Annotated in this window: 105 protein-coding genes and 1 other annotated feature (2 of these 106 cut by a window edge); of the genes, 68 read left to right on the top strand and 37 right to left on the bottom strand. The window is 45.6% G+C overall.

Annotation, left to right across the window (positions count from 1 at the left end; translation table 11 throughout):
• The 6 genes from B9A22_RS06065 to B9A22_RS06040 all read left to right on the top strand — a co-directional run.
• Nucleotides 1-39, top strand: the 3' end of a protein-coding gene (locus B9A22_RS06065; protein WP_084574817.1) for an ASKHA domain-containing protein. Its footprint begins 1,830 nt before the window's first position; 39 of the gene's 1,869 nt are visible here — the last part of the coding sequence; its start codon lies beyond the left edge, outside the window; it ends in the stop codon at nucleotides 37-39.
• Nucleotides 40-54: 15 nt separating this feature from the next.
• Entirely contained in the window at nucleotides 55-966 is a 912-nt protein-coding gene (locus tag B9A22_RS06060; RefSeq protein WP_084574816.1) for a uroporphyrinogen decarboxylase family protein, read from the top strand.
• A gap of 212 nt (nucleotides 967-1,178) precedes the next feature.
• On the top strand, nucleotides 1,179-2,414 hold the full coding sequence (locus tag B9A22_RS06055) for an MFS transporter (RefSeq protein WP_084574815.1): 1,236 nt from the start codon (nucleotides 1,179-1,181) through the stop codon (nucleotides 2,412-2,414).
• A 433-nt stretch (nucleotides 2,415-2,847) separates the two neighbouring features.
• Complete coding sequence (locus tag B9A22_RS06050; protein WP_245823832.1) at nucleotides 2,848-4,623, top strand: sigma-54 interaction domain-containing protein; 1,776 nt, start codon at nucleotides 2,848-2,850, stop codon at nucleotides 4,621-4,623.
• A gap of 167 nt (nucleotides 4,624-4,790) precedes the next feature.
• Nucleotides 4,791-5,849, top strand: coding sequence for a Glu/Leu/Phe/Val family dehydrogenase (locus B9A22_RS06045; protein ID WP_084574814.1), 1,059 nt, complete (start codon nucleotides 4,791-4,793; stop codon nucleotides 5,847-5,849).
• A 151-nt stretch (nucleotides 5,850-6,000) separates the two neighbouring features.
• The gene (locus tag B9A22_RS06040) at nucleotides 6,001-7,410 is read left to right on the top strand and encodes an amino acid permease (protein WP_084574813.1); all 1,410 of its coding nucleotides are present in this window, start codon (nucleotides 6,001-6,003) and stop codon (nucleotides 7,408-7,410) included.
• Between the two features lie 203 nt (nucleotides 7,411-7,613).
• Here the strand turns inward: B9A22_RS06040 and B9A22_RS06035 are convergent, their stop codons facing one another.
• The 6 genes from B9A22_RS06035 to B9A22_RS06010 all read right to left on the bottom strand — a co-directional run bounded on the left by B9A22_RS06035 (nucleotide 7,614) and on the right by B9A22_RS06010 (nucleotide 14,055).
• Nucleotides 7,614-8,486 carry a CoB--CoM heterodisulfide reductase iron-sulfur subunit B family protein gene (locus B9A22_RS06035; RefSeq protein WP_084574812.1) on the bottom strand — a complete coding sequence of 291 codons (873 nt, stop codon included), beginning with the start codon at nucleotides 8,484-8,486 and terminating at the stop codon, nucleotides 7,614-7,616.
• Nucleotides 8,486-9,433 carry a succinate dehydrogenase/fumarate reductase iron-sulfur subunit gene (locus B9A22_RS06030; RefSeq protein WP_084574811.1) on the bottom strand — a complete coding sequence of 316 codons (948 nt, stop codon included), beginning with the start codon at nucleotides 9,431-9,433 and terminating at the stop codon, nucleotides 8,486-8,488. Before B9A22_RS06030 ends, B9A22_RS06035 begins: the two co-directional genes overlap by 1 nt.
• Nucleotides 9,433-11,142 (bottom strand): FAD-binding protein, encoded by a 1,710-nt coding sequence (locus B9A22_RS06025; RefSeq protein ID WP_084574810.1) that lies wholly within the window; start codon nucleotides 11,140-11,142, stop codon nucleotides 9,433-9,435. Before B9A22_RS06025 ends, B9A22_RS06030 begins: the two co-directional genes overlap by 1 nt.
• Before the next feature lie 21 nt (nucleotides 11,143-11,163).
• A complete protein-coding gene (locus B9A22_RS06020) occupies nucleotides 11,164-11,721 on the bottom strand; it encodes a Fe-S-containing hydro-lyase (RefSeq protein ID WP_084574809.1) in 558 nt (185 codons plus the stop codon).
• A 13-nt stretch (nucleotides 11,722-11,734) separates the two neighbouring features.
• Entirely contained in the window at nucleotides 11,735-12,580 is an 846-nt protein-coding gene (locus tag B9A22_RS06015; protein ID WP_084574808.1) for a fumarate hydratase, read from the bottom strand.
• Nucleotides 12,581-12,651: 71 nt separating this feature from the next.
• On the bottom strand, nucleotides 12,652-14,055 hold the full coding sequence (locus B9A22_RS06010) for an anion permease (RefSeq protein WP_084574807.1): 1,404 nt from the start codon (nucleotides 14,053-14,055) through the stop codon (nucleotides 12,652-12,654).
• Nucleotides 14,056-14,198: 143 nt separating this feature from the next.
• Between B9A22_RS06010 and B9A22_RS06005 the strand changes: the two genes are divergently transcribed.
• From B9A22_RS06005 to B9A22_RS05995, 3 genes are all read left to right on the top strand, one after another.
• Complete coding sequence (locus B9A22_RS06005; protein ID WP_084574806.1) at nucleotides 14,199-15,107, top strand: LysR family transcriptional regulator; 909 nt, start codon at nucleotides 14,199-14,201, stop codon at nucleotides 15,105-15,107.
• 81 nt (nucleotides 15,108-15,188) lie between these two features.
• Entirely contained in the window at nucleotides 15,189-15,932 is a 744-nt protein-coding gene (locus tag B9A22_RS06000; RefSeq protein ID WP_084574805.1) for a DUF3794 domain-containing protein, read from the top strand.
• A gap of 182 nt (nucleotides 15,933-16,114) precedes the next feature.
• Nucleotides 16,115-17,191, top strand: coding sequence for an MBL fold metallo-hydrolase (locus B9A22_RS05995; protein WP_084574804.1), 1,077 nt, complete (start codon nucleotides 16,115-16,117; stop codon nucleotides 17,189-17,191).
• Between the two features lie 75 nt (nucleotides 17,192-17,266).
• Here B9A22_RS05995 and B9A22_RS05990 read toward each other — a convergent pair whose 3' ends face one another.
• On the bottom strand, nucleotides 17,267-18,475 hold the full coding sequence (locus B9A22_RS05990; RefSeq protein ID WP_084574803.1) for a DUF401 family protein: 1,209 nt from the start codon (nucleotides 18,473-18,475) through the stop codon (nucleotides 17,267-17,269).
• 216 nt (nucleotides 18,476-18,691) lie between these two features.
• On the opposite strand from B9A22_RS05990, the gene B9A22_RS05985 reads away from it, so the two are divergent.
• Complete coding sequence (locus B9A22_RS05985; RefSeq protein ID WP_084574802.1) at nucleotides 18,692-19,426, top strand: MBL fold metallo-hydrolase; 735 nt, start codon at nucleotides 18,692-18,694, stop codon at nucleotides 19,424-19,426.
• A gap of 27 nt (nucleotides 19,427-19,453) precedes the next feature.
• On the top strand, nucleotides 19,454-19,819 hold the full coding sequence (locus B9A22_RS05980) for a VOC family protein (protein ID WP_084574801.1): 366 nt from the start codon (nucleotides 19,454-19,456) through the stop codon (nucleotides 19,817-19,819).
• Nucleotides 19,820-19,905: 86 nt separating this feature from the next.
• Here B9A22_RS05980 and B9A22_RS05975 read toward each other — a convergent pair whose 3' ends face one another.
• Complete coding sequence (locus B9A22_RS05975) at nucleotides 19,906-20,295, bottom strand: helix-turn-helix domain-containing protein (protein WP_084574800.1); 390 nt, start codon at nucleotides 20,293-20,295, stop codon at nucleotides 19,906-19,908.
• Between the two features lie 166 nt (nucleotides 20,296-20,461).
• Between B9A22_RS05975 and B9A22_RS05970 the strand changes: the two genes are divergently transcribed.
• Nucleotides 20,462-21,187, top strand: coding sequence for a two-component system sensor histidine kinase NtrB (locus tag B9A22_RS05970; RefSeq protein ID WP_084574799.1), 726 nt, complete (start codon nucleotides 20,462-20,464; stop codon nucleotides 21,185-21,187).
• A 124-nt stretch (nucleotides 21,188-21,311) separates the two neighbouring features.
• On the opposite strand, the gene B9A22_RS05965 is transcribed toward B9A22_RS05970, so the two are convergent.
• Entirely contained in the window at nucleotides 21,312-23,879 is a 2,568-nt protein-coding gene (locus B9A22_RS05965; protein WP_084574798.1) for a RimK family alpha-L-glutamate ligase, read from the bottom strand.
• 16 nt (nucleotides 23,880-23,895) lie between these two features.
• Nucleotides 23,896-25,377 carry an ATP-binding protein gene (locus tag B9A22_RS05960; protein ID WP_084574797.1) on the bottom strand — a complete coding sequence of 494 codons (1,482 nt, stop codon included), beginning with the start codon at nucleotides 25,375-25,377 and terminating at the stop codon, nucleotides 23,896-23,898.
• A 59-nt stretch (nucleotides 25,378-25,436) separates the two neighbouring features.
• Here B9A22_RS05960 and B9A22_RS05955 point away from each other — a divergent pair, with 59 nt between their 5' ends.
• The gene (locus B9A22_RS05955) at nucleotides 25,437-26,858 is read left to right on the top strand and encodes an MATE family efflux transporter (RefSeq protein ID WP_084574796.1); all 1,422 of its coding nucleotides are present in this window, start codon (nucleotides 25,437-25,439) and stop codon (nucleotides 26,856-26,858) included.
• Between the two features lie 8 nt (nucleotides 26,859-26,866).
• Here B9A22_RS05955 and B9A22_RS05950 read toward each other — a convergent pair whose 3' ends face one another.
• The 3 genes from B9A22_RS05950 to rbr all read right to left on the bottom strand — a co-directional run bounded on the left by B9A22_RS05950 (nucleotide 26,867) and on the right by rbr (nucleotide 29,532).
• Nucleotides 26,867-27,100, bottom strand: coding sequence for an acyl carrier protein (locus tag B9A22_RS05950; RefSeq protein WP_084574795.1), 234 nt, complete (start codon nucleotides 27,098-27,100; stop codon nucleotides 26,867-26,869).
• Between the two features lies 1 nt (nucleotide 27,101).
• Entirely contained in the window at nucleotides 27,102-28,787 is a 1,686-nt protein-coding gene (locus tag B9A22_RS05945; RefSeq protein ID WP_084574794.1) for an AMP-dependent synthetase/ligase, read from the bottom strand.
• A 160-nt stretch (nucleotides 28,788-28,947) separates the two neighbouring features.
• The gene (gene rbr / locus B9A22_RS05940) at nucleotides 28,948-29,532 is read right to left on the bottom strand and encodes a rubrerythrin (protein WP_084574934.1); all 585 of its coding nucleotides are present in this window, start codon (nucleotides 29,530-29,532) and stop codon (nucleotides 28,948-28,950) included.
• Between the two features lie 197 nt (nucleotides 29,533-29,729).
• On the opposite strand from rbr, the gene B9A22_RS05935 reads away from it, so the two are divergent.
• The 8 genes from B9A22_RS05935 (at nucleotide 29,730) to B9A22_RS05900 (ending at nucleotide 37,204) form a co-directional block, all read left to right on the top strand.
• Complete coding sequence (locus B9A22_RS05935; protein WP_084574793.1) at nucleotides 29,730-30,629, top strand: Cof-type HAD-IIB family hydrolase; 900 nt, start codon at nucleotides 29,730-29,732, stop codon at nucleotides 30,627-30,629.
• Nucleotides 30,630-30,779: 150 nt separating this feature from the next.
• Nucleotides 30,780-31,511, top strand: coding sequence for a GntR family transcriptional regulator (locus B9A22_RS05930; protein ID WP_084574792.1), 732 nt, complete (start codon nucleotides 30,780-30,782; stop codon nucleotides 31,509-31,511).
• Between the two features lie 56 nt (nucleotides 31,512-31,567).
• The gene (nagE, locus tag B9A22_RS05925) at nucleotides 31,568-32,965 is read left to right on the top strand and encodes an N-acetylglucosamine-specific PTS transporter subunit IIBC (protein WP_084574791.1); all 1,398 of its coding nucleotides are present in this window, start codon (nucleotides 31,568-31,570) and stop codon (nucleotides 32,963-32,965) included.
• Between the two features lie 61 nt (nucleotides 32,966-33,026).
• Nucleotides 33,027-33,920 (top strand): N-acetylmuramic acid 6-phosphate etherase, encoded by an 894-nt coding sequence (gene murQ / locus B9A22_RS05920; protein ID WP_084574790.1) that lies wholly within the window; start codon nucleotides 33,027-33,029, stop codon nucleotides 33,918-33,920.
• On the top strand, nucleotides 33,904-35,073 hold the full coding sequence (gene nagA, locus B9A22_RS05915; RefSeq protein ID WP_084574789.1) for an N-acetylglucosamine-6-phosphate deacetylase: 1,170 nt from the start codon (nucleotides 33,904-33,906) through the stop codon (nucleotides 35,071-35,073). Before murQ ends, nagA begins: the two co-directional genes overlap by 17 nt.
• Nucleotides 35,045-35,785: a glucosamine-6-phosphate deaminase gene (gene nagB / locus B9A22_RS05910; protein ID WP_084574788.1), complete on the top strand. Its 741-nt coding sequence runs from the start codon at nucleotides 35,045-35,047 to the stop codon at nucleotides 35,783-35,785. The genes nagA and nagB overlap by 29 nt, the downstream gene beginning before the upstream one ends.
• Nucleotides 35,782-36,699, top strand: a complete 918-nt coding sequence (locus B9A22_RS05905) for a DUF7916 family protein (protein ID WP_139796184.1) — start codon at nucleotides 35,782-35,784, stop codon at nucleotides 36,697-36,699. The genes nagB and B9A22_RS05905 overlap by 4 nt, the downstream gene beginning before the upstream one ends.
• A 22-nt stretch (nucleotides 36,700-36,721) precedes the next feature.
• Entirely contained in the window at nucleotides 36,722-37,204 is a 483-nt protein-coding gene (locus B9A22_RS05900; protein ID WP_084574787.1) for a PTS sugar transporter subunit IIA, read from the top strand.
• 13 nt (nucleotides 37,205-37,217) lie between these two features.
• On the opposite strand, the gene B9A22_RS05895 is transcribed toward B9A22_RS05900, so the two are convergent.
• The 4 genes from B9A22_RS05895 to B9A22_RS05880 all read right to left on the bottom strand — a co-directional run bounded on the left by B9A22_RS05895 (nucleotide 37,218) and on the right by B9A22_RS05880 (nucleotide 41,085).
• Complete coding sequence (locus B9A22_RS05895) at nucleotides 37,218-37,907, bottom strand: LrgB family protein (protein WP_084574786.1); 690 nt, start codon at nucleotides 37,905-37,907, stop codon at nucleotides 37,218-37,220.
• The gene (locus tag B9A22_RS05890; protein WP_217805888.1) at nucleotides 37,895-38,263 is read right to left on the bottom strand and encodes a CidA/LrgA family protein; all 369 of its coding nucleotides are present in this window, start codon (nucleotides 38,261-38,263) and stop codon (nucleotides 37,895-37,897) included. Before B9A22_RS05890 ends, B9A22_RS05895 begins: the two co-directional genes overlap by 13 nt.
• A 153-nt stretch (nucleotides 38,264-38,416) precedes the next feature.
• Nucleotides 38,417-39,712 carry an NPN-dependent 2-hydroxyacid racemase, LarAH10 family gene (gene larAH10, locus B9A22_RS05885; protein ID WP_084574785.1) on the bottom strand — a complete coding sequence of 432 codons (1,296 nt, stop codon included), beginning with the start codon at nucleotides 39,710-39,712 and terminating at the stop codon, nucleotides 38,417-38,419.
• 74 nt (nucleotides 39,713-39,786) lie between these two features.
• Nucleotides 39,787-41,085 carry an MFS transporter gene (locus B9A22_RS05880; RefSeq protein ID WP_084574784.1) on the bottom strand — a complete coding sequence of 433 codons (1,299 nt, stop codon included), beginning with the start codon at nucleotides 41,083-41,085 and terminating at the stop codon, nucleotides 39,787-39,789.
• A gap of 281 nt (nucleotides 41,086-41,366) precedes the next feature.
• Here B9A22_RS05880 and B9A22_RS05875 point away from each other — a divergent pair, with 281 nt between their 5' ends.
• The 14 genes from B9A22_RS05875 to B9A22_RS05810 all read left to right on the top strand — a co-directional run bounded on the left by B9A22_RS05875 (nucleotide 41,367) and on the right by B9A22_RS05810 (nucleotide 53,803).
• Nucleotides 41,367-42,083: a hypothetical protein gene (locus tag B9A22_RS05875; RefSeq protein WP_084574783.1), complete on the top strand. Its 717-nt coding sequence runs from the start codon at nucleotides 41,367-41,369 to the stop codon at nucleotides 42,081-42,083.
• Between the two features lie 67 nt (nucleotides 42,084-42,150).
• A complete protein-coding gene (locus tag B9A22_RS05870; protein ID WP_084574782.1) occupies nucleotides 42,151-43,497 on the top strand; it encodes an MATE family efflux transporter in 1,347 nt (448 codons plus the stop codon).
• A gap of 64 nt (nucleotides 43,498-43,561) precedes the next feature.
• The gene (locus B9A22_RS05865; RefSeq protein ID WP_084574781.1) at nucleotides 43,562-44,482 is read left to right on the top strand and encodes a DMT family transporter; all 921 of its coding nucleotides are present in this window, start codon (nucleotides 43,562-43,564) and stop codon (nucleotides 44,480-44,482) included.
• 32 nt (nucleotides 44,483-44,514) lie between these two features.
• Nucleotides 44,515-45,456 (top strand): DMT family transporter, encoded by a 942-nt coding sequence (locus B9A22_RS05860; RefSeq protein WP_084574780.1) that lies wholly within the window; start codon nucleotides 44,515-44,517, stop codon nucleotides 45,454-45,456.
• A 44-nt stretch (nucleotides 45,457-45,500) separates the two neighbouring features.
• Entirely contained in the window at nucleotides 45,501-46,733 is a 1,233-nt protein-coding gene (locus B9A22_RS05855) for a Zn-dependent hydrolase (protein WP_084574779.1), read from the top strand.
• A 245-nt stretch (nucleotides 46,734-46,978) separates the two neighbouring features.
• On the top strand, nucleotides 46,979-48,757 hold the full coding sequence (locus B9A22_RS05850) for a methyl-accepting chemotaxis protein (protein WP_084574778.1): 1,779 nt from the start codon (nucleotides 46,979-46,981) through the stop codon (nucleotides 48,755-48,757).
• 179 nt (nucleotides 48,758-48,936) lie between these two features.
• Nucleotides 48,937-49,803, top strand: coding sequence for a pyridoxamine kinase (locus B9A22_RS05845; protein ID WP_084574777.1), 867 nt, complete (start codon nucleotides 48,937-48,939; stop codon nucleotides 49,801-49,803).
• A 17-nt stretch (nucleotides 49,804-49,820) separates the two neighbouring features.
• A complete protein-coding gene (locus B9A22_RS05840) occupies nucleotides 49,821-50,354 on the top strand; it encodes an ECF transporter S component (RefSeq protein ID WP_245823831.1) in 534 nt (177 codons plus the stop codon).
• 128 nt (nucleotides 50,355-50,482) lie between these two features.
• Nucleotides 50,483-50,968 carry a DUF134 domain-containing protein gene (locus B9A22_RS05835; RefSeq protein ID WP_084574776.1) on the top strand — a complete coding sequence of 162 codons (486 nt, stop codon included), beginning with the start codon at nucleotides 50,483-50,485 and terminating at the stop codon, nucleotides 50,966-50,968.
• Nucleotides 50,969-51,010: 42 nt separating this feature from the next.
• Nucleotides 51,011-51,205: a hypothetical protein gene (locus B9A22_RS05830; protein ID WP_084574775.1), complete on the top strand. Its 195-nt coding sequence runs from the start codon at nucleotides 51,011-51,013 to the stop codon at nucleotides 51,203-51,205.
• Nucleotides 51,206-51,357: 152 nt separating this feature from the next.
• On the top strand, nucleotides 51,358-51,678 hold the full coding sequence (locus B9A22_RS05825) for a cupin domain-containing protein (RefSeq protein ID WP_084574774.1): 321 nt from the start codon (nucleotides 51,358-51,360) through the stop codon (nucleotides 51,676-51,678).
• 163 nt (nucleotides 51,679-51,841) lie between these two features.
• Nucleotides 51,842-52,099, top strand: coding sequence for a PAS domain-containing protein (locus tag B9A22_RS05820; protein ID WP_084574773.1), 258 nt, complete (start codon nucleotides 51,842-51,844; stop codon nucleotides 52,097-52,099).
• Between the two features lies 1 nt (nucleotide 52,100).
• The gene (locus tag B9A22_RS05815) at nucleotides 52,101-52,421 is read left to right on the top strand and encodes an aquaporin (RefSeq protein WP_281252361.1); all 321 of its coding nucleotides are present in this window, start codon (nucleotides 52,101-52,103) and stop codon (nucleotides 52,419-52,421) included.
• Nucleotides 52,422-52,570: 149 nt separating this feature from the next.
• Nucleotides 52,571-53,803 carry an aminopeptidase gene (locus tag B9A22_RS05810; protein ID WP_176215412.1) on the top strand — a complete coding sequence of 411 codons (1,233 nt, stop codon included), beginning with the start codon at nucleotides 52,571-52,573 and terminating at the stop codon, nucleotides 53,801-53,803.
• A gap of 204 nt (nucleotides 53,804-54,007) precedes the next feature.
• Here the strand turns inward: B9A22_RS05810 and B9A22_RS05805 are convergent, their stop codons facing one another.
• A complete protein-coding gene (locus B9A22_RS05805) occupies nucleotides 54,008-54,679 on the bottom strand; it encodes an outer membrane beta-barrel protein (protein WP_084574771.1) in 672 nt (223 codons plus the stop codon).
• Between the two features lie 198 nt (nucleotides 54,680-54,877).
• Nucleotides 54,878-56,299 carry a degradosome RNA helicase CshA gene (gene cshA / locus B9A22_RS05800; RefSeq protein ID WP_084574770.1) on the bottom strand — a complete coding sequence of 474 codons (1,422 nt, stop codon included), beginning with the start codon at nucleotides 56,297-56,299 and terminating at the stop codon, nucleotides 54,878-54,880.
• Between the two features lie 132 nt (nucleotides 56,300-56,431).
• On the opposite strand from cshA, the gene B9A22_RS05795 reads away from it, so the two are divergent.
• From B9A22_RS05795 to B9A22_RS26265, 7 genes are all read left to right on the top strand, one after another.
• Complete coding sequence (locus B9A22_RS05795; protein WP_084574769.1) at nucleotides 56,432-56,845, top strand: GNAT family N-acetyltransferase; 414 nt, start codon at nucleotides 56,432-56,434, stop codon at nucleotides 56,843-56,845.
• Nucleotides 56,846-56,942: 97 nt separating this feature from the next.
• Nucleotides 56,943-57,563 (top strand): HD domain-containing protein, encoded by a 621-nt coding sequence (locus tag B9A22_RS05790; RefSeq protein ID WP_084574768.1) that lies wholly within the window; start codon nucleotides 56,943-56,945, stop codon nucleotides 57,561-57,563.
• A 65-nt stretch (nucleotides 57,564-57,628) separates the two neighbouring features.
• Complete coding sequence (locus B9A22_RS05785; RefSeq protein WP_084574767.1) at nucleotides 57,629-58,072, top strand: hypothetical protein; 444 nt, start codon at nucleotides 57,629-57,631, stop codon at nucleotides 58,070-58,072.
• Nucleotides 58,073-58,084: 12 nt separating this feature from the next.
• Nucleotides 58,085-58,378 carry a hypothetical protein gene (locus B9A22_RS05780; protein WP_084574766.1) on the top strand — a complete coding sequence of 98 codons (294 nt, stop codon included), beginning with the start codon at nucleotides 58,085-58,087 and terminating at the stop codon, nucleotides 58,376-58,378.
• A gap of 5 nt (nucleotides 58,379-58,383) precedes the next feature.
• Nucleotides 58,384-59,619: a glutathionylspermidine synthase family protein gene (locus B9A22_RS05775; RefSeq protein ID WP_217805886.1), complete on the top strand. Its 1,236-nt coding sequence runs from the start codon at nucleotides 58,384-58,386 to the stop codon at nucleotides 59,617-59,619.
• 20 nt (nucleotides 59,620-59,639) lie between these two features.
• On the top strand, nucleotides 59,640-60,077 hold the full coding sequence (locus tag B9A22_RS05770; RefSeq protein ID WP_084574765.1) for a DUF350 domain-containing protein: 438 nt from the start codon (nucleotides 59,640-59,642) through the stop codon (nucleotides 60,075-60,077).
• 247 nt (nucleotides 60,078-60,324) lie between these two features.
• Nucleotides 60,325-62,244: a [Fe-Fe] hydrogenase large subunit C-terminal domain-containing protein gene (locus tag B9A22_RS26265; protein WP_084574764.1), complete on the top strand. Its 1,920-nt coding sequence runs from the start codon at nucleotides 60,325-60,327 to the stop codon at nucleotides 62,242-62,244.
• Nucleotides 62,245-62,312: 68 nt separating this feature from the next.
• On the opposite strand, the gene B9A22_RS05760 is transcribed toward B9A22_RS26265, so the two are convergent.
• Nucleotides 62,313-64,379 carry an HD domain-containing phosphohydrolase gene (locus B9A22_RS05760; protein WP_084574763.1) on the bottom strand — a complete coding sequence of 689 codons (2,067 nt, stop codon included), beginning with the start codon at nucleotides 64,377-64,379 and terminating at the stop codon, nucleotides 62,313-62,315.
• 221 nt (nucleotides 64,380-64,600) lie between these two features.
• Between B9A22_RS05760 and B9A22_RS05755 the strand changes: the two genes are divergently transcribed.
• From B9A22_RS05755 to B9A22_RS25280, 4 genes are read left to right on the top strand one after another with little or no spacing between them, the layout of a single operon-like run.
• A complete protein-coding gene (locus B9A22_RS05755; protein WP_084574762.1) occupies nucleotides 64,601-66,487 on the top strand; it encodes a spore germination protein in 1,887 nt (628 codons plus the stop codon).
• Nucleotides 66,484-67,584: a GerAB/ArcD/ProY family transporter gene (locus B9A22_RS05750; RefSeq protein WP_084574761.1), complete on the top strand. Its 1,101-nt coding sequence runs from the start codon at nucleotides 66,484-66,486 to the stop codon at nucleotides 67,582-67,584. Before B9A22_RS05755 ends, B9A22_RS05750 begins: the two co-directional genes overlap by 4 nt.
• Nucleotides 67,569-68,810 carry a Ger(x)C family spore germination protein gene (locus B9A22_RS05745; RefSeq protein ID WP_084574760.1) on the top strand — a complete coding sequence of 414 codons (1,242 nt, stop codon included), beginning with the start codon at nucleotides 67,569-67,571 and terminating at the stop codon, nucleotides 68,808-68,810. Before B9A22_RS05750 ends, B9A22_RS05745 begins: the two co-directional genes overlap by 16 nt.
• A gap of 9 nt (nucleotides 68,811-68,819) precedes the next feature.
• Nucleotides 68,820-68,996, top strand: a complete 177-nt coding sequence (locus tag B9A22_RS25280; RefSeq protein WP_176215411.1) for a hypothetical protein — start codon at nucleotides 68,820-68,822, stop codon at nucleotides 68,994-68,996.
• Between the two features lie 150 nt (nucleotides 68,997-69,146).
• On the opposite strand, the gene B9A22_RS05740 is transcribed toward B9A22_RS25280, so the two are convergent.
• The 5 genes from B9A22_RS05740 to B9A22_RS05720 all read right to left on the bottom strand — a co-directional run bounded on the left by B9A22_RS05740 (nucleotide 69,147) and on the right by B9A22_RS05720 (nucleotide 73,604).
• A complete protein-coding gene (locus B9A22_RS05740) occupies nucleotides 69,147-70,313 on the bottom strand; it encodes an aminotransferase class I/II-fold pyridoxal phosphate-dependent enzyme (protein WP_084574759.1) in 1,167 nt (388 codons plus the stop codon).
• Nucleotides 70,310-70,789 carry an Lrp/AsnC family transcriptional regulator gene (locus B9A22_RS05735; RefSeq protein WP_084574758.1) on the bottom strand — a complete coding sequence of 160 codons (480 nt, stop codon included), beginning with the start codon at nucleotides 70,787-70,789 and terminating at the stop codon, nucleotides 70,310-70,312. Before B9A22_RS05735 ends, B9A22_RS05740 begins: the two co-directional genes overlap by 4 nt.
• A gap of 50 nt (nucleotides 70,790-70,839) precedes the next feature.
• Nucleotides 70,840-71,049: a binding site (T-box leader), on the bottom strand.
• 65 nt (nucleotides 71,050-71,114) lie between these two features.
• Nucleotides 71,115-72,086: an ABC transporter substrate-binding protein gene (locus B9A22_RS05730; RefSeq protein ID WP_084574757.1), complete on the bottom strand. Its 972-nt coding sequence runs from the start codon at nucleotides 72,084-72,086 to the stop codon at nucleotides 71,115-71,117.
• Nucleotides 72,087-72,129: 43 nt separating this feature from the next.
• Nucleotides 72,130-72,852 (bottom strand): ABC transporter ATP-binding protein, encoded by a 723-nt coding sequence (locus tag B9A22_RS05725; RefSeq protein ID WP_084574756.1) that lies wholly within the window; start codon nucleotides 72,850-72,852, stop codon nucleotides 72,130-72,132.
• On the bottom strand, nucleotides 72,849-73,604 hold the full coding sequence (locus B9A22_RS05720) for an ABC transporter permease (protein WP_084574755.1): 756 nt from the start codon (nucleotides 73,602-73,604) through the stop codon (nucleotides 72,849-72,851). The genes B9A22_RS05725 and B9A22_RS05720 overlap by 4 nt, the downstream gene beginning before the upstream one ends.
• A 205-nt stretch (nucleotides 73,605-73,809) precedes the next feature.
• On the opposite strand from B9A22_RS05720, the gene B9A22_RS05715 reads away from it, so the two are divergent.
• The 4 genes from B9A22_RS05715 to B9A22_RS05700 all read left to right on the top strand — a co-directional run bounded on the left by B9A22_RS05715 (nucleotide 73,810) and on the right by B9A22_RS05700 (nucleotide 79,387).
• Nucleotides 73,810-75,345 (top strand): sensor histidine kinase, encoded by a 1,536-nt coding sequence (locus tag B9A22_RS05715; protein ID WP_084574754.1) that lies wholly within the window; start codon nucleotides 73,810-73,812, stop codon nucleotides 75,343-75,345.
• Nucleotides 75,345-76,916 (top strand): response regulator, encoded by a 1,572-nt coding sequence (locus tag B9A22_RS05710; RefSeq protein WP_084574753.1) that lies wholly within the window; start codon nucleotides 75,345-75,347, stop codon nucleotides 76,914-76,916. Before B9A22_RS05715 ends, B9A22_RS05710 begins: the two co-directional genes overlap by 1 nt.
• Nucleotides 76,917-77,078: 162 nt before the next feature.
• Nucleotides 77,079-78,449, top strand: a complete 1,371-nt coding sequence (locus tag B9A22_RS05705) for a sodium-dependent transporter (protein WP_084574752.1) — start codon at nucleotides 77,079-77,081, stop codon at nucleotides 78,447-78,449.
• 197 nt (nucleotides 78,450-78,646) lie between these two features.
• On the top strand, nucleotides 78,647-79,387 hold the full coding sequence (locus B9A22_RS05700; protein WP_084574751.1) for an HD domain-containing protein: 741 nt from the start codon (nucleotides 78,647-78,649) through the stop codon (nucleotides 79,385-79,387).
• Here the strand turns inward: B9A22_RS05700 and B9A22_RS05695 are convergent.
• The gene (locus tag B9A22_RS05695) at nucleotides 79,380-81,548 is read right to left on the bottom strand and encodes a HelD family protein (protein WP_084574750.1); all 2,169 of its coding nucleotides are present in this window, start codon (nucleotides 81,546-81,548) and stop codon (nucleotides 79,380-79,382) included. The two genes, B9A22_RS05700 and B9A22_RS05695, sit on opposite strands and share 8 nt — an antisense overlap.
• A 389-nt stretch (nucleotides 81,549-81,937) precedes the next feature.
• On the opposite strand from B9A22_RS05695, the gene B9A22_RS05690 reads away from it, so the two are divergent.
• Nucleotides 81,938-83,248, top strand: coding sequence for an ammonium transporter (locus tag B9A22_RS05690; RefSeq protein ID WP_084574749.1), 1,311 nt, complete (start codon nucleotides 81,938-81,940; stop codon nucleotides 83,246-83,248).
• 60 nt (nucleotides 83,249-83,308) lie between these two features.
• On the opposite strand, the gene B9A22_RS05685 is transcribed toward B9A22_RS05690, so the two are convergent.
• The 6 genes from B9A22_RS05685 to B9A22_RS05660 form a co-directional block, all read right to left on the bottom strand.
• Entirely contained in the window at nucleotides 83,309-84,871 is a 1,563-nt protein-coding gene (locus B9A22_RS05685; RefSeq protein ID WP_084574748.1) for a PepSY-associated TM helix domain-containing protein, read from the bottom strand.
• A 15-nt stretch (nucleotides 84,872-84,886) separates the two neighbouring features.
• Nucleotides 84,887-85,213, bottom strand: a complete 327-nt coding sequence (locus B9A22_RS05680; RefSeq protein ID WP_084574747.1) for a hypothetical protein — start codon at nucleotides 85,211-85,213, stop codon at nucleotides 84,887-84,889.
• 13 nt (nucleotides 85,214-85,226) lie between these two features.
• Nucleotides 85,227-87,461, bottom strand: coding sequence for a TonB-dependent receptor (locus tag B9A22_RS05675; RefSeq protein ID WP_084574746.1), 2,235 nt, complete (start codon nucleotides 87,459-87,461; stop codon nucleotides 85,227-85,229).
• A gap of 96 nt (nucleotides 87,462-87,557) precedes the next feature.
• On the bottom strand, nucleotides 87,558-88,250 hold the full coding sequence (locus tag B9A22_RS05670; protein ID WP_084574745.1) for an energy transducer TonB: 693 nt from the start codon (nucleotides 88,248-88,250) through the stop codon (nucleotides 87,558-87,560).
• Nucleotides 88,251-88,255: 5 nt separating this feature from the next.
• Nucleotides 88,256-88,663, bottom strand: coding sequence for an ExbD/TolR family protein (locus B9A22_RS05665; protein WP_084574744.1), 408 nt, complete (start codon nucleotides 88,661-88,663; stop codon nucleotides 88,256-88,258).
• On the bottom strand, nucleotides 88,650-89,297 hold the full coding sequence (locus B9A22_RS05660) for a MotA/TolQ/ExbB proton channel family protein (protein WP_084574743.1): 648 nt from the start codon (nucleotides 89,295-89,297) through the stop codon (nucleotides 88,650-88,652). The genes B9A22_RS05665 and B9A22_RS05660 overlap by 14 nt, the downstream gene beginning before the upstream one ends.
• Nucleotides 89,298-89,776: 479 nt before the next feature.
• Here B9A22_RS05660 and B9A22_RS05655 point away from each other — a divergent pair, with 479 nt between their 5' ends.
• From B9A22_RS05655 to ygiD, 16 genes are all read left to right on the top strand, one after another.
• Nucleotides 89,777-90,583: a helix-turn-helix domain-containing protein gene (locus B9A22_RS05655; RefSeq protein ID WP_245823829.1), complete on the top strand. Its 807-nt coding sequence runs from the start codon at nucleotides 89,777-89,779 to the stop codon at nucleotides 90,581-90,583.
• Nucleotides 90,584-90,734: 151 nt separating this feature from the next.
• Entirely contained in the window at nucleotides 90,735-91,154 is a 420-nt protein-coding gene (locus B9A22_RS05650) for a MarR family winged helix-turn-helix transcriptional regulator (protein ID WP_084574741.1), read from the top strand.
• Between the two features lies 1 nt (nucleotide 91,155).
• A complete protein-coding gene (locus tag B9A22_RS05645; protein ID WP_084574740.1) occupies nucleotides 91,156-93,081 on the top strand; it encodes a heavy metal translocating P-type ATPase in 1,926 nt (641 codons plus the stop codon).
• Between the two features lie 286 nt (nucleotides 93,082-93,367).
• Nucleotides 93,368-95,179, top strand: coding sequence for an AAA domain-containing protein (locus tag B9A22_RS05640; RefSeq protein ID WP_176215410.1), 1,812 nt, complete (start codon nucleotides 93,368-93,370; stop codon nucleotides 95,177-95,179).
• Nucleotides 95,180-95,200: 21 nt separating this feature from the next.
• The gene (locus tag B9A22_RS05635; RefSeq protein ID WP_084574738.1) at nucleotides 95,201-96,865 is read left to right on the top strand and encodes a phospholipase D-like domain-containing protein; all 1,665 of its coding nucleotides are present in this window, start codon (nucleotides 95,201-95,203) and stop codon (nucleotides 96,863-96,865) included.
• 28 nt (nucleotides 96,866-96,893) lie between these two features.
• The gene (locus tag B9A22_RS05630; protein WP_084574737.1) at nucleotides 96,894-97,295 is read left to right on the top strand and encodes an HsmA family protein; all 402 of its coding nucleotides are present in this window, start codon (nucleotides 96,894-96,896) and stop codon (nucleotides 97,293-97,295) included.
• A 154-nt stretch (nucleotides 97,296-97,449) separates the two neighbouring features.
• Nucleotides 97,450-98,196, top strand: a complete 747-nt coding sequence (locus tag B9A22_RS05625; protein WP_084574736.1) for a gamma-glutamyl-gamma-aminobutyrate hydrolase family protein — start codon at nucleotides 97,450-97,452, stop codon at nucleotides 98,194-98,196.
• Between the two features lie 35 nt (nucleotides 98,197-98,231).
• A complete protein-coding gene (iadA, locus tag B9A22_RS05620) occupies nucleotides 98,232-99,413 on the top strand; it encodes a beta-aspartyl-peptidase (protein ID WP_084574735.1) in 1,182 nt (393 codons plus the stop codon).
• A gap of 309 nt (nucleotides 99,414-99,722) precedes the next feature.
• Entirely contained in the window at nucleotides 99,723-101,288 is a 1,566-nt protein-coding gene (locus B9A22_RS05615) for a glutathione ABC transporter substrate-binding protein (RefSeq protein ID WP_084574734.1), read from the top strand.
• 168 nt (nucleotides 101,289-101,456) lie between these two features.
• The gene (gene nikB, locus B9A22_RS05610; protein ID WP_139796181.1) at nucleotides 101,457-102,380 is read left to right on the top strand and encodes a nickel ABC transporter permease; all 924 of its coding nucleotides are present in this window, start codon (nucleotides 101,457-101,459) and stop codon (nucleotides 102,378-102,380) included.
• Nucleotides 102,381-102,401: 21 nt separating this feature from the next.
• Nucleotides 102,402-103,301: an ABC transporter permease subunit gene (locus B9A22_RS05605; RefSeq protein WP_084574732.1), complete on the top strand. Its 900-nt coding sequence runs from the start codon at nucleotides 102,402-102,404 to the stop codon at nucleotides 103,299-103,301.
• Between the two features lie 11 nt (nucleotides 103,302-103,312).
• Complete coding sequence (locus B9A22_RS05600; protein ID WP_084574731.1) at nucleotides 103,313-104,326, top strand: ABC transporter ATP-binding protein; 1,014 nt, start codon at nucleotides 103,313-103,315, stop codon at nucleotides 104,324-104,326.
• Nucleotides 104,298-105,275 (top strand): ABC transporter ATP-binding protein, encoded by a 978-nt coding sequence (locus B9A22_RS05595; RefSeq protein ID WP_084574730.1) that lies wholly within the window; start codon nucleotides 104,298-104,300, stop codon nucleotides 105,273-105,275. The genes B9A22_RS05600 and B9A22_RS05595 overlap by 29 nt, the downstream gene beginning before the upstream one ends.
• Nucleotides 105,276-105,420: 145 nt before the next feature.
• Nucleotides 105,421-107,487: a sigma 54-interacting transcriptional regulator gene (locus tag B9A22_RS05590; protein WP_084574729.1), complete on the top strand. Its 2,067-nt coding sequence runs from the start codon at nucleotides 105,421-105,423 to the stop codon at nucleotides 107,485-107,487.
• A gap of 27 nt (nucleotides 107,488-107,514) precedes the next feature.
• Nucleotides 107,515-108,627: an aminopeptidase gene (locus B9A22_RS05585; RefSeq protein ID WP_084574728.1), complete on the top strand. Its 1,113-nt coding sequence runs from the start codon at nucleotides 107,515-107,517 to the stop codon at nucleotides 108,625-108,627.
• A 43-nt stretch (nucleotides 108,628-108,670) separates the two neighbouring features.
• Nucleotides 108,671-109,441, top strand: coding sequence for a 4,5-DOPA-extradiol-dioxygenase (gene ygiD, locus B9A22_RS05580; protein ID WP_217805885.1), 771 nt, complete (start codon nucleotides 108,671-108,673; stop codon nucleotides 109,439-109,441).
• A 114-nt stretch (nucleotides 109,442-109,555) separates the two neighbouring features.
• On the opposite strand, the gene B9A22_RS05575 is transcribed toward ygiD, so the two are convergent.
• The 3 genes from B9A22_RS05575 to B9A22_RS05565 all read right to left on the bottom strand — a co-directional run bounded on the left by B9A22_RS05575 (nucleotide 109,556) and on the right by B9A22_RS05565 (nucleotide 112,614).
• Nucleotides 109,556-110,458 (bottom strand): cation diffusion facilitator family transporter, encoded by a 903-nt coding sequence (locus B9A22_RS05575; RefSeq protein WP_084574727.1) that lies wholly within the window; start codon nucleotides 110,456-110,458, stop codon nucleotides 109,556-109,558.
• 39 nt (nucleotides 110,459-110,497) lie between these two features.
• Nucleotides 110,498-111,379: a patatin-like phospholipase family protein gene (locus B9A22_RS05570; protein ID WP_084574726.1), complete on the bottom strand. Its 882-nt coding sequence runs from the start codon at nucleotides 111,377-111,379 to the stop codon at nucleotides 110,498-110,500.
• Nucleotides 111,380-111,456: 77 nt separating this feature from the next.
• A complete protein-coding gene (locus B9A22_RS05565) occupies nucleotides 111,457-112,614 on the bottom strand; it encodes an acyltransferase family protein (RefSeq protein ID WP_084574725.1) in 1,158 nt (385 codons plus the stop codon).
• Nucleotides 112,615-112,987: 373 nt separating this feature from the next.
• Here B9A22_RS05565 and trhA point away from each other — a divergent pair, with 373 nt between their 5' ends.
• Nucleotides 112,988-113,650: a PAQR family membrane homeostasis protein TrhA gene (gene trhA, locus B9A22_RS05560; RefSeq protein WP_084574724.1), complete on the top strand. Its 663-nt coding sequence runs from the start codon at nucleotides 112,988-112,990 to the stop codon at nucleotides 113,648-113,650.
• Between the two features lie 105 nt (nucleotides 113,651-113,755).
• Here the strand turns inward: trhA and B9A22_RS05555 are convergent, their stop codons facing one another.
• Together B9A22_RS05555 and B9A22_RS05550 are read right to left on the bottom strand one after the other, a co-directional pair.
• Nucleotides 113,756-114,877, bottom strand: a complete 1,122-nt coding sequence (locus B9A22_RS05555) for a Na+/H+ antiporter NhaC family protein (protein WP_217805884.1) — start codon at nucleotides 114,875-114,877, stop codon at nucleotides 113,756-113,758.
• 283 nt (nucleotides 114,878-115,160) lie between these two features.
• Nucleotides 115,161-115,343, bottom strand: the 3' end of a protein-coding gene (locus tag B9A22_RS05550) for a DnaJ C-terminal domain-containing protein (protein ID WP_084574722.1). 849 nt of this gene lie beyond the right edge of the window; the window shows 183 of its 1,032 coding nt (coding positions 850-1,032); the start codon falls outside the window, past its right edge — the gene reads right to left on this strand; the stop codon is at nucleotides 115,161-115,163.

Below are 115,343 nucleotides of genomic sequence, written 5' to 3'. Positions count from 1 at the left end.
GAGTTTGCCAAGGCATTAAAATTTCCGCGAGTCAGTTAGGGTGTTGGAGGCATTATGGATCACATTACAAGGGTTGAATCTGCTATTAAACGTCAGCCAGTTGACCGGACACCCTGTGCAGAGTTGGTTATTACCGATGATCTTGTGCAGACCATGTTTGGCCAAGAGGCTGCTCAGTTTGAACACCGTTTAGAATTCATTGAGACCATGGGCTTGGATGCGGTATGTTTGCATCCAAGCTATGATTCACGACTTGAAGGTATTCCCTGTGTTCAGGATGTGGTTTTTTGCGATTTGAAAAAGTGGGTTAACACAGATTTATTCACATTTGCCGTACTGGATGGCCCCGTGGGGTGGGGCGGCAGGTTGCTGGGTTTTGAACAGTTGATGAGGAAACTAGTCCGCGGTCATGATGACTTCTTGAGCTTAATGACTGCAGTTGAGCAAATGAATATGTCTCTTATGAACAGGCTAGCCGGTAACGGCGTAAATGGTATCCTTATCGCTGACGATATTGCATTTAACCAGGGAGTTATTGCTCGTCCCGCAATTATGCGCCAATTATTGTTTCCTTCACTGGTTCGTCAGGTTGAACATGCCAAGCAGTTAGGTCTACCGGTTTTCTTTCACTCTGATGGTAATCTGGAGTTGGTACTTGAGGACATCGCGGCAGCAGGCTTTGACGGCTTACAATGCATTGAATCGTTAGCGAGGATGGACATTGGGGCAATAAAAGAACAGTACGGTCATAAGCTATGTCTGTGGGGCAACCTGGATCCTGCCGAATTAATTGAGCCGCGTAGCCTGAGTGAACTTGAGTATACTGTGAATCAGATTATTACTGCGGCTGGCAACGATAGCGGGTTGATTTTTGGCACAAGTAGTGGTCTTTTTGAAAAAATGCGATTGGAAAGCATAAAGGCTGTTTATGAATTTGCCAGGAAATGCAATAGAATGAGTTGTTAGTTACTGAAAAATGGTCTTGAACTTTATAACATGAGTTCAAGACCATTAGTTTTGTGTGAAAACAATAAAAAATCTAAATATTAAAAAAGGATAATATAAGTGGTGCAGCGTATATAAATACGTAGTTGTCTACACGTCTACTCTTTGCAAGAGAAAGAAGAATGATATCGAGGAAAGGTTGAATGATTATATTTAGAAAATGGGGGGCAGATATGCAAAATAATGCTACAGCTTCAAGATACAGGTGGATTATCTTACTACTTTGTGTTTCCTGTTTTTTATTCAGTTTCATTACCCGGTTCACTTGGCCGCCGTTAATCTCGGTGATAGTTCCTGATTTAGGTATGAATATGGGGCAGGCTGGAGCCTTTATGAGTGCATTTTATCTTGGCTATGTTTTGACGCAAATACCTGCCGGACTATTAGCTGACAGATTTGGTGTGCGGATTATTCTTTCAGTATGTTTAATTATCGAAGGGGTAGCTACATCATCGTTTTCGTTAATTGATAATTATGAACTTGGCTTTAACCTGCGAGTCTTAGCAGGTTTAGGCTCGGGAGCCGTTTTTTCCTCTTGTTCACGTGCCTTAGTTGAATGGTTTCCGGCTAAAGAGCAGGGACTTGCTTTCGGTATACTGACAGCCGCCCCATCCAGCGGAATTTTGATAACTAACATACTTGTACCCTATTTAAACACAATGTTTGGTTGGCGAGGAGCTTTTCAGTCGGTAGGTTTGCTTACCATAATTGCTGGTGTTCTTGTATTTTTTCTTATGAGATTCAAGGATCAGCCTGATGAGAAGAGCGAAAACATTACAGCTGGTTTGAAATACATATTGGACAATAAGAACTTCAAGCTTATTTCTGCTGCTGGCTTTTTCCTGATGTGGTTACAACTGGGGACTGCTACCTGGGCTAATGTGTACATTAAGGGGCTTGGTTTTTCGGTAAGTGAGGCTGGGCGGGTTATGGCATATTACGGTTTAGGGGGAGCAATAGCGCCGCTTATCTCAGGTGTTGTCTCTGATATGCTGGGATGCCGGAAATGGCTGGTTATTACTGCATTTATCCTTGTTGTGCCGCTTACAATATTGTTTGGTTACCAAACTAGTTTGGCCATGCTCTGTGTCGTAGGCTTTGCCTCTGGTTTCAGCTCCTACCTGGCAAATCCTCAGTTAACTGTGTTAATATCTCAGACTGCAGGAATCAAAAGGGCGGCGACGGCCAATGGAGTAGCAAACTGTTTATTTCAAATGGCCTCGCTGCTCAGTCCGTGGTTTATCGGAAAAGTAATTGATCTCACTGGTAATTTTAGCTTTGTCTGGTGGATATTGGCGGCAGGCCCGGTAATGGCCACTTTTTTCATGCTGCGTGTTTATGAAGAGAGTATCCAAGGAATCAAAAAATCAGGGGTTGCTCTTGAGACTGACTGTAGTTTAAAAAGATAGCAGGATGGTTTGCCGTCAAACTGCTGCTAATTGTACTTTTAAGCGTAATTTGTTTTTCCTCATTCCAAACAATGAAGGCGAGGATTACTGAGATCCAGGTGAGCAATAATCGGCAGCTATGCAGGAGATTGAAGCATCCAGTCAAGCACTAGCAAAAATGGCGGAAGACCTCTGCGTAAAAGAACTGTCAGAATCCCGCTTGGGAATTCTGACAGTTTTTTATGGTTACAGCGATACTTCAGTTTTAATGAGCTTACGCCCAGCAATATGTATGTTCATGATGTCAATAACCCGTCCCTTCGAGAACTATTTTTCTTGTTGTTGTCCACTACCAGGAGAGGAATTAAATATAATATGGAGAATTATGGTAGAAGGAGTGGGCTCTTTAAGATTTGGCAAGAGGAAGGTAGCTTGGAGAGGTGGGTGTGTGTGTGTGGCGAAAGTACGTAAATTAATTACAAGCAACGATTGGAGTATCAGTAGCAGGGAAATGCAAGATATTTTAAATTCGACCCATGATGCCGTCGTAGCTGTTAATAAAAATGGGATAATCATACTATTCAACACGGCGGCTGAGCGGCTGTTGGGGGTCGCGGCGTGGGAGGCGTACGGCGAATATGCGCGGGATATTATTCCTGGCTCGCGTCTACACAACGTGCTTGAAACAGGGCAGCCCGAGCTTAACCAAAGGCAGGAGACTGGTGATGCCTGTATCCTTACCAACCGTGTTCCGGTTAGGGACGAAGAAAACCGGATTGTTGGTGCGGTGGCTGTGTTCCGAGATATGACCGAAGTCCATCAGTTAGCCGAGGAAATGACTTGCATCAAAGAAATGAAAAAGTTATTGGAAGCCATCATCAACACGTCCCAAGATGTCATTTCAGTTGTGGACGACCAAGGGAAGATTATACTGGTCAACCCAGCCTATACGCGGCTAATTGGGATGCGGAAGGAAGATGTCATGGGTAAACCGCCTACTGTCGACATCCGCCAAGGGGAAAGTGTTCATTTGCGGGTCATGCAATCGATGGAGGCGGTGCGGGGAGTACCGCTAAAAGTGGGCCCTGACAATCGTGAGGTCATTATTAACGCGGCACCGCTAATTGTTGATGGCCGGTTGCGCGGCAGTGTGGCAATGGCGCATGATATTTCGGAATTAAAATTTCTCTCAGAGGAACTTGCCAGTGTAGAAGCGCTTATAGGTCGCGGGCAGGCACGCTATACGTTTGACGATATTGTGGCCCAGGGTCCAGCGATGCAGGCGGCAGTGGAGTATGCCTGCCGGGCTGCGCTTACGCCTGCCACAGTGTTGCTGACGGGGGAGAGCGGGACGGGCAAAGAGTTGTTTGCCCATGCCATCCATAGTGCCAGCCAGCGAAGATACCGAAGGTTTGTCCGGGTAAATTGCGCTGCGATCCCAGAAACGCTGCTGGAAAGTGAGTTGTTTGGCTATGAGGCTGGGGCTTTCAGCGGGGCACTTAAAAGTGGCAAGAAAGGCCTTTTTGAAGAGGCTGATGGTGGTACGCTGTTTCTTGACGAAATTGGTGAGATTCCACCGCCTATTCAGGTAAAATTGCTGCGTGTACTGCAGGAACGGGAGATTATGAGGGTCGGCAGCGTCAGAGCGTTTGATCTTGATTTGAGAATTATCGCCGCTACCAATAAAAACCTGGAGGATGAGATCAAAAAGGGTAGTTTTCGCAAAGACCTTTATTACCGGCTTAATGTTTTTCCGATAAACATTCCGCCGTTGCGTCAGCGTATCGGGGATCTGCCGGAGTTAGCCAGGCACCTGTTGACCAAACTAAACTGGGAGTACGGACGTTGCGTTCAGGGGATCACGGATGACGCAGCAGCCCTATTAGCTGAATACGGCTGGCCAGGTAACGTGCGGGAGCTGGAGAATGTTTTAGGCCGCGCCCTGATTAATATGCATTTTAATGAATATACGATTATGGTGTCCCATCTGCCGCCTCTTACAGCCTTGACCAGGTTAAACGCCGAGCGTAAAGCAACAGAAACAACTGTTTTGCCCTGCTGTACGCTGGCGGAAACGATGGAGCAGGCGGAGCGGCGGGCTATCACCGGCGTTCTTACTATGTATGGCGGAAACCGTGCTGAAACCGCTCGCCACCTTAATGTTTCTTTACGTACCCTGTATTATAAGCTGGAGAAACACGGGATAACTGGCAGCCCTCCGTTTGTATAATGCAAAACAGTTCACTGCAGGATTTTGCAATTCATGCAAAATCTTGCAGTGATTTTCTTTGCTTGGACGGTCATCGCTGGTTTTGTCAGGCGTTCTTAAACTGGCATATTTCTTGCGATTAGAATATTACCAGATTGAACACTAATTTTTACAAGGGGGATTTATAAATGGGAATTTTTAAAAAGATGGAGCAGCATGGGTACGAACAACTGGTTTTTTGCCACGATCCGGCCTCCGGCTTAAAAGCCATTATCTGTATTCATGACACCACTCTTGGTCCTGCGCTGGGCGGTACCCGGATGTGGCAGTACGAGTGCGAAGAAGATGCAATTACGGACGTAGTGCGTCTGGCCAGGGGTATGAGCTATAAAAACGCAGCCGCCGGGCTCAATATAGGGGGCGGCAAAGCTGTTATCATCGGCAATTCCAAGACAGATAAAAGTGAAGCACTTTTCCGGGCATTCGGCCGCTTCGTCCAGAGTCTGAATGGACGGTACATCACCTCTGAAGATGTCGGAACTGCCGTAGAAGATATGGACTATATCCACATGGAAACCTCCCATGTGGTTGGCCGTGGCGTGGCCGATCCCTCGCCGGTTACTGCTTATGGTACCTGGAAAGGCATGAAAGCTTGCGCCGCGGAGGTTTGGGGAACCGGTTCGCTCCAAGGAAAAACAGTGGCTGTGCAAGGGCTGGGGCATGTAGGTTATACCCTTTGCAAGCATCTTCATGAGGAAGGGGCTAACCTCGTTGTAACAGATATCAGCGAGGAAAATATCAGCCGTATCGTCGCTGAATTTGGTGCCAGGGCAGTCAGACCCCATGAAATCTACGGAGCTGACTGCGATATCTTTGCTCCCTGTGCCTTGGGCGCCGTAATCAATGATGAAACATTGCCTAGGCTAAAGTGCCGGATTATCGCCGGTGCTGCCAACAATCAATTGAAGGAAATGCGGCATGGCGATATTCTGCAGGACAAAGGCATTCTCTATGCTCCTGATTTCATTATCAATGCCGGCGGTGTCATCAACGTGGCTGATGAGCTGCAGCAAGGCGGCTATAACCATGACCGGGCCCTAAAAAAAGTAGATGGCATTTATAATAATATTGAACAGGTCATTGCTATCTCCAAACGGGAGGGGATTCCGACCTATAAAGCTGCCGATATTCTGGCCGAAACGCGAATTGCTCTGATTGGCAAGGTGAAAAAAACTCTATTACCGTAATTTTTACCACCCCCTCCCGCACCGGGATAGTTGTTAAGAGTACCAGAAGTATGGTTGTTGCTACACGGTGGGGAGGGGATTGTTGTGTAAGTAAAGGGTGAAAAATAGAAAAATTTATCTGAATCTTCTGACCGGAATGGGAGGTAAAGAGATGAGTTTGTTTCGTAAGAAAAATATTGCGGAATTGATCCGAGGGACTGAAAGAAATGGTTTGAGGAAGACTCTCGGCGCGACAGACTTGGTTTTGTTAGGAATCGGATGCATCATTGGTACCGGAATTTTTGTTCTTACCGGTGTTGCTGCCGCAAACTATGCAGGGCCGGGGATTATGCTGTCGTTTGTATTATCAGGCCTTGCCTGCGCTTTTGCCGCCTTAGCCTATTCAGAACTGGCATCTATGGTGCCGGTAACTGGTAGTGCCTACACGTTTGCTTATGTCTCAATGGGCGAAGTGGTTGCTTTTGCGGTAGGTTGGGCGTTGATTTGTGAATATACGATCGGGTCAGCGGCGGTAGCAGCCGGTTGGTCAGGCTATATGGTCGGGTTACTCAAATCGGCGGGCATTGTCTTGCCTGCGGCGTGGACGGCAGTCCCTGCTGATGGCGGTATCCTGAATGTCCCTGCAATTTTAATCACTGCCATCCTCACTTATTTATTGATGCTTGGTACCAGAGAAAGTGCTGCTCTGAACAGAATCCTGGTATTTATTAAACTGGCATGTATTGCTTTTTTCCTGTTTGTTGCTACTCCTCATATCGATCCGTTAAACTGGCAGCCGTTCCTTCCTTATGGCTGGGGTGGGGTGGCTACCGGTGCTGCGATCGTATTCTTTGCCTATATCGGATTTGATACTGTATCCACCGCTGCAGAAGAATGTAAAAATCCCAACCGGGATATTCCGATCGGGATTGTCGGGTCACTGGTTATCTGTACCGTGCTTTATATTGCCGTCGCAGCTGTTCTGACAGGTGTTGTGCCTTACTCAAGCCTGAACAACAGTGAGCCGGTAGCCTATGCACTTCGCGCCATTGGCATGAATTTCGGCAGCGCTCTCGTGGCATTAGGCGCCATTTGCGGCATTACCACCGTACTTTTGGTCTTTATGTATGGTCAGACCCGAGTATTTTTGGCGATGGCCCGTGACGGGATGATTCCGCAAAGCCTGGTGAAGATCCACCCCAAATATGGCACCCCTCATATCATTACAATGATTGCCGGCGCTGTAGTGAGCGTGCTGAGTGGTTTACTGCCGATCAACATCATTGCTGAACTATGCAATATGGGAACACTTTGTGCTTTTATTTTAGTTTCGGTGGGCGTCTGGGTGCTTCGCAGGACCCATCCCGACATGCCCAGGCCGTTCCGCTGCCCCGCCGTCGGGGTGGTTGTGCCGCTGGCTGTGTTGTTGTGCAGCTACCTGATTGCCAATCTGCCGGTGGAAACTCTGACCTTCTTCGGGATTTGGTATGTAATCGGTATGGTTGTGTATTTTACCTATAGCCGCAGACATAGTACCCTGGCCCCAAAATCTGCCGACGGTTCGCAATCTAAGGGAATGTAACAAAAGGGTAAACTCAGGACGCAGGTTATCTAACTGTTTCTGCCTTTTGATCTTTATTGATTGTGGGAGACCAGAAAATATATTATGAGCAGGGGAAGAAGGTTGCAAGCAAAGCACTTCTGAATATAGTCACTAAGATATAACAATAAAACGGTCTGAATCTCTGGCGTGAAGAGATTCAGACCGTTTTTATTTGGTTTTAATTACCTGGAGGATACTTTTCTCTTAATGATTTCACGGCCAGCAATATGCATATTCATGCCGAGTTGTTCAGGCGTGAGACCGAGGGCCAGTCCAACTAACTGAGACAGATGCAGGACAGGCATTTCTTGTTGGCAGCCTACTGCTGCCTGACCTTCCGGCTGATTCATGTCAAGTGACATTTGGCACAGCGGGCAGGGGGTTACGATGCAGTCAGCACCGGCTTTTACCGCACTTTGGTTGGTTTCGCCGGTGATGCGGATCATATCCTCTTCGGCAGTATAGGTGGCATGGAAGCCGCAGCATTTGAGTTTTGCATCAAAATCAGCAGGCTGCGCGCCGAGAGCGCAGATAAGACTTTCAAGAGACTGAGGATTTGCATGGTCTTCAAAATCCATGAGAGCAGGTGGACGGAGAATATGGCAGCCATAATATCCAGCCACTGTTAGACCTGCCAATGGGCGTTTCACCATGCCTTTCAGTTTATCAAGACCATAGTCACTAAGGAGAACCCAGAGTAAGTGGGTAATATCGCTGGTACCCTTATAGCTTAGTCCGGCAGCACTAAGGATGCCATTGACTTTTTCTTTTTGTCCGTTGTCCAGTTTAGCCTTAGCTTTGCGCAGCATCAGGGTGCAGGTGTTGCATACTGTTAAGAGCGGCAGGCCCATCTGTTCAGCTAGTGCGATGTTGCGGGCATTAATGGCAGTTGCGGCCAAATCATCCACATCTTGCACATGAGAAGCACCGCAGCACGTCCAGCCAGGAATCTCGAGCAGCTCAATCCCGAGCGCTTTGGCGACAGCAATAGTGGCTATATAGTTTTCTTTGGCAGCTCCCTCAAGAACACAGCCAGGGAAAAATGCGTATTTCATTATTTCTCACTCTCCCTTACTGCTTTGAGGATAGCTTTAATCTGGTCATGACCTTTGACCTTGCCAGGGAAATGGAAAGGATTGAGCTTGCCCCGGCGAAGGAGACGGAGCGCAAACGGAAACTTGGCCATTGAGCCGAGCATACCAATGCTTCTTACCGATAGTTTTGTTTCATTGAGGCGGCCGGTGTCTTTGATGTCTTGCAGGAAAGCCAAAGCATGGCGGGCACCCGGATTATCGGTATAGCCGAGCTTAATCGACAGTTGGCGTAGACGGGCAATGTCTTCGCCAGGGGCTAAGCCTTTGGGGCATTTAGTGCTGCATTCGACACAATGGAGGCATTTCCAGAGGCCTTTATCAATGACAGCCTTGATGCGTTCAGTGGATGACTTATCCCTGGTGTCGGCAACAAATTTCCATACTTTGGAGTAGGTGAAGGGTTCAAGGAAATCCTTGTCATTGGCGCTAAGTTTGGAACACTCAGAGGCGCAAGCACCACACAGAATACAGCCAGCCTGGACGTTAATTTTCTTAAAGTCAGCGGCGTCTTGACGGCAGCCTTCCTTGGCAGTGAATTCGTCTTTGGGCTTAAGCCAGGGGCTGGAGGTCATTAAACGCTCAGCCTTTGGCTCCCAGTCAACGACAAGGTCACGAATGACTTTGAAGTTTTTGATCGGTTCAATGGTAAGGGTATCGCCGAAGCGGTCTAAAATTCCATCAAGCGGCGTTTCACAGGCCAGGAAAGCCTGGCCGTTGACACGCACGGCACAGGCGCCGCATACTGCCGCACGGCAGGCTGCAGTGAAAGCCAGTGTGGGGTCCATTGTTTCTTTAATTGTGATTAGGCCCCAGAGAATAGTCTTGCCTGGCTGATGGGGGAAGGTACATTCTTGTACGAAGCTTTTTGCTCCGTCAAATCGCTCAATTTTATATGTTATCTGGCGCATCAATATTTCCTTTCTGCCGGCGGGTATTTGGTTATGACGACTGGCCGGTAAGATATATTGTACGCCTGGCCTTCCCTGGACACGATGGTGTGTTTCAGGAAATCGGCGTCATCACGGTTAGGAAAATCTGCCCGGCAGTGACTGCCGCGGCTTTCTTTCCGGTTAAGGGCTCCGAGAACAACAGTTTTAGCCACAGTGAGCATACTGCCAAGTTCAATGTAGTTGACGAAGGCTGTATTGTAAATCTTGTTTTGGTCAGGTACTTCGATAGCCTGATATTCTGTCATCAGACGATCCACTACCTTCAGCGCTTCTTCCATTTCGGCACCTGTACGGAATACGCCGACATTGTTCCACATAATCTCGGCCAGGCGGTCACGGATGGCCGAGGTAGAAATACCGGTGTTGCGGGTGGTGACAGCATCGAACTTGGCTTCCCAGGCTTGTGCTGCCTGGTTAACAGGGCTCTGATTGACAGCCGGGCGCTTTCTGGCGCATTCAGACGCGCCTTGACCGGCAAATTTGCCAAAAGCCACGATATCAGCCAGTGAGTTGCCGCCAAGGCGGTTAGCGCCATGGACTGAGATACAGGCGGCCTCACCGGCGGCGAAGATACCCTCAACAGCTGTTGCACAGGTACGGTAGTCGATTACGTCAATGCCGCCCATGGAGTAGTGACAGCTTGGGCGGATAGGGATAGGCTGTTCAATGGGATCAACTTGTTCGAAGGTGATGGCCAGATCGCGAATCTGGGGCAGGCGTTCCAGGATTTTTTCGCGTCCTAAATGGCGCAAATCCAGTTGAACGTAGGCGCTCAGACCCTCGCCAAAGCCGCGTCCCTCCTTTATTTCAGTCTCAATGGCTTGCGAGACAAGGTCGCGGGTAGCAAGTTCCATTTTCTCCGGCGCATAGCGGGACATGAAGCGTTCGCCTTTATTGTTCAGGAGGTAACCGCCTTCACCACGGGAGGCTTCTGACATCAAAATGCCAGTGCCGGCGAGGCCGGTAGGGTGAAATTGAACAAATTCAGGGTCTTTGATGGGGACGCCAGCATCAAAGCAAGCGCCAATACCGTCACCAGTTGAGGTAAACGGGTTGGTAGTGCGGAGCCAGTACATGCGGCCAGCGCCGCCTGTAGCTACAACAATGGCTTTTGCTGCAATGGGAACAAAACGCCCACCCTTTAAGTCATAGGCAACAACACCGCATAGCTTGCCTTCCTCTGTGACGATTTGCAGCAGATACCATTCAGACAGCACCTTTACGCCATGCTTCAGGCACTGTTCATAAAGTGTGTGCAAAATGACATGACCGGTCACATCTGCCGAGAAGCAGGTCCGGGGTGAGGAGGCACCGCCGAAGTTGCGCTGCGCTATCCGGCCTTGTGTGTCACGGGAGAAAGGAACGCCGAAGTAGTCAAGTTCCCGGATTGCATCAGGCATGTTACTGATAAAATGCTCAATGGCATCCTGGTCGCCCAGATAGTCGCTGCCTTTTACTGTGTCGAAAATATGTTTTTCGATTGAGTCATTAGGATCGGCATTCTGCAGCGAACCGTTGATGCCGCCCTGAGCACAGCCTGTGGCCGAGCGGGTAGGGAACATTTTAGTCATCAGACCAACTGAGAGGCCTTGCTGACGACCGGCTTCCAGGGCGGCCCGCATTCCCGAGCCGCCGCTGCCGATAACGAGTACGTCAAAGTTAAGCATTATTCACCTCAAGGATATATATTAATCTTGGCGGTAAGTCTTTTGACCTACATGATAGAAGTTACGACCTGTGCTATCAATTGCTACGATGGCGGGAAAATCTACTACTTCCATACGAGCTAGCGCTTCGGGGCCAAGATCGCCGTAAGCAACTACTTCATAAGATTTAATTGTTTTTGATATAAGAGCTGCTGCACCACCTGTGGTAACAAGGTAAGCAACGCCATTTTTCTTCATGCTGTCTACAACAGCGTCAGACCGGTAGCCTTTTCCGATCATGCCTTTGAGGCCTTTGTCCAGTAGACGTGGCGCATAGGCGTCCATCCGGCCGCTGGTGGTGGGGCCGGCAGAGCCAATCGGTTCACCCGGCTTAGCTGGCGAGGGGCCAACATAGTAGACCATTTGTCCGGTGAAATCCACAGGCAGCTCTTCGCCCCGGTCAAGGGCCTCAACCATGCATTTATGAGCCGCATCGCGTGCAGCGTAGATTACACCGGTGATAAGGACACTATCCCCAGCGTTTAAGTTTTTAATTGTTTCGTCGGTAAGTGGTGTAGTAATACGAATTTGTTCGGCCATGTTCTCGTCTCCCTTACAGTACTACTTCTGCATGCCTGGTAGCATGACAGTTAATGTTTACGGCTACAGGCAGGCTTGCAATGTGGGTAGGATACCACTCAATGTTTACGGCCAAGGCTGTAACGCGGCCACCAAGACCTTGAGGTCCAATACCTGTTTTGTTAATAAGCTCCAATAGTTCGCCTTCAAGTTTGGCATAGTCAGGATGGTCATTCTGCTTGGTTATCGGACGAATCAGGGCTTTCTTGGCAAGATATGCTGACTTTTCCATAGTACCGCCGATGCCTACACCTACTACCATAGGTGGACATGGGTTTGAGCCAGCATTTTCAATTGTTTCGACAATAAATTTCTTTACTCCTGCCACACCATCGGCTGGTACAAGCATTTTAAGGGCGCTCTTGTTTTCGCTGCCAGCCCCTTTGGGAGCAAGGACAATTTTAATTTGGTCGCCTGGAACGTTTTCAATATGGATAATGGCAGGGGTATTGTCGCCGGTATTCTTACGGTTGAACAGCGGCTCGGCAACAGCCGACTTGCGTAAATATCCCTCGGTATAGCCTTTGGCTACACCGGCATTAATTGCTGTCTCCAATGTACTGCCCTCGATGCTGACATCTTGCCCTAATTCAACAAAGATTACAGCAAGCCCGGTATCTTGGCACATAGGCTTGGCTTCATCTCTGGCAATACAGGCGTTTTTAATAATCTGGTCAAAGATTTCCTTGCCTAGTGGCGACTCTTCTTTCTCTTTACCTTCGATTAAGGCGTTGAAAACATCCTCAGATAAATAATAATTGGCGTCAATCGCCAATTTGGCAACTGCATCAGTGATTTGCTGTGCTTGGATTGTACGCATGACAATATCTCCTCTCCACTATTAGGACATCAATATAAAGTAGACTTAGCTTCAGATAAATGAATTCGGTATTACCAAAGGCCGAGGACTTTCCACCACATGGACCCTAAGCCCACCCAAATAACCAGGTTGATAATAGATACCATAAAACCAAGCCGCCACCAAGTACCTTGGTCGACATAACCGGCACCGAAGTAGATGGGAGATGGACCGGCGGCATAGTGAGTAAGCGACATACAGAGGTTGGACATAAAGGCTAGTGCTAGGGCCACCAAATAAGGGGGCGCACCGGCAGCAACGGCTACCGCAATAAAGGCAGGATACATGGCCGTGATATGTGCAGTCAGGCTGGCGAAAGCGTAGTGCGCATACAGGTAAACGACAGTAAGGACAATAAAGGCCTGCAGCCAGGGGATACCAACAATGCTGGCTGCCATGGTTTTGGCAAACCAGGGAATGAAGCCAAGCTTGGAGAGATAATCGGCCAGGCCGACAAGGGCACCCATCCAGATAAGGGTATCCCAAGCTCCTTTTTCATCAAGAACATCTTTCCACTCAAGCACCTGGGTGGCTAGCATGACAACAACGGCTAAGAGGGCGACAACAGTGGCATCAATCTTGGTGTACTGGGAAGTACTCCAGAGAATAAGCGCGCCGACAAATACCAGGGCGACAATTTTCTCGCCCCAGGACATTGGACCCATATTTTGAAGCTCTTTTGCCGCCAGAGCTTTAGCCTCTGGTGTCTTCTTAATCTCGGGGGGGTAGAACTTGTACAGGAAGTACGGAACTACGAGAATGGAGATTAGACCCGGGACGACAGAAGCTAAAGCCCACTGACCCCAGCTAAGCTGGATATTCAGAGTTTTGGCGGCAAGCAGGGCAATTAAGGGGTTACCGGCCATCGAGGTCATGAACATGGCCGAAGTGATGGCATTGCCTTGGTAGGTTGTCTGCATGAGATAACTGCCGACTTTGCGAGCCGTTGGACCAGGTTCAGAGCCAAAGGCTGTGCAGAGACTGCGGACAATGGGGAAAAGAATGCCGCCAGCGCGCGCTGTGTTTGACGGGGTGGCTGGGCTGATAATCAGGTCGCTTAGTACAAGCGTATAACCTAATTTCAGCGTGCTGTCGCCAATTGCTTTTATAAGTATAAAGGCAATGCGGCGTCCAAGACCGGTTTTAATAAACCCTTTGGCAAACAAAAAGGCGGCAACAATGAGCCAGATAGTAGTGTTAGCGAATCCACTAATGGCTTCGGCCGGTTTGAGAACGCCGACAAGTGCTGTAAACGTTACACTAGCAAGCGCTACGGCACCAATCGGGAGCGGCTGGAGAATGAATCCGAAGATAGTGGCAACAAAAATGGCCATCAAATGCCAGGCTTCCGGCTTGAGCCCTTGCGGCACCGGCAAGAACCAGAGGACAGCGCCCAAGACCACAACGGCTAGGGCTTTCATGAGTTTACTGTTCATACAAAAACAATTCCTCCTGATAATGTATTTTTCGATGATTTTGATAACAGTCTAGTTATACTTTAGCACTGGTACATAAGTAATCAAAATATTAATAATCTATGGTACAATAGGTAGTAACTATTGGGATGGGAGGATATACCGTGGAACTGCGCCAACTTGAATATTTTCAAGCCGTCAGCCGATTGCAAAATTTCACAAGAGCTGCCGAAGAACTGCACGTAGCTCAGCCATCAATTACTAACTCCATACAAAAGCTGGAGGAGGAGTTGGGGGTCCTCCTGTTTGACCGCAGCCAGAAAAAAGTCAGCCTAACTGCAGAAGGAAAGGCTTTTTATGCCAGAATAGAAAAAATTCTGTTTGACATTCGCCAGTCTATTCATGAAATGGAGGACTTCCGCAAATTAAACAAAGGCACAATTAAGTTTGCGGCACCGCCGATGATTGGGGCCTATCTATTCCCCGATATTTTTAATCTTTTTAAGACTGCTTATCCAAATTTGGATTTAGTAGTGTATGAAGAAGGGTCTCTGGCTGCGCGGGCGATGTTGGAAAGGGAAGAATTAGATTTAGGCATGATTATACTTCCTGAGTGTGCAACCATGCTAAATACTGTACCAATTACCCAAGAAGAGATTATGCTCTGTTTGTCGCCTAAACACCATTTAAGTACCGCCAAGGTGGTTGATTTTAACCAATTACAAGAAGAGCCCTTTGTTCTGCTAAAGGAAGAATTCTTTCATCGGCAGCTGGTGCTTGACGAATGTGCCCGCCACGGCTTTGCCCCCCATATTGTGTTTTCGTCCAATCAGATTGAAACGATTAAGGCTATGGTGGCCAGCAATGTAGGTGTTTCCTTTCTCATGAACATGGTAGTTCGCAACCATCCTAACCTGGTTGGCGTATCACTTGCTGAGCCGCTGTCAATCACGATTGGTCTAGCCTGGAAAAAGGGCAAATATCTATCAAAGGCGGCTCAAGCCTTTAGCGATTTTATTGTTTCTTATGCAAAGTCTCCCAGCTTCCGGGGGAAGGGAACTAAGAGCGAATAGAGTTACATTATAGCAGATAGCTGTTGTCTTCTTCTCCACTTTTCGCATATATATGTTATAGGATGCGAAAGGGGGGGAATCATGACACATATAGAACCATGGGATCGGCCCAATTATTGCACGGCGGGGTCTAGTACCGGCCCTAAATCGATTGTTGTACAGCAGGTGCTGGGTGCACGGGAGGTTCAAAAATCGATTGATATTCATGTGGTCGTTCCGCCGCGAAAACCAGGTATTGAGCAAATTGTAGATGTTTTTGTTAAAAAGCTGCACATTACCAGCGTGGATGTTATTCCCAATAAAGTAATTGTCAGAGGCGAATTTGAGGTTAAGGCTTTATATGTTGCCTGCCGGCCAAGGCAGCCTGTGCATGCTGTTGAAGTATGGCCTATCCGGTTTACTGCTTTTGCTGATATCAGAGGGGCGCGGCGGGGTATGGAGGCTGACGCCAGTGTTATGGTCGAGTTTGTGGATTATGATTGTGATGAACATACTCGCGCTCACTGGCATAAGAAAAAAGGCCATGATTACGATGACTACGATGATGATTGTGACGACGATTATGATGATTACGACTGCGATTGCGATTACGATGACGACGATTATGATGATGACTGTGATCATAAACATAAGCCGCCTAAAAAACATAAGTGCAAGCCTAAATGCGAACCTGAATGTGAGCATCATTGTAAACCACATAAAAAACCGCGCCGCTGCACCCGGAAATTTGACGTGTCAGTGGTATTGAGGATTACTGCGAAAGTAATGACAGACCGGGAAGTCATGTTATATCACCAGGGGCTACCGGTTAAACCAAAAGGGTAGTAAATATCCTGCAAAGAGTGAATGTTGATCGTCTAAAGGCCCAAGCTTTTAGACGATCTCTCTTATTTATTTGAAGCAAAGAGCTGTAACAAACAGTTCCATTGCAAAGTGTATATGGAATTGTTATCCAAAAATGGTATACTTTATATAGGTACTTCGAAAGCGAGGGAGTGTTGAATAACATGATATTTAAACAGGTAAATCCACATGCTTGCCGTACGTACTTTATCGGTAATGAGGAAAACAAAACTGCCATTCTCGTAGATCCTGTCATCGATCATTTTACCGATTACCTTGACTTATTAAAGGAGGAAGGTTTTACACTTACCCATGTTATTGATACCCATATTCATGCAGACCATATTTCTGCTGGGTCATCCCTAAGGGATGCAACTGGATGTGAATATGTGATGTACGAGACTTCGCCACCTAAGTGTGTCAGTATTCGTGTCAAAGATGGTGATGTTCTACAGCTTAATACATTTGAGATTAAGGTGCTGCACACTCCTGGACACACCAAAGATTCTATCAGTCTTATTGTGAATGATAAACTCTTGACAGGCGATTTTCTTTTCCTTGATGATGCTGGAGCCGGAAGAGATGATCTTCCAGGCGGTGATCCGGGTGACCATTGGGAGAGCTTACAAAAGTTGGATGAGCTTCCCGATAATCTAATGATCTATCCTGCCCATGAATATAGAAACCGGCAGCCGTCTACGCTTGGACAGCAGCGTCAAAGTAATCCTCATCTACAAAAACGGAGTAAAGAAGAGTTTGTAAAATATCTTGAAGATCTCCGTCTTGGCCCTGCAGACTGGATGAAAGATGTTCTGCAGGCAAATTACGCATGTGCTAAGGACCCGAATGCGGCCTGGATTCCCATCGATACCCCTGCCTGTGAAATCAAGGGAACCATGGAAAAGGGTGTAAACGAGCTGGAGGTTGAATACATAGGCGCCAAAACACTAAATAGCTGGCTGCAAACAAATGAACGAGAGTTGCTGCTTATTGATGTACGGGAAAAACGTGAGCTCGCTGGCCTGTTAGGGCAGATTGAGGGGATTACCCACATTCCAATAGGTCAGTTGACAGGGAAACTTAAAGACCTAGAGGCGTATAAGCAGAAAGATATAGTGGTGGTTTGTCACTCTGGTGCCAGAGCTACTACCGGCGCTCAGATCCTGAAAAAGGCAGGTTTTGAAAAGGTAGTTGTCCTTGAAGGTGGTATGGCTTCATGGAAAGCCGGGCATGGTGAATAACTGAAACAAGCCAAAACGGCAGGATTCTTATCCTGCCGTTTTGGGAATGTTGCCAGATGGCTAATTTTTTTCAAGCTAGGTTATTGATACGGCAATATAGGCTGCCGCAACCATAATGATCTCTAGGAAGACAATAGGACGAAGTGTCTTTAAGTAATCAGCCTTAAAGTAATCCAGTGTTACCAATAAACAGAGGTGCGTAGGAGACAGCATATGCCCTGCCGTACCCATGACAAAACAAAGCATCGCCAAATTAAGATCATTGGGAGACAAAACGGCAATGAAGGGAAAGGTGATGGCCACAAAACCCTGTGATGTACCTAATAAGAGGCCCGATACAAAGGCAATAGCTCCAATAACAACTGCGTTTGATACATCCATGCTGTTAAGGAGTACGGCAATATCCTTTATTAAACCACTTGGCCGCAGGATATTTTGGAAAAACAGAATACCAACAATGCCCCATAAGAGTTTGCGGTCAAAGGCGTGAATGAGCATGGCGCGGATATCGCTTACATTCTGTCTCAGGATAAATACCATAGTTGCAACAACTATTGCCATGGAAACAGAGGCGGGAAGTTTGAAAAAGACAACAAGTGAAAAGTTTGCCAGGATGGGGCCTGTAGCTAGTGCAATGTGATGATAGCCGCCCACAGTGGTATCTGGATTATCGTCACTAGGAATGGCGTTTTGTTTTTTAAGCGGTGAAATAAAAAGCAGCCAGCCGATAAGAATGGAGAGCACTGTAACCCAAGACATATGAGCAATCAGGGCACTGAGTGGGATGTCTGACAGCTGACTGGCCAGCAGCATACCGGTAAAAATTGGGTTGGTACACTCCCAGACATGACGGAACCAATAGTTGATGGCTGTCTTGCTTTCAGCTGCCAGGATAAAGGGTTTACTGGCGTTCTCCACCAATGGTGCGGAAAATATAGCCCCGCCTAGGGAGGGTAAAAAACCAAGAAAAGCAGGCATCAGCGGCAGTAAGATTCGTTCGCTGCGGAGCAGCTTGCGGGCAGCCGCCATCAAGCCGTCAATAGTCCCGCTGGTGCGAAGCTGGTATTCAAGGCACATAACAAAATATAAAGCCAACAGGATCTCCCAGGTGCTATAGCTAGTAATGGTGGTGATCACAGCAGTGCGCAAATACTGCAAATTAAGACCTGTGAGAAGAAATAATGTGGCTGAGCCAGCAAACATTGCGTTACCCATTTTCACTTTGCGGTTGAGCAGAAAAACAATAACGGCAAGTGTGATAAGTATTTTGAGTACAGCTAGCATGTGCTACAACTCCATTCGTAAAGGGTAGGACTTGAGGCTCGGCGCAAGCCGTGTTTTCTTTATAATCATACCTGCTTATTCGAAGGAATACCATACCTAAAAATAGCTATTTTTGGTATTCTAACTTGTGTTGAGGAGAAGCGTGGTTATAATATATAGTTAGTAGCTCGAACAAACACAGATGATCTTTGTTTGTAAACGAAAGGACGGTGAACCATGAATTACTTACTAGCGCCGTTAACGGCTGGGGCGTATGTTATCGCTGTTGAAGATGCCCACACCTGGGATGTAACATCATATACCAACCTATATGTATTACAGCGGAACGGGCAAACAATCTTAATTGATGCAGGGCTTAAGGCATATCAGCCAGCCATTATTGAAGCGTTGTCAACAATCGGTATAGAGCCTGATATGGTTACCCATGTACTCTTAACTCATGGCCATCATGATCACGCCGAAGGGTCAGACCTGTTTAAGAATGCCAGGAAATTTGTACATAGTGCTGACTGGCCGATGCTGGCAGTGCCGCTCTGCGAACAGTTTACGCGATATACACCGCTTGCGGACAAGTCAAAACTGGTGGCAGAGGGGTTGAACGAGCTGGAAATCATGCTTGTCAACACGCATTCACCTGGCTCTGTCGCCATCTTTGACCACATATCAAAAGCCTTGTTTGTTGGTGATTTTTTCTGCTACTTTGGCGAAGCTCTGCCAGGAGGCGAGCTTGTAGACTACTGTGAATACTGTCGACAAGGATCTTGCCAGTATGTGGCAGGCCAAGCAGAAGACGGCAGTGCAGAGTTTGGTAAGTTTATCGAGGGGCTAAGCAGGCTGATTCCTTTTCAGTCTGAGTTCTTTTGTACCGGACACGGTATTGTGCTCCGAGATGATATTCAGACTTTTGTAAAATCTATGTGGCTAAGCGGAACGCAAAGCCAGCAAGAATAGATTAAAATTAAAAAGGAGAGAAGCAATATGGATTTTAAATTTGCTCATAATAACATCAACGTACTAAACCTGGAAAAAAGTATGGCTTTCTACAACGAGGCACTTAAGCTCACAGAAACCCGGCGCATTGAAAAGCCGAACTTCACTATTGTTTACCTGGGTGATGGCCAGACACCGCATAAACTAGAGCTTACCTGGATTAAAGACCGGAAAGAAGCCTATAAGCTGGGGGAAAACGAGTTTCACCTAGCCTTTACCACCAGTGATTTTGAAAAGGCGTACCAGCATCACAAGGCCATGGGCTGTATTTGTTACGAAAATAAAGAGATGGGGATTTATTTTATCTCAGATCCTGACGGCTATTGGCTGGAGGTTCTCCCTGAGCGGTTTTAGGATAGGATAATACAAATTAGAAAATATAAAAGCCGGAACCCTCGATGAGATAAGGGCTCCGGCTTTGCTTTGCTAAGAGACTTTACTTATTTTGATTTATTGTCTTTCAATGACAGCGCAATTTTAGCGTTTAATTCAATCAATTGTTGAACAGCATCAGGCTTGAATCCATTGGATTGAGCAGTTTCGATTACTTTTAGCCATGAGCTGTCGAGCGGTGCATGGTAGTCGCCGGTAGTCTCATGAAATTTGGCTGTTCTTGAAGATGAAGCTTCTTTGTCAAATGTATGGCCAACAAGCCAGTCAATACTTATTTGGAAGTAAGCTGCAATGCGGCACAGGGTTGCTATATCCGGTTCGCGGCGGTTAACTTCCCAGGAAGCCAAGGTTGAGCGTTCTACTTTTAGGATTGCTGCCAATTCCTCTTGTGTCAATTTATTTCTTAGTAGTTTGATTTTTTCTCCAAGGCTTTCCATAGAATAACACTCCTCACCTTACTGCTTACAATAACGCGATTATGCCCCAGATTCAATTGTTGTGTCTATAAGACATTTTACGGAAGGAAAATTGGAAACAATTGGCGAATAAAGTGTCTCAAAGACACTATTGAGAAAAGGGTCTATAGACAAGGGGGCGTTTTCGGTGAATAGTATTTGTCAAAAGTCAAGGGATAACAAGTCCGCAAAGACTTCCCGCCGGGAGTTAATTGACCGAATTGCTATGGGTGTAGCGCACGAAATTAGAAATCCACTGACTGTCATTAAAGGATATTTGCAGTTGCAAGAAAGAAAATCAGCATACTGTACAGGTGAGTCGTTGGGTATTATCTATCAGGAATTACACCGGATTGAAGCATTAGCGACCAACATTATAGCATTAGCCCAAAACAAAGCCATTAAAAAGTCTCCGGTAAATCTTAATGGCCTGCTTAAAAAGATTTATCCGGTTATTCAAAGTGCTGCGCTCAAAAACGGTATTGTGACTGAACTGTTGCTGGGCGATAACTTGCCTATGCTGGACTTAAATGCAGAGGAGATAGAGCAACTGGTAGTGAATCTGGCTTGTAACGGTATAGAAGCTATGCAGGCTAATGGTAGATTAACCATCGGTGCCGTTCGCAAGTCAAGCAGAGTAATTTTATATATTCAAGATGAAGGCAGCGGCATTCCACCGGAGCAGCTAGAACAAATTTTTGACCCGTTTTATACTACAAAGGAATGCAATACAGGCCTGGGACTTGCTGTGAGCCGCAGTATTGTTGAAAGGCATCACGGCAAAATTAAAATAGTTTCAACTTTGGGGGCAGGAAGTGTATTCAAAATTTTGTTCCCGATTTTAGAGCGGGGACAACATAGTGGCCGCAGATAGAACGAAAAACAGCCTCAGTCCGATGGAATGTTCGAACTAAGGCTGCTTAAACTATTTTTATTGTGCTGCCTGCTTCAGAGTGCAGTTCAACGGGTGGACATACCCCGGTGAAGCAGGTCGCTTTTTATACAAACCAGGTCGAATCAGGTAGAGTTTTAACAATAAACGGCAGCTTAATCTGTGCGATTGTTACACCAGGCTTAAGCCTCTGCTGGTAGAGGTGTTCCTGCCAGCCTTGTTTCATTAGGCGCAGCGTAGGCAGATTAAGCAGTTGCTGGTTACGAAATAGCGAATAACCGAAGTGCTTTTTTTTCATAGCCTCATCAAACTCTGTGATGAGTTGTTCAACAGGGAAATCCACAGTATGGGTCTCCGGTTCAGCTAGGAAAACATACTGCCTGCTTGTTTGGTCAGGGGACATTTGGCACTGGCGTAAGGGTAGGCCCATGGAGGCGGCTATTTCCCGGATACACTGATTGAGGTCAGAGCCTGGGATTTTTTCATCCGCAATATTGGCAATTTCAGTGCTTTTGCTGACAAATTCAATATTGGGGGTATTGCCGGTAAAACCGCCTACTTTAATAAGATCTTGCATGTTGTAGCGGTACAGTCCGGAATAGGTTGTGACGATCAATTCATAGATTTCGCCGTCTTTTAGCTCATGGGCCAAGAGCGGCTCACCGCCTGTGACTGGCAAAAACTCGAAGAAGGCGATGAAGGGCGCCAGGGGAGCACAGGGCTCGTTCGGTTTTAACGGGATATTTATTTTAACCTCGCTGGAGCCATAGCCCACATCCAAATAGGTAACCTTAGGGCCGAGAAGGGGACGAACATCGTCAACATAAGTACCTACAGTGCTTGCCAGCCAGAAGGTGGCGATCATAAGGTGCGGCCAATAGTCTTTGGGAAGAAACGCGCCTCCCTCAGCTTCGAGGATTTGACGGAGTTCGGCAGCCCTTTCCGGTGCAGGATTCAGCTTTTCTTCCAGCAGCTTACGGATATCAGGCGAGATTGGCAGACGCTGGCTGATAGTGCCGGCAGCAATATCGTCAATTAACTCTTGGGCGTGTTTTTGAGCATATTCGGCCAGTACCCGCATGCGCCCGGCATTGTTGCCGACAATGGCCATCATATCTTTATGTAATAGGGCAAACCGCATAATGAGATAATCGACGCTCTCGCTATCAGTAATATCCATGATTTCCGGCGGATAAGCATCAAGTGCTGCCAGGGTAGCATCAGCTTGGGAGCGGGTTATTCCTGAAGCAAAGCCCACCGGAATGCCAGCAGGGGTTACTGAATTGGCAGCAGCGTTAGATAAGGCCAGGAAATGCCCCAATTTTGTTAAGTTAGGAAATAGAGAAAAGGTCACTAAACGCCGGACTGCCGATATGGCTTTTTTGGCTGCAGCTCCAGCGGTACTTTCGGGAATCATTTTTGGTTTATTGGAGGAAGTACCAGAGCTGGTAATAAAGTATTCTGCTTTGCCAGGGAAGAGGATGTTTTCCTCGCCATTGGCCAAGCGCTCGGCGTAGGCCTCATAGTCAGGCCAACTGGAAATGGGGACATGGTTACGGAAATCCTCGATGGATTTGATGGCAGCGAAGTTATGATTTTTGCCGAATTCAGTATTCTGACAGCGGTTGACCATCTCTAATAACACAGTCTGCTGGCTCTCAGGGCAAGAGCTAAACAGTGAACGGACTACTCCAGGTAGTACGGTTTTGGGCAGACTAAGCAGTACTTGAGGCAGTGGTATTGTCTGGGATTCAGCCAGCACCTGCTGAATCCGCCACCGGGCTGCCGGGCGGGATGCCAACTGTGCGGCAATACTGCGTAAAATCATCCCCGGAATATTCATCCCGGTTGCGGCTTCTAGACCTTGGAAACCGGGAAGTGAGTTAGCCTCACCGACGATAAAGCCGTTAGGGCCAAAGAGCAGATCAATGCCGCCGATGTTGAGTCCGAGGGTTTGGGCCACCAGTTCGGCCAGATTCTTGATTTCGTCAGTAAGGGGGTGGGTGCTACCGTGCCCGCCGCCAGATATATTAGATTTAAAACCATCACCAGCGTTTTGACGCATGAAGCAGCCTAAGGCCTTGCCGCCACAAACAAATACCCGCAGGTCTCTGCCCTTGGTGGTAGCAATATACTCTTGAATAAGCACCTCATCCCTAAAACCGCCAGCTTCATAAAGTTCAACTAAGTTTTTGAGCTCACCCAGCGTATTGATCAGCAGAACGCCTTTTCCTTTGCTGCCGCGCAGCACTTTAACCACTAGTGGTAAGCCAAATTCACGTTCAATGGTCTTTAAGTCACTGCCAGGACGCAGTAAGGCTGTTTTAGCGACCGGAATTCCTTTTTGCAACAAAATTTGCGATGTTACTAGCTTGTCACCTGATTTTAGCAAAGCATCGGCAGTATTGATACATAGCACGCCTAAAGCGTCAAGCTGACGCAGGACGGCCAGGTTATAATAGTCTACTTCAGCAAGAAAGGCGGCCAAAGCAAACTCAGGCAGCTGTTTCTTCACACCCTTTACATAGACTGCGCCGCTATTTGTGTTATCCAGTATCAAGTCAATGTCTTTAGGATAAACCAGTTCAATGGTCACGTTGGCTTTGGCTGCCTCATCAGCTGCCCGTTTAATCTCGTGTATTTCGGTATTGTCATGTAATATCCAGCCGTACATGGTATACCTCCTGTAGTTAATAGATGCTTAGATATTGATCTTCGATATAGTCGCGCAATTTCAGGGCTAGCAGGTCATAGAGTTTGACATTGGCAAACTGAAAGCGCTGATGAAAGAGATTAGTATACATTAGCTGCCACTGGCCTTGCTTATTCAGCTGTAAGCCGCTGAAGAAGAATTTGTTTGCTTTTAGCATATTGTCTAAGTCGGCAGGCTGTGGTTTATCGGCAGGGATATTAAGAAGGCAGGTCAGATAGCCGTCCTGCTGCAGTTGAAAGGTTTCTTTTTTCAAGATAGCCGAAAAGTCTTGCCCGAATTCGTCAATATAGATTTCGGCAAACTGAGCTTTTTCATTGGGTGAAACCGTCAGTGTTGTTGGCGTGGCCGGTAGAGTGTTTTCCTCAGCGCACTGTACCGTAGTAGTAAGCGGCGTATTGGCAAAAAGCTCACCGATCATCTCTTTATGTGACAGTGGTGCATAGATTTCGAGCAGCTTGTTCTGTTGATTGGCGGTGAGTATGGCAAAAACCAAGCTTTCCCGATTCCCCTGGTGTTCTTCGATGCCGATGAATTTGGCATGACCATATACTGACAGACGCAGGCCCAGGGGGGCAAATCTGAGGGCAGACATTAGCTGTTGGGAGTAGGTGTGAGTGGTGACTGTTCTGGCATAAAAGAGGGTGTCGTTAAAGGAATTGCCGCCAAAGAGTTTTTTCGATTCTTTCACTAAGAGCAGCATCCCCATACTGGAACGATACTCGGGGTCAATCATGACACCGCCAATTTCGGCAACATGCGGTGAATCGAAAAAGGCGGCTGTGTTGCCAACAATATTGCCTTGCTCATTCTCGGCCACTAGGGCAACAACGCGTTCCTCCTCAAGGGCTTGTTTTAGGCTGTGATCATCATAAAAGTAGCTTTTGGCGTAGGAATAACGGTAGGTGCGATAAACTAGGTTAATTAGGCTGGGGACATGATCCGCGGTAGCGCGGTATACGCGCAGCTTCTGGTTTGCAGGCGAGGCTGCATCGCTTGCTGGGTTAGGTTGTTCACCAGCGAGTATTGGATGAAAATCGACAAGGCGCTTGGTAAAGACGATCAGCCACCCGTCACTGCCGCAGTTAACAAACTGGCAGTTATCTGTAACCTTTTGGACAAGGCTAAGACCTAGGCCGGCAATGGTCGATTCAATGTCGTCTACAGTAAAATCCGGTGTTGACCGGGCGTTAAGCGGCGTGCCATGGTTGCTAAAGCTAAATGTAACGCCGTCCGTTTCAGCCATGCATTTCAAATGAAAAACAGCGTCTTTTTCTGAAGCGGGAAATGCCTCCATAATGTAGGCAAAGATTTCTTCAGCAGCCAGACGTAGCGCAAAAGCCTCTTTTTCGTTTGCGCCAAACGCTTGTCCAGTTTCAGTTACAAAACTGGTGATTAGGTTGAGAAATTCCGATTTATAGGGCAGTGCCAGGGAAACTTCCGGACTGCAGCTAATATCCATAACATATCCTCCATTATGTAACGGCTAAGCAGGATTTTGCCTGTATATGTGCAATAAGAATGGAATGGGCAAAGATGAGTAGAACCTTGAGGTGTGCTATGCAGGATTTTACTAAAGGAAATGAGACAAAACAGATTATTACGTTTACCATTCCGATGTTTATTGGTAGTTTTTTTCAGCAGGTCTATAGTTTGATTGATAGCGTGATTGTCGGCAAATATATCGGGGCCCATGCTCTTGCTGCTGTGGGAACAAGTATGCCAATCATCTTTTTTGTAGTGGTAGTCATGAATGGGTTTGCCTCTGGTATGGCCATTGTTGTTACCCAGCTTTTCGGTGCCAAGCGTATAGTGGAATTGCGCAATACCGTATTTTCTACTTTCTTGGCGCTTATTGCGATGTGCCTTGTCCTATCAGCAGGTGGAGTAGCTGCGGCAAAACCAATACTAACACAACTGCTCAGAGTTCCTGAAACAATTATTGGAGATGCGACAGTCTTTTTGCAGATTTATTTTGGCGGTCTAGTATTTGTTTTTCTTTATAATGCGGTGTCTTTTCTCTTGCGCTCGGTGGGAGACTCCAGGACGCCAGTGTATTTCTTAATCATATCTTCGCTGATTAATGTTGCGTTGGCAGTGCTCTTTGTCAAAGAATGGGGTTTGGGTGTTGCCGGAGCAGCATGGTCAACCTTTATTGCCCAAGGTGTGGCAAGCCTGATGATGATTGTCTATACCTACATAAAGGTGCCTGTCTACCGGATCCAGCTAAGTGAGGTTACCTTTGACAGAATACTGTTATCTATGGCTCTAGCGCAGGGTGTCCCTAACGCCCTCCAGCAAGGATTTCTTGGTATGGGTGGTTTGGCGTTGCAGGGCCTTGTTAACAGCTTTGGCGAGGTTACGATCGCTGCTGTCAGCGTGGCTTTCCGGGTCGAACAGATAGTTAGCCAGATTTCACTAAATCTTAGCCGGGCCATGGGTATTTTTACCGGGCAGAATATAGGCGCAGGCAACATTGACAGGGTAGAAAGAGGGGTAAAGCGTATCCTAATGATGGGGAGCATCCTCGGTGTGCTTTGCAGCGGCCTGGTTATTGTTTTCGGCGAAAGCATTATTGGTATATTCCTCAGTTCAGATACCACTAATATGGCGATGGCAGAGCAAGTTATGCTGCAAGGACAGCAATACCTTGCGGTAACCGGATTCTTCTTTGCCTTTGTGTTTGTTACCAATATTCTTGCGGGTGTCCTCAGAGGCAGTGGTGATGTTATGTTTAGCACTGTTGGTACGCTTGTTATTTTTGTGCTGCGTATTGCGGCCGCCTACATGATGGCTGTGATACCGCAGATTGGTTATCAATGCATCTGGTGGTCGCAGCCGTTCATGTGGGTTCCCGGCACTATCGGCCTCTGGTTGCGCTATAGAAGCGGCATATGGCAGACAAAATCAATTGTCTCCAGACTGGGAAAAGAGAGTTCATAACTTTTTCGCTAGTTGTTTTCTAGTGCTTCTTCCAAAAGTTGAACAATGTCGGCGACTTTGCTGATTTTTGGAATAGCTTCTTCATCCAGCTCAAAGTCAAACGTATCTTCGAAAATTGACACAAGGCTGACAAGGTCGAGAGAACTTAGGCCCAAATCCTTGACCAGGGCCGAATCCATAGTGACTGATTTGGGATCAATTCGCTTATAGGTGGCGATAATATCCCGTACTTGTTCAAACATGTTAATTACCCCCTTTTTTTACTGTAAACCGCTTGATTTTTTTGGTAGTGGTTTTCTCAAACTCAGTATCGCGCAGAATAAAATCGCTTACTTGCTTATATATGGGCAATTTTCGGTTGATTGCTTCAATATCAGCAGTCAGCTTTTGCTTAAATGCGTCTTCAGTCATACTTATTCGGACGTCTTGGTCTGGATAAATTTCGGCTAAGAGAGCCAGTTCATCCCCAGTGGCTGTTTCTTTGGCGTAAACTACTAGTTCCTTGATATAGGAGATAGCTTGAAAATATCCTTCAATTTCTTCAGGAGAAACATTTTTCCCGTTCTTTAAGACAATCAGGTTCTTTATTCTGCCGCTAATATACAGGAAATTGTCACTGTCCAAGTGCCCTAAATCACCTGTTCTAAACCAATCACCAGTGAAGGTTTCGGCAGTAGCTGCTTGATTATTATAGTAGCCAAGCATGACATTAGGGCCCTTAACCAGTATTTCCCCGTCGCCTTTTTCGTCTGGGTCATCAATCCTAACCTGGCAGCAGGAGGCGATTCTGCCCACAGAATCAGCTTTGACCTGCCGGTCGATGTTGGTGGCAACAAGCGGTGAGCATTCGGTTATGCCATAGCCTTGGATTAGTTTAATTCCGAAAGCATTAAACTCTTTAACCAGCGTGGGGGGCGAGTAGGCTCCGCCATAAAAGATAACAGCAAGCCGTCCGCCAAAGGCAGCAAGTACTTCGGCAAATAGCTTGCGTCTTACATCAATTCCCAGTTTCAGCAGCAAGTTGCTTAGTGTAAGCAGCAAGGCTAACGTCCTGGCTTTTCCTTTGCGTTCGGCCTCAAACCAGATTTGCTTAAGCATAGTTTCGAGGACTAGCGGCACAGCCACAAGCATTGTTGGTTGAAAGAGACGGAAGTTCTTGGACAGGTTTTTCAGGCTGTCATTGATGCAAATGGTCACGCCGAACAGCATGGAGCAAAGTATGCCCATGCCAAACTCAAAGGTATGATGAATGGGTAAAATAGAGAGGGCAATGTGGTTGCTGTCAAGCTGGATTGCAGCAGCTCCAGCTAGTGTGCTGCTCATAATGTTTCTATGGCTGAGCATAACGCCTTTGCTGGTACCGGTTGTTCCAGAGGTAAACAGGATGGCCGCCATCGTATCAGGGCCAATGAGGGCAGGCTTACTGCTGGAGATGTTACCCCAGTATCTTTTGATGTTTTGCCAAAAGGACAAGATATTGCCGTCATCATCTCGATGGTGCATAGCGATGAAATACTTGATTCCAGGAACCTGGCTGGCGATTTCGCTGATATGTTTTTCCAGATGCTTATCAAAAAATAAACACATGGCCTGACTTCTGGCCAACAAGTCACAGATTCCGTCAAGTGGCAATTCCTTATCGATAGGTACAATGACACTACCAGCGTTTACAGAGCCTAAATACGTCACAATCCACTCGTAGCTTGTTGCACCGACAACGGCGATGTGTTTGCCATCAGCGTCTAGGTGGCGCATCATGTCGCCAAAAGACATTGTGTCTCGATGTAGATCTTGGTATGAATAGCTAATGACAGCTTTACCATCTTTTAATTTAAAGGCTGTCTTATCACCGTACTTGCTGGCGCAGTAACTAACTAAATCTTGTAAGGTTGCTAGCTCTGGGACATCATAAAAAGGCGATTGACTCATAGTTGACTTCCTCGCAAATTATATAAATCTAATGGGTTCATTGTATCATACTGGAAATATTTTCATCAACATGAAAAAAATGAGAAATGGTGTCAATTTAAAGAAAAAATAAAAACCGGAACCCTCGATGATTAGGGTACCGGCTTTGCTTTTGCTAGGACTAATATGTCTCGACAAACACCTCGAAGTGTCCTTGTGGATGAACGCAGGCAGGGCAGAGTTCAGGAGCGCTGTCGCCTGTGTGAATATAACCACAGTTATTACATTTCCACTCAACTGTAGTGTTTTTTTGGTATACAGTATTGTTCACGAGATTATCATGCAGCTTTCTGTATCTGGCTTCGTGGTGTTTTTCTACCTCGGCAATTTTTCTGAAGGCAGTAGCAACCGCTGGGAAACCTTCCTGGTCAGCAACATCGGCAAAGTGCGGATATAGCTCAGCCCATTCTTCGTTTTCGCCCTTCGCTGCCGCTAAGAGGTTGGCTTTGGTGTCGCCCCAAGCTACAGGATAGTCAGCGTGAATATTGACCATTTCTCCTTGTAAGTCCTCCAGCAGAAATTTAAAGAAACGTTTAGCATGTTCTTTCTCGTTGTCAGCTGTTTCGGTGAACAGGTTGGAGATTTGCACATAACCTTCTTTTTTTGCTGTGGAAGCATAATAGGTGTAACGGGTTCTAGCCTGTGATTCACCGGCAAATGCTTTCATCAAGTTTTCGGCAGTTTTAGTTCCTTTTAAAGATTTCATACGAGTCGCTCCCTCTCTTATAAAAATTTTTGAATTAGCAAATTGGCCGGAATATATTTTTCCGGCAACTGTTTCCAATCTAATAATTACTACAAAAACCAAGAAAATCCTGCTTGATTTTTTAAACTTGTCCAAGAAAACCGTAGTTGTCTAATTGAGAGTTGGTCTGTCAATGTAAAAATTGGCAGGTCTTTTTTATGTCAGGACGAATGTATTATCTATGTGAGGTGGTATCTTTGAAACTTATTGCTATTGACTTGGATGGTACTTTGTTAGGTCGTCAGGACCAAATTAGCCGGAAAAATGCAACAGCCATTAAACGCGCCCAGGCACTGGGGGTAGAAGTAGCTATTGCCACTGGGAGAACATATCGTGAGGCTGTTGACTTTTGTCGGCAGGCAGGTATTACAGCTCATGTAATTAGTTCAAACGGAGCGTTAGTTCACTCTCAGGCAGGTCGCAAGCTATTAGCGGTAACGATTGATAAACAAACAACAGCGCATATTGTTAGCTGGCTCGAAGAGAACCGGTATTACTATGAAGTGTCAGCTGAAGGGGCTATTTGGAGCCCGGAGTATGGACGGCAGTGGCTAGAGCAGGAAATACAACAGTTTGAGCAGAGCAATCCCCTGCAGGATTTATCCCAGCTTCGGTCTGAAGCCGGAAAAATTTACCGATCCATCAAGCTGGTTGACCGGTATCAACAGATATTGGAAAAGAATGATAGCTACTATAAGGTGTATGTCTTTGCTGCAAATGCCATGCGGGTAAAGGCTGGCTATGCCAAGTTCGGCGATAGTGAGGATTTGACTGTGGTTTCCTCAATGGATCATAATTTTGAACTTATGAATCGGGCGGCCAGCAAAGGAAATGGTTTGAAAACCCTGGCCGAGACGCTGGGGATTTCGGTGGACAGGGCTGTGGCTATCGGGGACAGCTATAATGATGTGTCAATGTTTGAAGCAGCAGGGTTTAGTGTGGCCATGGGCAATGCTCGGGCTGATATCAAAAAAAATTGCAACATGGTAACAGACACAAATGAAAACCATGGTGTGGCTAATGCGGTAGAACACCTGATGCAGTTGTATTATGGCTGAGGTATAGGCCCTTTTGGCAGTGGAATTTTACGAATAAATAAAATATTATAAAATTAATATTGATTTGGCAGAAATTGGTGTTATAATGAATGTAGTGGTATATACAACATGACAACATGTAAACATAACAACTGCAATGGAGTGACGTGCATGAAAAAAATAGATAAAGATTCACCAATACCATTATATTATCAGTTAAAAGATATCATCTGCGAGATGATTGAAGATGACGAATTACAGCCTGATGACCCCATCCCTTCTGAGCGAGAGTTGTGCGAGCAGCATGACATCAGCCGGATGACAGTCAACAAGGCGATTACCAGTCTGGTAACCGAAGGTATACTGTATCGAGAGCAGGGGAAAGGCACGTTCGTTGCCAAGGGCAAGGAAAAGCATTCGCTATCCAGCCTGCTCGGTTTTACCGAAGAAATGCAGCAGCGAGGTCTGGACGTATTTACTAAGCAGATTTCCTTCCGTAAAAAAATGGCCACTAAGTGGCTGCAACAGGAGCTGGCTTTAGACAAAGACCAGGAGGTATTTGAAATCATCCGGTTACGCTATGTGTCTGGCCAACCGTTCGCGCTCGAAACCGCCTATCTTCCCGTTTTCTTGTGCAAACAGCTGACCGCCGAAAAGCTTGAAGGTAAATCACTCTATGAGGTGCTAAACCGGGAATTCGGTATACAGATGGACTATGCCTATCAGACAATAGAACCTGTAGCTGTCAATGATTATGAAAGTGAACTGCTGGAAGTTAAGCAGGGGGCCTTGGCGCTTTTGTTTTCTCGCCGGACTTATCTCAAAAGTAATGTCCCGATGGAGGTCACTAAGGCCATTTACCGGGGCGATAGATACAAGTTTGAAATCACCTTGCGTCGGTAGTGGCATGCGGAATAACCCGTGTGACAAATAGAACTACAACAGGAGGTACATAGGTAATGGATGGTTGGTTTGGAAAACTCCAAAAGATCGGCAAGGCACTCATGCTGCCTGTTGCCGTACTGCCAGCAGCAGCCCTGCTCCTCAGGTTTGGTGCTAACGATGTCCTCAATATCCCGTTTGTCATGAAGGCTGGGGCGGCGGTTTTTGACAATCTGGCGCTGCTATTTGCTATCGGTATTGCAGTAGGTATCGCTCATGACAACAATGGTGCTGCCGGTTTGGCCGGTAGTGTAGGTTACCTTGTTCTTACTAATGGAGTAAAAGCCATTGACCCTAGACTCAATATGAGTGTACTAGCCGGTATTATTAGTGGTTTGTTAGCAGGGTATCTTTATAATCGGTTCTATAATATCAAATTACCCGAGTTTCTTGGCTTTTTTGGGGGGCGCCGCTTTATCCCCATTGTGACGGCAGGTTCAGCTATTGTATTGGCCGGCGTCTTCGGGGTTATCTGGGCGCCGCTGCAGAATATGATTCATGCCATCGGCGAGTGGATTATCGGTGCTGGAGCAGTAGGTGCGTTTATTTTCGGGGTATGTAACCGGTTACTTATTCCCTTTGGCCTTCATCATATTCTTAATAGCTTTATTTGGTTTGTCTTTGGCAATTATACCGATAAGGCCGGTAAAGTGGTAACAGGCGATCTTAACCGCTTTTTTGCCGGCGACCCGACAGCTGGCAACTTTATGGCCGGGTTCTACCTGATATTCATGTTTGCCTTGCCAGCAGTGGCGTTTGCCATTTACCGCTGTGCTAAACCACAAAATCGTAAGGGTATTGGTGGTGTGTTGTTCTCGGTGGCGTTTACCGCTTTTCTAACAGGGATTACCGAGCCAATTGAATTCATGTTTATGTTTCTGGCACCCATGCTGTATTTCTTCCATGCCATCCTCACAGGCGTGGCTATGGCAGTCTGCTATTCGTTTGGCATTTTACACGGCTTCGGCTTTTCGGCTGGTTTAATTGACTATTTGCTTAACTGGAAACTAGCGACAAGTCCGGGCATGATTATTCCTGTGGGCTTGGTGTTTGCCGGCGTCTATTATGGTGTCTTCTCTTGGGCCATCCAAAAGTATGATATCATGACTCCAGGACGGTACGACGAGAGTGAAGAGGCTGTTTTGCAAAACGCCGATCTTGGCACATTCCCAGCAGTGCTGCTTGCTAAGTTAGGCGGTAGTGCCAATGTCGAAAGTCTGGATTCCTGCATCACCCGTTTGCGGTTGACGGTGAAAAATGCTGATATCATTCAGGAAACCGAACTCAAAGCATTAGGCGTCAGTGGCATGATTCGCAAAGGCAACAGCCTGCAGGTTATAGTTGGCACCAAAGCCGAGATCATTGCTGACGAAATCAAGAAACTACTTGCCTCGAATAAAAATATCAATATGTAGTTGAAAATTCGGGAGCTGACCGGCTCCCCATTTTCAACTTCTTTGGGGGAATACAGGTATAATGCGGCAGTCGATTCCAGCAATAAAAGAGATAGACGAGATGTCGACAATCGAGCTGATAGAATTGTTTAACAGCGAGGATAAAAAGGTTGCAATAGCAGTAGAGGCCAGCATCGGCTCTATTGTCAAGGCGGTTGAGGCGGTTGCAGAGGCGCTTGCTGCAGGCGGACGGATGATCTATATCGGTTCAGGCACTGCAGGGAAGATTGGCGTCATGGACGCGTCCGAATGTCCGCCGACCTTTGGCGTGGCTGATGATTTAATATCAGCGGTCATCTCGGGGGGCGCACCGGCTGTTGCTGGCTGGTGTGAAGATACAGAAGACAATGAAAGCATGGCTGTGCGGGATATCGCGGCTAAAGGGGTATCGGCACAGGATGTTGTCGTCGGTATTAGCGCCAGCGGCAGCACGCCCTATGTATTGGCAGCTGTAAAATTTGCAAGAGAACAGAGGGCCAAGACAATTGGTGTCTGTTGCTTTCCCCAGGGTGAGCTCGCTGCTGTAGTTGATATACCCATAATAGTGGATGTTGGCCCTGAAGTTATTCAGGGTTCGACAAGGCTTAAGGCTGGCACGGCGCAGAAGATGGTGATTAATATGTTTTCCTCGTGTGCCATGATTAAGCTGGGAAAAACCTACGGCAGTCTAATGGTGAATGTCAAGCCAATAAACGCCAAACTGAAACAGAGAGTGCTTGACATTATCCAAGACGCGGCTGGGTGTAGTGCCGAGTCGGCGCGGCAGGCGCTGGCACAAACAGACGGGAACACAAAAGCAGCTATCTTGATGCTGCTTACCGGACTGGAGCCTGCTGAAGCCATAGAGCTTATCGAGAAACATAAGGGCTATTTAAAAAAAGCGATAAAGGACGATCAGCTTGAAAGCCATTTATAATGCAAAAATCATCACAACGCTAGGCGTGCTTGAAAAGCACGCAGTGGTTTATTCTGATAAAATTATTGCTGTTGTTCCCGACACGGCGCTTGCCGCCTACACGCTGACAGACAGGATGAATGCTGGCGGGCATTATCTAGCCCCGGGTTTCATAGATTTGCACATTCACGGCTGTGCCGGAGCCGACACCATGGATGAAGCGGGAAATACTCTTGAAGTTATGAGTCAAAATCTGCCGCAGACTGGTGTGACAGCCTTTTTGCCAACAACCATGACGATGAAGTTCGAGCTTGTGACAGCGGCGCTTGAACGAGTCAGAGCCAAAATGGGACATTGCCCTGGCGCTGAGATTTTAGGTTGCCATTTTGAAGGGCCGTTTATCAATGCCGACTACAAAGGGGCGCAGGATGCACAATATATCACAACTCCGAGTTTTACGAAGATTGCAGATTTTGCCGATGTCATAAAAATCGCCACAATTGCACCAGAACTGCCAGGCAGTCTTGCTTTTATTCGTGAGGCGGTAGAGAACAACATTGTTGTGTCTATTGGTCATAGTGCCGCAACCTACGAGCAGGCGTTAGCGGCTATTGCCGCCGGAACATCTCATGTAACCCATATGTTTAATGCGATAGCAAGCTCCAATCACCGCCGTCCGGGGGTACTTGGGGCCATCCTTGACAGTGGTGTCACGTGCGAATTGATTGCCGATAATATCCATGTTCATCCTGCCAGTCAGCGTTTGCTTTACCGGCTGACAGGTGGTGAGCGGCTGATCTTAATTACCGACGCCATGCGGGCCTGCCTCATGCCTGATGGGTACTACGAATTAGGCGGGCAGCTGGTCAATGTAGCTGACAGCACAGCCCAGCTAGATAATGGTGTTATTGCCGGTAGTGTGCTGACGCTTGACAAAGCTGTGGCCAACTTTAGGAAGACGTCTGGGTTAGCGCTGCATGAGGTTGTCAATATGGTGACAATAAATCCTGCCCGCAAACTAAGGCTTGAAAATTGTAAAGGCAGTATTGTGCCAGGGAACCAGGCTGATATGGTCATTTTTGACGAAGCTATTACCATACTTGAGACCATTATAAAAGGTAGGACTGTTTACCGGAGGTGGACGCATGCGGATTGTGATTGCCAGAGGGTATGAGGATATGAGTATGCGGGCTGCCATGATTGTCGCCGGGCAGGTATGTCTTAAACCTGACAGTGTGCTGGGTCTGGCAACTGGCAGTACACCCTTGCTGATGTATAATAAACTGGTTGAGATGCACCACAAGGCCGGACTGGACTTTTCTAATGTCATTTCGTTCAACCTTGATGAATACCTGGGGTTGGCTAAAGAAGATCAAAACAGCTATCACTGGTATATGTACCACAATTTTTTTAATCATATTAATATTGCCAGTGGCAACATTCACATCCCAAACGGCATGACGCAGGATATTGACCAGGAATGCCGCCGTTATGACCGGGAGATTCGGCAATGTGGCGGGATTGACTTGCAGATTCTGGGGATTGGCACAAATGGCCATATCGGATTTAATGAGCCTGACATAAAATTTGAGGCGACAACTCACAAGGTAAAGTTAGACCAGGAAACAGTTAGTGCTAATGCCCGGTTTTTTGCTGATATTAGTGAAGTGCCGCGCTTTGCTATCAGCATGGGTATTAAGACCATTATGCATGCCAAAAAGATACTTCTTTTGGCCAATGGCGAGAGCAAAGCAGATGCTATATACCGGGCAATGTATCAGGGGATTACACCGGAAACACCAGCATCTATTCTGCAGTTGCATCAAGATGTTACCGTCATTGTCGAGGAAAGTGCTTCAAAATATATCAGGGAGACGATTGCATGAGCATTGCCAGAATCCTGGATTTACGGCCTGAGGAATTAGTTAAGGTGACAGCTAGAGACCTGCTGGCGGCAATTAGGGCAGCCGAGGGGCGGACAATTCTTGCTGAGGTTATTTGCCCGGTAATGCCCATTCTTTACGATGTCGGTAACGCCGAACTTGTGGCAGCGATGGGCGCTGATATTATTTTACTTAACCTTTATAATGCACAGCAACCGGCTGTGTTCGGGCTCTCGCCGGTGACAGGGCAGAGCGTTATTGACGCAGTCAAAGGTCTGATAGGACGCCCGGTAGGGGTTAACCTAGAAGCTGTTGACTGGGACAGTGATGTGCAGGGAGAACGGGTTAAGGTAGAGCGAGGCAGGCTGGCTACACCGGAGAATGCCCGGCTGGCCTATGAACAGGGTGCCTGTATGATAACAGTGACTGGCAATCCTGGGACAGGGGTAACTAACAGCCAGATTAAACAAGCGGTAACACAGATTCGCGCTGAGTTAGGTGAGAACATTATTATTACCGCAGGTAAAATGCATGCAGCCGGAGTCGGCGGCGGGGCGGGAGACATTTTTTTGAGTCAAGCCGAAGTGGGCGGCTTTCTGTCAGCAGGGGCAGACATTATCCTGATACCAGCACCTGGAACAATACCTGGAATAACGGTAGATAGTGCCAGGGAGGTGGCTGCCTATGTGCACGGTCATGGTGGACTTGTTATGACCGCAGTGGGCACATCACAAGAAGGCGCAGATACGCAGACCATCAGGACAATTGCCCTCAACGCCAAAATGGCTGGTGCTGACATCCATCATATTGGCGACTCTGGCTATATGGGGATAGCCGTACCAGAAAATATTATGAACTACTCGATTGCCGTGCGCGGGCGTAGGCATACTTTCCGGCGTATGGCCATGCGGGTATAGCTTACTAGTGGGTGGGAAAAGCATGTTTAATTTATTTAAAAGCAAAAAGACAGTTGTAACCTTATACTCTCCGGTAAAAGGGCGACTCATGGATATTACACAAGTGCCAGACCCGGTTTTTGCCGGACGCATGATGGGAGATGGCCTAGGGGTTGAGCCGGCAGAGGGCGTGATAAATGCCCCGTGCAGCGGCGAAATACTGCTTGTTCCCAAAACCCTGCATGCTGTGGCACTCAAGACCGGTGAAGGGCTGGAAGTATTAATTCATGTAGGCTTGGATACGGTAGAGTTAGGTGGTCAAGGCTTTATAGCTCATGTACAGCCTGGAGACAGAGTGACTCGCGGCGATAAGCTGCTGACGTTTAACCAGGACTATATACAGAGTCAGGGCAAGTCGCTGATAACGCCTATTGTTATCACCAACATGGCCGAGAAAGTCGCAGGTATCAGTAAGTTTTTGGATAAAGCTGACGGCATCATAATGGAAGTGGAAGTCCGGAGGTAATAGTGAGCCTGCTTCACTTTACTAGTAAAGCGATAAGAATAGGTGCCAGCACTGATGTGAACACTCCGGCCATACCCATGGCTACTCCTGCCATTGAGCCTTGTTGTTCACCCTCCATGAAAGCCATAGCGACACCCTGACCATGTGAGACTGTGCCCATGGCTAATCCGCGGGCAACAGGGTTTTTCATTTTGAACCAGGTAAGTAGTGTCAAGCCCATAATAGACCCGAAGGTGCCTGTGGCTACAACAAAAGCGGCTGCTAAAGCCGGATCGCCGCCTGCAATTCGGGCCACTTCGACTGCAAAAGGGATGGTTGAGGATTTAGGAATAATCGAAAGAATGACTTCCCTTGGTAATCCGCCAGCTTGGGTAATAAGTAAAACTGTGACCATAGATACAATTGTTCCGATACCAACACCGATAAATATGGCTGCCCAATATTGTTTTAGCAAATGCCGATTTCGGTAAAGCGGCACAGCCAGGGCGACAGTAGCAGGTCCAAGTAAAAAGGACGCAAGCGCTTGAACCGGGGCATAGGCTTCATAGGGTATTTTACAGAGTAGCAATACAGCAATAATGAAGGAGGTACTTAGAAGAACTACATTTACTAGCGGATTATTATATCTAAAATATAAATATCGGCTGAGTACATAGGCGCCCACTGTAATTAATATAAGAAAAACAGTCATTAATGGTTGCATTCTTTGTCCCCCTTATGCAGGGCCTGTGTAAGAACACCTACTGCGAATAGGGGAAAAACCGCACCTGCAACCAGCGCTAATGCCAAGATAATTCCATACTCATAAAATACTGCGCCCCAGTTCATTAGGCCTACGGCGATGGGTATAAAGAGGAACAGCATATGTTTAAGTAAAAAATCGGCAGCATCTTGGATATAGTGAAGTTTTATGACACCAAATAACAATAGTACAAATAGCAGCATCATCCCGAATACATTCCCCGGAATTGGCAATCCGGAAACCAAGCTGATTTGGTTTCCCAGCCAGTAAACCATCCACAGAAGTACGCCTTGTCCAAGCATTTGTAACCCTTTCACTGTCTCTTACCTCCAAATTACGGCATATTCAACTAGGTGCACTGCTTTAAATAGATCAGCTACTGTAAGCTGCCTCCAGGTTACATATTAAATGTTACAAAAACAGCCCGATCCTGGTTTTCAGGGATCGGGCTGTTTTCTTATAGTAAAAAACTATCCCTGCAGCAGTGGGACAGTATTGGCTGCATGCGGCATAACGGTGATTGTGTAGTCTTTGCGGCCCAGCTTTTGCTCAGCAATAGCCATAGCTTCTTCAATGGTGGTGGCTGCAATCAAGCCCGCTTTTTCGATGAAATCCTTGTTTTCAGGGAGTGTAACAATAATGAAGGGGACTTTGCTAGCCATAATACCGGTTTTAAGGGCGATGAAGCCAGGGACGGTAAAGGCTTTGCGCAGGGCTACTTCTCTATCGTAGAGGGTTTCATAATTGAACCAGCCGCTGAAATCAGGCGGCTCCATAATATCACGGCATTCTAATAAGACGATGATAACCCCGTCTTCTTTGGCTGCCATATACGCATTATCGGTGGTCTTTGAGCCCTGATAGAGGTTTATATCTTTGGGAAAGCCGCCAGCCGAGGCAATAACCAAATCGGCCTTGGCGCTAATGGGTACGCCGAAAATTTCTTCCACTGTTTTTGTGCCTTCAAGCCAGGCGGTGTGCCAGTGACCAGCCACAAACCGGGCAAATTTGCCTTCAGGGGTGAAAACGGCGTTTAAGAGGAAGGCAGGCTTTAACATCTCTGCCATTTCAGTCATATCCTCATGCATGTTATTGCCTTCCAGCTTGCCGGAGATGCAGCTTGAGCTGATGCCCTGGCCGACAACATCATGCAGGCAGAAGCTATGGTTGCCCTGAATCGATGAGTAACCTGCAATACCTGGGATAATGGCTTTGCGTCCGCCTCCGAAGCCTGCCATAAGGTGGTAAACAATACCGCCTGTCATAATGACTTTATCGGCGTTGACAACATGCTTGTTAAGATACACTTCAACTCCGCGTGAAGTCTTGCCAACATGGGTAAAATCTTCACTGGCTGGGGCGTAACTTTGCACGATTTGGACACGGTTAACAACTTCTTGGCCGTAGACCAGCACATTTTCTTTGTCAGTATGATGACGGTGAGCGCCTAGGCTGACGACCAGCTTGATATTGCTGTCAGGTACGCCTGCGGCATTGAGCTCATTTAAGAGTGTTGGCAGGAATTGATCATATTTTATCCACTGCCGGGTAATATCGCTAGCAATAATGGCAACCGTATCACCGGCTTTAACTACTTCTTTTAAAGGTGGCGAGTCGATCGGATTGTTTAACACCGCTTTTACCGCTGCAGGAACATCAGTGATGGCGTCTGCGTGTTTACCTTCGACAACATGAATCACCTGTTCTTCTGGCAGCGAGATGTTGACCTCGCTGTCACCAAGACCTAAAGCAAATTCTTTTAGCATGTTTCATCCCTCCAGGTAACCATATACTAGATTGAAGTGACTATTTCCTGCAAAAGCTAGGTGAAATTTCCAGATTAATATTTTTGCAGAGAAAGTACTGTCATGCACAGACACCCAAGTGCAGCAATGCCGACCAAGAACATCAGGCCGCCTACATAGCTGCCAGTCAGGCTGATGAAAAAACCGATTAAGACAGGGGCAAACGCTGAACCGCCATTACTTAGGCCATTCATCATACCAGCGCCGGCACCAATGGCTTTACCAGGTACAATGCGTTGAAGAATAGCCCAGGATGAAGGAAGTCCAATGGCAATAGAGGCAATGCCGACCGAAATCAGCAGGGCTGCTGTCATGTTATCTGTGGCTGTTGCCCCAAAGTAAATCCCCAAGGCTGAGCCAAGGTGCGCAATTGCGATAAAAGGAGCACGTCGTCCGTACTTATCAGCCAAATGGCCGAAGAATAGAATGCTAATAGTTCCGAGAATGTAAGGCAGCGAGGACAAAGCGCCCATCTGGGCCCAGGAAAAGCCGCGGGCTGCTTTGAGATAAGAAGGCAGCCAAGCCATGGTACCCCACCAGACGCACGCTATACAGAAATAGTTAATTGTCAGCAGCCAAAAACGATAGTTGAGGGCAAAGGATTTTATGCGCTCGCCGAGGCTTTCTGTCTTGATTTTTGCTTCCTCTTCGGCCTCGATTTTTAATGCACTTTCAATGTGCTCCAGTTCAGCCGCGTTAACCCGCTTATGCTGCCTGGGATGATCGGTTACATAAAACCAGAGTAACAGTAAGGGAATAAGGCCCAGGGCACCAAGGACAAAGAAGCTGGGCCGCCAGCCCCAGGTGGAAACAATCCAGGTAAAGAAGGGCATTGCCAGGGCAGGACCACCCATAAGACCAATCAGCCAGACACCGTTAGCTTTGCCACGTTCGTTAGGCGGGAACCAATTCTTGACAAAGGTGCTCTGCATTGGCCAGTGCATGCCTTCGCCAATACCTAAGATGACTCTGGCCACAAGCATGGTGCCAAAGGTCGCGGCCCAGCCGCCGATGACAACCGAGATTGTCCACAGCAGTATGGAAATCGACATAGCTTTACGGGGGCCGATATAGTCACCAAGCGGGCTTAAGACCACGTTGGCTACGCCATAAGCAATTAAGAATAAGGTCATTAAGAGGCCCATTTGAACCGGTTGGCCTTTGATACCCATGTCGGTAAGAAAAGTAGGGTCAGCAAGCAAAACAGACACATTTACCCTGTCAAGGTAAGCTACAAGCAAGGTTAAGAGCAAGATTGCCACTAGCACTACCCGCTGTCTTGTCGGCTGCACAGGCTCTGCAGGTACACTAGAGGCTGTTCGCGGTGTTTCCATGTGCATTTCCTCCTATAATGTTTATTGTACACAGATATGAGTACTTGGTAATCATTATAGAGATTGTTTCATATACCGTCAATAGGTGAGATTAATTTGGACAACAGGCATTTTAAAGGAGAATGATGTATGTTTTAATGCTGAAAAATAGGCAATAATGTTTTTGGGGTGAAGACATGGCTGCTCGCTCCTCTGGCTTGACTATTGCTGTTAGCTACATATAACAATGCCTGATGGGAAAATTAGAATATAAAGTAAAGGTGACAGGAGTAGTTATAACAGTGAAAATACTCAGCGATATTCTAAAACAGGCAGCAGCATCTGAAAAACAATCAAATGGAAAATTACGGGTGGTTGATACGGTAGCCTCATTTTGGCAGAACGTTTATAAAAATAATATGAAGGCTAAGATCTTTGATGCCTCAGCGCTGTTGGAGTCTTTTTCAAAAGCATCTCCCCCGATGAATTCTTTTGCGCGTGATGTGGAGTTTGGAAATTTATCTCCTTTGGCGCAATCGATATGGGTTGAAGTCGCCGACTCAAAACTGCCTGCTCATTTGGGGGTAGCGCTGTCATATACCGAAAAGACGGCGCAATCAGCCGAGCAGGCCAAACAGTATGGCATAAATAGCCCGTTTACTTGGGTCTGTCAGGCTCGTTCCTTTATAAAGAGAAGATACCAGCAAACGCTGCCGCTTAAGTGGGAATGGGTGGAATACATTGACGATAAAGGAAGGACTGTCAGCAGCCTGCTGCAACCTGCTGTGATTCCCCAATACATGGATAAGGCACTTGCTGTTGAGTTGAAAAGCGTAGAGTTTATTCACCACCATTTGTGCGCCTTTATTGCAAATCTGGGGTTTTACGCAATTGATCAAATTAATGGTGGACGGGTTAGTGTAAGCTCACATGCTGGCACGCAGTATAGTTATCATGTTTTAGAGACTAAGACAAATGTGTTACATTCTGGGTTTAACTGGACGAAGTACGTAGATTGATGTAATATAATTACAGATAAAGAGTCGAGGCCAGGCTATTGTCTGGCTTTTTAGTTTGAGGTGCCAAGTGAGAAAAACCGGTTCATTGCAGGAGAAAGCGCGGCAATTCTTTATAATTTTTTCGCCGATATTTGTTACCCAAATTTCACTGATGGCGACAGGCTTTTTTGATACAGTGATGTCAGGCCAAGTGAGCCACTACGATTTAGCCGGAGTTGCTATTGGGGCAAATCTGTGGATGCCTATTTTCACGGGCATTGGTGGAGTTCTTGCCGGCATGACGCCCATTCTTGCCCAGCTTAATGGGGCCGGGCGGAAAAAGGATATGCCGTTCTTGGTAATACAAAGTATATATATATCTATGGCGCTGGCCCTCATTGTTATTGGCGGAGGTTCAGTAGTGCTTGCCCCAATACTAAACCTCATGACCCTGGAACCAGCTGTCCATGACATTGCCTATCAGTTTTTGATTGCACTGGCAATAGGGATTTTACCCTTGTTTGTCTCTGGAGTTTTGCGGAATTTTATTGATGCGCTGGGCTATACGCGAATAACCATGCTGATCACGCTTTGTGCAGTACCGATTAATATTGCGCTAAACTATCTGCTGATTCTTGGAAATTTGGGTTTTCCCCGTCTTGGTGGGGTGGGAGCCGGGTATGCCTCTGCTATAACCTACTGGTGTCTTGCCCTGATCAGCATAGGAGTTATTCATTATTTAAAGCCTTTTAAGGATTATAAAGTGTTTGGCTGTTTTGCTTCAATTTCGCTTAGAACCTGGCGGGAACTGCTTATTGTTGGTTTGCCAATTGGCCTGTCAATATTTTGCGAAGTCAGCATCTTTGGTGTCGTTGCCTTGCTGATGGCTGAATATGGAACTGCTGTTATAGCCGCCCATCAGGCAGCTATCAATTTTGCCGGTTTAGTCTATATGGTGCCGCTCAGCATCGGGATGACATTGACAATTGTCATTGGTTTCGAGGTCGGTGCGCGCCGGTATAGTGATGCCAGGCAATATAGTAAGCTTGGTATTGCGCTTGCGATTGTGATTGCGGTCTTTTTTGCGATCGGCTTATCTGTGTTTAACAGTCAAATTGCCGGTCTTTATACCCAAGAGGCAGATGTATTGGAACTCATCCAAAACTTCCTGGTATATGCTGTCTTTTTCCAGCTGTCTGATGCTATTGCTGCTCCTATTCAAGGGGCGCTGCGGGGGTATAAGGATGTTAAGGTGACTTTTCTCATGGCAGTCCTGTCCTATTGGGTTATTGGTATGCCAATAGGCTATTTCCTTGCTAAGTTTACTGAACTACAGGCATATGGCTATTGGGTAGGCTTTATCGCAGGCTTGGCTGTAGGGGCGGGAGTGCTGCTCACCAGACTGATTCGGCTACAGCAAAGGCATAAGCGATGAAGGCTTTGTAAAGTTTTTGCGCTATTCTTAGTTGGTAATAATTTAAAAAGGGAGTTTATGTACAATGAGTGCTTTGAAATCAAACATGCTTTTATTATTAGCGGCAGCCATATGGGGAGTTGCCTTTGTGGCTCAGCGGGTGGGAATGGAACATGTAGGACCTTTTACGTTTAATGGGGTAAGATTCGCGCTAGGTAGTCTTTCGTTACTGCCGCTTATCTTTTACTACCGGAACAAGCCGCAGCAAGTGACCAGTAATCCTCCGCGCTGTGTAATATGGGCCGGTTTTTTGGCTGGGTTAATCCTGTTTACCGCAGCGTCTCTACAACAAATTGGACTTATTTATACCACTGCGGGTAAGGCGGCATTTATTACCTGCCTTTATATTGTACTTGTACCTATCTTGGGGATATTCTTAAAGCAATATGTCAGCATGATCACTTGGCTGAGCTCGGTGCTGGCTGTTATTGGTTTGTACTTGTTATGTGTAAAAGAAAGTTTTACTATATCTTACGGTGATTTGCTGCAGTTAGTAGGAGCTTTTTTTTGGGCTGTTCATATTTTGCTTATCGACTATTTTGCCAGTAGAGTGGATGTATTGAAGTTGTCTTTTTTTCAATTTGTCACTTGTGCGATACTCAGCATAACTACAGCTTTTCTGTTTGAAACCATAACTACCGAGGGGATTACCCAGGCACTGATCCCTATTTTGTATGGGGGGATCTGCTCGGTGGGGATTGCTTATACCCTGCAGGTAGTTGGTCAGAAATATTCGCCGCCTTCTCATGCTGCTATTATTCTTAGTATGGAAACCGTTTTTGCTACTATTGGCGGCTTTTTGATCCTTGATGAACGCTTAGGCCTTCAAGAATTAATAGGGAGTGCCCTGATGCTCTCAGGCATGCTGTTAACCCAGCTGCAGAGTATGCAGTCAACGGTTGCGGTGGAGACGGCAGAAGAGTCAAACACGGGGAGTATTCATTAGGTATTGTCGATGATGGCAAAAAGGAGGGCGTTATGCACGAGAATATTATAGAGACACAGGAGCGTGTTAAATTTCGGGACCGGACATACTTAATTGCTAATATAATGATGTTTGTGACAATTGTATTCTGGGGAATTTCTTTCATAAGCATTAAAATAGCTGTAGAAGAGGTGCCGCCGGTTACCATGGCACTGCTTCGGTTTGTTATTGCCTCGGTGATGTTGTGGGTTTTGCTCAAAAAAATTGAACCTGACACAAAAATTGAGAAGGCTGATATCCCCAAAATGATATTGGCAGGGTGCTTGGGTATTACGCTATATTTCTATTTTGAAAATATTGGCGTAAAGTTGACAACGGCCGTCAATGCCTCGCTGATTGTCACAATCGTTCCGATTATTGCCATAGCCCTGGATGTAGTGTTTTTTGGGGCGCCAGTATCACCCTATAAACTGGCGGGAATAGTTATTGCTGTCGGCGGTACTTACCTCTCAGTAACAGCAAATGGTGAGCTTGATTTTAACTCTGCCAATTTTATCGGAAATCTGCTTGTTGTTGGAGCCATGCTGGCCTGGGTGTTTTATACGCTTGTTAATAAGTCGTTGCAAAATAAATACTCGGGGCTCTATATGACTACTTATCAAACGATTATAGGAACGGTTTTTTTATTGCCGCTGTCATTGACCGAATATAGTGAGTGGCAGGTATTTTCGTTGACAGCCTTGTGGCACATCTTATTTTTAGCGATTTTCTGTTCAGTCATTTGCTACTTATTATATATGTACGCGCTGAAGCATTTGGATGTTGCCATTACAACCCTGTATCTTAACCTAGTTCCTGTTGTTGGGGTGATGGGAGGCTATTTCATCTTAGGTGAAAGCGTGTTGCCGATTCAGCTTGTTGGCGGGTTGTTAACACTGCTGGCCATAGTAATTATAAATTTTGAGCGGCCACGGCAGGTGGCTCAAGATTTATAAAAAATGGCTTGGATTTCACATATGTATTGTAAAGGAGTATTTACATGATTAATGCTAAACGCCTTGAAGAAAATTTTCGCAAATTAGCAATGATTGGTGCGCAGGCTGATGGCGGCATAACGCGTCTGGCCTTTAGTGATGAGGACTGGGAAGCACATGCCATTATCCTTGAACTAATGGAGCAGGCAGGGCTGGATGTCCGGGTTGATGCTTTCGGTAACCTTATCGGACGGCGTGAAGGGTTTGACCCTAATGCGCCTGCGGTCATGGTAGGGTCGCATATTGATAGTGTGCCCTGCGGCGGCAATTTTGACGGCGTGGCTGGAGTATTGGCTGCTATCGAAGTCATACAGTGCTTAATGGCAAACAGGATAAAAACCTATCATCCAATTGAGGTAGTAGTGTTTATGGCCGAAGAATCCAGCCGTTTTGGTATGGCAACTCTGGGGAGTAAAGCGTTTTGCGGCAAACTCTCGCCTGAACAATTGGAACAATATACGGACAAGCAAGGAATGACACTGGCCGAGGCCATGCGTCAGCGAGGTCTTGCTCCGGAAAAAATCGGCTTAGCGCAGTACCCTTATCCTATTAAAGTATTTCTTGAACTACATATTGAGCAGGGTAAGGTTCTGGAAACTATGGGAAAGCAAATTGGAATAGTCACTGGTATTGCAGCGCCAACCCGGCTGCGGGTAGTGGTGAGCGGGCAGGCCGATCATTCGGGTGCAACGCCTATGAATATGCGTCAGGATGCGCTGACAGCAGCTGCTGAGATTATTTTGCAAGTGGAGCAGCTGGCAGGCCGGGAAGGTCATAACGGTACGGTGGGTACAACCGGAATTATCAAGGCTGAGCCAGGAGTAATGAATGTTATTCCTGGGCGTGTCGAACTAGGTATTGATATTCGCGGCATTTCCGAAACCAGCAAACAGCAGGTAGTGCAGTCATTATTTAAGGAAATTGCTGAAATACAAAACCGGCGCGGTGTCCAAACAGAAATAACTATACTGGCTGACGAAAAGCCTGTGGAGATTTCCCGGGAAATAGTCGAATTTCTACATGATATAGCGAAGCAGCAAAAATCTTCCTGTATGCTGCTGCCCAGCGGAGCAGGGCATGACGCCATGCATATGGCGGCTATTGCCCCAACAGGCATGATCTTTGTACCTTGCAAAGGCGGAATTAGTCATAATCCGGCAGAGTGGGCAAGTATTGAGGATATTGCTGCCGGAACGGGGTTACTATTTGAAGCAGTTGTCAAGCTGGCAGCAGAGTAGTTCAACTGGAATGCGTCGTAATACGGAGCAACGTCAGGTCCTGGTTGCAGGGCTTGGTCGTTGCTTTTTTATTGCTGAAGGCAATTTGCTGCAGTTGCTTGTGGTACAGAAAGATGTAGTATTTTACAAAAAAGTTTACATAATTTGATATAATTAGTTGATTTGGAGGGGTAAAAGCTATAGAATATAGTTGGAATCGGAATTTTCTGTTATATAAAAATATGGATTTTGGATGGAGGTATTGTATGGATAGTATACGTACAAAGGTGGTAGCCATCAGCTGCGCGATTATCTTTTTTGTAGCAGCAGTCTTGGTAGGTTACAACTTATACCGTATGAAACAGGATGCGCAATCGGACATAGCTATAATGCGCCAAACAATGATGGCGCAGTTTGAACGGACACTAAAGCTTCAGGTAGAGGGTGCAGTTAGTATTATTGAATCTATTTATAAAGAACAGCAGAAAGGTGTACTAACTGAGCAAGAAGCAAAAAAGAAAGCGGCTGACATTGTTCGCGAGATTCGTTATGATAACGGCAATTATTTGTGGATTGATACCTACGAAGGTTTTAACATAGTTTTGTTAGGTAATAAAAATTATGAAGGCAAAGTACGCTGGGAGTTTAAAGACCTAAAGGGTAACCCGGTCATACAAGATCTTTTTAATGCAGCTAAAAATAATGGCGGTGGGGGCTTTAGTAATTATTGGTTCCCTAAACCAGGACAATCTGAGCCTTTACCTAAACGAGGCTATGTTAAGATGTTTGAACCTTATAGATGGACGATTGGTACAGGGGCTTGGTTTGATTCTATTGATGCAGCAGTATTGGAACGTCAGCGTGAGTATGAAAACGCTATGGCCCAAGCAATGATGATGCAGGGGATTATCGGGCTCGTTTCGCTATTATTAGCTTGTGGTTTTGCTTTTGTGGCGGTACGTTCCTTAATTAATCCATTGCTTCATACCCAAAAAGCGGTTGTTGAGATGTCAACAGGTAATTTGACTGTCAGCATAGATGGTAATGTACTTGGCCGTAAGGACGAAATAGGTCATTTGGCAACAGCTATCAGTGACATGAATGGTAGTTTAAGTAAAATTATTACCCATGTCTCTCAATCGGCAGACCAGATCGCAGCTGCATCGCAGCAATTTACTGCAAGTGCCGATCAGTCTGCTCAGGCAGCTTACCAAGTGGCGGCATCCATTACCGATGTAGCAAAAGGGGCTGAGGAGCAACTGGCTGCAGCAGATGACACCACAGGCGTGGTTGCGGAAATGTCGTTAAGTATCAAGCATATGGCAGCTAATGCTGGTAAAGTAGCTTCCCGGACAGCTGAGGCCGCAGTCAAAGCACGAGACGGGAGGCAATCTGTAGACAAAGCCGTCAGCCAAATGTCGCAGATTGAACAAACGGTAAATAGCTCGGCACAGGTAGTGGCAAGACTGGGAGAACGCTCTAATGAGATCGGGCAGATCGTGGATACGATCTCCGGCATTGCTGGGCAGACAAATCTTTTGGCACTAAATGCTGCTATCGAGGCTGCTCGAGCTGGGGAACAGGGAAAAGGCTTTGCTGTAGTGGCTGAAGAGGTAAGAAAGCTGGCTGAACAATCTCAGGAAGCTGCTAAACAGATTGCGAACCTTATCACTGAGATTCGAGGAGATACAGATAAAGCCGTGATAGCAATGAACGACGGGACTCGGGAAGTAAAGATGGGAGCCAGTGTAGTTCAGGTTGCAGGGCAGGCCTTCCAGGAGATTGCAAACACGATAGCGGAAGTGTCAACACAAGTACAGGAGATTTCCACTGAGATTGAGCAAGTGGAGGGTGTTAGTCGGCAAATTGTCAACTCGGTAAAGAAAATTGACGATTTGAGTAAAGCTGTTGCGGGAGAAGCCCAGACGGTATCGGCGGCAACTGAAGAGCAGTCAGCTTCAATGGAAGAAATTGCTTCTTCCAGTCAGGCGTTAGCCAAGCTGGCTCAAGACCTCCAGGGGGCAGTAGGTAAATTCCGGGTTTAGCTAGAGAACAATTAGAATAAGCCAGGCAAATGCCTGGCTTATTCTAATTGAGACATATTTAACTCAATTTACCTGTCGCCAGCAGGAAAAAAAAAAATTGCACCGAATAAAAACATTTTGGAGATTTATCTGAGGCATTATATGTCATTACAATGCAGCAGTTTCGAAGGGAGAAATAGATGAAACCAGTAATTCCGCGCGTTGCCGCCGTTCATGATATTTCCTGTGTTGGTCGCTGTTCTTTAACAGTTATTATGCCCATATTATCCAATATGGGCATTCAAGTGTGTCCGCTGCCTACGGCTGTGCTTAGCACCCATCTAGGTGGGTTTAAAGATGTTGCTTTCTGCGACTTTACCGAGCGTATGCCCGACTTTTATCGTCATTGGAAACAGGAAGGCATCACGTTTGACTGTATTTACAGCGGTTTTTTGGCATCAGAGCAGCAAATTGATACAGTATCCCAATTTATTGATGAGTTTTCGGATAATAGTCCGTTAGTATTGGTTGACCCGGTAATGGGGGATGAAGGTAAACTTTATTCTGTGTATACGTCGACAATGCAGGAACATATGAAACGGCTTGTTGGTAAAGCGGATATCATAACACCAAATTTTACTGAGGCCTGCTTCTTGTTAGGCGAACGGTATGAGGAACAAGTTGCTGAGCCGGATAGTCTGAAGGATTGGCTTGTCAGGTTGGCCGATTTCGGGCCGTCAATTGTCATCATGACTGGAATTCCTTTGGTTAATCAACAAATTATGAATATTGGCTATGAGCGTGGCAGCGGCTGTTTCTGGGAAGTGGTCAGCGAACATATTCCGGCACGATATCCAGGGACAGGTGATGTTTTTGCTAGTGTCTTGGCTGGTGCATTACTCTACAAGCACGGTTTGCCATTCGCTATGCAGCTGGCAGCCGATTTTGTTGCAACAGCCATAAAAACCACCTTTGCGGCAGCAACTCCTACTAGGGAAGGCGTACTGTTAGAAAGTGCGTTGCCCTGGCTGGGGCAGGAGTGGGCTAGGTGTCGCAGGGAATCTTAGAATTGAGGGGGAGTCGAATGATGAATGAAAAACGTAAATTCAGTGTAAGAGATATCGTGTTTATCGGGGTGTTGGCTGCCATGTGCGCTATTGCTACTTCTTTCAAAATTCCATTTGGTGTTGGGGCGATGGTGCACCTGGGCACAGCATTTCTGTTTACTGTCGGTATTTGTTTTGGTGGTATATATGCTGGTTTGGCTGCTGCCATTGGATCTGCTTTTTATGATCTTATTATGGGTTTTTCGCCATACACCTTATGGTCTTTTGTTATCAAAGGAACAGCTGGACTCATTGTCGGCACAGTTGCCAAAGGTTTATGGCCTACTCCTGTATTGAACGAAGTTGGAAACGGCTGGGTTTGGCGGGCTGTTTTGGGGTGCGTGCTGGCAGCAGCCTGGACGTTAAGTGGTTATATTGTTGCCTGGTGGCAGGTAACCGGCAGTCTGGCAACTGCATTTGCTAATATGCCAAGCTCACTTATGACCTCTGGTGTAGGTCTGGTGGTTGCTATGATTTTGTCGCCTAAGCTGCGTAAGAGTGTTAATCGCTAAAGTAAGAAATTGGTTTGAAGCTTGATAAAGCAGGTCAAGCCAATTTTTTTTACATTTTCTCTTGTATATTTTAGTTAATTTGGCATATAATGAAAATGAGCATATGCCCAAATGGAAGGTGGATAGCAATGCCAAGGCGACGTTGTTGCGGTATAGTGGATGATGTGCCGCTTTGTCGAAAATTTTCTCCCCAGATGCAGGGCGGCGGGGAACCGGTAGTTGTCCAGTTAGAAGAGCTGGAAGCCATTCGTCTGAAAGATCAAAAAGGCTGGGAACAGGCTACTTGCGCATCTGTTATGGGATTGTCAAGACCCACGTTTCAGAGGATTTTGCAATCTGCCAGAAATAAAGTCGCTATGGCGCTGGTAGAAGGGCGGGCTATTATTATCGATGGAGGGAATTATGTTATGAAAAACAGAGTTTTTGAGTGTGCCGAATGTCACCATGTCTGGGAGGAAGCTCCTTGTACTGAGGGCGGAAAACATGGATATGAGCTTGCGTGTCCGAAATGCGCCAGCATGAAAAAGCTGAAGCTGGACAACGGGGTAAAACATGCTTGTGGTGGCGGGCACCATGAACATGGACATGGTGGCGGTTGCTGCGGCGGGCATTAAAAGTTAAACTTCCGGGAAAAACTAAATCTCGGAGGTGATCAAATGGCTACTAACGATAAACCCATTCATGGAATGTGTGTTGATAAAACAAGCTGCCGCCATGAAGTCATACTGGACAAAGACGGTAAAATGACACTAGGCGGTAACGAACAGTCTGAGTCACAGCCGACAGAGCATCTAACTAAAGATTTTATCTGTAAGCAATACGACCAGAGTCAAAAAGAATTCAGGAAATAGTGGTACGTGACAAAGCAAAAACAATCAGGGCTGACCATATGCCGGTCTAGCCCTGATTGTTTTTGCTCCTGTTCCAAGAACTGGACAAATTTGTGTGCTTACACTACAATTAATTTTGAGGCATCTAAAATAATAAGTAGGAGAGTAATTATATGAGTGAAAATAAGTTACCGTATGTTCAACTGGATGAGAAAACAACTCGCCGAGTGTTAACTTATGGCGAGGGGCTCATGTTAGTCGAGTTTGTTTTTCAGAAAGGCGGTGTAGGCCAGCCCCACAGTCATGCTGAACATGAACAAGTCGGATACATTGCACAAGGCAGCTTTGAACTCATCATTGGTGATGAAAAGAGAATCATAAAGAAAGGTGACACCTATTATGCGCCCCGTAATATGGTACATGGTGTCGTAGCTTTAGAAGATAATTCTATCATTATTGATACATTTACACCGATACGGGCTGATTTTCTTTAATAATCTAGTGGTAAAAGCGCTATTTGAAAATGACAAATAGCGCTTTTGTTTATTAAAATTACTCTACGGCATAGTTATTAAATAAAGGATTACCGGCATTTGGTTTTGAATTTACTAATAGAGGAATTGAGATCTTAAGTTGTCGCTGGAAGGGGTTGCAATTATGTCCGGGAATTTCACAGCAGAGAACTTGCTATGCGAAAAATTGAATTTAGTTCTGGAAGCTGTGCCCTGCGGGATTGGCATCTTAGACGAAAATGGATATATTGTCTATGTAAACTCAACATATTTAGCTATTGTAAATCAGCCGATAATGCGAGTTGAGTCTGGCTGGTATTCTGGACGCATGAGGAGTGAATCACTGGAACAGAAGATGATCCGGAAAATAAAGTCTGGCAAGGCTTTAGAAAAATTCATCTGATATCAATCCAGCGGTTACATTAGCCAAAACAATGATAGGTATGTATCAGCCTGCTCAAGCTATGCTCACTATGCTATGCCAAGTTGTCGGGGCATTTGTGGGAGCATGTTTGGTTTGGCTGCATTTTTGGCCTCACTGGGCGGAAACAGAGGATAGCGGGTTGATATTAGCGGTGTTTTCTACTGGACCAGCAATTCGCCATAATGTAGCCAACCTGCTCTCAGAAGTGCTGGGGACGGTTATGCTGATTATACCTGAGTTATGCCTGGATTCCTGTAATAGGCCCGCTCATAGGGGCGATGCTTTCCTATGTACTTGCTAAGGCGATTGGCATAATTTGAGTCGTTGAGTGAGTTGGATTTATGCGAAACTTGCGTGATGAGAGTTATAAAAACAAAAGGATAATAAAGAGAATACTATATGTTAAGAATAAAGGATGCTAAAGGAATTGTAAGAATGAAAGGAGTTATAATGAATAACAAACTGCTTGAAAAATATGCCCAGCTTGTAGTTAAAACCGGAGTAAACATTCAAAAGGATCAAACTCTGGTCATTACCTCGCCCATTGAATGCGCTCCCTTTGCCAGGATAATCGCAGAGGTGGCTTACCAGAGTGGTGCCAGAGATGTTGTCATGAACTGGAAAGACGAGTTATCCTCAAAAACCAGGTTTTTGCAAGCACCTGATGAAATTTTCGACGAGTTCCCAGAATGGCAGAAGGAGTTCTATTTATCCTATGTGCGTAAAGGCGCCGCCTTTATCAGCATTGCTGCGTCTGATCCTGAGCTATTAAAAGAGGTAAATCCAGACAGAGTAGTACGAGTGCAAAAGGCGAGCAACACCGCACTCAAAGAATACCGTGAGCGCATCATGAGTAACAAAAATGCATGGTGCATTGTATCTATTCCAACCCGCTCCTGGGCCAAGAAGGTATTTCCTGAGGTATCGGAGGAGGACGCTGTTGAAAAACTGTGGGCAGCCATCCTGCAAGCCGTCAGGGTGGATACAAATGATCCGGTTGCCGCTTGGCAGGAACATAGCAAGGCTTTGAAGCAAAATATGAATTATTTAAACACACACAAATTTAAAATGCTTCATTATAGAAACTCACTGGGAACAGATTTGAAAGTTGAACTGCCTGAAGGTCATATCTGGCTTGGTGGGCCGGAACATACAACCGAGGGGGTTCAATTTGTTGCCAACATGCCGACTGAAGAGGTGTTTAGTCTGCCGAAGAAAACCGGCATTAATGGTACGGTAGTCAGCTCTAAGCCGTTAAACTATAATGGTACCCTCATTGACAACTTCTCCCTGACTTTTAAAGATGGGCGGATTGTTGATTTCAAGGCCGATCAAGGCTATGAGATTCTCAAAAAACTTGTGGAAACAGATGAGGGTTCACATTATCTCGGTGAGGTAGCACTTGTACCGCATAATTCACCGATATCTAATTCCAATATCCTGTTTTATAATACGCTGTTTGATGAAAACGCCTCCTGTCATTTTGCTATTGGCAAAGCGTACCCGATATGTATTGAAAAAGGCGTAAATATGAATACGGAAGAGTTGGAAAAGGCCGGAGTCAATGATTCGATTGTGCATGTTGATTTTATGATTGGCACAGCTGATCTTGAAATCACAGGCACTACCGTAGGCGGCGAGCTTCTGCCTGTATTTAAGAACGGCAATTTCAGTTTTAGTTGAGAAAAGAAGCAAAAGAACTGCCCTGCTTCTCCAGAATGTGATTCATCCGTGAATAGAAAAGGCGAGATTGCTTCACGTACGTTCGCAATGACGAAAGGTTAAACCCCAGTCATTGCGAGCATAGTGTGGCAATCTCGCCTTCAATGCTCTTATCCTAGCATATTGCTTATTTTTTATTTGAGTAGTTAGTCTGCAATACGAATACTAAAACTTGTAAGTAATTCCGTATGACATACCTTTTGCGGTATAGTCAAAATCTGAAAAAGGGAAGACTGAAGAAAAATCGATTCCTTTATATTTTGTATATTGGTATGCTATATTTAATTCTAAGTTTTTAACAAATTCGTAAGCTATACCTACTTGATAATGAGTAATTTTATTTCCGGTTGCAACTTCGCCATAAGCATTGGTATTTTTGCCAATTTCAGAAAAGCCAACTAGTCCTACTTGATAGCCAGAAGTTTGTTCAGCATTTATTGTTTGTGTTATGGGACCAATGCTGATGTTTAGTGATGGTTTTGCATGAGTATAACCAACAAAGCCTGCCACATTTTTGTTAAGCTTATAAAAAACATTAATTTGTTGTGCTACAAGCTCAATATTTATAGGGGAACCAGGATCAGTAACTTTGGAATCAGCTGTCCCGTTTCGGTATTGAACTGCCCAATTATTTCCTAGGCCAACTGTTAATCCAAAATCAACATTGCTATTTTTCCCGGACAAGTTACCGAAAGGAGAATCAGCTTTTACGTCTAGATTAGGTTTGAAATTAATATCAACGGCTGTCTTTCCTTGTGAATAATCCATTAATGGACTAGCAGCACATACTGTGGACAGTGCAAATAGAAATACAAAAACTAGAACTGATTTTTTCATTGTCTAACCTCCTAAATTGAATTTTAATCTAATTCCATTATTAACCATATAGAGAGTTTTGACAAGCTATAAAGAATATAAAAAACGAATTATCCTACCAGGATATTTTTATTTTATGTTTCTGATAAATGTTGCACTGCCAGAAACTAAGAAATCCACTGAGATATTATTCTCAGTGGATTTCTTATTATTCTTTTTTTATTTCTTAAAACCACCTGGGCCTGATTTATAACGTGGTTTGCCGCTAGGTGCGCCTTTCCTGTTATCCTGTGGCTTGCGTTTGTTGCCGAAGGACCTGGTGCGCATTGGGGCTTCTTCGGTAATCTTGATTGGGGTGTTGTCAGGCTCTTTGGTTAGAAGCTTAAGTGCGGCTGACAGCAGGGAAACAGAATCTGTTTCAGCAAGAAGTTCTTCAGCACGTCCCCGATAGTGTTCAAGGTTTCCTTCTTCAATCTGATTAAGCAGTTTTTCGACTGCTAAGCGTTGCTGGCCTTCGATGGCCTCGTTTACGGTAGGAACAGTCATACGCACAATTTTGCGCTTGGTAACTCGTTCAATTGACCGTAGCTGCTCAAGCTCGCGGGGGATGACAAAGGTGGTAGCCAATCCGGTTTGTCCGGCCCGGCCGGTGCGGCCCACGCGATGTACATAGCTCTCAGGGTCTTGCGGGATATCAAAATTATACACATGGGTGACGCCGCTGACATCAAGGCCTCTGGCCGCAACATCTGTGGCCACCAGGATATCAATGATGCCTTCTCTGAATTGGCGGAGGACAGCGTCCCGCTTGGCTTGAGTGAGGTCACCGTGAATGCCTTCTGACGAGTAGCCGCGTTTCTTTAACGCCTCTGTTAGCTCATCTACCCGACGCTTAGTTCGGCCAAAAACAATTGCCAGTTCGGGGGACTGGATATCAAGGAGACGGCAAAGAACGTCAAATTTTTGCCTGTCATGCATCTCGTAATAATGCTGCTCAATGAGTGGAACAGTAACTTCTTTAGATTTGGTACTGATGAGGGCTGGGTCTTTTAAGAACTTCTGCGCGAGGTTTTGAATCTGCCTAGGCATAGTAGCAGAAAAGAGTAACGTCTGGCGCGATTCTGGTGTGGTGCTCAAAATCTTCTCAATATCCTCGACGAAGCCCATGTTAAGCATTTCATCTGCTTCATCCAAAACCACCATTTTGATGTCGTTAAGCCTAATGGTGCGACGATCCATATGATCCATCAGGCGACCTGGTGTCGCAACAATAATATGTGGTTTTCTTTGTAAGCCCCGTATCTGACGTTGAATATCTTGACCGCCGTAAATAGGGAGGGAGCGAATGTTCGAAAATTGACCTAGTTTATTTAGCTCTTCAGCAACCTGAATAGCTAGTTCACGAGTCGGGGTCAGTACAATTCCCTGAATAGCACCTATGTTGCTTGTAAGGTTTTGTAATAAGGGAATGCCAAATGCGGCTGTCTTGCCGGTGCCTGTTTGTGCCTGTCCGACCAAATCTCTGCCTGAAAGCAAGGTGGGAATAGCCTGTTCTTGTATTGGTGTTGGTTCTTCAAAGCCCATATCACTAAGAGCCCGAATTATCAAATCACTAATTCCTAGCTCTTTGAATTTTTCCATTATAAAGGTAGCCTCCTTAGTTAATTCATGTTTTTAAATAGTATCGCCAATGGACAACGTGTTGTATACGTTGAACCGCGATGATAAAATGGGAAGGTAAGAACTATACTGGCGAATGATTGGGAGCTAAACATGGAAATAAGAATAATCAAGCCAGAGCAAACGTGGGAATTGCGCCAAACGGTGATGTGGCCTGATAAGGAAATTGCCTATGTAAAACTGCCAGACGACCCTATGGGAATCCATTATGGCCTTTTTGAGAATGGCCAGCTTATCTCAGTAGTATCTGCATTTGCCTATGAGCAGGAGATTCAGTTTCGTAAATTTGCTACAGTAAGCAATAAGCAGGGGCTGGGGTATGGTACTCAACTGCTCCAGTTTGTCATTGATGCGGCTAAGGCGAGTGGAGCCAAAGCCATTTGGTGCAATGCCAGAAAAAGTAAAACGGCTTTTTACCGTAAAATTGGCTTTGAGGAAAGGCCAATACAATTTAAGCGGGATGGCATTGACTATGTTGTAATGAGTAAAAATCTGACCAGTAAGTAGAGAACGACAGCCAGACTGTTTATTATATCACTATCTATAAAATTTGTATAGTACAAATTTCCATTTTTGGTCGATTTAAAATAAAGAGAGTGATGGTATGATTATTCAGAGATTACAGCAGCAGATTGCGTTTATTGTCGAAGTCGATAAGATTAAACAGATTTACCGGAGAAATTATGTTATCGGCGGAGAGAGGCATGAGACAGATGCTGAGCATTCTTGGCATTTGGCGATGATGGCTATTCTGCTTGCCGAGCATGTGGCAGACTACCCCTTGGATGTGCTAAAGGTTATTAAGATGGTACTTATTCATGATATTGTTGAAATCGATGCCGGTGACACGTATTGTTATGATCAGAAGGGCGGGCTGGACAAAGAGGTGCGGGAACAGGCAGCAGCAGACCGGCTATTTCGACTGCTGCCAGAGGATCAGGCTCAGGAATTGTGGAGTCTGTGGGATGAGTTTGAACAACGAGTCAGTCTTGAGGCCAGATTTGCCAATGCGCTTGACAGGTTGCAGCCGCTGCTGCTGCATTATAACACGGAGGGCAAATCGTGGCAGCTTAATGGCATAACCAGTGATCAAGTGATTGATCGCAACAAACTGACTAAGGAGATATCAGTCGAGTTGGGGCGGCTTGTTGAGGAAATTATCGAGGACTCGATACGTAAAGGCTACCTGAAAACCCCGCAGGAGAAGGCGTTGTTTGAAGCATAGTGCAAAGTTTGTATTAAGTTTTCTGGTTTGCCACTTTTTATTCATGATTGTTAGAGGTGATGCTTGTGCCAAAACTGGAATACCGGATGCTAAATGAATCAGAAGGGTATCCGATACTCTACTATTACGACAGTATGGATCGGACTGAGATAGCGATCCGTCTGGCCTGTGATTATTTTGTTAAAGATGGTGTGACCTACGAAAAAACCTCTGGCGCTATTGAAGCTGGTTGTTATGTTATTTATGTAAAAAAGGCTGAAGAGCAAGATAACAGTCTGCCACAGTTACCCAACCCCAGTGGAAAGCTGCGGTTGGAGCTGCGGCAGTATGTTCAGAATAGCAGTTACTTTCCAGAAGTCGCTGTCTTCGAGCTGAAAGACAACTTGGATGCACTTCTTTATTTGCAAAGTGACTTTCTCTATTGGTTGGGGCAGGAGTGGCAGAAAACTTCAGCCGAGATTGACGAAGACCGCAAAGTATACATCTTTTATGCCACGACTGTGTGTTAAGGAGGAGTAAACTTGGGATCAAAAGACGAAAAAGTGATGGGGCTTTTCTTGGCCGCTGTTTTAACTTTTACTCCCGGATGTATGTTCGGCGACAACACTCATACCCATATAGACCGTAACCGGGACGGGTATTGCGATGTTGACGGGCAGTCGATGACAAGCTCATCAAATTCTTCAGGCACCAGATACTTTGGCAGTCATAGCGGAAGTACAGCTTCTACAGCAGATACCTCTTCCGGCCATATGTCGTCAGCTTCAACGCCAAAAGGCGGAATCGGTAGCCATAGTATCGGCAGTGGAGGATAGCCGCTGTGGATTACAGGACAAAACGGGAGGCATTATTCAATAGCATAAGGCAGGAAGATGTTTTTACATGGGATTATATGTACGGGCAAGAGTATGCTTTAGCTGCTACATGTCAATTGTCCAGTAGTGAATTTGCGGAAATTACTTATGCTGCCGGGCAATTGGGCAGTATCTTTGCCAAAACGGTAAAGATGCTCCAGCAGGGCAGTGACGCACTGCTGGCAGAACTGGGTATTCCGGCTAAAACCTTTGGTGCTGCGCGCGTTCCTGTCTTACCGGATTGGCCAACAACTATCGGAAGGTTTGATTTTGCTAGGACGCCTAAGGGGCTAAAAATGCTGGAATTCAATAGTGATACTCCAGGCGGGATTGTTGAAGCATATTATTTAAATCGCAAGGTATGCGAGTATTACAATTATAAAGACGTGAACGCTGGATTGACCAGGCATATTGCTGAAGCTTTTGGTGCAGTTGTGGCTGAGTACAGAGCGCAGGGTTATGCTACTGGAAATATTGCGTTTAGCGCTCTTGACTGGCATGATGAAGATGCTGGAACAGCCCGTTTTCTTATGAATCATTCCGGCTTGACAGCCTGCTTTGTGCCGCTTAAGGATCTGAGGATTTATCAAGATCGGTTGTGGCGACTGGCAGATGGGGAATTAAAGCCTATTGACATATTGTACCGGTTGCATCCGCTTGGCATAATGTCTGAGGAAACCGATCAGGATGGTTATTCGAGCGGGGAACATTTATTGAGTTTGGTGTCCAGGCGAAAACTAGCGATTATTAACCAGCCGGGGGCGCTGTTAGCTCAGACCAAGGCCTTGCAGGCGCTTATTTGGTTGCTCTATGAAAATAATGAGTATTTTACTTCTCACGAACATAAAATTATTGCTGCTTATATGTTACCGACCTATTTGGAGAATGGTTTTTTAGGCAAAAACGCTTACGTAGTTAAGCCGGTATTAGGACGAGAAGGCGGAGGGATCACAATGTATGATGCCAATGGCGCACTAACAGACAAAGATAGTAGTGACTGCTATTGGGGTCAAACAATGATCTACCAGCAATACGCCGAGCTAGAGCAAATTACTATTGAAACCTTGCAGGGGTACTACCAGGGGTCACTATTATGGGGGGCATTTCTCGTCGGCGGCAAGGCTTCGGCTGTCAATGCGCGAGTTGGAGGACGTATTACCGATGATTTATCCTATTTTTTACCTATCCGGCTTGCAGAATAATATCATAAGGGGGAGAGATAATGGGCGGTCAATGGGAAAATATTACTAATTTCTTGTTATACCTGGGAGTGGCGCTGCCGCTGCTAGGCCTGGGTATATTGGCTTTTATGGTAATTACTCCTTATAAGGAATTTCAGCTTATCGGTGAAGGTGATGATATTCATGAGCCGGCTAGAGTGGCTTCGGCGCAGGCTGCAGCCGTTACTTTAGGCGGCAAGATTCTAGGGTTATCGTTAGTTTTGGCTTCGGCTATTTTCCATTCTGTTAACCTCGTGGATTTGGCTATTTGGGGACTAGTCGGAATCGTGTTTCAAATTATAATTTTTTATCTTTATGAACTGGTTACGCCGTTTAAGGTTGTTAATGAGATCCCAAGAGGAAATATAGCGGTCGGAATCTTGTCGGCTTTTTTAAGTATATCTACAGGAGTATTGATGGCAGCGTTGATAAGTTATTAACTACTCAATCAAGACCTGGCTCTTCCGAAGAGTCGGGTTTTTTTTTGCTCTCAATTAGAGGGATTGAGTTGTTAGCAGGGTTGGTAGAAAGCACCAAACATGGGCGATTAGTGTAAAAATAGAAAATTCATGCAATAAATGAAGCAAATAAGCAGGAGATTGACAGAATTTAGCGAATATGCTGGACTATGTGATTTAATGAACATGGATCATCCTGTAAGGATAAAGTACGTATTGGGGGCGCGTTATGTCGGAAATACTAATGACTATTGAAGAAAAATGTGCGGGTTGTAATAAATGTATAGCTAAATGTCCGGTTAATGCCAATATCGCTTATGCTGTTGATGGGCTAAATAAGGTAAAAGTTGATCAAAGCAAATGCATTCACTGTGGTGAATGTATCGACGTATGTGATCATCAGGCCAGAGATTACTCAGATGATACGGAAAGGTTTTTTTCTGACCTAAAGCAGGGGGCAAAGATCTCGGTAGTAGCTGCGCCAGCTGTACGGTTCAGCTTTGAGTACCGGAAGTTGTTTAGTTATTTAAAATCGGCTGGGGTGAACGTAATTTATGACGTATCATTCGGTGCTGATATTACTACTTGGGCTTATCTAAAGGCGATTAAAGAATACCGCCTCGACTCTGTTATTGCTCAGCCGTGTCCGGCCATTGTCAACTATGTTGAAAAGTATAGGCCAGAACTCATTCCCAGACTTGCCCCGATTCACAGCCCCATGATGTGTACAGCGGTGTATCTCAAAAAATACGCTAAGGTCAAAGACCGGATTGCTTTTCTATCGCCCTGTATAGGCAAGATTGATGAGATCAATGAAACTACTACTCAGGGGTTAATTGAGTATAATGTGACTTACGCGAAATTGAGAAAATACCTTGAGGATAACCATATCGTACTGTCACAGTATCAAGATACCGATTTTGACGGCGATGCCTGTGGTATAGGCCTTACCTTCAGCCGTCCTGGCGGATTAAGAGAAAATGTTGAACATCATACTGGGGGAAATAGCGTATGGATACGGCAAGTCGAAGGGCCTGGGCATGCCTACCACTATCTTGAGGAATATGCTGAAAGAATGAAGGCTGGAAAAAAACTCCCCTTGCTAGTTGATATTCTAAACTGTACATATGGGTGCAACATTGGCACAGGAACAACGAAAGATGTTTCTATTGATGATATTGATTATGTGATGAACGGCTTAAAAGCCGATAAGGTTAAAGAGCAGAGTAAGAAAAGATTCTATAAAAAGGCCTATGCACTCTTTGAAAGGTTTGACAAGGAGTTAAAGCTAAGTGATTTTTCCCGTAAATATCAGGATGAATCCAGCACTGTCAAAACGCCGGAAGCAACTGAAACAATTCTTGGTCAGATATTCACTAAACTCCATAAGACAACAGAGGAATCACAGAACATAAATTGTTACGCCTGTGGCTTCGGCAACTGCCGGAATTTTGCCCAAGCAGTAGTTAACGGGGTTAACCATCTGGAAAACTGCATTGACTACAACCGCCACGAACTATCACTGGAACACCAGGCCACAATGAGTAAAACCCAAGAGCTTGAAAAAATGATGGCAGAAGTTCATAAGCTGAGTGAGGAGCGGGTTTTGGCTGCTAACCAACTCCAAGCGCGGGTAAGGGATATAACAGGAGCGATTCAGGAAGTTTCCCTTGGCAGCAGCGAGAACGCTAAAAGCATTGAAAACATCAATTTGGAGGTACTGGCTCTCTTGCAAACGGCCAACGAATTGCGGGATAGCGTTCGTGAAGTAGAGAATAAGATGAGAAGCTTTGTTCAGGCCTCTGACGAGATTGTTGGAATAGCTGGTCAAACAAACTTGTTATCACTGAATGCCACTATTGAAGCAGCTCGTGCCGGTGAGCATGGCAAGGGATTTGCGGTGGTCGCGAATGAAGTTCGAAACCTTGCGGATAAATCCAAAGACATAGTCGCTTCGACCAAAACAAGTGAAGTCGCTATATTAAAACAAATCGAGGCTATCTTAGGGATATCGAATATTTTGGAAACCAAGATGGATGTAGTAAGCTCTGAAATAACCAGTATATCGGCTACGATTGAAGAGGTAACAGCAAAATGTCAGGAGATTGCTGCTACTGCTGATAGCTTGGCAAATCATCGAAATTCGTAAATGTAAAAAGCTTGGTAAAAAGATAATAGCCTGATAACAGTGTGAGCTGTTGTCAGGCTATTATCTTTCTAACCGGAACAGTTGCTGATAGATTTGATAAATACCTCTACCAGGTGGGGGTCGAACTGTTTGCCACTAAAGTTTTTAATCTCGGCTTTAGCTTCTTCATAGGTAAGCGCTTTGCGGTAGGGTCGATTGTTGGTCATAGCGTCATAGGAATCAGCTATGGCGATAATCCGGCATTCTAGGGGGATTTCCGTGCCTTTAAGCCCGCGGGGATAGCCGTTTCCATCCCACCATTCATGGTGGGAGAGGATGTATTCGGCAATATGGGACAATTCTGGGACCGATAAGGCAATCCGGTGACCAATTTCGCAGTGGCGCTTCATGTCAGTAAATTCCTGCGGTGTGAGCCGGCCTTTTTTAAACAGGATGCGGTCAGGAATGCCAACCTTGCCAATATCATGAAACTGGGCGATGAGACGAAGCTGAGCGACTTCGCGGTCAGTCATGCCAATAGCGGTACCTAATTCTGATGCAATATCCTGCATTCTGTCGGCATGGCCTTCTGTAATATAATCTCTTGCTTCAAGCGCTTTTAACAAACCCTGTACAATCGAACTGCGCACGCTATAGCCGTGATGTAGTTTTTCCCGGTACATCGCATCATCGGCACTTTTTAATAGAGATGCAATGGTGTCGGTGGGGGATTGTTTTATCGCATAGCCAGTAGAAATGCTCAGCAGATGCTGTGGATTGGCTTGGTTGAAGGTAGCGACAGCAGCTTGGATTTTTAAACAAATGTCCTCAGCACAATTGGCGCCAGTGCGTCGGGCGGCAATAGCAAATTCATCGCCCCCAACCCTGGCAACCAGACTACCCTCGGGCGACGCCGCCTTAAGCACCTGGGCGGCGGCCAGCAGTACAGCATCACCAACATGATGGCCCAGGCTGTCATTGATAAGCTTAAGGCCATCAACATCGCAGACAAGCAGGCAGTAGGCAGCACCGGCTGTTTCCCATAGTTTTAACTCTTCTTCAAACTTGGCCCGGTTGTACAGGCCTGTGACATAATCATGGGTACTGATAAACCTGAGTTCATCTTCAATGCGTATTCGCTCAGCAATCTCCTTTTGTGAGGCTGTATATAGTTTTGCATTGTCTAGAGCGATTGAGGCTAATTCAGCAAAACGGCTTAGTAGTTCTTTCTCAACAATACCAAGGTGTTTATCCTCATCAATAGTTGTCATGCCGATTACGCCAACAACGCCTGACGATGACAGCAGTGGAATACCTAAGGCTGACGTTATCCTGTCAGCGATAAAACTATTGGAGCGGTTTGGCCACTCTTGATAATTAGTTACAAGCAGAGGGTGGCCAGAGTACCAAACAGTTCCAGAGATACCTTCGTTAGGCTGAAAGGTTCTGCCGACTTGTGTCTCATATATGCCAGAGCCAATTGTGATTTCAGGAAGGCCGGTGGCAGGATTGAGCAGGCTGATATAAGCATTAGCTGTCTTTGCCAGAGCACAGGCTTTCTGCACGATTATTTCAAGCAGCTCAGTAATGTCAAGGCGGTTAATTAATGCCAAGGTGGTTTCATGCAGTGACGACAAATAGGCGTTCTGCAGCCGCAATTTTGCTTCAGTTTTTTTCTGTTCTGTTATATCACGCCATACTGTTACGATACATTCCTCGCCATCAATGCTGATAACCTCAGCTGACAGGGATTCCATTCGCAACTCCCCGGATTTGATACGGGCAAGAGCTTCATAACAATATATCTCTCGGTTAGTCTTAAGGATGTTGATGAAGTCGACTCTGGCAGCAGGGTTTACCCAAAGTCGGAGTTCTTTCACAGTCTTGCCAATCGCTTCCTCACGCGTATAGCCGGTGAATTTGGTAAAAGCGTCATTTACATCAAGAAAAGTGCCGTCAGACATGCGGGTAATGCCAATCATGTCGGCGGTGTGGCGAAAAGCGGTAGATAATTTCTGCTCGGAAAGCTTGGAGACTCTGCGCTGCAACTCATTTTCCTTTTTTAGTAACGCATTTTCAGCACGCAGTTTCCGAAGGACCTTTTGTTCAAGTAAACGGGTACGGCTGGTAGTAGTAGCTTTACTGATGACGTTCAAGGTAAAACCACCTTAAATTATAATCATTTTACATATTTCGACAATATATATAATTAATCCTTTAAAATTGTTATGCCAATTAACTGAAAAATTGACTTAAAGCTGGTAAGCAATCTTTTCTAAGGCATTTTTCAGCTATGTCTCAATCAGGAATGGATTTTGATATTTTTGGTACGTATGGCAAATAATACATTAAATAGTATTACCGGAGAATTGCTGCCATGAATAATGCATCTAATAATTTTATTACAAAGATATACAACTTAGCTAAGCGGGTGGTTGTGTACCAGCCGCCAAAACAGCCAACTAGGTTTGTTTTGAAAGAGACAGAGAACGATAATGTCCCAGGTTCTCCCTTGCAGGAGGCCGGGGTTAGCGAATCTCTGGCAGAGCTTACGAAGCTTATCAGTTACGCCCGCCGCTTAACGGGAGCCATGGAAAAGACTATCCGGACAATAAAGTCAGCTCAGGTGGAGCAAGCTGTCCCGGTATTGCAAAGGCTATGCCTGTCGCTGGAGAAACAGCAGTCGGAAGCTAATCCGTTGCTGCTTGCTTATAATGGGGCTGAAGGCGATCCGGCCAAACTGCCAGTCAGTGCCAGTCTGGAGGAAAACGAAAAGACAATAGGAAGAATATATCGGCTGCCTTATAATACCGACCTTGTTATTCATAAGTTTGTTATAACTGTTGAACCACCAATGCAATCAATGCTCATCTATATGGACGGTCTGTGTGATAGTAAGACGGTGAATAACCTGATATTGAAGCCACTCATGCTTTTTTGCCGTTCAGGGGCTGGGCTGAAGGACAGCCAAGTGCTTAACAGTCTGATAACTCAATATTTACCTAGTAGTAAAACCAAAGCGGCAGCAAGTTTTGCCGATGTGCAAGATGCGGTAAATACCGGAGATGTGGCACTTTTCATTGAAGGTGAATCGGCTGCAATTCTTATTGAGGTTAAAGGGTGGGAGCATCGTAGTGTGGGGCGGCCGGTATTTGAACAGACAATCCGCGGTTCGCAAACAGGGTTTGGCGAAGTTCTGGGGGTAAATACTGCTTTAGTCAGGTCGCTGTTCAACTGCAGTGATTTGGTTACAGAAAAACTATCTGTGGGAATAAAGAGTAAAACAGCTTGTGTGATCATGTATCTGGAGTCGGTGGCCAGCCCTAGCCTGGTGAGTGAGATTAAAAGACGGATCAACGGGGTTGAGACTGATTATGTTACTGATATAGGTATCTTAGAGCAGTTTATTGCCGATCATCCCAACCTGCCGTTTCCAACTTCACTAAATACTGAACGGCCTGACAGGGTAGCTGCCGGTCTTAACGAAGGGCGGGTAGCCATATTTCTGGACAGCAGCCCGTTTGCCTTGGTTGCACCGGTATCTTTGTTCTCGCTGCTGCATTCGTCGGAAGACTTTTCTTTACTAAATCCTTATACCAGTCTGATACGCCTGATCCGGTGGACGGGGGTGACTTTAACCTTATTTCTTCCGGCACTTTTCTTGGCGATTAGTACGTTTCACCAGGAAGCCATCCCGACAGAGATGTTATTGTCAATAATATCTGCCCGCCAACAGGTGCCGTTTCCGACAATCATCGAAATGCTGATACTGGGGGTGGCGTTTGAGCTTATTCGGGAAGGCGGCCTGCGGATTCCTGGTTTCCTGGGACCAACTATTGGTATTGTCGGCGGGATAATTCTCGGGCAGGCTGCCGTATCGGCAAAAATTGTAAGTCCGATCATGGTCATTGTTGTTGCTGCCACTGGGGTTGCTTCTTATACAATTCCGGACTTCAGGCTGGGGGCTGCCGTTCGTTTATGCAGCTTGGTGCTTATGCTGTTTTCGGCAGTCATGGGGATTGTCGGCATAGCCACCGGGATATTGATTTTGTCGGCAATTTTATGCAATATGAAATCCTATGGCATGCCTTATATCAGCCCGGTGGCGCCAAGGAGTGCTGGTGGTCTGGACGTCATAATCAGAGGACCGGTTTATCGCCAGGAACTGCGGCCTGATGCCCTCAATCCGAAAAAACGCCGGCAGCAACCAGGCATCAGCCGCGTGTGGCGAATGAAAAAAAACAGTGGAGGAGAATCTAAATGAGCTATCAGGGGGGGAACATGGGGGTTGCAGCTGGGATTGGGCTTGTATTTGCCGTAACAATTCCCCGGGTATTTTTGTCCTCGTTAGCCAATGCATTGATGGAGGATGCCCAGATTGCCTGGCTTACCACCGCTATCAGTAGTGGCGCCACCTTGCTAATGATGAGCTTGCTCCTCTATGTACTAGGTCGGACAGGGGGAGATTTGATCGGGGGAACACGGCGGCTGTTGGGCAATATGGCGGCCTGGCTGGTGGCGCTGCTATATATCGCGATATTTTTGACCAATGCGGTATTATTATTGAGGGAGTTTGCTGAAAACACCCTGCTGACTGCGTTACCCTATGCCGAGTTTTCGGTAGTGACCATCTGGTATGCGTTTTGGGTGGCAGTCTTCATCTATTTTGGCATTGAGGTTGTAGGCAGGGTATCGTATATTGTGCTGCCTTTTTTAGTCACAGCCATGTTGTTAATTATTTTTTTACTTATCCCATTTTATAACATATCTCAGCTCGCTCCTTGGCAGGGGAATGGGCTGACGCTTGCTGTTTATCACGGCTTACTCATAGCAGGGCTTAATGTTAGTGCAGCGGTCGTGGCAGTATATGCCCGCGAATTTCAGAACGCAAGGACGGCCGCGCAAGCTCTGGTTTTTGGTTTAGGCGGCGGAGCAGTGATGAAATTCGTCTATGTCCAGGGATATCTAATGGCTTTTGGCGTATATGTAGGGCAAGAAAAAATTCTCCCGTTTTTCGAGATGTCGCGGCTTGTATATTTGAATCGTTATCTGCAACGCATTGAGGCTCTGCTTATATCCCTATGGGTCATTATCAGCATCCTGGCGATTGCAATAAGTCTATATACCGCAATTTATCTGATTGCCCGAATACTTAATCTGCCGTCTGTCCAGCCAATCATCCCGCTTGTAGCCGCCATGGCCGCTAATATAGCCATGCTGCCGCCAGACATAGTGACAGCACTTGGTTATGATAAGATGTATCTTTATATCAGTAGTGCTGGCGTATATGTTGTTCCGGCGGTGTTATTTCTGGCATTTTGGTTTAAGCGAAAAGGGGTGCAAAAGTGTATCGTCGCTTAACTGTAATTTTTCTGTTGTTAATCAGTGTCTTGATATGCGGGGGCTGCAATGGGGCGCGAGAACCGGATGATCAAGGGTATACTGTGGCTATTGGTGTGGATAAGTCAGCAAAGAAAGGTATGATCGACGTTACTTATGTTGGGGCTATCCCGGTAACCGTTGGCGGTGAGGGTGGTGGGGGCGACAAATCCAAAATATCCACAGAAGTGACGTTCACCGTGCCTTCTTTGGCAGAAGCAAGAAATCTGCTTAACTCACTGACGTTTTTTATCCCTACCCTGACTCACGTAAAAGTGTTGGTGATAGGAGAAGAGCTGGCCCGGCAGGGAATTGGGGATGTCATAGGCCCGCTGACAAGGTTCAGAGAGTTCCGCGGTTCTAATTATATTGTTGTGGCAAAAGGACAAGCCCGGGATTTCTTTAAAAAGAACAAGCCGGGTATTCCAGGCACTGCATCCCGTTATTATGAATCAATGATGGAATCAAGTTCAGAGACAAGTTACTTTTTGAATACGACACTGCATGAGTTCTACCAGAGACTGAAAGAGCCAGAGGGGGCTGGTTATACAACCATGGTAGCTGTTAACCCGCAAACCATGGAAAATCTAGTCGCAAGGTCAAAAACGCCAGGTGAAAAGACGGAAGAGTATTATGCCGGTGATTTGCCGCGCGCAGGCAGTAATCCGGTTGAATTTTTAGGGGCGGCCATGTTCAGGGGCGATAAAATGGTGGGGATGTTGACAACTGGTGAGACACGCTTGTTGGCCATGCTGACTGGAAAATATAATCGGAGCTATGTAACAGTTGAAGACCCGCTAGCCCCCAAGCATGGGATTAATATCAACATCCGGCAGGGTGAAAAACCGGATTATAAGACACAAATTGTTGATGGTAGACCTGTTGCACAGGTTACTGTGCATCTGGAGGGTGAGATTACCAGTATACCCAGTGGAATCAATTATGAGAAAGCTGAGTATAAAGAGCTGCTGGAAGAACAGATCGCCCAGATAATAAAGCAGGAAATGACTGATTTAGTGGCACGCACTCAGGAGGAGGGCGCAGATATTGTCGGATTCGGTTACCGTTTCCGCAATAAATTTCAAACGATGCCAGAGTGGGTGGCGTATGCCTGGACGGACAAGTTTCCGCAGGCAGAGATCACTGTCGAGGTTGAGTGTAAACTCCGGCGTACCGGCTTAATGTGGCGGTCAGTGCCCAAACAATAAAGATAAAAGGTGATGCCGATGATGGAGTATATATTAGCTATGTTTACATTCATAGCAGCAATCCACGCATATACCTACGGCCGGTGGCTAAACGCCAATAAAAACAAAACTGGGGCTGCAGGTGTTATCGTTTTGGCTGTCGGCGGGATTGCTTTATCGTTGTACAATGTATTTGGAGTAAAATAAGATTTTAAAAGAAAAAGCGAGATTGCTTCGGTAGTGAAGCAATCTCGCTTTTTGCCCTGTTAGAAAGTATAACTTTCCGCCTGGATAAGGGCAACATCGACTTCCGCTTTCGCCAGAGGCTCGGCGCAAGCCGTGTTTTCTTTAATCCAGCTATTGTCTTTGTTTAACAAACCGCCTGATGCGATTCAGGGCCTCTGAAAGATTGCTGATGGAAGAGGCGTAAGAGCAGCGGATAAAGCCTTCGCCACTTTCACCAAAGGCATCGCCAGGGACGACTGCCACCTTTTCGGCTTTCAGCAGTTCTTCTGCAAACTGCATGGAGGTCAGGCCGGTTTTTTTAATTGACGGGAAGATATAAAAAGCACCTTTGGGTTCAAAGCAGGTTAAGCCCATACTGCGCATACCCTCGAGCATCAGCTGGCGGCGGCAGTTATATTCGGCCACCATCTTTTCCATCTTATCTTTGCCATGCCGGAGTGCCTCAAGCGCACCCAATTGGGCGGTAATGGGAGCACAAAGCATGGTATACTGGTGGATTTTATTCATGGCAGCAATAAAGTCAGGATTGGACAGTGCATAGCCGATACGCCAGCCGGTCATGGCATAGGCTTTGGAAAAACCGTTTAACAGGATGGTGCGGTCACGCATATCAGGCAAACTGGCAAAACAGGTATGGGTGCCATGGTAAGTTAAGTCAGCATAAATCTCGTCAGAGATTACAATAAGGTCATGTTTCTTGGCAAACTGAGCAATAGACTCCAGTTCTTTTTTCGGCATAATAGCACCTGTCGGGTTATTGGGATAGCCGATTAAGAGTGCCTTGGTGCGGGGACTTACCAGCTTTTCCAATTGCTCCACTGTGACGCGGAACTCATGCTCAATGGCTGTTGGCACAGGCACAGGCGTACCGCCTGCCAGCATCACGCAGGCCTTGTATGATACATAACAGGGCTCAGGAATAAGCACCTCGTCTCCAGGGCTTAAAAGGGCGCGTATGGCTAGGTCAAGTGCTTCACTGACACCAACAGTGACTAAGGCTTCTGTGCGTGGGTCATAGATTACGTTATAGTTGCTCGCAATCGTCCGGGCAATTTCTTCTCTGAGTTCTAAGAGACCATAATTTGAGGTGTAGGCGGTGTAGCCTTTGTGCAGACCGTGAACACAGCTTTCCCGGATATGCCAAGGGGTAATAAAGTCAGGCTCACCAACACCAAGCGAGATGACGCCTTTCATTTCAGCGGCAATGTCGAAGAAGCGTCTGATGCCTGAGGGGGGGACAGCTTTAACAGTAGGGGATATGCGGTCAGCCCAAGTCATGGCGACACCACCAGCCGGTGGTCTTCCTCGCGGTCATTAATGATGACACCGGCATATTTATACCGTTTTAACATGAAATGGGTGGTTGTGCTGATTACGCCGTCAATGGTTGACAGTTTGGTAGAAACAAACTGTGATACTTCTTTGAGGGTTTGGCCTTCCACCATGACGCTTAAATCATAAGCGCCTGACATGAGATACAGGCTGACAACCTCAGGAAAGCGGCAAATGCGCTCAGCAATAGCATCAAAACCAACTTCGCGCTGGGGCGTGATTCTAACATCAATCATGGCCGTTACTCGGTCTTCGCCAGCTTCTTCCCAGTTAATAATCGGCTGGTATTTAACAATAACCTTTTCATCCTCAAGGCGTTTGATCTGAGAGGCAACCTCTTCCTTGGAGGTTTTGAGCATAGCAGCGAGGTATTCAATGGGTTGAGTACAATCTTTCTCTAATAGTTCCAACAGCTCTTTCATAAGTAATATCCTCCCTAAGTTTGTAATGAAAAATAAAAAATCCCGTCCTTAAAAAGGACGAGATTATAATTCCCGCGGTACCACCTAGCTTAGCCATAAAGGCTCACTTTGCCTGTTAACGCCAGGTAACGGTAAAAGCTTACTTGATTTCAGCCTACAGCTCAAGGGTGGCTTTCCCAAACCATCTTCCGCCGGTTTTCACCCTAGCCGGCTCTCTGGGGGTAAGATAGCGTTGGTACTGTCCCTGTCATCACAATACTCATGTTAATTTGTAAACATAGTAACACAAAAGAGAGCCCAAGGCAAGTCATACGAATCAGTTTTTCTAGATTTCTTTGCTCATATCCTTGATTAGCTTTTTTATCTCTACCTTTTGTGTCAATAAGCCGTTTTGCACTAGAAATTCCTGTGTTTTTTCCAAATCTTTGATATCACTGTCGGTGATGGCAGGATTAAAATCATACCAGCCATACATTTTTTGGACATCTTCTACTGAGATACCTGTCTCGGCGGCAGCAATACGGTATACCTCTTCTGGATGGTCTTTCATATAGGCTAAGCTTTGCTGGTGAACCTTCATATAACGCTTAACAGTGTCCTGGTTTTCTTGCAGAAACTTACCCTCTACGGCGATGACAATGGTAGCGTCCAAGAGGCCCTCGCCAGTGGCAATCACCCGGCCGCCGGCTTCTATGGCTTTGGGTACAGCCGGTCCGGCAACAAGAGCTGCATCGGCATCGCCAGACATCATGGCTGTAACACCTTGGGGAATGCCCATGTTGACAAACTTGACAGCATCACCAGCCAGACCCTGCTGTTTGAGCGAAGCCAGGAGAAGTTGGTGGAGTATGGTGCCTTTAGGACCGGCCACTGTTCGGCCGTTGAGGTCAGCCACTGTTTTGATGGCCGGATTTTTGGCCATGATGACAAAGGCTTTGGGGGCTCGGCTATACATCCCAATGATTTTAATATCAAGCCCATTGGCTGCTGCCAAAATGGCTGAGGTACCACCCAGAGCATTGCAAAAGTTCAGTGAACCTGACGCTAACGCAGCTGTCATCTTAGGCCCTTCGGTTATTTCAGGAAAGGCAACCTTAGTATTGTCTTTAGCAAATTCTTTTTCGAAAAGCTCAAGTTTTTTCTCGACAATGGAGGGCACATTGAGCGGCAGTTTGACATAGGAGATATTTACAGTATCCAGCTTTTTAACCACCGGCTGGCTCGGTTGGCTGGTGCCGCAGCCGGTAATTGTCATGATAAAGACGGTTATCAGCAGTATTGAAGTTAGTTTTTTCATTGTAACACCCCTTTTTTAGGCTATTTAACAGATCAAAGACAGATCATCTGTCCATTATTGCCTGTAGTACTTGGGTTCTGATTTCATAAAACTCTTTGGAAGCTGTATCACGGGGATAGGTAAGCGGTACTGAAAAATCCCGGAGAATACGTCCTCCCTCCATGACAATAACCTGCTGGCCCAAGAGGACAGCCTCGTCAACATCATGGGTAACAAACAGAATTGTCTTCTTGGCAAGTAGAAAAATGTTGACCAGCTCTTTTTGGAGGCTGGCTCTGGTAAATGCGTCCAAAGCACCGAGGGGCTCGTCCATCAAGATGATGTCAGGATTGTAGCAGAGGGCGCGGCCAAGTGCTGTCCGCTGAGCCATACCTCCGGAGATTTGGGCAGGATATGCTTTTCTGAAGTCTTCCAGATGAAGCATTTTCAAATAATGCTGCACTGTCTGCTGTACCTGATCATGGTCCTGCTCTTGCAGCAGAGCAAAGGCCATATTATTCTCTACCGTAAGCCAGGGCATGAGCCGCGGTTCTTGAAATACCAGTCCGATTTTGGCATTTGGCGGGTTAAAACCCATTGTACCGCAGCTTTTTGGCTCCAGGCCTGCGATAAGCCTAAGCAGGGTTGTTTTGCCGCAGCCACTGCGCCCAACTATGGTGACAAACCGGCCTGTTTCTACAGTCAGGCTGATATCAGATACTGCCGGTACCTGCTTATTTTCAATGATATAGGTTTTACCTACGCCGCTAAGCGTTAAAGCCATCATAAGTCTGCCATCCCTTTTGCCCAGGGCATGCCATAGTGGGTTAGTTTCAAAAACAGATAATCAATAATATAACCGATGGTACCAATGGTAAAGATGCCAATAATAACGATGTCTGAGCGTGAGATTTGCTCGGCGTCAAGAATCATATAGCCGATACCAGCTGATGCTGCGACAAGTTCGGCGCCAATCAGTGCCCGCCAGCTGTACCCAAGCCCTAGGCGCATGCCAATAATAATGAAAGGTAAAGTGGCAGGCAAAATGATTTTGAGAAATTTGTCGCTGGCGCTCAAGCCAAAAGCGTCACCTACTTCAAGCAGTTTTTTGTCACACTGGCGAATACCATTTAAGGTATTTAAGAATACCGGGAAGAACGAGGCAAGGATAATGACAGCAAGCTTTGAGGCTTCGCCAATGCCAAACCAGAGAATAAGCATAGGGATGCAGGCCAAGGGCGGAATATGCCGGATAAATTCGACCGGTGGATTGATGTAAGGCTCAAACTTCCGGTTCATGCCCAGCAGAACGGCAAGTGGAAAAGCCAATAGGAAAGAAAAAGTAAATCCGGAAATCACCCGGTAAAAACTGATGGAGAGGTGCTGAAAGAGTGTGCCTTTATCCAGCAGTGTGAGCGCTGTAGCAAATACCTGCTCAGGCGGCGGAATAATGTAGAAACTGACAAGCTTGAGCTTAGATACTATCAGCCAAAGCAGCATAACGCTAGCAGGAATGAGGAGGCCTTTGATGAGGTTCATGAGTACATATAGCTCCTTTTCGGGGATATTGGATAAATTCGACATTCCTGCATAGATATTCCTGCAAAAGGAGCAGAACAATCTACAAACCACTCTTCTGATATTTATTTGGCAGACAGCAGGATTCCACAGAATTCTACTAGAATAAAATTCATTTGGATCAATCAGTATTGGTTTTAGGTAAGTCAGAAAGGAGGTGGCGTAGGTGGGGCGTGGCGACATCGAAGGAGCCCTGTTGGTTTTGTTTTTTTTCGCTATTGCTGTGGCTACGCCGCTTGCTAGTTTCCTTATTAGCAAACAAAATAGCAGTGTATTTTTTTCTATCAGCTGGCTGGCCTTATGTGCTGGTACCAGTTTATTCGCCCAAATGGGAATCAAGAGTGTTTTTGTTGAGGCAACACTTTTTTGGGACTATATCACCCTGGTTTTTACATATCTTTTGCCAGCAGCGCTGTATAGCTTGATTGACCAGAGTTTAAGCCAGGGCAGCCATAAATGGCTGGCTCGCATGTCAAGGCTGCATATTGTTTATGTAGTAGCGGCACTAGTCGGGGTGGCGGCCAATATAGTAACTGCTGCAACGGCTGTCAATGTTTTCGGCAGTATAACAGCCATTACTGGCCTCTTTGTCTTTGGCGTTGTTGTTAAAAAGGCGATACAAGGGAATCTCTCTGCAAGGATAATTGCTGTAGGATTAAGCCTGCTAGCCGTTTCTATAGACGCCTCACTGCTTGCTAAAGAGGTGGGTATTGCTTGGCCTGTACACTATACCCCGCACTGGGGGCTTGGCATAATCATTTTAACTTTTTTGCTGATGCTGCGGCTGCAATTATTAGCAGAGATTTTGAGCAACCGAAAAATATTGGCAAGGACTTGGCGAAGTGTAAGCAGTACAGGTTGTCCTGTAGAGCTGCGCGGCCATAAGTCTTCGAATGGTCAGGCTGAGCAGGCTTTGCCTTCAGAGCAGCTGAAACAGGCAGTGACAGGTAGTAATTATCAGTCCGAACAGGCAATCGTCACTGAAGACAAAATTACTTGTTTTGCGCATGAGATAAATTCGCCGCTGGGGACAGGTATTATGACTGCGTCCTATCTTAGTCAAGAAGTGGAAGACTTAGCCCTGTTATTTAAAGAAGGTGCAATAAAGAAGTCAGATCTGGAAAGACATCTTAACTTATACAGTGAATCAGCCGATATTATACTTGCCAACCTTCAGAGTGCTGCCGAAATAGTTAAAGATTTCCGCAAGTCAGCAGCTGGGCAGCAGGCACAGCAGAGACAGACTTTTAGCATAAAAGCGCAGGTTAAACAGGTGCTGCTGGCATTAAAGCCCAGGCTCACACAGGCTGGGCATCAAATTCAGTTGAATTGTGGTGCCGACCTAAGAATCAGCGGTTTTCCTAATCTCCTCTCCCAGGTCATTGCCAACCTGGTACTGAACTCACTATTCCATGGCTATGACCAGGGCGAACAGGGGAGCATTGTTTTGAATATATTTAAAGAAGATAATATGGTGGTATTTGAGTATTCAGATGACGGTAAAGGTATGAATGAGGATACGCTTGCGCATATCTTCGAGCCACATTTTACGACTAATCGCGAGCACGGCAGTACTGGACTCGGGCTTAGTATTGTAAAAGAGATAATCACGGCAAAGTGTGGCGGAACGATTGTGTGCCATAGTACTGAAGGCAAGGGTGTTATTTTTACAATAAGGCTTCCAATAGGAGAGTTGAGTTAATGAATAATGAAACAGATAAACTGATTTTTGGTGCAGACAATGATGACAGCCTGCTGGTATTTTCCCCTGAACATGAGGCAGGCGGCAGCAATACATGGAAAGTAATGATTGTGGATGATGATCGGAGTATTCACCAGGTTACCAAGCACATCTTAAAGGATTTTACGTTTGAGGGAAAACCATTACGATTTTTCAGCGCGTATTCGCCAGACGAAGCCATAGAATTGGTGCGGCGTAACCCTGATGTGGCTGTAATGTTGTTAGATGTTGTAATGGACGGGGATAAAGCCGGTCTGAAGGTGGCCAGATTTATCCGGGAAGTACTGAATAACCGCTTGGTACGGATTATTTTAAGAACAGGTCAACCGCAGGAAGCGCCAGAGGAAACGGTTATTCGCGATTATGATATTAACGATTATAAGGAAAAGACCGAGCTTACGGCCCGGAAATTAACAACTACCATGATTGCATCACTCAGATCCTATCGTGATATTGTCAGCCTGGATAATAACAAGAAGGGCTTGGAAAAAACGTTGGAATCTGCGGCGGCGTTACTTGAGGCTCAGTCCTTAAAGCGCTTGGCATCTTGTATCCTCACCCAACTGCTGTCTATCTTAAGTATAAACCCCCACCATAATGCGGAAACTATTTCCGGTCTGGTGGCAGTCAAAGAAGCGAATGGTGAATTTTATATACTGGACGGCACTGAGAAATACTGTGGTATGGTGGGGTGTCCGGCTAGGCAAATGGCTGCAGGCGATCTTGAGGAAATCATTGATAAAGCGCGTCAGAGCAAAAAAGGCATCCATTTTGACCATTGCTTTATTCAATACTTTCATGGCAAAAATCAGCATGAGACCTTTATTTATTTGGAAGGATTAAACAGTTTAACAGACTGGGAAAAAAACCTGATTAACATCTTTGGCATGACTGTGGCGGCTACTTTTGATAACAGCTTCCTCGCCCAAGAAATTGAGGATACGCAGAAAGAAATTATTTTTACATTAGGAGAGTTTTCTGAGGCTCGTTCTAAAGAGACCGGAAATCATGTGCGGCGGGTTGCTGAGTATTCTAAACTCCTTGCTTTGAAATATGGCTTGCCGGAAGATGAGGCCGAGCTGATCAAACTGGCATCACCTATGCATGATGTCGGCAAACTGGGTATTACCGATACCATCCTCAACAAGCCTGGTAAACTGGCACCAGAGGAGTTTGAGGTGATCAAGGCACATGGTGTATTAGGCTATGAAATACTACGGAGCTCCAACCGCAAGATTATGAAGGCTGCTGCTATTATTGCCTTGCAGCATCATGAGAAATATGATGGCACAGGCTATCCTGACGGCCTTAAAGGCGAGGATATCCATATTTACGGTAGAATAACGGCTATTGCTGACGTGTTTGATGCGTTAGGCAGTAATCGGGTCTACAAAGCAGCCTGGCCGCTAGACAAAATCCTCGAATACTTCGCCAGTGAAAAGGGGATACATTTTGACCCTAAGCTTGTTGATATATTCATGGAAAACCTTGAAGAATTTTTGCATATTAGGGATACTTTTAAGGATATGTAATACGGGAATGGGATTGCCACGCTGCACTCGCATGACTTGAGGGTTACTCTCAGGTTGTCATTCGAGCGTTAGCGTGGCAATCTCGTTTTTTGCATTGACACATAGTTTTGTTTGGCGGTAAACTACAATGTGTAGTAATGTTTACTGGGAGGAGAACTATTTATGGCTGATTCGCAGCAAAAGCGGGAGGGTTTTTCATCTGGGTTGGCAGTGTTTTTTGCCACATTAGGCAGTGCTGTCGGTCTGGGAAATATCTGGAAGTTTCCCTATCTTACTGGGCAATTTGGCGGCGGGGCGTTTCTGTTGGTCTATTTTATTTGTATTGTGCTTGTCGGTCTGCCGGTAATGCTAAGTGAGTTTTACCTGGGGCGAAGCACTCGAAGAAATGCTGTTGGGGCTTTTGAAAAGCTCAAGCCGCACAGCGCTTGGCGTTATACTGGTGTTATGGCTGTGTTTGGCGTTTATTTAATCATGTTCTTTTACAGCTGTGTTGCCGGCTGGGTCTATTTGTATCTGTTTAAAGCCGTCGCAGGAGACTTTGCCGGGATTACCGCCGCGGCTGCCAAGGCTCAGTTCGGCAGTGTTGTTGTGGGGCCGCTAAGTCCGATTATTTGGCAAGTTATTGTTATGGCTACTGTTTCCTCAATTCTTATTATGGGGGTTAAGCAGGGCATTGAACGTATTACAAAAACCCTTATGCCGCTATTCTTTATACTCATTGTGCTCTGTGACATCCGGGCTTTGACGCTGCCTGGCGCAGGGGCGGGAATCGACTTTTTATTCAATGTTGATTTTAGCAAGATTACGCCACCTGTCATTCTGACGGCGCTGGGCCTTTCGTTTTTTAAGCTGTCGCTGGGGATGGGCACAATGGTAACTTATAGCAGCTATTTTACTCACGATAACAATTTGTTTGGTACAGCCGTTAAAGTCGCTTTCTCAGACACCTTGGTCTCGATGCTGGCAGGTTTGGCTATCTTTCCAGCAGTGTTTTCGTTCGGTATGGAGCCAGGAGCTGGTCCTGGTCTTCTATTTATGACAATTCCACTCGTTTTTTCGCAAATGCCGCTAGGCAGTGTCCTATTAGTAGCCTTCTTCTTTTTGGCGTCCATTGCCGCTACTACGGCAATGTTATCGCTGGTAGAGGTGCCTGTCGCCTATTTTGTTGAGGAAAAGGGTTATGGACGGAAAAAGGCGGTAGCTATTAATGCAGTCGTTATTTTGGCGTTTGGCGCATTAGCCGCTTTGTCTGCTGACAGTTCGGCTCTGCTGGGTAAATATACGTTATTTGACAAAGGATTTTTTGACCTCTTTGATTATATCTCTTCAAACATCTTAATGCCGGTAGGTGGTCTACTAGTAGCTCTATTTGTTGGTTATATTGTTAAAAAATCCGAACTGCGCGAGGAAGTAACCAATGGCGGTGCAATTGCGGCAGGGCTGTTTGATCTGTTTTACTTTATTGTCCGCTATATCACGCCTGCGCTGCTATTCCTGGTTTTCCTAAACTCCATTGGTGTGGTAAAATTGTAAAGAGAGACTTAGCTTCAGCTGGGTTTCAACCCGGCTGAAGTTTAGTCGACCTAATCCAGGGACTTAGTCGCTCTTAATTCCTGTGGAGTTTTAGAGCGACTTGGTCATCGGATAAATACCGCTGGATGCACAACGGGGACGGTTTCTGACTTAATAGCAAGTCAAGAACCGTCCCCTATTAATAGGAGGCGACTAGATTGGTTAATCTTCAATATCTATACGAGTGGTTTCAAGGCTATGTCCAGGCATATTATACGGAAGATAAATTTATCATGGACAGAGTGTTGCTCAAAGAAGGGCACAGCAAAAGGGTAGCGGCCAGTTCGGTAAGTCTTGCCGGTTATTTAGCGCTGGATGCCAGGCAAAAGTCAATTGCTGAGGTTATCGGCCTGCTCCACGACATCTCGCGGTTCCGCCAAGTTACTGAGTACCGTACTTTTGTTGATGCCGACTCCTTTGATCATGGTGACGCAGGCGCAGCCGAACTTACCCAAAACAGCATCCTGCAGGAATTTACTGCAGCTGAGCAGGCCATGATTGGTTTTGCCATTATCAATCATAATAAGATGCTTATTCCGCCTGCCTGCCCGGAAACAGAGCTTTTCGCAAAAATCATCCGCGATGCCGACAAACTGGATATCTTCCGGGTTCTGCCGCCGATACAGGCTGATCATGACTATTCTCCCAAACTGATTGGACAGCTAAAACAAGGCGGCGTGTTAGCCTACATTGATGTTAAGACACTGGCTGACAAGCGGCTGATCAGGCTGAGTTGGTTTTATGACATCTACTTTGACTGGACGCTAAAGCAACTGGTAGACGAAGGCTATCTGGAACGCCAGTTGGCCGCGTTGCCGGATAATGAGGACTGCAGTGTGATTAAGGCAACCCTGAAAGCGTATATTGCCAAAAGGCTGGCAGGTACCGCCATCATTTAAGCAGCGGTGTAAGCCGCCCCTGGTGCAGGATATGCAGATAATACATGGCCCGGGACAAGGCGACGTAGAGCAGCTTGGCATCATAAAAATCGCTGGTGAATTTCTTGTCTGAGGCATTCCAGATAATGACGCCGTCAAACTCCAGCCCTTTAGCGAGGATGATGGGGGCAACGGTAATGCCCCCGTGATAGCTTAATGCGCTGGCGGTGATGACATTGAGGTTAGTGAGGTGGGGGGCTGCTGACTGCAGGCCTTCATAAAGTTTCTGGCTGTCGGCTTCGAGTTTGGTCAGTATGCCGATCGATTTGCAGCCTAGTTTTTGAAATTCTTCAATCGTTTCTATGGTACGGGTTAGTGCTGTCATGGCTGAGGGCGCCTGCTCAATGACAGGCTTGCGGCCAATCTCGTAGACCGGGATGGCTTTAGACCGGCCGGAGGGGATAACCTTGTTGAACAGGTCGACAATCTCTTTGGCTGAGCGGTAGCTAAAGTTGACTTCATAGTAACGGCATTTGGCTTCGTCAAATACATCTTTGAGTAACGCCTGCCAGCTGGTAAGTCCCCGGTCGGTATGGATGGCCTGCGACATGTCGCCCATAATGGTGAAGGACGTGTTGCGGGACAGGCGGGAGAGGACAATGTATTCTAAGAGGTTGATGTCCTGCCCTTCGTCAACCGCAATGTGGTCAAATTTTTCGACATGGGTAAGGCCGTCTAAGAGCAGCTTGAGATAGCATAGCGGCGCTAAGTCGTCCCGCTCGACAAGACCAGCCGCAAGGGTTGTCTGTGTATGGGCTGAAAGCAGCTCGACATCTACGCCGTAGGGTTTGACTTTGCGCCAGGACTGTTTGTCTTGGATGAGCTCAGCATAACCGTCCAGCAGTCCAAGGAACGGCCATTTGGCAAAATGCTGTTCAATAAATTTATCACCTTCGGCAGCATAACGGGCTGCCGTTTTTTCATCAGCCCGCGCTTCACCCCGTTTAACTCTTGCTTCATAAACCTCGACAAAGTTTCTTACCCGGAATCTGATGTATTTTTGCAGTGACCGCAGCCGCTCATTATAGGGAACACTGGCGCCTTCTACTACTTTTTCCAGCTGTTGCTCCCGGTTGATGATAAGTTGGCCCTCAAACAGGCTGATTTCTTTTAGTTTTAGGCAGAATTTCTCCAGGCGCTTGTCTAAGAAGATTTCCATGACCTTTATAAACTCCGGCGTGCCTTTCCACCTGGCTACCGTGGCGAGCGGCTCAGAATCGGCGATTGCCTGACTGATGTCAGGTTCAATTTGCATAATGGCAGCAGCCAGGTCGGGGAAAGTCGTTTGCTTAACATCTTGGGCGTCAATTTCAGGCAACAGGTCAGAGATATAGTCGAGAAAGATCTTATTGGGCGCAACAATAACCAGCTTTGCCGGGTTGAGTTTTTCGTTGTATAGGAGGTAAGATAGGCGGTGCAGCCCGATGGTGCTTTTACCTGATCCGGCCACCCCTTGGATGATGGTGACTTGGTTTAACGGTTCACGGATAATCTGATTTTGCTCTGAGCGAATGGAAGTGACGATATCCTTCAAACGATCGCCAGCACCCTTTAACAGGCGCTCCAGAAGAAACGGGTCAGCAATGAGCGATTCTTGCTGGCGGGACATAAGTTTGCTCAAAATATTGTCTTCAGACATGGAGATAAGCTGTCCATCCTCAATCTTGTATTGTCGCTTGAGCTTGACATCTCCAGTGTAGGTGTAGCGGTCAAGTACCTCGTAGCTGGCACGCCCGTCCTGGGCTTCATAGAAAATGGTTGAGACAGGGTCACGCCAGTCAAAAACCAAGATATCCTTGACACTTTCAATATCAAGTTTAGCTACTTTTGTCCGGCCAATATAATATTGATCGAATTCTTCGGCACCGTCTTCGCGAAAGTCCACCCGGCCAAAATAGGGGTTATCCAGTGCTTTAGCAATATCGGACGCCTTTATGGCATGGTCGCTTTTCATTAGCGAGTGAACATAGGCACTCACCTCGTCCTTTTTAGACAGTGACTGGTTAATTCTGTGTACACGGTCGTCCATATCATTCTCTAAATCTTTAATAATCTGTTTCATGGCTTCTATAGTATCGGCCAAATGCTGCTGTTCAGCAGGAAAATCAGGATGGTTGCTCATATATTTTACCTCACGTTATCTTAACATTATCTGCAAGTCTGCTAGAATATTATAGGACTATGTTATTATGGTTGGCAAGCTATGTTGTAATTCTTGCTAAGTATTGGCGAGTGGGAGTACTATAAGAGTTTGATGCAATTATTTGCCTGACTGAGTGCATACAGGTTAGTAATCCTTAAAAATGTATACTGAATAGATACATATAATCATAAAGAACATTACTGTAGTACAAAAAGAAAATTACCTTTGAAATAGTATTGTATATTCAGGATGACATGCTATAATATAATATAATTTCATACTAAAATATGGCGAAGAAGCCAGCGACACCAGGGGTTTGACCCATTGGTGCTGCTGGCTTTTTATTTTTACCGAGAAGGGGTGGCGTAATGGAATTATCAATTCATTCATTAGCAACTGGTATCGACACAGTTTGGGTCCTCTTATGCGCAGCGCTGGTGTTTCTGATGGAGGGCGGCTTTGCGGCCCTTGAGGCCGGCTTTGTCCGTAGTAAAAACGCATTAAACATTATTATGAAAGTTCTTATGGACTGTACTGTTGGTATTTTGGGGTACTTTGCCCTTGGTTTTGCCTTAATGTATGGCATTGACAAGGCCGGTATTATTGGCTGGTCCGGTTTTTTCTTAAAAGGGGATATGGAGTATTTAGGATTAAAAATACCTGTATACGCGTATTGGCTGTTTCAGGCAGCATTTGCTATCGCTATGGCGACCATTGTGTCAGGTGCTGTGGCTGAGCGGATGAAGTTTATGCCATACTTAGTGTTTTCGCTGGTAGCTACGGCAGCCATTTATCCGATTGCGGGACATTGGGTTTGGAGCAGCGGCGGCTGGCTGTACAAGCTTGGGATGCTGGACTTCGCCGGCTCAGCGGTGGTACATTCCTTAGGCGGCTGGGCTTCTCTGGCTGCGGTACTGGTGCTAGGACCAAGAACAGGTAAGTTTGGTAAAGACGGCTCAATACATGTACTGCCTGGGCACAATTTGCCGTTGGCGGCGTTGGGGGCTTTCTTACTGTGGTTTGGCTGGTTTGGTTTCAATCCCGGCAGTACGTTGTCCGGGCTTGATATGAACATTGCCCGCATTGCAGTAAACACAAACCTGTCAGCTGCTGCCGGTGGCACAATCGCTGCAATCTATACAGCAGTTAAATGGGGCAAAGCCGATCCCAGTATGGCGATCAATGGTGCATTAGGTGGACTTGTCGCAATTACGGCTGGCTGTGCTTTTGTGGAGCCGATCAGTGCCATTGTTATGGGCGGGATTGCGGGTATGTTAGTAGTATTTGCCGTACCGTTTTTTGACCGTCTCAGGGCCGATGACCCTGTTGGTGCAATTGCCGTGCACGGGGTATGTGGCACGTTCGGCACCATTGCTGTCGGGGTATTTGCCGAAAATGGCGGCTTGCTCTATGGCGGTGGTTTTGGTCTACTGGGAGTTCAAACTCTTGGTGTAGTTGCTGTATCAGTGTGGGGCTTTGCGGCCACGTATGCCTTGTTTGCTTTCTTAAAAGCGACTATCGGTATACGGGTCTCAGTGGAAGAGGAGATTGAAGGCTTGGATATGAGTGAACATGGTATCACAGCATATAATGACCTTGAGTGCAACCCGCTCGCAGCCATTAGTCCTGTGCCCAGTATTGGGACATTACCAGTGGCCAAGCACCGGCTTGCCGAGTGAGACGTTAGCTAAAGCCCCCTATCGTAGCTGCTTTTATGCTACGATAGGGGGCTTTTCATTTTATCTGGAGCTCTGCTCGGGGTTAATCCAGCCAAGAGTCTTTTTAAATGGATGTTGCTGATTAGATTGCTTTGCGGTAACACGCCAGGCTGTAATAGCCAATAATATTCCCAGTAGGGCAGAGGTCAGATCGACACCAGCAGTCATCCAGTCATTGCGGGCAATGGCTGCTGGTAAGCCAACATCAGTTGTTAGTGCATTAATCACCGGCAAGCCAATACAAAGACCTGCAGCAATACGAAGCTGCTCGCTCCAGGCTTGTAGTGGCGAACGGTAAAACGCATGAAACAACGTAAGAAGCCAGGCAATGAAAAAAAACGTTATTTCGGCAGAGGCCCTGTCATTAAATCCTAGCGGCAGTAACCGATTGGCCCACAAATACGCGGCGCAGGCAATGGTAATGCCGGCAACAGCCGTAATATTTAGCGCTTCTATGGCACGATACATATATTGGGTTAACTCGGTGCTTCGGCTATAACGGTTACGGCGTTTGACCGTGAAGAATACCAATCCGGTGGCAATCATAACACAACTGACTAGTCCAGCCCCGAAATATAGCCAGGATAGGGGATAACCGCCAAATCTGGCTATATGTAAACCAACCAGTGACCGGTAGATCTGAACATATTTGTTCCAGGTTGTCTGACTGCCAAGCAATTCACCGGTAACGCCATCAAAAGTGGCCCGGGAGCTGATGGCGACAATGCTATCATCAATTTTCCGGAAAAAGGTGACGACCGACTGCCGGTCACCGGGATTATTTACCCGGATAAATGAAATACTGCCTTCTCCCAGTTCTTTTTCAGCCAGCGGCAAGAGCTGGGTCAGTGGTACCAATTCTCCCGGCAGATTGGCGCGGGGGCGGTCAAAGTTCTTGGCGGCAACAGCATAAGGGCCGTTCCAGGAGCTGCCGTACAGTACCTGGGGTACGACCGGCAGCAGCATAAAGAAGGTTATCGTTAGGCCGGTATAGGTAATCAAAAGGACAAAAGGCAGGGTAAACACTCCGGTCATGGTATGGACGTTAAGCCAGGTTCGTCGCCAGCGCAGGAGGAAAAAATCTTTAATGACCTGTGTGCGAATAGCAATGCCGGACACTAGTGCTGCCAGCATTACCACTGAGGCTAAGCTGACCAGCCATAAGCCAGCCTTGCCGCTATGTAATTCAAAATGAAAGTGGGCAAAGAAATGCCCACCTTCGGTGTCGCGTACTTTAAGAACAGCCCCGGTCTGAGGATCAAGATGTCGTTCCAGCGTTGCTTTGCCTTTTTTCCAGCCAATCTCCAGATCGGGTTTGCGGTTTTGTGGTAGGGCAATTGTCCAGGTATCGGCCTGGGGCGCAAGTTGACGCAACTTCAGTTCAGCTGAGGACAGCGCTTGGATAGGCTGGACCTGGTTGCTCCTCAGGCTGGGCTGCATCCAATGTGTCAATTCAGGTTCAAATACTGATAGTGTACCAGTCAAAAAGATGGCGAACAACAGCCAGCCAAAAACTAGTCCGGCCCAGGTATGCAGCTCACTCATCGACTGAGTAAACGTTTGGGTTATTTTTGATTTCGTCATTATGGTTTTTCTCCTTTAGCTCGCCCAGGCTGCAGTTAGGGCCAAGACACCGCAAAACAGTGTGGCGGCAGCCAAATCCCGCCAGGCACGTTGGGCGGTAGGGGCAGCGAAGATCCACAGCAGCACTGCCGGATAAATGAGGGCGGGAAACAGTGCGCTGAAAAACAACACATCGGGCTTGGGCCAGGGCAGCAGTAATGCCAAAGCTGCCAGAGCGCTGGCGGTCAGCACATAGCCGCCGAAAACGGCGGCAAGAATGCGCAATATTGTCTGTACTGTTTTATTAGTATTGGAGGCAAGCTCCTTCAGCCAGCAGATAGAATCAAGTATAGTCGTATTCATGCCTGATACCTTCTTATAGCTGCATTGTTGCCGATAGTTTAACAGTACGGGGAGTGCCTAAAGTCACATAGCCACTACTGTTAAAAGATCCTGCCCAGTAGTTTTTGTTAAATACATTTTCTACGCTGGCGCGGAAAGTGACCGGAGTTTTATCGATAGTTGTTTTATAACTTGCGCCAAGATCATAGCGGATCCAGCTAGGTATGCTAAGCGTATTTGTATTATTGATGTATTGGGAGCTGGTATGTATTGCCCGGAGAGAAAGAGTTAAATCAGGGTTCCAGGGAGTATCCCATTCTACGCCGATATTCATCTGCCATTTGGGTAAGCCGGACGGTGTATTTCCATCAGTTGTGCCATTGGCAGTCCGGACTAACTCGCCCTGCATATAAGAAATGCCACCCAAAAGCCGTACGTTTTCCGCTATTTTGCCGAAGGTACTCCATTCAATGCCGCGGTTTTCCTGTTCGCCGTCATAGGCCACTTTGTATAGAGAACTGGTTGAATAAATATTAATTTTAGAGGGATTCGTAATTTGATAAAGCGACAGGGTGTTGGCAAAATCACCGCTGTCCCATTTAACGCCAACTTCCTTTTGCTTGGTTTTATACGGTGCTAATACCTCACCGGCATTTTGCGCACCTGCTCCGACTACTTCGCCAGGGCTAAGTCCTTCAATATAGTTAGAATAAAGCGCAACCGAATTGCCCCATGGTTTAACAACAAGGCCAACTACCGGTGTGTTCGCGTTTGAATCATACTCTGATGTTACAGCACCTGTGCTCACATTAAAACCTTTCGTATTCACTTTTTGATGGCGCATACCTAAGGTTAACTGAACTTTTTCCTCATTCCAGGATAGCGTATCGGCGATAAAAAGACTGGAAAACTCTTTTTCACTGTTTTTCTTTGGTTTGGCTGGTGACGGCATCGTTATAGCAAAAATAGTTGGATGATAAATATTGGTGATATTTGAAGTTGGACTGGAATTTATGCCATTGCCAGACTCAGAATTCACCAAGCTTGACCCTAAAACAATTTGATGGTTGATTGAACCGGTTTGATATTTACCGCGCAATCCCACCTCAGACGAGACGGCCTCAGTCCACCAGTATTGGTTATGCTGGTAAATTTCAGCAGTGCCATCAGCCTGGATATTGCGGGCATGATTGCCTGATAGAAAACCTGTCGTGTTGCTTGTAAGTTTACCAATCCCCGCGTAAGCAGTCAGTTTGTTGTTAAGGTCGTATTCGCTTTTAAACAGGAGGCCATTATTCCGCGAGTTTCCATAAGTGCCTTTGACTAAATTGGTAGACCCATCAGGGGCATCAATAACGCCTTTGGATAAGTCATACATAACCGTTGAACCATTGTCATAATTTTCCTGTGATCCATAAGCATCCAGCGAAACGCGCCATTTATCCTGGCGGTAGTCCAGTCCCAAAGCGCCTAACAGTCTTTTCTTTGACTGCCCGTCGGTTTCGGTATCACCGTCTTTATAAACGCCATTAAATCGAACGCCAAATTCTTTATTTTTACCAAAGCGGCGTCCAATATCAATATGTCCGCCTAATTGCGATGAGGAAGTATAGTCGGTGGTAAAGGTGGTGATGTCTTCTTCCCCTGCCCGTTTAGGCACAAGATTAATCGTTCCGCCAACAGACAGATTCACACCGCCATTTAGGAAAGAAGCAGGGCCCTTAAACACTTCCACTCCTTCCAGAAATTCCACAGGCGTATGACTGCGCGGCGCTAAACCTGACATGCCGTTAAAATTAACATCTTCAGCAAGCAGCGAGAGACCGCGGATACTGAAATTTTCTTGCATATGCCCGCTGGAAGTGGTAAAGCGGACAGAAGGATCATTTAACAACACATCGTGCAGTGTGCTTGCCTGCCGGTCTTCAATAGTCTGCGCAGTATAACGGGTAAGATTAAATGGTGTATCCATAAAATCCTTATTGCCCAGTATACCAAGGCTGCCGCCACGGGCCACCTGTCCCCCAGCATAGGCCGGGGAAAGGGATTTGTTGCGGTCTGCAGTTACCTCGACTCCTTCTAAGGTAAATTCGCGCCGGGCAGAATTTGGCTCACTGGCAGCAGTCTGTTCTGTGGCGGCCTGCTCCTTGGCGGGAACTGCTTCAGGTGTATCCTCCGCATAGGAAACTGTCGGAATATTCCAGAGCAGACTGCTGCCAATCAGAGCGTAAAGCAGGCTTTTTCTGGTCAGGGATATATTTTTTTTCATACTGTTCGACTCCTTTATACATGACTGTCAGATATGGTAACAGTATATGTTGATTAAATTACCAAGAAGTTAAATAAGAATCATCGCTTGTGCTGGTCAATGCAGGCGGAAGGACACAGGCAAGGTGGTAGTGCAAGCCACCGTCCGGCCGCTAGTGCGGTCTTTTGCTGGCACAAACCGCCATTTTCCCACAGCTGTAATCGCCGCGTCATCCAGTACTGAATGGCCGGTCGAACGGGCCACGGCAATTTCGCCAGGCCGACCGTTGGTCAGAATCTCGATTCTCAGTACCACTGTTCCTTCCAGACCGGCTTGCCGGGCCGCCGCAGGATAGACTGGATCGACTTTGGCCAGGATGCCTGGTGCGGAGATAGCACTGCGGGTACTGCCGCCTGCTGTCGGAACCGCAGGCGGAATGCCAGAACTGGCCGACTGGTTTGGTGTTGGGGTGGCAGCCTGAGTTTCGGCCTTAGTCATAGTCAACTCGTTGGTCGTGACCACCGGCTCAGGTTCGGTAACCGGAGTTTCTGGCTGGGGCGGTAGGATTGGCGATATTTCAGTCGGAGCCGGTTTGGGCGCATCTAGCGGTGGGGGTGGTTCTGCCACAGCCGTACTGTTTCCGCTATGTTCGGCCGGATCACTTACCAGGTCCATCTCAAGCAGTACTTCTGTGGGCACCGGTAAGGGGGATGCTAAGCCAGCTATTAGATGACCTGCCGCTATTACGAGGAACACATGCAGACAGAGAGATATTGCCATGGCTTTACGCCAGTGATAGGCATAGGTCATGGTTGCTACCTCGCTTTCTCCACCGCCACTGCCACCCGGTGAGCGCCAGCCTGTTTCAACTGATCAAGGACGGCCACTACCTGACTGTAGGCTGTTTGCTTGTCACCGCGCAAGACAAACACGGGGTCTGACTGCTTGCCAATTTCCAGATGCACCCGCTTGGCTAAGAGCGTCAGAGGAATCTCTTCCTGGTTAAACATGACGCTGCCGTTTTCCAGCACAGTAACATTGATACTGCTGGGTTTATCCTGCTGGGCGGTGGCTGCTTGGGGCAGGTTAACCGGGATGGTATGCTGCTCGACCATATAGAGGGTGCTCATCATAAAGAACACCAGGAGAAAGAAGATAATGTCAATCATCGGGATAATCATCAGCTGAGGCTGGTGTTCCACGCGGAGACTACGCAATTTCATGGGATTCTCTCCGGCTGATTTTTTTTATCAGAACATAACTGACCACCAAGGCCGCAGTTTGCTCAATATCAGTAACCAGGTGGTTGACCCGGCGGGAGAAATAACTGTGAATGACCAGGGCCAACGTAGCGACACTGAGGCCGGTAGCCGTAGCTACCAGGGCTTCGCCGACACCTCCAGTGATTGCCAGCGGCTGTCCGGACTGGACGTTGAACACGCTAAAGGAATTGATCATACCGATGACGGTGCCGAGGAGTCCAAGTAACGGGGCGAGGGTGACAACCATGCTTAGGTCGTCGAGATGCTCGCGCAGGCGCGCACAAGTCAGGGTGGCACCGCTTTCCAGGGCGCTCTCGACCTGACTGCCCCGCTGGAAGGCTAAGAGACCGGACAAGGCGACTTTGGCAATCGCCGCCGGAGATTGCTCGCAGAATTGGGTAGCTTCGCTGAAACGTTGTTTCTCTAGGAGCGGCTGCAGTTTATTGTAGAAAGACTGGCTATCTGTTGAGATATTGCGGTAATAGAGAAATCGTTCAACAGCTATGGCCACGACGAATAGTGAGCTGATGACTAAGAGGTACATGACCGGGCCGCCTTTGTGAAACAGATTGATCGTTTGCATTAGTAGTTCCATGGTTCTCTCCTTTATAGATTAATTTTTATTCAACGAAGCCCAGCACCTGTAGCCATCTGGTCACAGGTGTAGATAGGGGGTAAAATTCAGCTATGTGCGTTCAGGATATCATTGAAATTGATTATCAATATCATAATCAATAATTACTCACTAGGATACCAAACAAAAAAACAGGAGTAAATGGACATATTTCCAAATTTGCATGGATTTTTTTCCATAGTCTCCGCAGAGTGTAAACGGGCTGTCAAACAAATATAGATAGAAGAGGTACCTTGGTGGAATTTATTGACAAAATCATAGCGGCATCGTATAATGATAATCATTATCATTATACGATGCCGCTATGATTTTAAGTCATGCAGATAAATGCGAGACATGAAATAGGTTGACAGATTACCGCCAAAGATAGGTTGAGTGTGTTTTTTAAAACCCTAATATCTGATAAGGAAGGTATAAAAATGCAGGTGGATATCAATGAAATGGCACGATATTTTTCTAATATAAATGTCAGTATAGTCAATGTAATCAGGGGAGTGGTGCCGCCTGGCGGAAAGTGCTTCGGTGTTTTTACTCCGCCGTTCTCCGGCTTAATTTTTCCGCTGCGGGGGCGGGCGAGAATGTCTTTTGACGGCGTGCCTTATGTGATGGATCCTGGCAAAGTTTTTAATAGCGGGCCGAATATGGCTTTGGATAAAGAGGTTTTGGGACAGTCTGAATGGGATTTTATGGTCATACATTATCGGGTTGATGACAGTGAAAAAGGAGCGTTTTCCTATGGGTTATCCCATTACCAACTTGACCCAGGGCACAGTACGCGCATCAATAATATGCTGCACCGGCTGTACCAGCTTTGTGCAATGCCGGGCAGCCTACCGGCGCTACGGGCAAAATCTCTGTTTTTCAGTATTCTGGATGAGATTTTGACCTGTTGCGGAAAGCCGCGGAACGAAAGTGACCGGGAACTGATAGGGCAGGCCAGAGAGTATATGGAGAGTCATTACATGGAAACGCTCACTGTACCCAAAATGGCAGGACAGTATGGTTTAAGCAGTAAGCAGTTCGCTTATTTGTTTCAAAAGTATGCGGGCATGGGTCCGACTGAATATTTAATTGAGTACAGGGTGCGGCGCGCTAAGGAATTGCTATGTACCACAGCTGCCACCGTAGCAGAAATCTCAACTTGCGTAGGCTATTCTGATCCCTACTATTTCAGTAAACTGTTTAAGAAACGTACAGGATTCTGCCCCAGTATGCTGCAAAGTCATTTTGGGGAAAACATAAAGTAAAACGAGTACTTTTAGGTGCTCGTTTTTTATTGCTAAAATTTATATGGGTATCAAACAACAATTGACAAAAATTGTTGTTTGATATACTATTGGTTTGAAAATCAAATATAATTACATATCAAACTATTCGAGAGTCAAAGGAGAAATGCTCATGAACCATTTGGATGACTTAACTCACGAGTTATTTACTTTTTTTAATGGGTTTTCTTCATGGGAAAACTCGGTGATAAAAACGAGCGACTTGACAGTTTCAGAAGCTCATGCCATCGAAGTACTGGGTAACTATGGCCAAATGAATATGAAAAGTCTCGCTCAACACCTTGGCGTAACTACCGGTACAACTACAGTTACAGTTGATCGATTGGAAAAGAAACAATATGCCACACGGGAGTCAGTTAAGGAGGATCGGCGCGTCCACTTAATTACTTTAACTGAAAAAGGACGACAGGCTTTTTCCGAACATCACCAGTATCATTATAATCTAACAGAGCAAATACTCTCAGTTCTGTCCAATGAAGAAAACGAACAGTTACTTACAATACTAAAAAAAATTAATAGAGAGGCTTTTTAAAATGGATAATGAAGAACTGTGTATTCAAAAAAATATGGTAAGCAGCAAAGCATCAGTAGAAGTAGCCGAGCACAATCATGAACATGGTGAAGGCGGTCATTTAAAAGACTATATAGTAATCATCACAACATCCTTTTTACTCATAGGCTATTGGTTTGAGTGGCTGCCGACGGTTTTCGGGGTTGATACTGCACTGCTTGCAGCGATAATTGGTGGTGTGCCAATAATCAAACAAGCGGTTGTTGCTATCTATAAGCGCGGGGATACCAAAGTAGGGCTATTGGTAAGTATAGCAATCGTTGCTTCGATCGCCGTTGGTGAATATTTTGCCGCAGCCGAGGTTGCGCTTATCATGACTATCGGAGAAATGCTGGAGCACATTACCTTAGAAAAATCCAATACTGCATTAAAAAAACTGGCTGAATTAACACCTTTAAAAGCTCGCATTTTGGAGGGGGGAACTGAGTGGGAAATAGCAGCAGAGCTAGTAAAAACAGGGGATAGGCTGTTGGTAAAACCAGGAGAAAAAATTCCGGTAGACGGTGTGGTTGCCTTCGGGTATGCGACAGTTGATCAGGCTACGATAACAGGTGAGTCTATTCCAGTTGAATGCCGTAACGGAGATAGCGTTTTCGGTGGCACTATCGTAACTATGGGGAGTATTGAATTCGTAGCAACAAAGGTTGGCCAGGATACGGCTTTAGGTCATATTATTAAAATGGTTAAAGAGGCTCAAGCAAGTAAGGCGCCAAGTGCCCGGATTATTGATCGCTGGGCAAATTGGTTTGTACCATTAAGCTTAACAATTGCGGTATTAGTCTACCTAGTGACAGGCGACATTGTCAGGGGGGTAACTATCTTAATTGTCTTCTGTCCTTGTGCTATGTTATTGAGTACTCCCACCGCTGTGGCTGCTGCTATTGGGGCTGCTGCGCGCCGCGGTATTTTGATCAAAGGGGGCGAGATACTAGAACGAGTAGGTTCGTTAGATACTGTCCTCTTTGATAAAACAGGAACAATTACGTTAGGGAAACCGTCCTTAAAAGATATTCGCTGCTACCAAGGGTGGCAAAGAAATGAGTTATTAGCAATTGCCGCCGGGATAGAAAAACGCTCAGAGCATCACTTGGCCAAAGCAATTATTGCAGCCGCAGAAAAGGACAGTATTTCCTTTATCGAGCCGACATATTGGGAACCCGTCATTGGGCAAGGTATAGTAGCCGAAAAAGACGGTGCTGTTTTCTTACTGGGGAATAAATTATTACTGAAAAATAAGCAGGTAGTTCTTACACAAGAACAACAAGATTATTGTTTAGAGAACCAAAAAGCAGGAGCAACGGTAGTCTTTATTGCAACCAATAGTGTGGTTGTAGGGATTATCTCCATACAAGATCCTATACGTGAAGGCTCTAGGGAAACAATTGAAGCACTATCTCGTGGCAATATCAAGAAGATAGTGTTGTTGACCGGCGATGCCGCAGCGGTTGGCAATGCCGTTGGCCAGCAAGTTAATATTCCAAATGTCCATGGTGACCTATTACCTGGAGATAAGGTGAAATATGTTGACACCTATCAACAATCTGGTTGTAAGGTCGCAATGATCGGGGATGGTATAAACGATGCTCCGGCGTTAGCCAAGGCAGATATCGGTATAGCTATGGGGTACTCGGGGACCGATATCGCTGTTGAGGCAGCAGATATTGTTCTATTGTCTGATGACTTGAAAAAGATACCTGAGACAATACAGAAGAGTCGAAAGGCCATCCGCACTATTTGGCAAAATATTGTGGTTGCAAATGCAATTAATCTTGCCGCGATTGTTTTTGCAGCCTGGGGTTTATTAGGGCCTGTTGCAGCAGCGATTGTGCATAATGTAGGGGCAATTATCGTCGTATTGAATTCTGCACGTTTATTGAGAAATAACTAATTTGGATGTATAACCCTAGTCAATGTAATTTGGCTAGGGTTATTTTTTAAAAAATATCCTCTTAACCTGTGCGGATATTGTAAGTAATTGACTTTTGGTGAAGGAATTATATGTTAAATAATAGAACCAATACTTTGGAAGAGGTATATAAGTGTTTGCTGAGCAGATTTGCAGGTAATACCATTATTTTTACAGCGTAGATGGATGCTCTTTACGATAGAGAACAAGGAGGAAACGACCGAGCGTATCGGTTGCTGACAAGATTAGTATGCTTCCAGTAATCCAAATGCAAAATAGCGAAGATAATCTAAGTAATGATGCTTTTTTTGATCTCGCCGATACATTGATGTCAACCTTAAATCCAGGCCAAATTGTTGCTGTAAAAGCGGCAGTGGCTGCCAAAGACTCATTTTTTCTCCAGGGATCACCGGAGGTAGATAAAACAACGCTTATGGCTGAGCTTTGCTACCAACATGCTAAACATGGCCTCAAGACATTGATTATATCCCAATCTAATCAGACTGTAGATAATGTACTAAGCTGCGTGGCAAAACATCCAAAAATCAGAGCCTTATATAAAAGCAGTGCCGATAGGATAGATGACAAGGTGCTGTCTTTAAACGAAGATAAAGTAGTGGACACTTGGCTAAATCAAATAACTTCTCTGTGTCAACAAGATGTGCTCGATATGCGCCAAGAGCAGGAACAAGCTGAAAGAATGCGATTAGAGCTAGCCCGGCTCGCTAAGCGGCAAGCTGAGATTCAAAAAGAATATGCCGAAACCGCAGACGGTATCACCCGCTATAATGAACAGCGACAGGAGCTAACTAAAATTGAGGATGAACTTCAGCGAGAGTGTGGGGCGCTAGTACTCTTATCAGACCAGGCTGCTCTGGCAAAGCAAAGTGAAAAACTTCAAGACGCTGTAGCTGCCCAAGTGTCTGAACTACAGCGTCTTAACGAGGAAAAACAGAACCTGGTAAAATGCTTGTCGCTACTAACTGAGCGCAAACCGGATTCATATGTATTGCTAAACAGTAACCGAGAGAACCAAATTATTGCTGTAGAACAGTACCGGCAATATCTTATTGAGTTTGCGGCTGTCGCTCAGAAAGCCTATCGCCAGAAGAACACATCAGAAGATTCTTTTTTTAATCAAGATATTAGTCTGTTGCTGGACAGGATCAATACTATTAAGCAACGGCAATATGATCTGGTATCTATAGAAGAAGATACAATAAATGAACTGCAGCAAATCTCTCAGGTGCTCATTGATACGGCCAGGGAGTATGGTTGGTCGACAAGTCTTCTTAGGTCAGAAACACAGGATGTGGTGGTTAACTGTCAGAGTATCAGCCGCTTGCGCGACAGAGCCAATGAACTATTATGGGCTTCACCGCCAATCATATTGGCTAGACTTGGTTTTTGCACAGAGTGGAAAAAAACGTTGTTTGATTTAATAATAAAAGCCAAGGCGATGGTGCAGCTGGTGAATTCGCCAGGTACCCTCCTCGAACAGACAACTACTGAAATTGAGAACATTTTATTGGAATGCCATTATCTGACCCAGCGGATTTACGAGGCTTGCTACAAGCATCTCTTGACTTGTGGACATTGGCTGGATCGATCCTATAACCATGTTCAAGCAGGTCTGGTGGATTTAACAAGACAACTGCAAAGCACCAATAAAGTCTGTAAACGTTTGGCTGAATTGAAAAATTTGATAGAACAGTCACATGATAAGATGGAGGCATTAGCCGGCGAGGAAACGACGATTTTCCATAAGATAGCAGCAGTAACCATGAAATTGGACAACAGGGAGAGCTGCTTTGATGAGGTCATGGTCAGAGTCTCGCTAGCAACAGAATGGATAAGCCGGATAAATAAAGTTACGGCTGCGGAAAAGAGCTGCTTAATCCCAATTTATATAGAGCAGGTTAACGTGATCGGTATGACCTTTTTAGAATCAGCTTCCCAATCCTTTGCTCAATACCATCCCGAATGTGATGTGATTATTAGTGATGTGGTAAGTGGAGCATCCCCGCCAGATATATTCTTACATGTTCTTAAGGGGAGAAAGGTGATTATGATAGGCTAAATCGATGGTAGGAGGGAAGACGTGGATTGGGTTACAGAAAAGAACTCCTCGGAAATTGATGATATCGCCCAGGACTTAGCCTCTAGTCAAGCCGGACTGATAGTATTGGAGACTCGGGAGTGGATATTACCTGTTGCCGTTATAACAGTCGAAGTTACCCTTGACGGATACAGATGTCCTACCATTATTGAAGAGTTTATCATGAAATGTATTGCCAGCGGGGTAAGCGACCTTAAAAGTCAACAAGGAATTGGCGACCTATTAAGATTGGATGAGGTTTTTGTTGAAAGACACCTGCAAGAGTTACTCCTATGCCGTTTGCTCGTCGAAAGTGAGGTCGGTGGAAAAATCATTTATGAATTGACCAATGAAGGCTGGGACGCATACCAAACAGGCCTGATGGCTGCTACTCATAATGAAATAGTTATAGTTACCTTAAATGCACAATATGAGCTGATTGATACCTACCGGGACATCACTGATAAGCCAGTCTGCGTCATGAAAGATTTGCCAATTTTTCGTTATTTTAACCAGCAGGAAGAAAAAGCAATGCGGAGTGCTTCTCCAGTGCTGGATGAAGAAGCATTCCGCATTGCCCAGAGGCAGATCGAGGAATTATATGCAGGTGATTTGGTCAATTCAGTTACTGAAATTCGTGAATCTCAGCTTGAACAAGATGTAAGCCGGCATTTTGGTGAGATCTGGGTGTATGATGCTGTTAATAATCAAGTGTTTTGCCAAGTTTGGGATTTTGGGCAGAAAAGAATTTGCGAAAAACTAACTTTTGCCCTTAACTCGCTTGAGAACGAGCATCGGCTTGCGCAGGTGCAAAAGATTTTTAACAAAGATGTCTGCATTTCCCCTAAGCAACCTAGAATTCTGGAGACATTGTACGGTCCCGCTATTCGCAAAGCCTTCTTGCAAGCATTTAATGATGTTCAAGAGAGAATACTGATTATTTCACCTTGCATTTCTGCAATCGCTGCCGACGATGAGGTCTTGGCACGTTTTCGTGATGTCGTTAGGAGAAAAGGGGTCATTTATATTGGCTGGGGGGGTGCCCAGACAAGTACTAACGAGAATCGCCTAGCTGCACCAGTCCTAATGGAGAAACTCCAAAGTATTGTTGATGCCGAGGGGGCGCCAGGAGTTTTTCTCTTTAATATTGGCAACCTCGCTAATAAAGAGCTTCTGGTAGACCGGCAGTATCACATGCTGGATTCGCTGCATTGGCTGTCATACCGTGGCGAACATATAGTTCGTAACAGGGCGGTAGACAGGATAGTTGATAAAAATTATGTAGTAGAGAAAAGTGGTTGCTTACAAGGGCTGTTCTTGAAACAATTAGAGGCGCAGTTGATTGAAGGCTTTTTATCTAACCAATTAAAATGTATTTCCTGGTTTTATGCGCTTCTAGGGCTGAATGAGCATAGCTATATACGCGAGGCCCTGGCTGAAGAAGCCTTGGAAAAAGTAATAGCCACTCATTCCAGTCGCATACTACTCAACATCCTAGCGGTATATGTTAGAGCTGGCGAATATGAACTTGGGTTTACCCGTTTATTGAATTGCCTGGTATGTCAAGAGAGCAACGCCGAACTAGTAAGGTGGCTGGAGAAGCTATATATCCGTAATCCTCAGGCATGTAGTAAAATAACTACTATTTGTAAAGAGTTGTTTAAATGACAGTGGAAAACGAGAGGATCAAATTAGCATGATACAGGCAGTAATTTTGATAGTTGGAGCATTTATCGCTTATACGGTTGGTATTTGGAGTGAAAAGATTCAGGGGCAGCTGAAATGGTGGCATGTGCTTCTATTTTGGTGCGGGCTTGTTTTCGATGTTTTAGGAACCATAGTAATGGCGATATTGTACAGAGAAACTGCCAGTAGTACCTTGCAGGGTCTGACTAGTTTTTTTGCAACTCATAACGACTTTCATAGTCTTACTGGATTATTTGCGCTTGTTGTGATGTTGCTGCATGCTGGTTGGGCTACTATTGTTGTATGTAATAAAAAAATAGAATGGGTAAAGAAGTTTCAACGATATAGCTTAACTGTTTGGGTCATCTGGCTAATACCATTTATAAGTGGTATGCTCTTTCATATACGTTAATACAAGTGGACAGGTTTAATGTTTCGGCGAGACATCAAACCTGTCCACTTATATTAGCTTACGGCAGATATCCAATGATGAATACGATGCAAGAATCTTATTGGCATGCATATTGCATATGTAGTAAAACAAATAGGAAAGGGAGGCGAATTGTATCTGTAAGCCTGTAATTGGAATTTTGGCTAATATGCTTATCACCGACGGCGGTTTTTTCCCAGGGATGGAAAGAATGTATATCAATCAAGAATATGTACGGGCTCTTAGCTTGGCTGGGGCAGTTCCGCTGTTATTGCCGGTCATTGAGGATGAAGAGGATGCCATTCGGGAACAAATAGAAAGGGTCGACGGGGTACTCTTATCTGGCGGTCATGATGTCAATCCGCTTACATACGGCGAAGAACCTCAGCGGCAATTAGGTTTTATTTTTCCTGAAGTAGATGAGCATCAAGTAGCAGCGGCACGTATAGCCGCAAGTTTGCAAAAGCCTATGTTTGGTATTTGCCGGGGTATGCAGATTATGAATGTAGCCTTCGGCGGTACATTATACCAAGACTTATCCCAAGTTTCAGAGCAGCATCTCAAACATTTTCAACAATCAAAAATGTATGTACCCGGACACACCGTGGAGATCAGCGAGGGATCGAGATTACACCAGGTTTTCGGTCAAGAAACTATCCTAACCAATAGCTTCCATCATCAGGCGGTAAAGGACATTGCCCCTGGCTTTGTCGTCAATGCCAGGGCTAAGGATGGCGTGATTGAGGGAATGGAGAGATCAGATGGCGTATTTACGCTGGCTGTTCAGTGGCATCCGGAAATGATGGTGGACAAAAATGCTGATATGCTTAATCTTATTCGGGCATTTGTAAGAGCAGTAGCAACAAAGCAGCGGGGTCAATAAGCTGACAACAGAAAGCTTAAAAGAGGGGTCTGGTAATGGCAGAATTATTAATCAGAAATGGCAGTATATATGCGCCCGAATTTCTGGGAGAAAAGGATATTTTAATAATTGGCAATAAAGTTATTAAAATAGCGACTGCAATTGACGTTGGCAGCCTGCTCAGGTGTTTGCCGGATGTCGAAGTAATCGATGCTAAGGGGAAGGTAGTCGTACCAGGATTTATTGATCAGCATGTACATCTTATTGGTGGTGGAGGCGAGACTGGGTTTGCCAGCCGTACTCCGGAGATTGCCCTGTCTAGCATTATTAAGGCTGGGGTTACCACGGTTGTTGGCCTGTTAGGCACTGATGGATTTGCCAGAAGTGTCGAAGCCTTGTTTGCCAAAGCCATGGGACTGGAAACCGAAGGTATTACCACGCTTATCTACACTGGCTCTTATAAGACGCCAAGTGTTACCATAACAGGCAGTATAGCAAGAGACATCATGTTTGTTGATAAAGTCATTGGTGTAAAAATGGCATTAGCCGACCACCGGTCGTCAAATTTTACGTTCGAAGAGCTGACTAGGTTAGCTGCCGACGCCCGAGTGGCAGGTATGCTAAGCGGTAAGCCTGGCCTCGTACATATACATATGGGTGAGGGAAAAGAAGGGCTAAATATGGTTATGGAAGCTGTGCGAACAACTGAAATACCAGTCACCCAGTTTATTCCTACCCATGTAACGCGCAGCAAAGAACTTTTTATGCAGGCTAAAGAATTTGCCAAGCGGGGTGGCCGAATTGATATAACATCCTATGGGGAATTGACGCCGGCAGATGAAATTAAGCCTAGCCGGGCAATTATGGAATGTCTCAGGGAGGGAGTTCCGGTAGGTAATGTTGCTGTAAGTTCTGATGGGAATGGCAGTGTGCCTAAGTACGATAGTCAGGGTAATATTATTGGAATGGGTGTAGGAAGAATAGAGGCTTCGCAATTGGTGTTAAAAAACCTGGTTATAGAAGAAGGGCTGGGTCTGGAAACGGCTTTACGGTTTTTTACCTCAAATGTAGCCAGCATTTTGGGGATTTGTCCGGAGAAAGGGTATATAAAGGAGGGCAGTGATGCTGATATAGTTATCATGGATCGGGAATTTAATATTGATATGGTATTGGCCAAGGGGAGAAAGATGATGACATCGGGAGAAGTAATGATAAAAGGGACTTATGAAACTTGTTAGGGCAACCTAAAAAACAACCTTAAGCCTTAATAGGTTCACCTAAAACGTCGATGCTTGATAGAAGGTATGGAGAAAATAATAATTTTTTCTGCAACATGTCTTTATAGGTTGAATTTTAGAGGGATTTGTGTAGTTAATATGGAAGAATGTTCATATACAGTCTCCTCTACGTATTTAAATGTTACATTAATTGTGCTTTTTGTAAAAATGTGATTTAGTTGGCACAGTTTTTGCTTAATATTACTTTGACTAGATGCGTCTGTACGAAGCAAGTTATGTAAGTAGTAGTTTAAAGGAGGTTGCAATGGAATGAAGCCATCAAGAATGATTAGTCTGTTATTGATAGGAATGTTAGCTTTCACTATGTTGTTGGCCGGTTGCTCTAAATCTAACCAAGCTGCTGGGGATAAAAAGCCGAGTGAACTGGTTATAGCACAAGATGCCAATCCGACCACTATGGACCCGCATGATACTCAAGACACCTTGGCTTACGGGATTCAGAAGACCATGTACGAAGGTTTACTTGGTTTTGATAAGGACATGAAGGTTATCCCTGTGCTGGCCGAGGCAATGCCTGAACTGGCCAAGGATGCCAAGAGTATTACCTTCAAACTGAAAAAAGGTGTCAAATTCCAAGATGGAACTGATTTTAATGCTGAAGCTGTTAAAGCTAACATTGACCGCTTAAAAGATCCTGCTAACAAGTTGAAGCGGGCCTCTCTCTATACAGCGATCGATCATGTGGAGATTATCGATCCGTATACTGTCAAGATTGTGCTTAATAAGCCGTTTGCCCCTATTCTCCAAGCCTTTGCACATCCGGCTGGTCTGATGATTTCTCCGAAAGCTATTAAAGAGTATGGCAAGGATCTGAATCGTCATCCGGTTGGCACCGGCCCGTTCCAGTTTGTTGAGTGGAAAGATGGACAATATGTAATCGTCAAAAAGTTCGACGCTTACTGGGATAAAGCCAATGCCGCCAAGGTTGACAAAATCACCTTTAAGCCTGTGACTGAATCAGCCTCAAGGGTAGCTATGCTGAAAACAGGTGAAGCTCAATTTATCTATCCGCTGCCTTCAGAGCAAGTGGAGGCCATCAAAGGTGACAGCAATATTGTTGTTGACCAAGCTCAATCCATCATTGAACGTTATGTTGTGTTTAACGTAACCAAAAAGCCGTTTGATGATAAGCGTATCCGTCAGGCACTTAACTATGCTGTAGATAAAGATGCTTTGGCCAAAGTCGTGTATAAAGGGTTTGCGTCAGCACCTGAATCAGCGTTTGCGCCTAAAGTATGGGGCTTCCAAAAGCAACAAATGTATGCTTATGATGTAGAAAAAGCCAAAAAGCTGCTGGCTGAGGCCGGAGTGCCCAATGGCTTTGAGGTTACTCTCTGGACACCAAATGATACCGTCCGGGCCAAGCTTGCCGAGTTTGTTCAGCAGCAGTGGCAGGCGATTGGGGTAAAAGCAACAATTCAGCAAATGGATTTTGTTACGCTGACCAATCAACTGTCGGTTAAGCCGGAAGAAAGCAAGCTGCAGGTGGCAATTAGTGGCTGGTCTCCGTCAACTGGTGAAGCCGACTGGGGTATCCGTCCGTTGTTAACAAAAAATATGTTCCCGACTGCTGGCTTTAATGTTGGTTTTTATGCCAACGATCAACTAGAGAAGTTTGTTACCACTGGTCTGGAATCTGGTGATGAAAAAGAACGTTTAAATGCCTATGGCGAGGCACAGAAGACTATTGTTGAAGATGCGCCGTGGGTGTTCTTAACTGTACAGGACAATTTGGCCGGTAAACGGAAGAATCTCTCCGGCGTTTATGTACTACCAGATGCCGCGCTTGACGTGAGGGGCGCAGCGTTCCAATAATCCGGGAATTCGGGACTGGTCCAAGGGATGACCTTGGGCCAGTTTTTTTATCCTGTTAGAAAGTATAACTTTCCGTCTGGATAAGGGCAACATCGGCTTCCGCTTTCGCCAAAGGCTCGGCGCAAACCGTGTTTTCTTTATCCTGTTATGGTAAGGAGGAAGAGTTACGTGCTGATCTATATTGTTCGACGCCTAGCCGCGATGATCCCCATTTTGTTGATAGTAGCAGTGGTCATCTTTCTGTTTTTGCATATGATTCCGGGCGACCCGGCGCGGATTGTTGCCGGTCCCGAAGCGTCAGCACAAGATGTTGAGAATACTCGTATTGTTCTTGGTCTCGATCGGCCGATTTACGAGCAATTCTGGGAATTCTTATCAGGTGCCCTGCAGGGGGACTTGGGATATTCTTTCCGGACGCGTGAGCCTGTCATGGATATGATTTCCGACAGGATTATGCCAACTCTGGAACTTAGCTTTGTCAGTATGGTGTGGGCTATTGGCGCAGGCATGCTTTTTGGGGTGTTTGCGGCCACCAAGCGGGGAAAATGGCAGGACCAGCTTACCATGTTTGGTGCAACTACCGGTATTTCAATGCCTTCTTTTTGGCTGGGCTTAATGCTGATTGAGTTATTTGCGGTGCAGCTAGGGTGGCTGCCCACAGGGGGGAACCAATCGGCTGAGCATTATATCCTGCCTGCTATTACCTTGGGTTCACAGGTGGCTGCCATTATTGCCCGGTTTACCCGTTCCAGCCTGCTGGAGACATTGGGCGAAGATTATGTGCGCACTGCAAGAGCCAAAGGTGCCAGGGAAATGCGGGTTGTATGGCTGCATGCCCTGCGTAACGCGCTCTTGCCTGTCGTAACTATGACTGGCATGCAGTTTGGCTTTCTGCTTGGCGGCTCGGTGGTGGTAGAATCAGTATTTTCCTGGCCTGGAATGGGAAATATGCTGATTACGTCAGTCAGCATGCGGGATTATCCGGTTATTCAGGCAGAGATGCTGTTATTTGCTATACAATTTATGTTGATTAATCTGTTGGTGGACGTGCTCTACGCTGTCATAAATCCGCAGATCCGGCTAGATAGCTAAAGAGGAAGGAGAGGGAAAATCATGTCGCAATCTGTTACTCCTGTAAGCGCTGCCCCGGGTGTGACCATTCCGGTCGCAGCCGATTCACCTGCCCGTCAATTTATGCGCCGTTTTTCCCGTCAGAAGTTGGGTGTTGCCGCTTTTGTCGTTCTGGTGGGACTGTTTCTATTGACTTTTATTGGGCCGGTGATTTCGCCTTATGATCCTATCAAACCAGACTATAACACTTTATTACAGCCGCCGTCAGCCGGGCATTGGCTGGGTACGGATGAGTTCGGTAGAGATATATTGAGCCGGGTTATCTACGGAACCCGCATTTCCATTGCGGTAAGTCTAAGCTCGGTTGTAATAGGCTCAGTAATCGGTACTTTCGTTGGTCTTACGGCTGGTTATTATGGCGGGAACTATGATTCGCTGGTCATGCGAACCTGTGATGTTATGTTTGCATTTCCCGGTATCTTGCAGGCCATTGCCATTATCGCCATCTTGGGACCAGGACTGCATAACGTAGTGGTAGCGGTGGCGATATATACAGTGCCACAGTTTATCCGGATTATCCGCGGCAGCACACTTGCGCTAAAAAATATGATGTATATTGAAGCCGCAAGGTCTGTTGGTATTCCGGACCGGTTGATTATCTGGAAGCATATCTTCCCAGGTACATTTTCTATTGCGCTAGTGTATTTTACCATGCGAATTGGTACGGCAATTTTGATTGCTGCGTCATTATCTTTTTTGGGATTAGGCGCGCAGCCGCCGCTAGCTGAGTGGGGTGCCATGCTTAGTTCAGGCCGGGAGTATTTGATGTCAGCACCTCATGTAGCGCTTTTTCCAGGTTTGGCGATTTTGATCACGTGTTTGGCATTTAACCTATTCGGTGATGGTCTGAGAGATGCCTTAGATCGTAAGATTGTGGACTGAGGGGGAAGAGGATGACGACGCAGAAAAAATTATTAGAAGTTAATGATCTTTGCATAGCATTTCGCAGTCAGGACTCAGTCGTCACGGCAGTAACCGGCGTCTCATTTTCCTTACATGAAGGGGAAACTCTGGGCATTGTGGGAGAATCAGGTTGTGGCAAGTCGGTTACTTCGCTATCGATCATGAGGCTTTTGCCGCTGGAAACTTCACATATTGATGGCCGAATCCAGTTTGACGGACAAGATCTGCTTAAGCTGCCAATTGATGAAATGCAGGACATTCGCGGTAATCGGATTTCAATGGTTTTTCAGGAACCAATGACCTCGCTAAACCCGGTATATACAATTGGGAAACAAATTGATGAGGCGATATTGCTGCATCGTAAGATGAGTGCCAAAGAGGCGCGAGCTTTAACCCTGGAAGTGTTAAAGCAGGTTGGTATTCCCCGCAGCGAAGCCATTGCCAAAGAATACCCCCATCAATTGTCGGGGGGCATGAGGCAGCGGGTTATGATTGCTATGGCCTTGGCTTGCCGTCCCAAACTAATGATAGCCGATGAGCCTACTACGGCGCTGGATGTAACCATTCAGGCTCAAATCCTTGATTTGATGCGGCAGCTGCGGCAAGAAACGGGCGCGTCAATCATGCTGATTACCCATGATCTGGGTGTTGTAGCCGAGATGTGTGAGCGGGTGCTGGTCATGTATGCCGGACAGATTGTCGAAGAGGCTGATGTAGTTAGTTTGTTTCAGGAACCCAAACATCCATATACCGTGGGGCTTATGCAGTCTATTCCGCAACTGACTAAAAAGGTGTCGCGGCTAGTGCCAATCCCCGGTCAAGTGCCGCCGCTTACTAAGATGCCGCCAGGCTGCCGGTTTGCTCCGCGCTGCCAGCATGTTATGGATGTATGTATGACGGAAAATCCGCAATTACAGAAAGTGGCAGACGGTCATAGCTGTCGTTGCTGGTTGTATGGGAAAGGGGGCGGATTGGATGGAGCAAGCGACATTACTAGAGGTTAAAAACTTAAAAAAGTATTTCGAAATCCGCGGCGGCCTGTTGCAGCGAGTTACCGGTTATGTAAAAGCCGTTGATGACGTCTCTTTTGCTGTCCAGCGGGGTGAAACGCTTGGTATTGTCGGTGAATCAGGGTGCGGCAAATCGACGACAGGAAGAACCATTTTGCGGCTTTTAGAGCCAACCGCCGGCCAGGTGATGTTTGATAAGATCGATCTGGCTAAATTAAGCAGGGAAGAGATGCGGCGAAAACGGAAGGATATTCAGATGGTCTTTCAAGACCCGTACGCCTCTTTAAACCCCCGGATGGCAGTAGCCGATATTATTGGTGAAGCCCTGCCGGCCCATGGTGTGACTGACGGAGCGGAAATCAGGCGTAGAGTCAATGAGACTCTGGAACTGTGCGGGTTGACAGCTGAACAGGGGCAGCGCTATCCGCATGAGTTTTCCGGTGGACAAAGGCAGCGGGTTGGCATCGCCCGTGCACTTATTTTGAGGCCAAAACTAATTATTGCCGACGAACCGGTTTCTGCCCTTGATGTATCCATTCAAGCACAAATCATCAATTTGCTGCAGGACTTGCAAGTGCAGTTTGGGTTGACATATGTTTTTATTTCGCATGATCTTTCTGTTGTTCGCCACATTAGCAATCGGGTTGGCGTTATGTACTTAGGAAGATTAGTGGAGATTGGTTTTGCGGAAGAGTTATACGAAAATCCGCGTCACCCATATACCCAGGCGCTGCTATCTTCGATACCGCGCACCGACCCGCTCGCTAAACGGGAACGCGTCATTTTGCAAGGGGATGTACCTTCACCGGCAAATCCGCCGCCAGGATGCGCTTTTGCCCCTCGTTGCCCAAAAGCAATGGAGGTGTGTAAGACAGTAAGGCCGGAAATGACTGAGCTGAGCAAAAGCTACCAGGTGGCTTGCCACCTTTTTCGAACAGAGTAAATAGCAGGGTTAATGAAAAGGCGGCTTAGGTAGCCGCCTTCTTAGTCACATATTATAAAAAAATGTTCAAAAACAGGATTTTAGGCACATAGTGGAAAAATATAAACAACAAGCAGTATGTGTAAAAGCGGGGGGAGTCTAGTCAATGGAGCGAAATACAATTACATTTATTACGTTGAATGACCATACTCTCCAGGCAATTATTGATAATTGCTATGAGCTTGGTATGATGGAAGAGTTTAATGTTGAAGGACGAACCATCAGTCAGCTTGCTTATCTGCCAATTGCCGACCGTTCGTTGATTATCGTGTCAGGTGAAATTATTATTCCTGCCATTAAACCATACCTTCATGAAAATTGCAAAATCATTGTTGCCCAGCGAACCATTAACTATACTAACATCCGTGAGATGCTGGAAATACCGCGCGGAATGAAGGTCTTGCTTGTTAATGATGGCAGGGAGCGTGCGCTTGATACGATTGCGCGCATCAAAGAGTTAGGGATCGAACTGGATTTCCATCCGTTTTATCCTGGTCAGACGACTTACCCCCAGGAGATTACTATTGCTGTTACGCCTGGTGAAGCCAAACTTGTGCCGCCAACAATTCATAAAGTAATTGATATAGGCTCCAGGGTGATTGATTTTGCAACATGGATTGAAATATTTGACCATTTTAAATACGGAATTCTGGACTTGCGCCGCTTAATATCGCGGTACGTTCATTCTGTTGTTTATATAACAAAAGAGCTTAGTGATGAGATTCAAAAAGCCAATCTTCTACGTAATCATTTGGGAGCCATTGTTGACCGGATTGAAGATGGAGTGCTCGCTATTGATGAAGAGGACAAAATTCGTATTACCAACCAAAAGGCATTAGAAATTCTGCACTTGCAAGGCCGCAAAATCATTCATCAACAAGCCGAAATCAGCATACCTGCTCATTTTTATCAGATTATCTGCCAATTGCCTTACGAAAAAGAAGAAGTCATGAATTGGGAAAGTCAAACATTCTTCTTCCGAAAAACAAATATTTTAATTGATGGGCGTAACTTTGGTTATTTAATACTTTTTCGCCGGGCATCGGAAATCAACAAACTGGAACATGATTATCGCCGCAAACAGTCAAGCAAAGGACTTGTTGCGAAATATACTTTTAGCGATCTTACAGGCATCAGTGCAGCTTTTACCAAGTTTACCGGCATTGCCCGAAACATGGCGAGAAGCAGTTCAACCATCCTGCTGTTAGGCGAAACAGGGACAGGCAAAGAGTTGTTAGCTCAGGCGATACATAATGCCTCGGCCCGTAGATGGGAGCCGTTTGTAGGGGTGAATTTTGCCGCAATCTCGGAATCGTTACTTGAGAGTGAATTGTTTGGTTATGAAGAAGGGGCGTTTACCGGCGCAAAAAAAGGCGGGCATATTGGGCTATTTGAGCAAGCCCATAAGGGGACTATTTTTCTGGATGAAATCGGAGATGCTTCAGCCGTTATCCAAAATAGATTATTACGAGTGCTGCAAGAAAGAGAGATTATGAAGGTAGGCGGCAATCGGGTAATCCCTGTTGATATTCGCGTTGTTGCAGCGACCAACCGCAATTTAGATGACATGGTGCAGGCAGGGCTATTCCGTGCAGATCTATATTATCGCTTAAATGTTCTCCCTGTTTATATCCCGGCATTGCGTGACCGTAAGGACGATATTCCTTTGCTGGTCCAGGAATTTATCAAGAAAATATGTAATGAACTTAAACGGCCCAATTTCCGGTTTTCCCGGGAAGCTATGGATAATATGCTGGATTATCGTTGGCCGGGAAATATCCGGGAGCTGGAAAATATCATACAATACCTAGCTCATGTTGTTGAAGATATTGTGGTGCCTGAGCATCTGGTTTTTAATCGGCAAGATAAGGTTTATCAGGAGATACCAGGATCCAAGGGACTTGAGTTGGAAGCTGTCTACCAATCCTATGTAGGCAAGGGCTTTATCCAGGAGGTTAAGCTTATCCTGCAGACTATACAGCAAGCAAAGTCAGCTGTTGGCAGGAATTATGTTATTGGTCAGTTAAAGACAGTAGGCTGGGATATGACTGAACAGAAGCTGCGTTATCGTATGCAACTATTGAAGCAAGATAAGCTGCTTGAAGTGGGACGTGGACGGCAAGGCAGCACGCTAACCCCAAAAGGGGCGGAATTTTTAAGCTATATAAAATGAATATAACCCCAGGGAGGAGTTAATAGGATGGATGACAGAGTAAAGAAATTGGCACAAAACCTTATTAAATACTCAGTAAGACTGCAAAAAGGAGAGAAACTACTGATTGAGGTTACCGACAGCGGGCACGAGCTTGCCAAGGCATTGATGGTTGAGGCGTATCAGACCGGCGGCGCACCGTTTCTTACCGTTAAGAATAGTGCTCTGCAGCGGGCACTGCTGCTTGACTGTGACCAGGAACAATTAAGCCTGATTGCAGGTTGGGAAGCAGACCGGATGAAAAGCATGGATGCATACATCGCTATTAGGGCTTATGATAATGTAAGTGAGCTGTCTGACCTGCCGCCTGCTAAGGCGCAGCTGTATCAGCAGCTTTGGTGGAAAGCTGTGCATACTGATATCAGAATTGCCAAAACCAAATGGTGCGTATTAAGGTATCCCGGGCCGTCAATGGCGCAAATGGCTGGTATGAGTACTGAAGCTTTTGCCGACTTTTATTTTAAAGTCAGTAACCTGGATTACTCCAGATTGGCAAAGGCGGAAGAACCACTTGTCAAACTGGTGGAACAAACCGAACGGGTGCGTATTATTGGGCCGGGGACTGATTTGGCTTTTGCTATTAATGGTATTCCGGTTATGAAGTCCTGTGGCCTCAGAAATATCCCAGATGGTGAAGTATTTACAGCGCCGGTTAAAGAATCGGTTAATGGCGTAATAACCTATAACTGTCCTACCATTTGCCAGGGTACTGCCTTTGATAATGTACGCTTCCGGTTTGAAGGTGGTAAGATTATTGAGGCTACTGCCAACAATTCAGAAAAGTTAAACCAGATTCTTGATACTGATGAAGGCGCCCGGTATATTGGTGAATTTGCTTTAGGCTTGAACCCCTATATCCATCAGCCCATGCGGGATATATTGTTTGACGAAAAAATTTGTGGCAGCTTCCATCTTACCCCCGGTAATGCATATGATACGGCATTTAACGGCAACCGGTCGGCAATTCACTGGGATTTGGTCTCAATTCAGACGCCGGCTTATGGTGGTGGTGAAATCTGGTTTGACGATCGGATAGTGCGTAAGGACGGCAGATTTGTTCTGCCAGAATTGGCCGAACTTAATCCGGAAAGCTGGGTATAGATAGCAATAAGTGCGAAATATTGCCAGAGGACGGTGAGCTCTAATGAAAATGCCAGTGTTGTTTGTCGGGCACGGGTCTCCAATAAACATCATCGAAGACAACAGTTATACACGTAGTCTTGCCGAACTAGGAAAGGATCTTCCCAGGCCAGAAGCTATTCTGGTTGTTTCAGCACATTGGCAGACCAGGGGAACCTATATTACAAGCTCTCAGGCGCCCAAAACCATCTATGACTTTTATGGATTTCCTGACGAATTATATGAGATAACCTATAATGCTCCTGGCGCGCCAGAAAAAGCAGCTTTAGTGCAAGAAACTACAAACAAGGAAATTCGCGGCGACTCTGATAGAGGAATTGATCATGCGGCGTGGGCGTTTTTGAAACATATGTATCCCAAGGCCGATTTTCCCGTCATGGAAATGAGCTTAGATGTGATGAAAGCGCCTCGCGATCATTATGAACTGGGAAAAAAACTTGCACCTTTGCGCAATCAAGGAATTCTTATTATTGGAAGTGGCAACATTGTGCATAACCTGTCAAGGATAAATTTTTCGCGGTTATATGGTGATAACTATTCTTGGGCTGTGGCGTTTGATAAGCAAATTGCCGAGGCCCTAGTAAATCGTGACCATTCAAGCTTGATTGAATATGATAAGCTTACTTATGCAACTGCAGCTGTTCCGACCAATGAACACTATTTGCCAATGCTTTATGCAGCAGCACTACAAGAAGAACGGGATATCTTACGGTTTACCTGCACAGACATGCAAAATGGATCAATATCTATGCGCAGTTTTGTTATTGAGGATTAGAGCGGGATAGTGTGCAGCACTTGTGCTGTACACGAAAAGACCAGGTAACCGTTAAAGTACGGGTACCTGGTCTTTCTCGGGATAAGGGGACAGGAACGGGTCCCGCATTGAAATTTATAAGCTATCTAAAGGTTTTGAGGCCAGGATAATCATAACTTGGCTTCTCTTTATCTTAGCTTCTAGATTTGCTTTGATATTATCGGCAATAGCCTGTGCCTTGCCTACAGTTAGGGTACTTTCAAACTCAAGCAGGATATCGATAAAAATATCTCCGCCGGCACGACGCGAACGTATCCCATGAAGGAAACTGTATTGATCAAAATAGGTGGCCAGTTCCTTAATAATTAAGATCTGTAATTCTTCCTCAAGCGTACGATCCAGTAAGTCATAAACCGATTTAGAAACTATGCTGTAAGCAGAAAATAAAATGAATCCTAATAGAATTAAGGACGCTAACGGATCAATATACTGTGCCCAGGAATAATTCGCTAAAATAATATTACTTCCTAATGATACAATAACACATGTGTTTGCAAACATCTTGAAGCGGAACAGCCGCCACTGCGATTCTGCTATCGGTGAAGGACTGCTCTTAGAAATCCGCTTGTATTTTAAGAACATCCAATAATTTAAAGCGAAAGCCCCGGTCGCAAGTATGATAGCAATTGTAACTGCCCCGATATTTAGCTGTACCGGAGTATTCATTCGCGCCATAACCTGGTACAAAATGACACTAAACGAAATCATCATTGCTCCAGCTACTGCCATGCTTGTCATGCTTTCCAGCTTGCCATATCCATAGTTATATCTAAAAAGTTCTCCTTTGGCAGTTTTGCGAATGGTCAACCACGCTAACAATACAGATAAAGTTTCGCTACCAGATCGAATTAAATCGGCAAACAATATAATGGAGTTAGCCTTAGTCGCTACGATTAAGCTAGGAACAAGTGAGACTACTCCAATAATTAGACTAGTAAGAACGGCTCTTTCTTTGCTGGATTTTTCTTTTATGCTCATAAAAAGTTCTCCCTTACCCTTAAAAATGCTGTTGTTAATTTAATCTGCATCGGCATGTGACGTGAAGTTTTCAATTGCATAAATAATTTCTTGCTTCATTTGAGCAACAGCCTCTTCGCCTGCGTTAAGAATAGTCGGGAGCGCATTTACATCCCACGGATGAATACTTTTGTTAAACCGTACTGTAATATTAATAATTTCATGGTGATGGAGTGAAATTGCAAGTGGAGTTTCCAACCTGGCACTGATTTTTCCTATATTATTGAACATTAAACCAAAACACTCATTGAACCCTCGCGGATAAGTTTGCAGCTCTGTTTGTATACGTATGGCAATGATAACATCCATCTGGCGCTTTACAGCTTCCAAGATGGGCAATGAAGATGTAAATTCACCGTCAGCCAGCCACCGTCCATCTATGCAGATTAATGGAAAAAACGGATACTCAGCCCCAGAAGCATAGACCGCGTCGGCAACAAGCCCGCTGGAGAGCACAACAGCCTCGCTTTTGAGTAAGTCAGTTGTTTGTAACACTGTAGGTATCTTAAGGTCTTCTAAGCGCCGCTCACCAAAGACCTTCCGATACATTGCTTGAATCTTTTTGGGCTTAATAATGCCGCGTGAAACATCGAAGTGTCCAAAGGGTAACCTGCCAATTGCTAGCAAAGCGCGATAATCAATATCAAATAATCTTTTATCCAAAAATTCAGCAAACATTTTACGCATGTCAGCGGTTGAATAATCACATCCCCGCAATGCGCACATGATGCCGCCACCACTGCAGCCCACCAACAAATCGGGTGTAACCCCGATGCTATCTAAAAACTCAAACAGTGCCACTCCGGCTAAAGCTTTCGTTCCCCCGCTCCCCATAACTACTCCGACTCGCGGGCGCCGTTTTTCTAAAGTACCGTCTGCCATTATGTCTCCCCTGCCTTACCTAAGATTAAATTTGCCTCATCTAAAATCAGAAATACACTATAACGTAAAATGTATTCTTAAAAGAATTTGCGCAAAAAGGACACTCTCCGGATACCATGTTCGCATAACACATAACTTATAATAATTGATAGGATTGCTACATTTAGATATTTGAGGCTTAGTGGCATTGACCAGTTAATTGTCAAATAACCTAATGCTACGACAAATAGTTCATGAACAAAATAAAATGCGAAGGAATTGGCAACTAATTTGTCCCAGAGATTACTGGTAAAATTTAAATATTTTTCAAAGAAACCTAATAAAGCAAATACCAAACACAAGCAACAAAAAGCATGTATAAATCCATTAGCTAGTTTAACCCACAACGTAGTCGATACCGGATAAGTTACCTTAAACAAAAGGAACACTACCACACACATAATGGCTGGGAATAACCATGTTTTTAACCTGGGCCTGTACCCTTGAGCTGTAAACCACAGGTTTTGATATGCATATAAACCCAAAGCAAAATAGCACACATACAGTACAAAACGAGTGGGTTGAACCAATACTATGGAGAAAATATATTCCCAAGTATGATCTGGGGAAATAATACTAACAACAAAAAAACCTAAACTAGTTATAATTCCAAAAACAATAAATAGAAGAGCAGATGGTTGCTTTATTTTTGCAGACTGTTGTTGGAATAATGGCCTTTTCCACAAGAATAACAACGATAATCCGAAAAATACTAGCGCTAAAGCACCCAGAAACCAGAAATGTCCTTGGCTAACAGATCCTCCCAAAAAGCTCAAATGTAGATAAGTTTGCAAATCCATGTCTGCATTATCACGGCTCAAATATCGAAAATATTTTATTACTGGCTGCAGAAAAATGACACCAAATATCCAGGGAATTATTAATCGGCGAGTTTTATCAATCCAAAAAGAACTAAAGCTCTTGCGCCGTAAAGATGGTAAAGCAAAATATCCTGCAGCAAGAAACATGATAGGCATCATATATACGTCATTTATTGCTACAAATATGTCAAAGATTATATTTTTCTGGGCACTTATTACATACCAGTCATTTGGTGCGTGTATCATATAAGGTATTGCCGAATGAAACAAAACTACTATAATGATAATCGTTGCCCGTAAGTTATCCAAAAAATAAATACGATTTAGCCCTGTCTTTGGTGGATTAGTAGGAGTAATCACTACAGATGTATTCATGATTTCGTTCCTCCTTAGACCAATTATTACTCTTTTTTACTATTATTCTATAAAAAGGGATAGATTCCTACAAAATCCAATATTAAAATGGGTTTTCTGTCCTGTAAGAAAGTATAACTTTCCGTCTGGATAAGGGCAACATCGGCTTCCGCTTTCGCCAAAGGCTCGGCGCAAGCCGTGTTTTCTTTATAGTCGGCTTGGGTAAGCATTAACTGTCCGTTGCAAGAGGGGCCATCCAGGGTTCTGCCAACTAGTTTTCTGATTATAGTAGTGGTATTATAGAGGGTAAATACGATAATATTAGTAGAGCTAGGGCATCATAATGTGGACTAGTATTTTACTAAAATAAAGTTGCTTTAGGGGGATGACTTGGATGACAAAGGCTGTTATGGTTTCAGGTACTAATCTAGAAGAATTATTGAATGCTATTACACATGGCGTGGGAGCATTTTTTGCACTAATCGGGCTTGGCATTCTCACGGCAGCAGCCTATATCAACGGTGGTGCTTGGCATCTACTAAGCTTTAGTATCTATGGTATTTCTTTGGTGCTGTTGTACTTGTCGTCAACACTTTATCACAGTTTTTCTAATGAAAGAACAAAATATATTCTGAAGATCGTTGATCACGCGGCTATTTATGTACTTATAGCTGGTAACTATACACCGTTTACGCTAATCCCACTGCATGGCACAATGGGGTGGACGATATTCAGCGTAATATGGGGACTAGCGATAATTGGGATTGTTTTTAAAATATTTTTTGTAAAACGTTTCAAGATTTTATCAACCTTAACCTATCTTTTAATGGGATGGTTTTCGGTAGTGATGATCAAACCGTTATTAGTTGCATTACCTATTGAGGGGATATATTGGCTAGTGGCTGGTGGGCTTTTTTATACTGTGGGTGCCATATTTTATTTAGCACATAGAATTCCATACAATCATGCTATTTGGCATTTATTTGTGCTTGCTGGCAGTATCGCCCATTATGTTGTTGTCTTAAAATATGTTTTGCCTATTCCGGTGATGGCTTAAGCAATTTCAGTAAGTAAATTAAAATTGAAATGAAATAAAAATTGAACCTCAGTCAATGTTGACTGAGGTTCAATTTTATCGGAAACAGATTCACTGTTTCTCAGGTCAAATCATCATTTTTCGTGTAAATAAATTAGCTAGGGGCACTAGAAAGAGATAAAATGCATAGATTATGAAACCTGCATCTGCAGATAATGCGGCTGCAGGAACGGCTCCTGCAATATTCCACGGGATTAGAGCAGATATTAAAATTACCGTATTCTCCATGTCAAGCGCCAACTGGTAGTTGTTGAGGGGTCTTTTTTCATAGATTTTGTGTGCAAATTGATGTGTAAGCATTACTGCCAGGGTTTGGTTGCAACTAAAAGAGGCTGTGGTTATGCTTGATAGTATTACCGAGGGGAAGACATTTATCTTTTCGCTAAGTGTTGCAAAAAGGTTCTCAATTTCATTCAGCAAACCAGTGCCTTGAAAAATGCCGGAATAAGTAGAAGAAATCAATACAATAAGAGAAACCTTCAGCATAGAGTATAGTCCGCCACCTTGTATTATATCTGCAAAAAAGCCGCTTTTATCCATGGTGTACCCTGTGGCGATATATTGCAGCATTTGAAAAAAAGATATGTGTTGAACAAAGAGACCAATCAGTATACCGGAAAAAATGCTTATACTCATTGATAGCTTTACATCAACCCTAAAGGCTGCAAGAATGAGTATAATGACAGCAGGAAACAATACAATAATGCCTATATCAAAAGAATGCAATATCTCAGAGCCTATTTGATTATCATAAAAAGTCAGCGGGTTCAAATGAGACAAATAAATATAGCCTATGATTGATAGTACAAACGGTATGACTGATGTTTTCAGCATATTTTTTATATTTATATAAAGATTAGTGTTAGTTAAGGCGGCTACAAGATTGGCACTTGAGGACATGGGCGAGCATCTATCACCAAAATAAGCCCCTGCAATAATTGCACCTGCGGCCATGTTGATATCTACATGGCCGCTTTTTGCCAATACTATGAGCACGATCCCGATCGTTCCTACTGTGCCGAAGGAGGTTCCAAGCAGGAAGGATACTAGGCAACACAATAAAAAGGCGGATAGTATGAAGTACTTTGCACTCATAAAGGCGATTCCATAATATACTATGAAGGAAATTGTTCCGCAGGCTCTCCAGACAGCGGTTATTGCACCAATCAGTACAAAAATTTTAATCACAATAAAGGATTTTTTTGAGCCGTTAAGCATCATTCTAAGCAAATTGGGCAGCGTATAGCCTCTACGCAGGGATGCCAAAGTAAAGCCAATAAGCCCTAAAAGCAGAGGGTAAAGAATAGAAGTTTCATTATAAATGCTAAAGAGCAGAGAAGTAAAAAAAAGAAGAAATACCATTACTGTATCCAAAAAATCATCTCTTTCATGTTAGTGCAAACTATTATAGGCTTAAATCATAGTATCATTATAACAGAGCCAAACTGGGTATGGCGTATGAAACGATAATTTAAGCGATTTGAGGCTCATCTTTATGTACCGTAAATGTATTAATTTCTCGTATTCTCCGGTAAAGCTCTTTTTCTGCTTCAGAAAGGTCTTTAGGAATATCGATGCGGATTTTTAAATATAAGTCGCCAGATCCCTGCTTTTGGGGCAGGCCTTTGTTTTTCAAACGCAGTCTTTGCCCGGC

This window comes from Sporomusa malonica (genome assembly GCF_900176355.1).
In the GTDB taxonomy this organism is placed as follows: domain Bacteria; phylum Bacillota; class Negativicutes; order Sporomusales; family Sporomusaceae; genus Sporomusa; species Sporomusa malonica.
The sequence above is the reverse complement of the archived record's forward strand: the minus strand, read 5'-3'. Positions and strand labels throughout refer to the sequence as shown.

Excerpts from the sequence above, each read along its gene's own strand:
- B9A22_RS06025 (WP_084574810.1), bottom strand. The coding sequence starts at position 11,142 with ATGCTTAACTTTGACGTACTCGTTATCGGCAGCGGCGGCTCGGGAATG.
- B9A22_RS06000 (WP_084574805.1), top strand. The coding sequence starts at position 15,189 with ATGACACATATAGAACCATGGGATCGGCCCAATTATTGCACGGCGGGG.
- B9A22_RS05720 (WP_084574755.1), bottom strand. The coding sequence starts at position 73,604 with ATGAACCTCATCAAAGGCCTCCTCATTCCTGCTAGCGTTATGCTGCTT.
- B9A22_RS05730 (WP_084574757.1), bottom strand. The coding sequence starts at position 72,086 with ATGAAAAAACTAACTTCAATACTGCTGATAACCGTCTTTATCATGACA.
- B9A22_RS06040 (WP_084574813.1), top strand. The coding sequence starts at position 6,001 with ATGAGTTTGTTTCGTAAGAAAAATATTGCGGAATTGATCCGAGGGACT.
- B9A22_RS05830 (WP_084574775.1), top strand. The coding sequence starts at position 51,011 with ATGGCTACTAACGATAAACCCATTCATGGAATGTGTGTTGATAAAACA.
- B9A22_RS06015 (WP_084574808.1), bottom strand. The coding sequence starts at position 12,580 with ATGCGTACAATCCAAGCACAGCAAATCACTGATGCAGTTGCCAAATTG.
- B9A22_RS05575 (WP_084574727.1), bottom strand. The coding sequence starts at position 110,458 with ATGAGCATAAAAGAAAAATCCAGCAAAGAAAGAGCCGTTCTTACTAGT.
- B9A22_RS06060 (WP_084574816.1), top strand. The coding sequence starts at position 55 with ATGGATCACATTACAAGGGTTGAATCTGCTATTAAACGTCAGCCAGTT.
- B9A22_RS05950 (WP_084574795.1), bottom strand. The coding sequence starts at position 27,100 with ATGTTTGAACAAGTACGGGATATTATCGCCACCTATAAGCGAATTGAT.
- B9A22_RS05600 (WP_084574731.1), top strand. The coding sequence starts at position 103,313 with ATGACGACGCAGAAAAAATTATTAGAAGTTAATGATCTTTGCATAGCA.
- B9A22_RS05960 (WP_084574797.1), bottom strand. The coding sequence starts at position 25,377 with ATGGATATTAGCTGCAGTCCGGAAGTTTCCCTGGCACTGCCCTATAAA.
- B9A22_RS05750 (WP_084574761.1), top strand. The coding sequence starts at position 66,484 with ATGAGCTATCAGGGGGGGAACATGGGGGTTGCAGCTGGGATTGGGCTT.
- B9A22_RS05675 (WP_084574746.1), bottom strand. The coding sequence starts at position 87,461 with ATGAAAAAAAATATATCCCTGACCAGAAAAAGCCTGCTTTACGCTCTG.
- B9A22_RS05645 (WP_084574740.1), top strand. The coding sequence starts at position 91,156 with ATGGATAATGAAGAACTGTGTATTCAAAAAAATATGGTAAGCAGCAAA.
- B9A22_RS05840 (WP_245823831.1), top strand. The coding sequence starts at position 49,821 with ATGATGAATGAAAAACGTAAATTCAGTGTAAGAGATATCGTGTTTATC.
- B9A22_RS05895 (WP_084574786.1), bottom strand. The coding sequence starts at position 37,907 with ATGCAACCATTAATGACTGTTTTTCTTATATTAATTACAGTGGGCGCC.
- B9A22_RS06035 (WP_084574812.1), bottom strand. The coding sequence starts at position 8,486 with ATGAAATACGCATTTTTCCCTGGCTGTGTTCTTGAGGGAGCTGCCAAA.
- B9A22_RS05955 (WP_084574796.1), top strand. The coding sequence starts at position 25,437 with ATGGAATGGGCAAAGATGAGTAGAACCTTGAGGTGTGCTATGCAGGAT.
- B9A22_RS05905 (WP_139796184.1), top strand. The coding sequence starts at position 35,782 with ATGAGCATTGCCAGAATCCTGGATTTACGGCCTGAGGAATTAGTTAAG.
- B9A22_RS05665 (WP_084574744.1), bottom strand. The coding sequence starts at position 88,663 with ATGAAATTGCGTAGTCTCCGCGTGGAACACCAGCCTCAGCTGATGATT.
- B9A22_RS05710 (WP_084574753.1), top strand. The coding sequence starts at position 75,345 with ATGAATAATGAAACAGATAAACTGATTTTTGGTGCAGACAATGATGAC.
- B9A22_RS05565 (WP_084574725.1), bottom strand. The coding sequence starts at position 112,614 with ATGAATACATCTGTAGTGATTACTCCTACTAATCCACCAAAGACAGGG.
- B9A22_RS05740 (WP_084574759.1), bottom strand. The coding sequence starts at position 70,313 with ATGACTTGGGCTGACCGCATATCCCCTACTGTTAAAGCTGTCCCCCCC.
- B9A22_RS05705 (WP_084574752.1), top strand. The coding sequence starts at position 77,079 with ATGGCTGATTCGCAGCAAAAGCGGGAGGGTTTTTCATCTGGGTTGGCA.
- B9A22_RS05590 (WP_084574729.1), top strand. The coding sequence starts at position 105,421 with ATGGAGCGAAATACAATTACATTTATTACGTTGAATGACCATACTCTC.
- B9A22_RS05930 (WP_084574792.1), top strand. The coding sequence starts at position 30,780 with ATGAAAAAAATAGATAAAGATTCACCAATACCATTATATTATCAGTTA.
- B9A22_RS05865 (WP_084574781.1), top strand. The coding sequence starts at position 43,562 with ATGAGTGCTTTGAAATCAAACATGCTTTTATTATTAGCGGCAGCCATA.
- B9A22_RS05770 (WP_084574765.1), top strand. The coding sequence starts at position 59,640 with ATGGGCGGTCAATGGGAAAATATTACTAATTTCTTGTTATACCTGGGA.
- B9A22_RS05650 (WP_084574741.1), top strand. The coding sequence starts at position 90,735 with ATGAACCATTTGGATGACTTAACTCACGAGTTATTTACTTTTTTTAAT.
- B9A22_RS05570 (WP_084574726.1), bottom strand. The coding sequence starts at position 111,379 with ATGGCAGACGGTACTTTAGAAAAACGGCGCCCGCGAGTCGGAGTAGTT.
- B9A22_RS06030 (WP_084574811.1), bottom strand. The coding sequence starts at position 9,433 with ATGCGCCAGATAACATATAAAATTGAGCGATTTGACGGAGCAAAAAGC.
- B9A22_RS05655 (WP_245823829.1), top strand. The coding sequence starts at position 89,777 with ATGGCACGATATTTTTCTAATATAAATGTCAGTATAGTCAATGTAATC.
- B9A22_RS05585 (WP_084574728.1), top strand. The coding sequence starts at position 107,515 with ATGGATGACAGAGTAAAGAAATTGGCACAAAACCTTATTAAATACTCA.
- B9A22_RS05595 (WP_084574730.1), top strand. The coding sequence starts at position 104,298 with ATGGAGCAAGCGACATTACTAGAGGTTAAAAACTTAAAAAAGTATTTC.
- ygiD (WP_217805885.1), top strand. The coding sequence starts at position 108,671 with ATGAAAATGCCAGTGTTGTTTGTCGGGCACGGGTCTCCAATAAACATC.
- B9A22_RS05735 (WP_084574758.1), bottom strand. The coding sequence starts at position 70,789 with ATGAAAGAGCTGTTGGAACTATTAGAGAAAGATTGTACTCAACCCATT.
- B9A22_RS05795 (WP_084574769.1), top strand. The coding sequence starts at position 56,432 with ATGGAAATAAGAATAATCAAGCCAGAGCAAACGTGGGAATTGCGCCAA.
- B9A22_RS05640 (WP_176215410.1), top strand. The coding sequence starts at position 93,368 with ATGCAAAATAGCGAAGATAATCTAAGTAATGATGCTTTTTTTGATCTC.
- B9A22_RS05605 (WP_084574732.1), top strand. The coding sequence starts at position 102,402 with ATGTCGCAATCTGTTACTCCTGTAAGCGCTGCCCCGGGTGTGACCATT.
- B9A22_RS05790 (WP_084574768.1), top strand. The coding sequence starts at position 56,943 with ATGATTATTCAGAGATTACAGCAGCAGATTGCGTTTATTGTCGAAGTC.
- B9A22_RS05835 (WP_084574776.1), top strand. The coding sequence starts at position 50,483 with ATGCCAAGGCGACGTTGTTGCGGTATAGTGGATGATGTGCCGCTTTGT.
- trhA (WP_084574724.1), top strand. The coding sequence starts at position 112,988 with ATGACAAAGGCTGTTATGGTTTCAGGTACTAATCTAGAAGAATTATTG.
- B9A22_RS05845 (WP_084574777.1), top strand. The coding sequence starts at position 48,937 with ATGAAACCAGTAATTCCGCGCGTTGCCGCCGTTCATGATATTTCCTGT.
- B9A22_RS05805 (WP_084574771.1), bottom strand. The coding sequence starts at position 54,679 with ATGAAAAAATCAGTTCTAGTTTTTGTATTTCTATTTGCACTGTCCACA.
- B9A22_RS05880 (WP_084574784.1), bottom strand. The coding sequence starts at position 41,085 with ATGGAAACACCGCGAACAGCCTCTAGTGTACCTGCAGAGCCTGTGCAG.
- B9A22_RS05690 (WP_084574749.1), top strand. The coding sequence starts at position 81,938 with ATGGAATTATCAATTCATTCATTAGCAACTGGTATCGACACAGTTTGG.
- B9A22_RS05900 (WP_084574787.1), top strand. The coding sequence starts at position 36,722 with ATGTTTAATTTATTTAAAAGCAAAAAGACAGTTGTAACCTTATACTCT.
- B9A22_RS05725 (WP_084574756.1), bottom strand. The coding sequence starts at position 72,852 with ATGATGGCTTTAACGCTTAGCGGCGTAGGTAAAACCTATATCATTGAA.
- B9A22_RS05670 (WP_084574745.1), bottom strand. The coding sequence starts at position 88,250 with ATGACCTATGCCTATCACTGGCGTAAAGCCATGGCAATATCTCTCTGT.
- B9A22_RS05935 (WP_084574793.1), top strand. The coding sequence starts at position 29,730 with ATGTCAGGACGAATGTATTATCTATGTGAGGTGGTATCTTTGAAACTT.
- B9A22_RS05985 (WP_084574802.1), top strand. The coding sequence starts at position 18,692 with ATGAATTACTTACTAGCGCCGTTAACGGCTGGGGCGTATGTTATCGCT.
- B9A22_RS05810 (WP_176215412.1), top strand. The coding sequence starts at position 52,571 with ATGAATAACAAACTGCTTGAAAAATATGCCCAGCTTGTAGTTAAAACC.
- B9A22_RS05965 (WP_084574798.1), bottom strand. The coding sequence starts at position 23,879 with ATGTACGGCTGGATATTACATGACAATACCGAAATACACGAGATTAAA.
- B9A22_RS05855 (WP_084574779.1), top strand. The coding sequence starts at position 45,501 with ATGATTAATGCTAAACGCCTTGAAGAAAATTTTCGCAAATTAGCAATG.
- B9A22_RS05995 (WP_084574804.1), top strand. The coding sequence starts at position 16,115 with ATGATATTTAAACAGGTAAATCCACATGCTTGCCGTACGTACTTTATC.
- nagB (WP_084574788.1), top strand. The coding sequence starts at position 35,045 with ATGCGGATTGTGATTGCCAGAGGGTATGAGGATATGAGTATGCGGGCT.
- B9A22_RS05615 (WP_084574734.1), top strand. The coding sequence starts at position 99,723 with ATGAAGCCATCAAGAATGATTAGTCTGTTATTGATAGGAATGTTAGCT.
- nagE (WP_084574791.1), top strand. The coding sequence starts at position 31,568 with ATGGATGGTTGGTTTGGAAAACTCCAAAAGATCGGCAAGGCACTCATG.
- B9A22_RS05980 (WP_084574801.1), top strand. The coding sequence starts at position 19,454 with ATGGATTTTAAATTTGCTCATAATAACATCAACGTACTAAACCTGGAA.
- B9A22_RS05990 (WP_084574803.1), bottom strand. The coding sequence starts at position 18,475 with ATGCTAGCTGTACTCAAAATACTTATCACACTTGCCGTTATTGTTTTT.
- B9A22_RS05755 (WP_084574762.1), top strand. The coding sequence starts at position 64,601 with ATGAATAATGCATCTAATAATTTTATTACAAAGATATACAACTTAGCT.
- B9A22_RS05975 (WP_084574800.1), bottom strand. The coding sequence starts at position 20,295 with ATGGAAAGCCTTGGAGAAAAAATCAAACTACTAAGAAATAAATTGACA.
- B9A22_RS05680 (WP_084574747.1), bottom strand. The coding sequence starts at position 85,213 with ATGAATACGACTATACTTGATTCTATCTGCTGGCTGAAGGAGCTTGCC.
- B9A22_RS05820 (WP_084574773.1), top strand. The coding sequence starts at position 51,842 with ATGTCCGGGAATTTCACAGCAGAGAACTTGCTATGCGAAAAATTGAAT.
- B9A22_RS06020 (WP_084574809.1), bottom strand. The coding sequence starts at position 11,721 with ATGGCCGAACAAATTCGTATTACTACACCACTTACCGACGAAACAATT.
- B9A22_RS05695 (WP_084574750.1), bottom strand. The coding sequence starts at position 81,548 with ATGAGCAACCATCCTGATTTTCCTGCTGAACAGCAGCATTTGGCCGAT.
- murQ (WP_084574790.1), top strand. The coding sequence starts at position 33,027 with ATGCGGCAGTCGATTCCAGCAATAAAAGAGATAGACGAGATGTCGACA.
- B9A22_RS06045 (WP_084574814.1), top strand. The coding sequence starts at position 4,791 with ATGGGAATTTTTAAAAAGATGGAGCAGCATGGGTACGAACAACTGGTT.
- B9A22_RS26265 (WP_084574764.1), top strand. The coding sequence starts at position 60,325 with ATGTCGGAAATACTAATGACTATTGAAGAAAAATGTGCGGGTTGTAAT.
- B9A22_RS05825 (WP_084574774.1), top strand. The coding sequence starts at position 51,358 with ATGAGTGAAAATAAGTTACCGTATGTTCAACTGGATGAGAAAACAACT.
- B9A22_RS05860 (WP_084574780.1), top strand. The coding sequence starts at position 44,515 with ATGCACGAGAATATTATAGAGACACAGGAGCGTGTTAAATTTCGGGAC.
- iadA (WP_084574735.1), top strand. The coding sequence starts at position 98,232 with ATGGCAGAATTATTAATCAGAAATGGCAGTATATATGCGCCCGAATTT.
- cshA (WP_084574770.1), bottom strand. The coding sequence starts at position 56,299 with ATGGAAAAATTCAAAGAGCTAGGAATTAGTGATTTGATAATTCGGGCT.
- B9A22_RS06010 (WP_084574807.1), bottom strand. The coding sequence starts at position 14,055 with ATGAACAGTAAACTCATGAAAGCCCTAGCCGTTGTGGTCTTGGGCGCT.
- larAH10 (WP_084574785.1), bottom strand. The coding sequence starts at position 39,712 with ATGCTAAAAGAATTTGCTTTAGGTCTTGGTGACAGCGAGGTCAACATC.
- B9A22_RS06055 (WP_084574815.1), top strand. The coding sequence starts at position 1,179 with ATGCAAAATAATGCTACAGCTTCAAGATACAGGTGGATTATCTTACTA.
- rbr (WP_084574934.1), bottom strand. The coding sequence starts at position 29,532 with ATGAAATCTTTAAAAGGAACTAAAACTGCCGAAAACTTGATGAAAGCA.
- B9A22_RS05945 (WP_084574794.1), bottom strand. The coding sequence starts at position 28,787 with ATGAGTCAATCGCCTTTTTATGATGTCCCAGAGCTAGCAACCTTACAA.
- B9A22_RS05660 (WP_084574743.1), bottom strand. The coding sequence starts at position 89,297 with ATGGAACTACTAATGCAAACGATCAATCTGTTTCACAAAGGCGGCCCG.
- B9A22_RS05685 (WP_084574748.1), bottom strand. The coding sequence starts at position 84,871 with ATGACGAAATCAAAAATAACCCAAACGTTTACTCAGTCGATGAGTGAG.
- B9A22_RS05630 (WP_084574737.1), top strand. The coding sequence starts at position 96,894 with ATGATACAGGCAGTAATTTTGATAGTTGGAGCATTTATCGCTTATACG.
- B9A22_RS05850 (WP_084574778.1), top strand. The coding sequence starts at position 46,979 with ATGGATAGTATACGTACAAAGGTGGTAGCCATCAGCTGCGCGATTATC.